A 115,343-nucleotide genomic window follows, 5' to 3' on the forward strand; every position below is an offset into this window, starting at 1 on the left:
GAGATTTTCACAACGCGCTTTAGTCATGGTCAGACAGATCAAGCCACGACCGTAAGTCGCCATAAAGTTGATCGCTTCCGGCGTAATATGCTCGGCAGCCATGATCAAGTCACCTTCATTCTCACGGTCTTCATCATCCATTAGGATGACCATTTTTCCTGCGCGAATATCATCAATAATTTCTTGTGGTGTACTGATTGGCATATTCTGTTTCCCGTTATTCTAAAATTTATTTTCCGACAGCAATGCGTGAAATCTTATCGCAATGGTAATGACATCAACAGTTTGAGCCTTGCACAATGCAAGTCAATTGCCCTAACGATGTTCTGTGAATCCGGTCTGTTATGGCAATTATCGCAACGTGGCAGAGCGCTTACGCAAAGCCATTTTGTTGTAAGAAGTCCATGGTGATGCGAGATTCAGGCTGCTCTTCTTGCTGGCCTTGCAGCAAGCGTTCCATATAACGCGCCAACACATCCACTTCTAAATTCACTTTGCGGCCCACTTGGAACTGGTCGATGGTGGTTTCTTCACTGGTGTGAGGCACAATCGTCAGTTTGAATGCGTTTTTACGTAAATCATTCACCGTTAAGCTGATACCATCAACGGTGATAGAGCCTTTTTCTGCCACGTACTTGCTGATCTCAGCAGGCATCGCGACCCAAAACTCTATCGCACGACCAACTTGATTGCGCTCCACAATTTCACCCACGCCGTCCACGTGTCCAGATACAATGTGTCCGCCAAAACGTGTCGTCGGCAGCATGGCTTTTTCTAAGTTAACCTTTTCGCCTACTTGGTAGTTTGCAAAACCGGTTTTTTTCAAGGTCTCGAGAGACAAATCTGCGCTGTAGTAATTGCTTCCAAAGTCAATCACCGTTAAGCACACACCGTTAGTTGCGATGCTGTCGCCTAACTTTACGTCAGACATGTCTAACTTACCTACTTCTACCGTAACGGTAATATCTTCGCCTTTTGGCGTAATCGCAGTTAATTTACCAACTGCTTCTACAATTCCTGTAAACATAGTGCTTCTTTTCTAAATTTCTTTACGTACAAGGGTGGCGGTAATACGGATATCTCTGCCCACCATTCGCACATCAGTAATATTTAAATCGATGACCTGCGCCATCTCCGTCAATCCCAGTGCGCCAATTAAACCACGTCCATCGCTTCCCATTAGTTTCGGAGCGAGATAGACAATCAACTCATCTACAAGGTTAGCTTTGATTAGAGAACTCGCGAGCGTCGCGCCAGCTTCCACCCATAAATGGTTGATATTACGCTGAGTCGCGACCGCTTTTAGGGTGGCAGCTAAATCAATTTTTCCGCTTTGATCGAGTTGTGGGCAAACATCGCCTTCGCTGCTGACAATAATTCGCTCACCTTCGGTACTGAACAGTTTAAGGTCATCACTCAGTTTCTGTTGACGGTCGAGTATTACCCTTGCTGGTTGGCGAACTTCCGTCAGCTCATAGTGCGCTTGAACAGTCTGCGGCAAATCGTCCCAACGAACGTTGAGAGAAGCGTTATCATCCATCACTGTTTTGCTTGTAGACAGAATACCACCGCTTTGCGCTCGATAACGCTGCACGTCTTGGCGAGCCTGTGGGGAGGTGATCCATTGGCTCTTGCCATTACTTAGCGCACTCTGTCCATCTAAGCTTGCTGCCATTTTTAATTGGATAAATGGCATGCCTGTTTGCATGAATTTAATGAAGCCACGATTGAGCTCAATCGCATCGTTTTCTAACAATCCAACCTGAACCTCAACCCCGGCTTCACGTAGCATTTGGATGCCACGTCCAGCCACTTTTGGATTCGGATCTTCCATCGCACACACTACTCGCGCCACTTTGGCTTTTATCAATCCTTCAGCGCAAGGTGGCGTGCGTCCATAGTGGGAGCACGGTTCAAGGGTAACGTATGCCGTTGCACCTTCAGCTTTATCACCAGCCATGCGCATCGCGTGCACTTCAGCATGGGGCTCTCCAGCGCGATGATGATAACCTTCACCAATGATCACGCCATCACGAACAATTACGCAACCGACGTTCGGGTTTGGAGCCGTCGTATAAATGCCGCGTCGAGCTAATTTGAGCGCACGCGACATCATTGAAAAATCTTGAGGAGAAAATGGAGACGCAGAAGTGTGTTGAGGCATGATTTAATCAGTCTTCAAGGCGGGCAATTTCTTCGCCGAATTCACGAATATCTTCAAAGCTACGATAAACCGATGCAAAACGGATGTAAGCCACTTTGTCGAGCTCTTTAAGCTGATCCATAACCAAGTTACCAATCATTTGGCTCGGTACTTCACGCTCGCCAGTTGCGCGGAGCTGCGACTTAATCATACTGATTGCAAGCTCGATAGAGTCGGCACTTACCGGACGTTTCTCTAATGCGCGCTGAATGCCACCGACCATTTTATCTTCATCGAATGGTTCACGATTGCCATTCGACTTAATGACTTTAGGCATGACCAATTCTGCCGTTTCAAACGTAGTAAAACGTTCACTACAGGCTAAACACTGGCGGCGGCGACGGACTTGATGACCATCCGCAACCAATCGGGAATCAATTACTTTTGTATCGTTCTCTGAACAAAAAGGACAATGCATATCACCTCCAAATAACGTGCCATTGGGGCCGTCCCAAAAGCCAGACTAGTGTAGCGGAATTGATATGTGAGAGAAAACAAAAAGGGGCACTAGTGCCCCTTTTTCAATCAATATCGAGTCGAATCTGTTAACTGCGTGCTAAGTAGTTCGCTTTGCCGACCCATTTGTAGCTTGTTAATTCTTCCAAACCCATCGGGCCACGTGCATGTAGCTTTTGAGTTGAGACGGCCACTTCAGCCCCCAAGCCAAACTGAGCACCGTCAGTAAAGCGCGTTGCCGCATTCACATAAACTGCAGCCGAGCCCACCGAATTGATGAACAACTCTGAGTTAATCAAGCTGTTGGTCATGATTGCATCTGAGTGACTCGCATTGTGAACCCGCATGTGATCAATCGCATCCTTCACGTCAGCGACAACTTTTACACCTAACGTGTAGCTTAGCCATTCGGTATCAAAATCACCTTCTGCGGCATCGCGAATTTGCGTAGCTTGAGCCATTAGCGCTTTCGCTTTTGGTTCTGCTACAAACGTCACTTTGTCACTCATTCGCTCGACAATCATTGGCAAGAATTTCGCCGCCACTTTCTCGTGAACAAGCAGTGTGTCTAGCGAGTTACATGCCGAAGGACGTTGAACTTTCGAGTTTTCAACCACGTTTAGCGATTTCTCTAGGTCCGCGGATTCATCAACAAAAATGTGACTGATACCAAAACCGCCGATGATCACTGGAATTGTGCTGTTCTCTTTACACATTTTGTGCAGACCCGCTCCACCACGTGGGATGATCATATCAACGTAGTCATCCAGTTTAAGCAGTTGAGAAACCAGCTCGCGATCTGGCTTTTCAATGTACTGTACTGAAGCGGCAGGCAAGTTTGCTTTTGCAAGGGCTGATTGGATAACTTTCACAAGTTCCATGTTAGAGAAAAACGTCTCTTTACCACCGCGTAGGATGCTGGCGTTACCCGTTTTCAGGCACAGTGCGGCAATGTCGATGGTCACATTTGGACGCGCTTCATAAATCACACCCACAACACCAAGTGGTACACGGCGACGAGAGAGAGACATGCCGTTTTCTAGCACTTTACTGTCGATTTCGCTGCCCACAGGATCGTTTAGGCTGATAACATTGCGAACATCATTTGCAATGCCCGTTAAGCGTTCTTCATTCAACAGTAGACGGTCTAACAGCGCATCGGTCAGACCAGCTTCGCGACCAAGTTCGATGTCTTTTGCGTTTGCTGCCAAAATCGCAGCTGAGTTTGCTTCTAGCTCATCTGCGATGATCGCTAGAGCTTGGTTCTTTTGAGCAGTTGACGCCGTCGCCAATTCGAAAGCTGCATCTTTAGCAGCTTTACCCATATTCGTTAAATCCACGTTGCTTCCCTCAATTTCTATTCTTGAATGACGACAAGATCATCGCGATGAATCACTTCTGAGCCGTAGTCATGACCCAAAATAGAGATGATGTCTTTACTGTGTTTGCCAGTAATTTTTGCCAAGTCTTCACTTGAGTAGGCGCTAATACCACGCGCAACCAGTTTGCCATGAGAATTTGTTACTCGAGCAACTTCACCACGGGCAAAATCACCGCTCACCTTGATGACCCCTTTTGCCAGTAGGCTACTGCCTTTGCCAACAACCGCATTTACTGCACCATCATCGATGATAATGTCACCCGATGCTGCAGGACCTGCGAGGATCCAACGCTTACGGTTTTCCAATGCTTCTGAACAAGGTAGGAAACGCGTACCTTGAGGCTCCGTGCTCAACGAGTCAAAAATTACGTTTGGCGCGCTACCTGCTGCGATAATAACTTCAATACCCGCGCGACGTGCGATGTCGGCTGCTTGAAGTTTCGTCGCCATACCACCCGTACCGAGTGTTGTACCGCTGCCGCCAGCAATTTTACGCAACGTGTCATCAATGGTTTTAACTTCTTTGATCAGCTCTGCATTCGGATCTTTTCGTGGGTCAGCAGTAAACAGACCTTTTTGGTCTGTCAGTAGCAATAACTTATCTGCACCACACAAAATACCCACTAAAGCCGATAGGTTGTCATTGTCGCCGACTTTGATTTCACTGGTGGCAACTGCATCATTTTCGTTCACGATTGGAATAATATCGTTCGCCACAAGCGCATTGATGGTGTCACGCGCGTTAAGAAAACGCTCACGATCATCCAAGTCAGCACGAGTCAGTAGCATTTGACCAATCTTGATACCGTAAATACCAAACAAAGACTCCCATGTTTGAATCAAACGACTCTGACCCACAGCAGCAAGCAACTGTTTGCTCGCCATCTCGTTGGGCAGTGCGGGGTATCCAAGATGCTCACGGCCTGCTGCAATTGCACCAGACGAAACCATTACCACTGAATGGCCTTGTTTCTTAAGCTCAGCACACTGACGCGCTAGCTCAACCATGTGAGCGCGATCTAGTGCCAATGTGCCACCTGTCAGCACACTTGTACCCAGTTTCACAACGACGGTTTGTGGTTGCGAAACAACTGCGTTTTGTTGATTCGTTGTCATGATGTCTTCTGAAGTGAAAAACAAATAAAGAGAGGATGTTTTAACAATCAAATAGGGATTTAACAAGAGAAAAGGTGCGAAAACGCACCTTTTTGTTCAGTCGAAAAAGAAAACCGCCAAATCAGGCGAAATCAAATGACTCGGTATGATATTCCACTTCGAGTTTGAAGTGTTCAGCCAAGGTATCAATGAGCTTCTGATGAAAGGTACTTTGTGTAAAGTACACTTCCTCTACCACTTTTTGCGGCAGAGCTTCAGACACCCATTTCCCTTCTTTGTTGTATTTCCCAATATGGTACTTAGCGGTAAAGCCCCCTTCGATGGATTCTAAATCCATCCACCAACCCCAGAACTCGCGTTTCTCAGGTGACTTTTTGTCATCTACACAAACAGATAGACAATCAAAATAGTAGCGCCCTTCTTGTGATTGCGGTTCACGCAGGTAAGGCCCAATGGCCTTCAGCTTTGACATCAAGCGAAAGTGTGTTGGACCCTGAGTCGTCTCTGACATATGAATCTCCGTTTCCATATAGTTAAAGTAAACACCCAATAATGATTATTATTTTTTATTATCATGAGCTTATTTTTTGCTCAGGTATATCACTCTTAACTAAATTAGGAGATTTGTCATCTTAATAATTCATCTTCCAACCACTTTATCGCCAAATCGAGGGATTGCTCATATCCTTTTGTAATTGTCTTGGAACTGATCTTCTTCGCTTGCCCATAGTGGCTAAATAGCGCGACTAACTGGTTGTCACTGTAAGGAGAAACGGGGTCACCTTCTAAGCTCAGCGCTAAAATTGGCACCTTAGTTTTACGACTGCTCAAGAAACCTTGAACTTTCAATGACCAAGCCATCATCTGCCCAGCCATGCTGTTGATATCAACTGCGCTTTTACCCAAACGAGAAGCCAGCATATCCAGATACATCTTCGGCATTTTTTGCAGCTTTTTCGGTGAGGTAAACAGATCATGCACCGGTGCGCCTAGTGCCACACACGCTTTGATCTTTTCTTGCTCAAGAAAAGACAGACGAACCATGGCATTGCCACCAAAACGGAAACCGACCAAACCAACTTTGTGATGATCGACGTAAGGAATGGAATAAAGCTCATTCAACACGGCTTGATGAAGACAGCTTGAATCTTCCGTCAAAGGCCAATGAGAACTGTGTCCGACTGATGGCATATCGACGGTTAACATTGCAATATCTTTAGGAGCAAAGTGATTGCGGAACAAACGCCACATGTCGGTTTGTAAACTGTCGAGTCCTGCACTCACCATCACAACTGGCAGCTGCTTATCGGTTCTTGGCAAATGCAAGTTAGCGATAATTTTGCGTTTTTGGTAAGGCACCTCAATTTGCTTGATGGTGTATTGAGTTTTCTCAGCCCCTTCAGAATAGGCTTTGTTTGCTAACACCTGAGCCTGAAGCGCCAAGTTGTCGTTTTTTAAATGAGGATAGCCCGCAATGCTGAAACACAACGATGCGGTAAACAGCTCGTCGGCAGCATCCTCACCTTTAAGATCATTGGCACGTCGTTGGTGTTCCATACCTAACTTGATCCACTCAAACGTCCAGTTACCGCTGTGATACCCCATCACAGTATCTAACCAATCATCGTGAGTACGAGAATGCGTTGACGAAGCAATGCGCGACAACACGCCTTCCATTTCAATTGGAGATAAGCCTTGCCACGCCCACTGCAAGCGACGCAAATGACGATACCAAGCACGATCTTCTTGCTGTTCTCGATCATCAAGAATCTTTTTGCTGGTTGGCATGTATTGAGTGAGCGCGGAGGTTTCTTTCGCTTGCTTATGTTTTACGAACAAAGTCTCGGAAAGATTTTTACTGACGTCTTCAGACATAGGAAGAACCTTTGGCTATTAGCATTAGATGTAATGATAATAAAAAAAATGCCCCTATAAAGGGGCATTTCTCAATATTCTTCGCTAGCGATTACTTTTGCTTGCGGTTTACTGGCTCTGCGTACTGGATAGACATATCCCAAGGTTGCTCGATCCAAGTGTCTTGCGCGATGTCTACTACGTAGTCATCTAACAATTCTTTACCCGACGGTTTTGCACATACTGCAATAATTTTTGCTTTCGGGTACATTTCACGCAGTTTACGCGCTGTATCACCGCTATCTACTAGGTCTTCAACGATTAGGTAGCCTTCACCATCGCCTTCAGGTGCTTTAAGCACTGTCATATCACGTTGATGATCATGGTCGTAGCTTGAGATACAAATTGTATCAACGTAGCGAATACCCAGTTCACGAGCCAAGATAGCACCCGGTACTAGACCGCCACGGCTTACCGCCCAAATACCTTTCCATTGCTCAGCTGGCATCTGTTTCTCAGCCAGTTCACGGCAGTAAGTCTGCATCGCATCCCAAGTGATAATGAATTTTTTACTCATTGTAATAACCTAATAATTTGAAAATATGCATCCTCAAAATCTAGCGAAACGGCTTTAAAGCGGAATATTCACTATGCTCTCCAGAGGTCAGGAGACGAGGATTTCAAGCTGCGCAAACGATTATTCTACCGAAACACACCGTTAATACCAACGGTGATATCAAAATTCTCCGCCTATTACGCAGAAAAATCGAATTCAGTGAACAACGCTAAAAGCAAAAAGCTAGCGCGAACAGCTTTTGCTGCTCGCGCTAGCTTTTTAAAAGTAATTACCCGGCCAGGTATTTAACGATGAAGATGGCAGACATAACCCAAACACTCATCGATACATCGCGGCCTTTGCCACTAAACAATTTGATAGCAGCATACGCAATAAAGCCTAGGGTGATACCTTCTGCAATAGAGAAAGTAAGCGGCATCACAAGACAAGTTACAACGACTGGAGATGCTTCAGTTAGGTCACGCCAATCAATGCTCACCAAGCCAGAAAGCATCAAAATTGCTACATAGAACAATGCACCTGACGTTGCATACGCAGGGATCATACCCGCTAGTGGCGAGAACAATAGCGCAAGCAGGAAGAGTACACCAACAACCACTGCGGTTAGACCAGTACGACCACCAGCAGCTACGCCCGAAACACTTTCAATGTATGAAGTCGTGTTTGACGTACCTAGCAACGCACCAACAGAAGTCGCTGTTGAGTCAGCAAGTAGTGCTTTGTTTAGACGAGGAATGTTGCCATTCTCATCCGTTAGACCGGCTTTTTGAGAAACACCAACGAGCGTACCAGCCGTATCAAATAAGTCGACGAATAAGAAAGCGAACACAACAGAGATCATGCCGACTTCAAATAGACCTGAGAAATCCAATTGCAAGAATGTAGGTGCGATACTTGGTGGTGTTGACATGACACCGTTCCATTGCACATCACCAAATAGAAGACCAAGCGCCGTCACACCCAAAATCGCGATCATCACCGCACCTTTCACACCACGGTGAACAAGCGCGATAGTAAGGAAGAAACCAATCGCCGCCAACACTGATGGCAATGACGTGATATCGCCCATTGAAACCAATGTCGCTGGGTTATCAACCACAATACCTGCGTTTTTAAGGGCGATAAACGCCAAGAAAAGGCCAATACCTGCAGAAATGCCGGTACGAAGCGAATGCGGGATCGAGTTAATGATCCACTCACGAATCTTAAAAATGCTCAGCAGAATAAACAAAACACCAGAAACAAACACTGCAGCCAGCGCGACTTGCCATGTGTAACCCATACCTAACACAACGGAATATGTGAAGAATGCGTTTAAACCCATGCCCGGAGCCTGAGCAATTGGGTAGTTTGCGACTAAGCCCATAATGAAACAGCCAATCGCGGCGGCAAGACACGTTGCAACAAAGATCGCACCACGATCCATACCGGTATCAGACAAAATAGCTGGGTTTACAAAAATAATGTAAGCCATGGTAAGGAAGGTCGTAATACCTGCAATGATCTCAGTGCGCACATTTGTGCCGTTTTCACTAAGTTTAAAGAGCCTTTCGAGCATGATCGAATCCTGTAAAGGTAAAAAGTAAACGGTTGCGTAATCGATTGGCAGGAATTATAAAGTTATCAAATAGCAAATTCTAGATAGAATCATCACTCTAAAGCGTTTTTTTTCGCAGGATATGAAACCCATCCGTTAGTATTTAAAATCAAGAATGAATATAGCACTTATTAAACAATAACTAACCGCTCATGTTCACTTTGCCTTCAATGCGTGCAAATTGAGCAATGTTCTAAACTTTCAAACAGAAATGGACGTTAAAGGGCAATATTCACTCACAATTTACTGCGTAAGTGGGATTCCTTTTAGCAGCAATAAGAGAATGGAGGCTTAGTGGTGGAAATTTGGTCGGAAGTAGGAAAAAGAGATAAAAAAACGCCACTCAATTTGAGTGGCGGTGAATCATGTCAGCACTATCACTGAAAAAAAATTCCAATTTATAGGGGTGAACAAACTGTTCGAGTCACATGCGTTGACTTCACTTAGTAGCCAAAGCTTGTTGGGTATACAAAGTTACCGGTATATACAGATTTGCTATTCCAGAACATTGCACTTGGTAAACCTTTCATAAATATCACCTTCTAAATCAATTAAAACAGTCGTTGATTTCTCGGTTCCTTGGAGGCGATAAACGGACTCATCCTTTGAGCATTTCATTCTTCATCTCAGAAGCTGGTTACAAATATACCACCAAGAAATTTAATTACAAGCATTTTAGTGATAAAAGTCACAAAAAATCCATAAATTGACGTCAATCAAATTTTAACTGTAATTAAATTACATTTTTGTGAATTAAAAATTATTCTACTTTCAGTTCATATAAACATAAGCGCATTTACGACTTATACCATGTTCATAAAGTGTGACAGTGAGGAAGGAAATCCTTTTGTTATCGACTACTAGTAGCCTTCGTCTGGTGGTATCCTTGAGCTAATTCATGCCAAATATCATTAGCATTTCCTGCTAATCACACATTATTTATACGGTATATATTTGGCAAAGCACATCAAAAGGAGTCTTCCGTGTCTGAATTCCATTCTGAAATCAGTACCTTGTCACCTGCTCCACTTTGGCAGTTTTTCGATAAGATTTGTTCCATCCCTCATCCATCTAAGCATGAAGAAGCATTAGCACAGTACATTATCAACTGGGCAACAGAGCAAGGCTTCGATGTTCGCCGAGACCCAACGGGCAACGTATTCATCAAAAAGCCAGCAACGCCTGGGATGGAAAACAAAAAGGGCGTGGTTCTTCAAGCACACATTGACATGGTGCCACAGAAGAATGAAGACACTGACCACGACTTCACAAAAGATCCAATTCAACCGTACATCGATGGTGAGTGGGTAACAGCGAAAGGCACAACTCTTGGTGCAGACAACGGTATTGGTATGGCTTCTTGTCTGGCTGTATTAGCATCTAAAGATATCAAGCATGGGCCAATTGAAGTTCTACTAACAATTGATGAAGAAGCAGGCATGACAGGTGCATTCGGGCTTGAAGCAGGTTGGTTGGAAGGTGATATTCTTCTAAACACCGACTCCGAGCAAGAAGGCGAAGTGTACATGGGCTGCGCTGGTGGTATCGATGGTGCGATGACTTTTGACATCAAACGCGACGCGATCCCTACTGGCTTTGTGACTCGTCAGCTAACCTTGAAGGGTTTAAAAGGCGGTCACTCTGGTTGTGATATCCACACTGGTCGTGGTAATGCCAACAAACTGCTTGGCCGATTCCTAGCGGGCCATGCACAAGAGTTGGATCTTCGCTTGGTTGAATTCCGTGGTGGTAGTTTGCGTAATGCTATTCCTCGCGAAGCTTTCGTAACAGTTGCTGTTCCTGCTGAAAACCAAGAGAAGCTTGCAGAGCTTTTCAACTACTACACTGAGCTATTAAAAGCTGAGCTTGGCAAAGTAGAAACGGGCATTGTGATGTTCAATGAAGAGATCGCAACCGAATCACAAGCCTTCACCGCGGCGGATCAACAACGCTTTATTGCTGCTCTCAACGCATGTCCTAATGGCGTGATGCGCATGAGCGACGAAATTGAAGGTGTGGTTGAAACGTCACTGAACGTTGGCGTGATCACTACTGAAGAAAATAAAGTGACTGTTCTGTGCCTAATTCGCTCTTTGATTGACTCTGGCCGCAGCCAAGTAGAGAGCATGTTACGCTCTGTTGCTGAACTCGCAGGGGCACAAGTTGAGTTCTCAGGTGCTTACCCTGGTTGGAAACCAGACGCTGATTCAGAAATTATGGCGATTTTCCGTGATATGTACGAAGGCATTTACGGTCACAAACCAAACATCATGGTTATTCACGCAGGTCTTGAATGTGGTCTATTTAAAGAGCCTTACCCGAACATGGACATGGTTTCTTTCGGCCCAACGATCAAGTTCCCTCACTCTCCTGATGAAAAAGTGAAGATTGATACCGTTCAACTGTTCTGGGATCAAATGGTAGCGCTTCTAGAAGCAATTCCTGAGAAAGCGTAATCCAAACGCGACAACAAAACAAAAAGGGTGCCGAGGCACCCTTTTTTATTGCTATTTATCACGAGAGTATCGCGAATTATGCACGAGTTTGCGCGTACGCTGCGAGCTCATCCATAGAAGTCTTCGCGACCACTTCACCATTGATGTAGTAAGTAACAAACTCACCCTCACGTACCCCCATTAACGTCGCTTTTTCGCCGTTGTTGTATGTGATGTTCATCTGAACCGTATTTTCATCGATTTGGTGCATTTGGCCTTGCTCGATAACGCGGTTGTTTGTAAGTGGGCCAATCGGCGCTGTTGTAAGCGACTTATCTAGCTGGTGGTTTACATCAATGTAAGTGTCCATCTTAGTATCGAAGATGTGTGGTTTGCCGTTTAGCGGGTTTTTACCAGTCCAGAACTCTAGAGAGTTAAATACGATGTAGTCAGCTGCGATTGCCACACCGTAAACTGGTGCCATAAGCATGTTTAGACCACCACGAGCGTAACGGTTATCTACCGCTTTCAAGTTGAAGCCCATAACATAGCCAGTTACCGCGTTGCTGCCAACACAACCTGAAAGTGAAACTGCCACAGCAGTCAATGCGCCAATTTTAGCAATTGCCTTTTTCATCAAAACCTCTAGTTAGAAAGTATTAGGTCGAAAATTCGGCGCGGATATTAGCTTATAAAAACTAGGGATAAAAGACAGAATTTTCCGAAGAAAGCATCTTTATTATTTTTAATACGTGGACATTTATCTAAACAATAAATAACCAATTTAAGATAAGGGTGACGAGATATTCAGCAAATAATAAACGTCACATTTACAACAAACTTTCCACAAAAGGTTATTATTTGCCCTCCTTGATTAAAATAATTTGTCGTATCCTTAATTAGAATGATTAGTGTGATTTTGACGCGATTGTTACATTGTTGCTAACTTATTTGACAGAGATGGTTTATGGCCAGAAGTAAAACAAGTAAAGTATTTGAGCTGCTCGGGCATAAAATACAACCAGGACAGCGTTTAGAAGTAGAATTCGAAGCTGCTCAGCTATACACGCACTCTCCACTTTCTATCCCTGTGGAAATCATTCACGGGAAACAAGAAGGTCCAGTGCTGATGGTGAACGCCGCAATCCATGGTGATGAGCTTAATGGCGTAGAGATCGTTCGTCAGATGATCAACCAGTTAAACCCATTAAAGCTAAAAGGTACGGTTATTGCGGTGCCAATCGTAAACGTATTTGGCTTTATCCATAAGTCTCGTTACTTACCCGATCGCCGCGATCTAAACCGTTGTTTCCCTGGCAGCGAAAAAGGCGCACTCGCCTCACGCATGGCGTATGGATTCTTCAATAATATAGCGAAACGTTGTGATTACATTTTAGATTTACACACAGGTGCGATTCATCGTACTAACCTACCCCAAATACGCGCTAACCTGAGCAATCCGGAAACACTGCGCATTGCTAAAGCATTTGCCACGCCAGTGATCGTTGACTCTGCATTGCGTGATGGCTCGCTACGTAGCGAAGCCGAGAAGTGTGATATCCCAGTATTGACTTACGAAGCCGGTGAAGCACTTCGCTTTGATCCGCTATCTATCAGTGCTGGTGTTTTAGGCGTTCAACGTGTTATGCAAGCGATCGGTATGTTAAGAGCCAGCCGTAAAAAACTGCCTGAACCTGTTATCGCGAAATCGACCAGCTGGGTTAGAGCGCCAGGCAACGGTATTTTGCGCACGGTGGTGAACCTAGGCGATAAAGTAGAAAAAGGTGAAACCTTAGCTTACATCAGCTCACCCCTCGGTCACGATGAAATAGAGCTAAAAGCACCTAAAAGTGGTTTAGTGATCGGTCAGCAAACGCTGCCATTGGTAAACGAAGGCGATGCCATTTTCCACCTCGCATACTTCAGCCAAAGCGACGATGAAGTAGAACAAGCGGTAGAAAGCTACATTGAAGGATTAACTGAGTTTGACGTCGAACAGGTAACGACGGGACAAATCCCACTCGACTCTCAGTCATAATTGCATGCTCTATGATCTCAAAGCCCAGTACCTAGTGCCGGGCTTTTTTTGTTATGTTTACTCACCAATATTATTTATTACAAAGACTTAATCACGAAAGCTTAATGTTTGTGCTTCGTGTTTAGCTTATTTCAATTCATCTTGTTCACCGCACAATTGCACAGCGTTTTATTTATTCGTATTATGTTTTCTTTTTGCTTGCACACATCTATGAATAAAACACAACTCATTAGCTGTTTGTTGGGACTTGGACTTTCTGCAAATCTCCTCGCTCAAGAATCTGAAAACATCGCTCAATACTTACAAGAACAAAGTCAACAACATTCACTAGAAGATCATTATGCTTCATCTGTTCCAGATGAACTCAACTTGGACGCGCAACGCTCAGAACTCAAATGGCGAGAGGAAGGCAAGCCAGATCATTGTTACCACACAAAAAATAACGCCGAGGTCACAACAGACTTTGACTACGGTGAGGCCAACGATCTTTCGGATGGCTTACATCATATTGATTTACCGCCTGTGCATACACGTAATAACAAATCATCTCATCGTGTTTACGCAAACAATCCTCACTTACTGCCTGGCAACCAACAGTTTGCCGCACCTTCCGAAGGCTCTTTTGGCTTCTCGGTTTCTTCTGACTGCTTATGAAAATGAGCCAACAAAAAAGCCCTGAAGAAAACTTCAGGGCTTTTTAGCATTACCGACAGATCGAAACATCAATCGGAATATATGCCATTATTCTTCGTCAGCTTCAGCTTCGCGTGCTTTACGAGCTTCTTCTTTGCGAACTTTTGCCGCAAGTTGCTCTGCTTCACGTTCTTGACGCTGTACAGCTTTACGCTCATTACGAACAACTTGGTTTTCGATGAAGCCCGCAAGTTCTTGTTCAGCCCAAGCTTGTGCTTTTTCTTCGCTGTCAAACCCAGTTTCACGTTTTGAAACCATTGTTTTGCGAGACGTTACTTGACGAGTGATTTCTGCGCTCCAACCGTTACGTTTTTCAGTTACGCGGATAGCAAATTTTGGATTTTTAGACATCTATTTCAGTTCCTAAGGGATTAATCAGGGATTCGGTCAACTTGATAACTCCATCTAAGCTGAGCTGTTTAACACCATCCCTTGGTAAGCGCGGTATTAGAGCATAAATCATTATGATTGGCTGCAAAAATTTTATTTTCCACACTTAAACCACATTGGTTGTAGGCTATAAGTGTACAAGCCCGTTTTCGACTTCGCACTTCCACAATCCCAAAAAAGAAAAGCGCAGATCTTTCGATCTGCGCTTTACGTTTGTAAAGTATTAATACTTAACCGATGTTCTTGCGCGCATTTTGGAACATACGCATCCAAGCGCCATTTTCACCCCAACCTTCCGGAGCCCAAGAGTTTGCAACTGTGCGGAATACACGCTCTGGGTGAGGCATCATAATGGTTACACGGCCATCTGCTGTTGTCAGACCGGTAATCGCATTTGGCGAACCATTCGGGTTGTTCGGGTATTGTTGCGTTGGGTTACCGTTATTATCAACGTAACGTAGCGCTACAGTACCTGACGCTTCAATTGCGTTTAGGTGCTCACCGTCACGTACTTCGACACGACCTTCACCGTGAGATACCGCGATAGGCATACGAGATCCCGCCATGCCATCGAAGAACACAGAATCAGACTTCTGTACTTCAACTAAGCTAAAGCGCGCTTCAAAACGCTCAGATTCGTTGCGAACAAAACGTGGCCACAAGTCTGCCCCCGGGATCAGCTCTTTCAGGTTCGACAGCATCTGACAGCCGTTACATACTCCGAGAGAGAATGTATCTTCACGATTAAAGAACGCTTGGAACTGCTCACGCGCTTGTGCGTTAAATAGGATAGACTTCGCCCAACCTTCACCCGCACCTAGTACATCACCGTAAGAGAAACCACCACATGCTACCAGACCTTGGTATTCATCCAGTACCGCTTGGCCTGTCAGAATATCGCTCATGTGGATGTCAGTTGCTTCAAAACCAGCACGGTCAAACGCTGCTGCCATTTCAACATGAGAGTTAACACCTTGCTCACGAAGAATCGCCATCTTAGGTTTCGCGCCTTTCGCGATATAAGGAGCTGCGATATCTTCATTCACATCAAAGCTTAGAGATACGTTCAGACCAGGGTCAGTGTTGTCTTTCTTCGCTTCAAATTCTTGGTCTGCACATGCAGGGTTATCACGTAGCGCCTGCATTTTATGTGTAGTTTCTGCCCAGATAACACGTAGCTCTGTGCGAGAGCGCTCAAGTACTACAGAATCACCAGAAGTGATAACAAAGTCGTCTGACGCTTCAACAGAACCAATTACATGTGAACATGATTCTAAGCCGTTTGCTGCTAGCGTAGATAGAACTGAATCCAGATCGTCGTTTTTAACCTGAACAACCGCGCCTAACTCTTCGTTAAATAGAACCGCCAGCGCATCTTCACCCAGCTCTGCGATGTTCGCTTTTACGCCACAGTGACCCGCGAACGCCATCTCAGCCAACGTTACAAATAGACCGCCGTCACCTTTATCGTGGTAAGCAAGCAGCTTATCGTTACGTACGAGATTTTGCATTGCATCGAAGAAGCCTTTTAGCTGCTCTGCGTTGTCTACGTCTGCCGGCTTATCACCCAGCTGCTTGTAAACCTGTGCCAGTGCTGTTGCACCCAAACGGTTTTTGCCGTTACCTAGGTCTACAAGAACAAGTGAAGTGTCACCTAGTCCTTCCAAGGTATCAGATGTGCGTAGCTGAGGCGTTACTGTCTTACGCACGTCTTCAACACGGCCAAACGCAGTGATTACTAGCGATAGTGGCGAAGTCACTTCTTTGCTTTCACCATTTTCTTCCCACTTGGTCTTCATCGACATTGAGTCTTTACCAACAGGGATAGTCAAACCTAGCGCCGGACATAGCTCTTCACCCACAGCTTTTACTGCTTCGTAAAGACCTGCGTCTTCACCTGGGTGACCCGCTGGAGACATCCAGTTCGCTGACAGCTTAATGCGTTTGATATCGCCGATATCTGTCGCTGCGATGTTAGTCAGAGATTCACCAACCGCCAGACGAGCAGACGCGCCGAAGTCTAATAGAGCAACCGGAGTACGCTCACCCATCGACATCGCTTCACCGTGGTATGTGTCGTAACTTGCCGCCGTAACTGCACAGTTCGCCACAGGCACCTGCCAAGGACCAACCATTTGGTCACGAGCAACTAAACCAGTAACTGAGCGGTCACCGATCGTGATCAGGAATGTTTTCTCAGCAACCGTAGGAAGACGAAGTACGCGATCTACCGCTTCGTTGATTTCGATACCGTCGCGTACGATCGCTGGGCTATCTACTTTCAAAGTCGTTGCTTCACGGTGCATCTTCGGTGTTTTACCAAGCAAGATATCCATTGGCATATCAATTGGCGTGTTATCGAAGTGAGAATCTTCTAGCGTCAGATGACGCTCTTCTGTTGCCACACCAACCACTGCGTAAGGTGCACGCTCGCGCTTACAAATCGCATCGAACGCCTCCATGTTTTCTGGCGCTACCGCAAGAACATAACGCTCCTGAGATTCGTTACACCAGATTTCTAGCGGGCTCATGCTCAATTCATCATTTGGTACATCACGTAGCTGGAACTTACCGCCACGCTCGCCGTCGTCACAAAGCTCAGGAAGTGCGTTAGAGATACCGCCCGCACCCACATCGTGGATAAATGCGATTGGGTTTTCTTCACCTAGCTGCCAACAACGGTCGATCACTTCCTGACAACGGCGCTCCATTTCTGGGTTTTCACGCTGTACTGAAGCAAAGTCCAGATCTTCAGCTGACTGACCTGACGCCATTGAAGACGCCGCACCGCCACCAAGACCGATGTTCATTGCAGGACCACCAAGTACGATTAGGCTCGCACCAACAGGGATCTCTTTCTTCTGAACGTGTTCGTCACGGATGTTACCCATACCACCAGCAATCATGATTGGCTTGTGGTAACCACGAATTTCTTCACCCGCGTGAGAAGTCACTTTCTCTTCGTAGGTACGGAAGTAACCTAATAAGTTTGGACGACCAAATTCGTTGTTGAACGCTGCGCCACCCAGAGGGCCTTCAAGCATGATATCTAACGCGTTTACGATACGACCCGGCTTACCGAAGTCGGTTTCCCATGGCTGTTCAAAACCAGGAATACGCAAGTTAGAGGTTGTGAAACCAACCAGACCCGCTTTTGGCTTACCACCGATACCCGTCGCGCCTTCGTCACGGATTTCACCACCAGAACCGGTTGATGCACCCGGCCATGGAGAGATAGCCGTTGGGTGGTTGTGCGTCTCTACCTTCATTAAGATGTGTGCATCTTCATGGTGGTAAGTGTATTGACGAGTTTTAGGATCTGGGAAGAAACGCCCCACTTTAGAACCAGTCATTACCGCTGCATTATCTTTGTAAGCAGACAGAACATGGTCTGGTGTCGTTTCGAATGTGTTTTTGATCATCTTAAACAGAGACTTCTCTTGGTCGACGCCATCGATAGTCCAGTCTGCATTAAAGATCTTATGACGACAGTGCTCTGAGTTCGCCTGAGCAAACATCATCAGCTCAATGTCGTTAGGGTTACGACCTAACTTAGTGAAATTCTCCACCAAGTAATCAATTTCATCTTCTGCGAGTGCCAAACCAAGGGAAACGTTTGCTTCTTCAAGCGCAACACGACCGCCCGCTAAGATATCAACATGCGCCACAGGCTTTGGCTCTGCGACTGTAAACAGCGCTGACGCGGCTTCAAGTTCTGTGAACACCGTTTCCATCATGCGGTCGTGAATTAACGCTTTGACAGCGTCAACTTGAGCTTCTGATAGAACAACTGAAGATTCTACGTAGTAAGCCGTACCGCGTTCCAGACGCTTAACAGTGTCCAGACCACAGTTAATAGCGATATCGGTAGATTTAGAAGACCAAGGCGAGATAGTGCCTGGACGAGGCGTAACAAGAAGTAGAAGACCTTCTGGCTCATGCTCTTCAATTGTTGGGCCGTAAGTTAGTAACTTTTCAAGTTTTTCTAACTCTTGGTCATCAAGGTCAGACTTTAGATCTGCAAAATGCATAAACTCGGCATAGATGCCAGTTACAGGCAGATCTTGTTCACGACAAAGTTCCAGTAGTTTATTAACACGAAACTCAGAAAGAGCTGGGGAGCCACGCAAAATTCTCATGTGCTTAGGTCTCTTATGCAATTGATTAAGGTGATATTGGAATAAATTCAGATACTTAACTTGAGCTCTATCAAACCTATGCCGATTCCACCTCGTCATTGCGAGCGCATTATATAGCAATTATTTTTGTGATGTAACATCAAAAGCAACCGTTTGCGTCATTTTTTTTGTCAAATTTGAGTTGTAGCCGAAATGTCGATAAAACACACAATGTCGCACTCTATCTGTCCGATTCGCTTTGCCCCATCTCCACGCTTTGATATAAAGACCACTAGAAATTTTCTGAGATGTACCGATCAATGCAAATACGCCACTTCAACCGACTCAAGCGCAGCGTCCTACTTTTTGCTTCTGTGCTACTACTTTCTGCCTGCCAAATTGAGTCGCAGCCGAAAAGTGAATTCGAGAAAATCCAAGAGCGCGGAGTGCTACGCGTTGGCACGCTCAACAACCAACTCTCGTACTACATTGGTCCTGATGGCCCTGCGGGTTTGGATTATGAGCTGGCGCGTAAATTTGCAGAAGAGTTGGGCGTAAAGCTAGAAATCAAACCCGCTTTCAGACAAGCCGACCTTTTCCCTGCCTTAAAGAAGGGCGACATCGATATTATTGCTACGGGGCTTAATCAAACATCACAAGCCGTCAAGCGTTTTAGACCTGGCCCTGCTTATTATTATGTAAGCCAGCAAGTGGTCTACAAAAAGGGCCAGCTTCGTCCTCGTGATATTGAGCAGCTTATCGAGTATCAAGCATCCAAAGACAGTCAATCAGAAGAAGACGTGAATGCTGGCGCGCAAACATTGAAAATTGTCGAACAGTCTCAATATGTTCCGACACTGACGGCATTAAAAAAGCAGTATCCTGAATTGCAGTTTGAAATCGTGGGCGATGCTGACACTCGCGATTTACTGAAACATGTATCGACTGGAGAACTGCGTTTCACCGTCACTGATTCCGTAGAGCTGTCTCTCGCGCAACGCCTGTATCCAGATTTAGCACTTGCTTTTGAGCTCACCGAAGATCAACCAGTATCATGGTTTACTCGCCGCTCAGAGGATGAGAGCTTGTATGCGATGCTGATTGAGTTTTTCGGCAATATCAAACAATCTGGCGAGCTAGCTTCTCTTGAAGAGAAGTACATTGGCCATATTGAAGCGTTTGACTACGTGGACACGCGTGCCTTTATTCGTGCTCTTGATGATAAGTTGCCGAGATGGGCCCCGCTGTTCCAAAAATACAGCGAAGAGTTTGATTGGCGTTTAATCGCGGCTTTGGCCTACCAAGAATCTCATTGGAAACCAAAAGCAAAATCGCCTACGGGTGTTCGTGGCATGATGATGCTGACTTTACCAACTGCGAAAAGTGTTGGTGTAACCGATCGTCTAAACCCAGAACAATCTGTTCGTGGTGGTGTGGAATACCTGCGTCGCATCGTCGCTCGCGTACCTGATACGATTAACGAACATGAAAAAATTTGGTTTGCATTGGCATCGTACAATATTGGTTATGGCCACATGATGGACGCGCGTCGATTAACCAAGGCACAAGGTGGCGATCCAAACGCATGGGCAGACGTAAAAGACCGACTACCGCTGTTACGACAAAAGCGTTACTACAGCCAAACTCGTTATGGCTACGCTCGTGGAGACGAGGCACGTAATTACGTTGAAAATATTCGACGCTACTACCAATCAATCATTGGGCATGTCAGTCAAAAGCCTTCCATTGATGAAGATACGGATGATCTACAGGTTATCCCACCACTAAATCCAGAGTTGCTTATTTCTGGTGCGGTGGAAACCATTGCAGAAGAAGTGTCTGGAGCCTCTGATATCACCAATGACGTCGATGAAGATTTAGACCAAGAAGAAGAATAAACACGCAAAAAGACGAGTGTGAAGCTCGTCTTTTTTGTTGAGTCCAAGGTAGAACTTATCTAAAATCCGATGTTCCGAACCAGACCGGTCATCATAGTAAGTGCATATAAACGTGATTGGTCAACACCTTGCCGCAGCGTCCATACCCATTAATTGATGCCTGCGGAATAAATCGGTTCGGTTGGTTTCCCTCTCTCCTAATTTGAAGTGACTCCATCACTAGAATGTCATCCACAAGGCAAAGTAGATGCGGCCGTGCGCTGTATCGCGAGAGGGTGTTTGTAGTCTTGTCTGCAGGAGGTTCGGATATGAGAAGACGTAGAGTGCAGTCAAAGCGTTTGAATAAGACAGTGGCTGCGATTCGCCGCAAGCGAAAGCTGACAACGATGAAAAAGAAAGTCAGCGCACGCAATCGCGTATTCGTTCACTTAGTAAATCACTAAGAACTTAAAGCAAACATCTACACACCTGTAGATGTTTGCTGAACACAACTCACCAACTTAATCTTCTTGCTTACCTTCTAACGCTTTTTTCTCTTGTTTCTTGGCCTTAATTTCTTTGCGACGACGCTTGAAAAAGGCCTGCAACTGCTCACGGCACTCATCCTCTAACAGCCCTTTTTCGACCGTTGCGTAATGGTAAGCCGCTTGGCTCTCAAACAAGTTCAATACCGTACCAGCCGCGCCCGCTTTAAGATCTGGCGCGCCAAATACCACGCGTTTCACTCTGCTGTGCAACAGTGCTCCTGCGCACATCGGGCAAGGCTCTAGTGTGACATAGAGAGTGGTGTCTAAAAGTCGATAGTTTTCTAACACAGCCCCAGCGTTACGTAGAGTCTGAATCTCCGCATGTGCTGTTGCATCATGAGAGCAGATAGAGCGGTTCCAGCCTTCTGCAATCACTTCTCCATCTTTAACTAATACCGCTCCCACAGGCACCTCTCCTTCCAATTCAGCTTGTTCAGCTAATGCAAGTGCACGGCGCATAAAAATTTCGTCTTGTGGGGTAAATTGATGCTCAGACAAAAGGGCTCCAGAAAGGAAGGTAACTATGAATAGAGAAATATTACCACCAACATCGCTTTCACTACAGCAGGACATAAGTTTTGGAGATGCGCCTCTTTCGTAATAGCACCTCAAAACAAAAAGCGCAGACCTTTCGACCTGCGCTTCTCTAATATTCGATCATTTACATCGTGTATGTGTACGGTGCTTGAATACCTAGTGGGATACCTACCATCCAGTAAAGAACTAGGAAGATTGACCAACCAATCAACATAGCAATCGAGAATGGCATCATCAGTGACGCAAGTGTACCAATGCCTGTCGATTTCACGTAACGTTGACAGTAAACCACTACAAGAGGGAAGAATACCATCAGAGGTGAAATGATGTTCGATACTGAGTCACCCACACGGTAAGCCGCCTGAGATAGTTCAGGAGAAATACCTACCGCCATTAGCATTGGAACTAGGATTGGACCAATCAAAGCCCATTTCGCAGAAGCGGAACCGATAAGTAGGTTTACAGCTGCTGTTAGCAAGATCATACCAATGATGGTTGCTTCACCTGGTAGGTTCATCGCTTTTAAGCCTTCTGCACCATACAACGCTAGCATCGTACCGATGTTTGACTGAGCAAATGCAGATAGGAACTGAGCACAGAAGAACGACATGACAATGTATGCGCCCATGGTCGACATGGTGTCCGCCATCGCTTTGATGATGTCGTTACTTGTCTTAAAGGTGCCAGATACTTTGCCGTAAACGTAACCAGGGATGATAAATAGGATGAAGATCAGTGGAACAATCGACTTCATGATAGGCGCAGAAAACGCCGTAATTTCGCCTTCAGGAGAGCGAAGTGCCGAGTTCTCAGGCAATAACGCGGCAACAAGAAGTGCGATACCCGCCATCATAGCCCAGCCAGCGTAGCGGAATGCTTTTGATTCCAACTCAGTGAAAGAGCCTAAGTTTGGTGCCGTTTCTGCATCTTCATCAATTGGCATCTTTGCAAGACGTGGCTCGATGATTTTCTCAGTCACGTACCAACCGATAGCAACGATGATCACTGAAGATAGACCAGTGAAGAAGATGTTTGCTAGAGGGTTAACCACGTATTCAGGATCAAGAACCTGTGCTGCCGTTTGTGTGAAACCAGCGAGCAATGGGTCAATACCTGAAGGAATGAAGTTTGCAGAGAAACCACCAGACACACCAGCAAATGCCGCTGCGATACCAGCTAGAGGGTGACGACCAGCGGCATGGAAAATGATACCACCTAGAGGAATAACCAAAACGTAGCCCGCATCAGCCGCGGTATGCGAGATGATTGCGACAAGAATAAGCATTGGTGTAAGTAGCTTCGCTGGAGTGAAGTTCAGCATCTTCTTAAGGCCAGTCGTGATAAAACCAGAAGAATCCGCAACACCTACACCCAACATTGCAACTAATACGATGCCTAGAGGTGCAAAACCAGTAAACGTAGTGACCATGTTAGCAAGGAAACTTGCTAGAGCTTCACCCGTAAGTAAGTTAGTAATGGTAAGAGCTTCGCCCGTTCGAGGGTTTGGAAGGTCGAAAGTCACATTCGACAAAAGTGCAGACGCAGCCCAAGTAATGATCAGTGCCCAGAAAAACAAAATCGCAGGATCAGGAATTTTATTACCTGCACGCTCGATAAAGTTTAGAAAGCGATCCATCCCGCTCGGCTTCGATGATGGTGCCTTATTTACAGCTTGGTTACTCATGGTAACTCCATATGAATGATGTTGGTGCCAAGGCCTATTTGAATAATTATAACGGCCTATTATCAACACAGCATTCTAGTAAATAAGGATAGGGAAAGCACAAGGTTCTATGATTTTTTCCATAATTGGAGACATATTTTGCAAAAACGCCACTCCAATTAAACATAATAAAAACAGTAGCACATCAACCGCATTAACAGTTCGAAAACCATTCATTAACTGAGACAAACCCGGTATCAAAAAGAAATTATCCACGACTTTGTCTCAAGCCATGTATGCAATTGAACTTAGTTTTCGAATTCACTGTACTGTGAAATCATAGTTTTCAACTGAACTGATTGCGTTTGTCCCACTCTATCTTTCCAACTGGTCGTAATAGTAATGGTTTTAAGAGATCCAGACACAGTAGCCGACGGCACAACCCACTCCACTGTATACGCACCAGTAGCGGAAGATCCTGTTGCAATAGAGGCAAAGCTAGCCGTAGAGATCGTCGAAAGCGCATCCGATGCTCCACGCGTACGGAACCATTCCAATTTATTTTCAGCAAGACGCAACGCTTCAATACTTTCTATCGCATAGTCGGATTCTTGTTCGAGATACACGTTTAGCTTTGTTAAACCTAGAGCCCCGACACCGATAAGCAAAAAAGAAATTAGAACCTCAAGAAGGTTAAAACCTTTTTGTTTAGAGATCATTCCAAGAGCCCTTTTTCCAATGTGCTTTCTTCAGCTTCTCCTGAGGCTCCTCAATTACATCGCGATTGTATTGGAATGATAACGCGGCATTAAAGAGTGCAAATGTTCCTGGTGCATCCATGACAAATCCTCCTAACGGGTTGAATGCACCGTGCTGAAAATAGCCAACCTTTGTCTTTTCCATAGGCACTGTTGTTTTTAAAGCCGCTATGACGCCATCCAATGCGGCATCATTGGCAGAGCCCGACCAGTCGGTAAAATCAAATGTAGCCCCAGTTGTTGGTTCGGTATACAGCGGAGAAATAAAGTGGTAAAGCATTCCTTTGAAATCCTGCGTCCCTATCGTAGAAAAAATACCGTCTTGAACGACTAGAATTATCCCGCTCCCACCCAGGCTATTATCTATTGCGTTCTTTATACTCGTAAAATCGGCCGTATTAATTTCACAGCCACCATAAACCCAAATAAGATCTTTTCCATTTTCTATATTGCTAACAATCCCCTCCGCACATGTCTCGTTGAATACAGGAGAAGGGAGATCTGCTTTTGAGTTCAATTTCATACTATTTAATGACAAGGGTACATATCCGAACAGGGAATTATCCGACATCACATCGAACCACTCACTTCGAGGGACATCAAATACATCTTTAAACGGATCCATATCCGAAGACTGACGATAATCACTCTCAGACGCAGCAACACTTGTTCCCCAACTATAGTGAGTAGATGCGCACTTTTGTTCTTGCCCTGCAGGACTGTCAGGGAAACTCGAATAAGGCTTATCAGATAGCTGATAGGGATGAAAAGTGCTTACACTTGTTGCATAAAAAAAGTTGTAATAAAGAACTGAAGTGCATTCCCATAAATTATTACCGAGACTTTTACTCGGATCTGGAGAGCTCGTATATGAGCCATTAATCACGAGGTCGGATTTAGATTTTATCGCTCCAGCCCCACTGCTTGTAGGTAGTTTAATGGTCTTTTTAATTTCCCGATTACCTATCGTTGAAGTCACTAAACTTGAAGAGCCCGAGGAATATGTTAAGGCATCAAGCCCCATAGCTGTGATGCAATCATTCACATTAGTTGGCAGTGTTTTATTTATTTTGGTCTTGCTGTAGACGCACTCTAGCCCTCCTTCTGCACGCCAATGCTCTTGTCGTGCTTCAATTTGATTGTTGGCTCGTTTAATTTGGTAAAAGAGGGATTTATAGCTACCGAGAGACATCATTAATGCCGCAACTAGCAATACGCTCACAACTAATAAGGCAGCTGCACCTTGTTGTTTCTTCATTACTGCCAGTTCCTTTGCATCGTAGTAAACGACTGCTGCGTGCGAATATCAGTCGCGTCTTTCAATTCGGTTCCCAATGTAATGGTCACCAGTGCACTTTTTGCATCAGTGCTTTCTAGCAATTCACTAGCCAGGTCAAATCGATTAACGTGAATAACTTTTTTATCAAAGAGAGTGTTACATGAGCCTGTGCCTGCAAGGTTGACCACGTCATTAACATCCCATATCGTTATTTGCTTTTTTTCACACACAAATAGCGACTCTGGCGTGTTAACTCGTTGCTCATAAGCCACGTTTTTATACAAAGGAGCAGAGCCAGAAACACCTATGTAATAGGCGTAAGCAATTAGCCCTCTATCAACATCATCAAGAGTGTAAATTGTGTTCGCTGAGCCCGATATTTTTATAGAATGACCATCATTACCGTCAAAACCAGCACGCTGAATGTCACTCTTGAGCATCTGCACGACACTTTCAGAATTCTGTAACAACATTAACTCTTTCGAACGTTCCATTATCACTCGTTGACCACTCACATAGATTGACCCCACTGTCGCTAGAGAAATAAGCCCAAGTGCAGATGCGATCATAAACTCAACAAGGCTCGCCCCTTTTTGTTTAAACATAGCCATCCTTAAGAGCAAGTTGAATAACCGTAATATTCTGTGCCGCTGTTATCACTACATACTCTTACGCGGGCTGATAAAGTATGAGAAATGAGCTTTAAGGCTTTTGATGATTCACCAACAGGATAAAACTTCAAGTTTCCTGATGATGGTCGACCATGGACATCGTCGAAGCTGATTTGATCGGAAGCATAGCTCGGGGTAACGACAATACCGTCATACGGCTTACCTGATAAAGAGAACAACACAGTTCCAGCCCCCTCAGCCGCATTGTCTGTCAAATCAATACGCCAGTTTCCGTCACTGGATGAACTCCCAGACATGATGATGTGCGCCCAGAGTCTTTCGCGCCGTAATACTGCTTCAGACTTACCTTCAATAACAAAGCCATGTAATTCATTAGCTAAACGCTGCATTTTATTGGTTTCAAAGACATTCTTGAAAGATGGTGCAGCTGTAGCCAATAAAGCACTCAGTACAGCAACTGTGATCATAAGTTCCAACAACGTAAACCCGCGAGGCATTTCCCAAATTCCCATGCAAACGGCTAGTCGACCGTAATTCATCTTGCACAGATGCTATCACCTGCCAAAAATAGGCGGAAAAGTGAAAAGGAAACTACTCGTGATGATTCGAATTTCTCGTTGTAACAGCTACAAAAAAAGATTGAGAGGGATGACATTGATCGAATTACTGATAGCCGTAACGATCGTCGGAATCATTGCAGCAATCGCCTCCCCTTCTTATACCAATCATGTGATCAAGTCCCATAGAACGGTTGCCTTGAGCGATCTTAGTCGAATTCAACTGGAACTAGAGACATCTTATGATGGTGGGTATGACTGGAGTCATATTATTTCTGGTGGCGCTTGTACTCTATGTGATTCCGACACAGATCGATTTTCGTTCGATATTGCGAGCTCTGCAAGCACAGCCTACACCATTACAGCAACAGCGAAATCGGATCTTGGGCAGGACGAAGACGAGTGCTTGAATGGCACTACAACTATCACTTTAACGTCAACAAATGTTGAATCACCAAGCGCTTGTTGGAACTAAAAAACTACAAATGCAAAAAGACCTGCGTTTCAGCAGGCCTTTGTTTTTGAGCTTTTAATGAACTTATCTTAGCTGGTTAAATCATCAAAGAACTTCTTCACACCATTGAAGAAGCCTTCAGATTTTGGTTTGTGTTTAGTTGCAGCTTCACCGCCACAAGACTCTTCAAACTCTTTCAACAGTTCTTTTTGGCGAGCGCTTAAGTTAACTGGCGTTTCTACAACCAATTTAACGATCAAGTCACCAATACCACCGCCACGGACACCTTTCACACCTTTACCGCGCATACGGAACATACGGCCAGTTTGTGTTTCTGACGGCACTTTTAGGCTTACTCGTCCATCAAGTGTTGGAACTTCAACTTCGCCGCCGAGTGCAGCCATAGCAAAGCTTACTGGCACTTCACAATAGAGGTTATTGCCGTCACGCTCGAAAATGTGATGCTCTTTCACGTGTACTTGTACGTATAAATCACCTGATGGTGCACCCATTTCTCCCGCTTCGCCTTCGCCAGATAGACGAATGCGATCGCCGGTATCCACGCCAGCTGGGATTTTAACGTTAAGTGTTTTCGTTTTTTGCTTGCGACCTTGACCATGACACTCATTACAAGGGTCTTTAATGATCTTACCTTTACCATGACAGGTAGGACAGGTTTGCTGAACAGCGAAGAAACCTTGACGCATTTGTACTTGGCCATGGCCATGACAGGTACCACATGTTTCCGCTGATGAGCCTTTCTTCGCACCGCTACCGTCACAAGAGTCACAGTGAACCAGTGTCGGAACTTCAATCTCTTTAGTTACACCACGAACGGCTTCTTCTAGCGTTAGCTCCATGTTGTAACGTAAGTCGGCACCACGTTGCGCACGATGACCACCGCCACCACGGCGACCGCCACCGAAGATATCGCCAAACACATCACCAAAGATGTCGCCGAAGTCAGCGCCGCCTCCACCAAAGCCGCCGCCGAAACCACCGCCACCTTGTTCAAAAGCAGCATGGCCATATTGGTCATAAGCCGCTTTTTTCTGAGAGTCGGTTAGAACTTCGTACGCTTCTTTTACTTCTTTAAACTTGTCCGCCGCAGACTCATCACCCTGGTTTCTGTCTGGGTGGAATTTCATCGCTAGGCGCTTGTACGCCTTTTTGATATCACGCTCTGAGGCATCACGGCTTACGCCTAATACTTCGTAAAAATCACGTTTTGACATGTTCTTCGTCACCAGTTAATTACTACAAACGGCATCGATTCACCGCTTGGTGTTTGTATCGTTCTAGGTAAGTGCACTTATTGCAAAATACTTAACTAGAAAGACAGCGTTTACAAACAGACGGGCGTAAGAGTCACCCCAAACGCCCGCACACCGAAGTCGTATCGACTCCAGATGGCTTTGCAGCCATCTGGTTAAGAAAGATTATTTCTTGTCGTCTTTAACTTCTTCGAACTCCGCATCTACAACGTCGTCATCTTTTGACTGTGCGCCAGCGTCAGCACCTTGTGCTTGTTGCGCTTGAGCTTGTTGTTGAGCGATTTCCATTAGTTTTTGAGCAGCAGTCATAAGAGCTTGAACTTTCGCGTCAATTGCTTCTTTGTCTTCGCCTTTACGTGCTTCTTCTAGCTCAGAGATAGCAGTTTCAATCTTCTCTTTCTCTTCAGCTGGAAGTGCGTCACCCGCTTCTTCCATTTGCTTACGAGTACCGTGAATCATTTGGTCTGCTTGGTTACGTGCAGTTGCTAGCTCTTCGAACTTTTTGTCCGCTTCTTTGTTAGCTTCTGCTTCTTGAACCATTTTCTCGATTTCGTCGTCGCTTAGACCGCCAGAAGCTTGGATTGTGATCTTCTGCTCTTTACCAGTCTGCTTGTCTTTCGCTGATACGTGTAGAATACCATCCGCATCAAGGTCGAAAGTTACTTCGATTTGTGGCATGCCACGTGGTGCAGGCTGGATGCCCTCTAGGTTAAATTGACCTAGAGACTTGTTGTACATCGCTTGCTTACGCTCACCTTGTAGAACGTGGATAGTTACCGCGCTCTGGTTGTCTTCTGCAGTAGAGAAAACTTGGTTCGCTTTAGTTGGGATAGTTGTGTTCTTCTCAACTAGCTTAGTCATTACGCCACCCATAGTCTCGATACCTAGAGACAGTGGAGTTACGTCTAGTAGTAGAACATCTTTAACTTCACCAGCAAGTACACCACCTTGAACTGCAGCACCCATTGCTACTGCTTCGTCAGGGTTCACGTCACGACGCGCTTCTTTACCGAAGAACTCAGCAACTTTCGCTTGAACCATTGGCATACGAGTCTGACCACCAACTAGGATTACGTCAGTGATATCGTTTACTGATAGGTCAGCGTCAGCTAGAGCTACTTTTAGTGGCTCAAGAGAGCGTTGTACTAGGTCTTCAACTAGAGATTCTAGTTTCGCACGAGTCACTTTGATGTTCATGTGCTTAGGACCAGTTGCATCAGCAGTAACGTAAGGTAGGTTTACGTCTGTTTGAGAAGTAGAAGAAAGCTCAATTTTCGCTTTTTCTGCTGCTTCTTTAACACGCTGCATTGCTAGTGGATCGTTTTTAAGATCGATACCTTGCTCTTTCTTAAACTCGTCTACTAAGTAGTTGATTAGACGGTTATCAAAGTCTTCACCACCTAGGTGAGTGTCACCATTAGTTGCTAGAACTTCGAATGTTTTTTCGCCTTCAACTTCATCGATTTCGATGATTGAAATATCGAATGTACCACCACCAAGGTCGTATACAGCGATAGTGCGGTCACCGCCTTTCTTGTCTAGGCCGTAAGCTAGCGCAGCTGCTGTTGGTTCGTTGATGATACGTTTAACTTCTAGACCTGCGATACGGCCAGCATCTTTCGTTGCTTGACGCTGTGCATCGTTAAAGTAAGCAGGTACTGTGATAACTGCGCCAGTTACTTCCTCACCTAGGAAGTCTTCAGCAGTTTTCTTCATTTTCTTAAGAACTTCAGCAGAAACCTGAGGAGCTGCCATTTTTTGGCCTTTCGCTTCTACCCAAGCGTCACCGTTGTCAGCCTTAACGATTTTGTAAGGCATGATTTCGATGTCACGCTGAACTTCTTCGTCTTCAAAACGACGACCAATTAGACGCTTAATTGCAAATAGCGTGTTAGTTGGGTTAGTTACTGCTTGACGTTTCGCAGGTTGACCTACTAGCGTCTCACCGTCAGTGTAAGCAATAACCGATGCAGTAGTACGTTCACCCTCTGCGTTTTCAATTACACGTGGTTTGTCGCCGTCTAGTACAGCAACACATGAGTTAGTAGTACCTAAGTCAATACCAATGATTTTACCCATCTGGCTATCTCCGAATAAATTCTATTTTCGTTTGGTTATAACCCCAATGTGGGGGGAGGAGAATCGGGTTTCAACCCTTGCTCACAAACAAAAATAATCAATGTTTGCTTCTCTATGCCACATAGATAAGGGCGTCAAAACGCTTTTCAAGGGCTGAATTGAAAAAAAGCGTATTTTTTATGAATTAATTGATTTCTTTCCAGCTTGTTGGGAATGCATCACATTCCAGAGACAACTTCCAAAGTAAACATGATGAAAAGCGGTTATTTTTCTGTGACATAAAAACAAGAAAGCGAGCTCATTCCGCTCGCTTTCTATATATAGATTCAACTCTATTGTTCAAGGCTAGGCATTAGCTTGTGCAGGCTGCGCCTCTACTTCTTGTTGATTGCCGATCTCACCTTCTGTTTTGGCTACAATAGTGTTCACTGCGGTATCCCCTACCACGTTCGAAGAGGTACAGAACATATCGTTGATACGGTCAACCGCTGCAATGATAGCTAAACCTTCTGGTGGAAGACCCAATTGGTGAAGAAGCACACCAACCATCACCACACCCCCACCTGGTACGCCACCAGCACCAATAGACAGAAGAAGAATCGTCAGACCGAGTGTAAACACATCAGCGGTGTTAATTGGCTGGCCAAACGCGTTAGCAACGAAGATTGTTGCAAGCGCGATGTAAATAGATACACCTGACATGTTCATCGTCGCGCCTAGCGGTACACCAAAACCCGCAACTGATTTAGAAACTTGCAGTTTGTCTGTCAGAGTACGCATGGTTACAGGGATGGTTGCATTTGAACTTGCCGTAGATAGGGAAAATAGGATTTGTTCACGAGTTGCGCGGAGAAACGCCTTTGGAGAAGTTCCAGTCGTAATACCAACTGCCATTGGATAGAAGATGAAAATCCAGAACACAAGCATAGCCACGACAAGCGCAACATAACCTGCAACAGACATCAGTGTATTCGCATTTAAGGTTGCACCTAGTTGAATCATCAGAGCAAACACACCGTAAGGTGCTAGACTCATGACCAAACCAACCAGCTTCATCATGATCTCATTGGCCATCTTAAACGTGCGGATAGCAGGGCCACCACGAGAATCCAGAGCTTGAATGGCTAGACCTGTCAAAATAGCCATAAAGATAATTTGTAGCATGTCGCCGTTAGCAAAAGCTTGTACTGGATTGCTTGGTACAATGTTTACCACGAGCGAGAAAATATCTGGTGTTTCAGTTGTCGTCAGCTTGACGGTTTCAGAAACCGTACCCGCTAAGTTTGCACCAGCACCCGGTTGGAAAATTAAACCTACGGTCAGCGCTGCTGCGATCGCAATGATGGTATTGAGAATGTAGAGAGTAAAAGTTTTCCCACCAAGACGACCAAAAGCACTAATGTCTTTCAAATCGACAATGCCGCACACGATTGAAACATACACAAGAGGCACAACCAAAAGCTTGATCAGCGAGACAAACATGCCGCCAACCCCTTCTGCCGTTCCAAGTAGGTAAGTATCAAAAATCGCAATACCACTAAATAAGTACTGAATAGCTGTGCCCAGCACAAGGCCGGCAAACAAGCCTATGAAAATCTTACTAGAAAGCGATTTATCCATTATAAATCTCCGATATGTTGTGTTTACTATTTACATTTTTGTAGTTATATCTACTTATTTCTAAAGCAGTGGTCGCAAATAATACATATCAAGGTTACAAAATAAAGCGATAATTTACATTTTTGTTAACAATAAAATTCAGCAAAACAAACTATAAATACATTCATATTCAGAACAAAGTTCACTTAGTTAAATGATAACAACCAGTTATCGGTTTAGGGTTGTATAACTACGCAGTTGATAGAAAGAAAATTCCCTATAAGAAAAAATATCCTCAATAGGAAAAACTTTGAAAGGGATCAAATTTTAGATATCGATGGTTCAGCGAGACGGAGGGAGCACACCTTTGTTTAAAACAAAAATGCCCATCACAAACGTGATAGGCATTTTGTATCTACTTTGCAGTGAATTGTGTCGTTATTTAGCAACCATAACCATTGCAGGACGAATCACACGGCCGTTTAACTCATAACCCTTCTGCATAACAAACATCACGGTGTTTGATTCATGGTCTGGGCTTTCTTGAATAGACATTGCTTGGTGGAATTCAGGGTTGAACGTTTCACCTTCAGGGTTGATTTCTTTCAAACCAAACTTAGCAACCACATCAACAAACGTCTTGTGAGTCAGCTCAACACCTTCAAGGATCGGCTTAATCACTTCGTTTTCTGTATCTGCTGCTTGAATCGCACGCTCTAGGTTATCGATAACAGGAAGCAGTTCTTCAGCGAACTTGTTAAGAGCGTATTTACGCGCTTTGTCGATTTCCTGTTCAGTACGACGACGCATATTTTCAACTTCAGCTTTTGCACGAAGCACTGCGTCTTGCTGATCTTTTACTTTGGTTTCGCTAGACAATAATGCCGCTTCTAGTTGAGCAATCTTAGCGTCTTTCTCGTCACCAATTTCTTCAAGTTCTGCTTCAGCTTCTTGAGCCGCAGCTTCTACTTTTTCAGCCTCTTCGATGATTTGATCAAGCTCTTCTTCTGTAACTTTGTTTTCTTCGTTGCTCATGATATCTCCAGAATTCAACGTAATGCCCTTAAAGCCATGCTCGTTTTGCGGGCTTTAACCACATAAAAATTCGCATATTTAGGTAACTTGCCATTATTATGGGGATGAAGATTCCTGATTCAAGCCTCTTTAATGCGGAAATGCTATGAAAAATCCATGTAACGTGATCGCGATTATCGGAAAACCAAGAGATCAACAAGCGATTCAGACTCATAAAGAGCTTTACGAATGGCTGACCTCAGAAGGTTACAAAGTGTTTATTGACGATCGCCTTGCAGCGATTTTGGACGAGATCCCGCAAAACCACTTCGCCAGCTTAGTTGAGTTGGGCAAAAACGCAGACCTTGCGATAGTTGTCGGTGGTGATGGCAACATGCTGGGTGCAGCGAGAATTTTATCGCGTTTTGACGTGCCTGTGATTGGTGTAAACCGTGGCAATCTAGGCTTTTTAACTGATTTAAACCCAGACGATTTCCAAGCGGCACTCAAAGCCGTACTTGCGGGAGAGTACATTGAAGAAGAGCGTTTCTTACTTGAGGCAGAAGTGCATCGTCATGGTCAAATAAAAAGTCATAACGCCGCTTTAAACGAAGCCGTACTCCATCCTGGGCAAATCGCACATATGATTGAGTTTGAGGTGTACATTGATGAAAGCTTTGCCTTCTCTTTACGCGCCGATGGGTTGATTGTCTCCACACCAACAGGCTCGACAGCATACTCACTTTCTGGTGGTGGCCCTATTCTGTCACCAAGCCTGAATGCCATTTCACTGGTGCCTATGTTCCCTCATACCTTATCTAGCCGACCGTTGGTGGTTGATGGCAAACGCAGAATCAAACTGATTGTGTCACCAGAAAATCGCGGTACACAAGAAGTAAGTTGTGATGGACAAGTATCGCTGCCAGTTTCTCCCGGCGATGAGATCCACATTTATCAAAGCCCAAATGTGCTCAAACTCATCCATCCGAAAGACTACAGCTACTATCACGTATTAAGGAACAAACTCGGTTGGTCTAGTAAGTTATTCTAGCTTTCATGAACACGAATTTAAGCCAGTTGCTGATTGCTGCTGGCTTTTTTCTTTTTTGGGATAACACGTAAAGACTTACTAAGTAAGGCGACGCGATATATCCTGCCGTTAAAACGAAATTTATAAACTTTGATCCTGTGTGCAAAGTTTAACTTATTCCAGAAAAGCAAATTGAATGGAGTATGTCGGGTGATATTCTCACCATGAATAGAGTATTAACTCTATTTCATAAAATCAATAAAGGACATACTATGAAAAAAACTATCATTCTGTCTGTTCTCAGTACATTAGCACTGATTGGCTGCCAATCTGAAGATACTAAAGTGACAAACGTATCTAATGCGCGTGCGGACGACATCACACAAACCAAACGGGAACTTGCTCAACAACTGAGCGAAAACTATACGGCAATTGAGCCTATGTTGAGAAGAGATATTACTGCTCAACAAACCAATGTTCCTGTCTCCTCTTTCATTGAGCAAAACCCTACTGCAGAATTTAGCCAACAGCTCGTTGAAGCCGACGCTCAAATTCGTAGCTGGAAAGGCATTACTGAATTCTCAGATCAATTGCTAGAAGTGCGCTTAGCCAACGAAAAAATGCTAGGAGCATGGCTCAATGGCGACGTTGCACCACTCTTTGCCTTTGAACCAAGCGGTGATGATGAAAGCTGGCAATACATCGAAGCGTTTGACGTTTACGGGCAAATTCATCAACTTGATGTGTATCAGCTTCCTGACGTTCCCGTTCTAGTTGTCGATAACAACAGCTCTGCAGAGCTCAAAGCAGGCTTACAGGCGATGCAGGCAGAAATGAAAAAGCTGGGTCAGCCAGCTCTAATTCAGCCTTATTATTCAGAGAGTCAAAAACAATCTTCACCAATGCTACAAAGCGCAGCGACAAGTGATGTCGCTCCGATTCAAACAACTCAACTGAAGAAAATTCGCTTAGCGGATGACAAAGAACCGTGGATCTCTGGCAAAGCAGAGGTTTACGCCATCGTGACAGGTGTCAATCCAAGCCGCGACGAGCCGACAATTGATCTGGTAGAGCTTCCTTACTTGGATTACGACAACCAAGATTACTACCCAAATCAAATCATCATTCACTGGTCTCGCTACCGCTGGGGCGCTGCAGATATTGTTCTGATGGAGCAAGATGACGGCACAGACTACAAACAGCTGGCGAAACTATTGGTGCAAGTCGCTGAAGAAGTTCTGAAAGCCATCCCAGATCCGCAAGTTCAGGCATACGCAGTCATCCCACAAATCACTAACAAGATCATCGATGCCATTCCAGATGGTGTGCTTACCAACGATGATGACCTTGTTGACGTTTTCTACACGTTGATGCAAGACACGTCGTATGTCGATCACCCAGGAGCAAGTGTTAATGCTGTCGTGACACTAGAGCCACTGACGATCAATCCAACTCGACCATAACCCTTTCAATTTCAATGAGTCGTTGTCGAGACTTCGACTCATTTTTCCCACCTCATCACAAAAAATAACCTGTTAGATAAAAATATTCCTGCTCATCTTTACTGTATAAAGAAACAGTATATACTGTTCTCATATACAGTATTGTTCAGTTATACAGGTAAATAAAAATGCTGGCTCATCTAAGTGTTAATAATTTTGCGATTGTTAAGTCTTTACAACTCGAGCTTTCTAAGGGCATGACCACCATTACAGGTGAAACAGGCGCTGGTAAATCTATTGCGATTGATGCGTTAGGTCTGTGCCTAGGCGGACGTGCCGATGCAGGTATGGTACGTCAAGGTGAAGAGAAAACCGAAGTCAGTGCCGCCTTTTTACTGGACAACAACCTACATGCAACGCGTTGGCTAGAAGATAACGATCTGCTGGATGGCACTGAATGTATCTTGCGTCGCATCATAACTAAAGAAGGCCGTTCAAGAGCCTTCATCAACGGCAGCCCAGTACCACTTTCACAATTAAAATCTCTTGGGCAGCTGTTAATCAACATCCATGGACAACACGCGCATCACCAACTGATGAAAAGCGAATACCAAATGGCGATGTTGGATCAATATGCCGGACACTTAAATCTATTAAAGAGTACACGCAGTGCGTACCAACATTGGCGTCAGGCAGACAATAACCTCAAGCAACTCAAGGAAAACAGCCAGCAGAATCAGGCGCAAAAACAGTTGCTTGAATACCAAATCAAAGAACTGAATGAGCTATCGCTAGGTGAAGAAGAATTCGCAGAACTCGAGCAAGAGCACAAACGACTGTCCAATAGCGGTGAACTCGCCGCTACCTGTCAGCAAGCCCTCGAACTTATTTACGAAGGTGAAGAAGTCAATGCGCTTGGTATTTTGCAATCGGCCAATCACTCCCTAATTCAATTAGCGGAATTAGATGAAAAATTAGCCGAGCTACCAAATATGCTGGCTGACGCGATGATCCAGCTAGAAGAAACCAAAAACGAACTTCGTAGCTACTTGGATGGCATCGATGTTGATCCAGGTCGTATGGCTTATGTCGAAGAGCGTTTTTCTAAAGTGATGTCGATGGCTCGTAAGCATCATGTTATGCCTGATGAGTTATACCAACATCACCAAGACCTTCTAGCACAAATCGAAGCATTGGATTGCTCTGATGAACGTCTGGATGAATTGGCTCAAGAAGTGGAACAGAAATACCAAAGCTTCCTGACTCAAGCGGAAAAGCTGCATAAATCACGCAGCCGTTACGCAAAAGAACTGAACAAGCTGATCACGCAAAGCATGCACGAACTGAGCATGGAAAAAGCCGTCTTCAGCATTGAAGTAAACAACGAAAACACACATCCGTCGCCACTGGGTATGGACAGTGTGTGCTTCTTGGTTTCCACTAACCCGGGTCAACCTTTACAACCAATTGCGAAAGTTGCGTCAGGTGGTGAGTTATCCCGAATCTCGCTAGCGATCCAAGTGATCACTGCTCAAAAAGTAGATACGCCAAGTTTGATCTTCGATGAGGTGGACGTGGGTATTAGTGGCCCAACAGCTGCGGTAGTAGGCAAAATGCTACGCAAGCTTGGAGAATCGACTCAAGTCATGTGTGTCACACACTTACCGCAAGTAGCCGGTTGTGGCCACCAACAAATGTTTGTCGCAAAACACACCAAAGGTGGTCAAACGGAAACACAAATGCGCGCACTAGATGAAGAACAACGTGTGGCAGAACTGGCTCGTTTACTCGGTGGTAGCCAAATCACTGATTCAACATTAGCTAACGCGAAAGAACTCCTTATCGCCGCCTAACCCTATGACACAGAGTCATCGGCAATCCAGTTGATGACTCTTTTCGTATTAATCGCTTCAGTGACTCGGCTAACGAAAACGCCATTAGGCCCCCTATCACCCCTTAATATCTGCTAATAAATGCAACTCAACTCAAAATTCGTTGTCAGATTCCCTACCATGCGACGCATAGCTTTTTACATCTGCGTCGAGCTTGTTTATTATCAGCGCAGTATTTTAAAGGTTACTAAGAAATTATTATGCAATTAAAGAAGTGGTTAGTTGCCGTACCATTAGCAATGACATTGCTGACAGGATGTTCGGTATTGGAAAAACTGGTTTATCGTATTGATATCAACCAAGGCAACTATGTAGAACAAAGTGCGGTTGATAAATTAAAGTTTGGGATGACTAAAGCACAGGTTCGCTTCGTACTTGGATCGCCAATGCTTATCGAAAATGGCTATCCTAACACTTGGTATTATATCTACCATCACACGCCAGGCCACGGTGACCCAGTACAGAAAGATCTTGTCGTAAACTTTAATGACCAAGGAACGCTGGCCGATATCAGCGGAGACTTCCCGAAAAGTGACGCGTTTTACGAACAGATCCAATAAACCAATCCTGTCATTACATCGATTGGCATCATAAAACCTTTATGCAAAAAAACCTCCCACTTGGGAGGTTTTTTATCATCTAAAATATTGCTTACTCTGCTTACTTGCGCAGAGCATTTGGCTTGCCACCTGTCACTGGATCGGCATTCCCAGCCGCTTTTGCTTGCTCTGCTCGCTTACGACGAATCTCTTTTGGATCTGCCAATAAAGGGCGATAGATTTCAATGCGGTCTTTATCACGTACGGTCGCGTCTAGTTTTACATTACGACTAAACACACCTACTTTGTTTTTCGCTAAATCAATTTCTGGATACAATTCCAAGACACCCGACTGACGAATGATCTCTTCAACCGTCGCGTGGTTATTCACAACTAAGTTAAACACGCGTTGCTCATGAGGCAATGCATACACGACCTCAACGTGAATCATGTCTGACTCAATACTCATAACACTCGTACACCTGTTTCGCGCGTTTGGTAAATGCATTAACCATATTGCTAGTTAGCTCGTTAAAAATCTTGCCGAACGCCATTTCAATCATTTTGCTCGAAAACTCAAACTCAAGCTTAAGTTCAACCTTACATGCCTGCTCATCCAACGCAGTAAAAATCCAACCACCTCGGAGCGTTTTAAACGGACCATCAACCAAGTTCATCATAATAGCTTGGCCAGGAATAAGCTCATTGGACGTAGTGAACGTTTTACTGATGCCCGCTTTCGCAACATCGACAGAAGCGACCATGCCGTTACCCGAAGACTCAATAATTCGAGAGCCCGAACAACCAGGCAAAAACTCAGGGTATTTAGCAACATCATTGACCAGATTAAACATCTGTTCTGCACTAAAAGACACCAACGCAGAACGGCTGACTTGCTTCATACATACTCCTATCGATACATGTACAGATTTAAAGCTCGCGACAATTTTACTTTTATTCCACGATTGCGCAAATAAAAGGATTTCCTATCCGATATCCAACCCGTATAATGACGCCATTATGGCAAAGAAAAAATCAAAACAAAAAGCGGGTAGTAACACTATCGCGCTGAACAAAAAAGCTCGCCACGAGTATTTCATTGAAGATGAAATCGAAGCTGGCTTGGAGCTCCAAGGTTGGGAAGTGAAAGCCCTTCGCCAAGGTAAAGCCAATATTTCTGAAAGTTACGTATTCATGCGTGACGGTGAAGCCTTTGTGAGTGGCATGACAATCACTCCTTTAAATCAGGCATCGACACACGTAGTGGCGAACCCTACTCGTGTGCGCAAACTACTTATGAGTCGTCGTGAACTTGACAACCTACTCGGTCGCATTAACCGTGAAGGTATGACACTTACGGCACTCTCTCTGTACTGGTCTCGCTCTTGGGTGAAGATAAAAATAGGTGTAGCAAAAGGTAAAAAGCTTCACGATAAACGTACAGATCTTAAAGAAAAAGACTGGGCAAGAGAAAAAGCACGCGTAATGAAGAGCGCACTGCGTTAATCTTAACCACTTAAACGCATAGTGCTGGACAGCTAAGTCTTTTCTGTTACTATGCGAATCATACCTTGGGGCTGATTTAGGATTCGACGGGAATTCAGAAGTCTGAGGTGCATGCCGAGGTGCGGTAGGCCTCGTTAACAAACCGCAAAAAAATAGTCGCAAACGACGAAAACTACGCACTAGCAGCTTAATACCCTGCTCAGAGCTCTCTCGCCCTAGCTTCCGCACGTAAGACGGGGAATAACGAGAGATCAAACCCAAACGCGCTAGCCCGGATTCTCCCGCCTGAGAGATGAACGGCGAATTATAATTCAGGATAGTCATTCATTAGCGTGTCGGTTCGCAGGTGGATGGTGAATTTAAAGATCGACTAAGCATGTAGTACCAATGATGAACGGTTTTCGGACGCGGGTTCAACTCCCGCCAGCTCCACCAAACGTTTGGAAAAGGCCACCTTCGGGTGGCCTTTTTTGTATCAACAATCATATTGCCTTCTTTTCTCAGGCACTCATACTACCTGATGACTTATCACAAGCATTACTGCATAACTTTACAACCTATGCTGATAAAAACTCGTTGAGTATTAAGTAGCAGACTATACGCTCATAAGTACAACACCAACCACACATGAGAATTCAAAAGTACTCATTAAAAGATAGAAAGTGTGTACTTACTATATGCTTTTCAATTTAAAGTTTTCTAAGCTTTTGGGATATCAGATACTTCATCCGGTTACAGAGTACATGCTGGTTTTGTAAATCTCTTCAATACAATAAAGCCACAACTTGCAGCATGCATCGCTGGTTATTCGAAAAAGAACATAAAAGCACCAAAGGTAATACACTGCGTAGGTCATAGTTTAGGTGGAGCTCTTGCTTCATTAGCAACAGATTGAGTGAGTAAAATAGTCTCTTCAATTTTCTCCTTACTAAGAATTTCAGGTCTGGTTCATATAACACAACAAAAAATGCGAAGCTATTCAAGCTTCGCATTTTTATTATGAATTAGAATTATTAGCAATATTAGAATCTATATTCCACACCTAAAGATGCTTGTTTAAAGTCTGTATTTGTATTCGCACCATCAAATACATTTTCTGCATTCAGTTCCACATCGTACCAAGTGTATTCTGCGTTAACTAAAAAGTTATCCGTTACTTTAAAACCTACACCGGCACCAGCAAATACACCTTCGTCATCTTTGTTTCCATGGAATCCAGCAACGTTATAATCTGTCGAATACCACATTTGGCCACCTTTCGCGTACACATCCACTCTATCGGTGATTGGAGCCGTCACTTTCAATGCTGCGGTATAACCATCCGTCTCTGCATTAGCCAAGTTGTTACCATAACTACCAAAATCAATGTAGCCACCTTCCAACGCTAAGTAACGGTTAAAGCGATACCCCACCAATGCTTGCATTGCATCGCTGTCGTCATCGAAATCATCTTGTCCATCAACTTTTAAATAACCGTAGTTCGCACCTACATAAACGCCATGATCTTTGGAGTCCGCTGCGTAAGATAAAGTACTAAACGTTGCTAGAGAAAATAGACCAACCAGAGTAACAACATTGCTTTTCATTTCGTTCTCCTAAATTAACTGATTATCGAAAGTTCCAATCATAAATAGCAAAAGCAATGCCAATATTAAATTAATGAAAAACCATTTTATTTAATAAGATTCTGACAATTAGCTAAAAACATTCGTACAAAAAACAAAATACAGGCCATTTATTTACTTTACACAAACAATATAAATTTAGGATAAATATAACTAATGAAAAAGCTTCTCGCTAATTTGTAGTTTTTTCAAAATAAAAATACACAGCGTGAATATTATTGAGCCATTAAGCAGTCATTGAAATATCGCGTTGCGTGTTTATTAGAAAGGAAGCCAATCACACATCCGTCGTGCCTTGCTTTGCTTAAAAGCACAAATCCTCTACTCTGTGCCTAAGCAAATTCAATGGAATTGAAAGAATGATAAAAGGCAGTGAGTACCCTTCCATTCGTGCGTTGAGGACTTTTGTTGCTGTGGCTAACTATCTCAGCTTTTCTAAAGCCGCCGATGACCTGTGCGTAACACAAGGAGCGGTCAGTAAACAGATGGCATCTTTAGAGCAACTCGTTGGGCTTCCTCTCATTCATCGAGGGTTAAACGGCGTGGAGCTAACAGAGGAAGGAAAGCGCTATTTACCCCAAATAACAGAAGCTCTGGAGCTCATTCAGCAGGCAACCGCCAGCCTAATTCAGACCAATACCGATCAAGAGCTGTTGGTTGTCGATGTCACACCCTCGTTTGCCAGTCTTTGGCTGGTGCCAAATATCGATGATTTCCACCAGCGCCATCCAAATATTCGCGTGAAAATTCTTACCGGAGATGGCGCAGTTAAAAACATTCATGGCGAAAGTGATCTGCATGTGCGGTGTTTGCCTCTTTCGACTCATTATGAATATAGCCAGCTCTTATGTGAGGAAACCTTGTTGCTGATTGGCAACACCAACCTACCAGAGCTGTCAGACAACCAAGCCATCAGCCATTACCCATTTATTCCGCAAACGACTCGCCCGCAACTGTGGGAGCAGTTCAAACAGGAGAACGGTTTAGAGTGCCCAATCACCTATCACTCCGTCGGGTTTGAGCATTTTTATTTGGCGTGTGAAGCCGTGAGAATGGAGAAGGGCTTGGCTTTGCTGCCCGATTTTATGGCGCAATTTTCTATTTTGCGTGGTGACATCCAACATATTGGGAATCTAAAGCTTCACAGCGGCTATGGCTATTATGTGGTGATCCCAAACTTCCGGTTAACGTCAAGAAAAGTGGCACTTTTTCATGACTGGTTAAAAGACAAACTTACCCATCATACCTAAAGCTACCGATATGAAACCAGTATAAATATGAAGATTGTGCAGAGCCTATCACCTACCGCGCCTCAAATGTAAGTATGGTTAAATTTATGGCATTCTCATCCATACTATTTGAAAAGGATAAATGGATAGTAGGATATGGACAGCAACACGCCAAGACTCTCTTTACGTACCATTGAGCCGACCGATTACCCAGAGTTAGCGGAATTAATGGACCTCGTTTTTCCTGATGTGGGCGGATCATGGCCACGCCTGACCATCATGGATCTCATTCATCAGTTTCCCGATGGACAAATCTGTATTGAGGATAACGGCAAAATTGTCGGCGCTGCGCTGACGATCAAAGTGGACTACAACCGATTTTCACTTCCTCACCTGTACACTGACATCATCACCGAAAATAACGTCATTCAGAACCAAGTGACAGGCGATGCCATGTATGGCCTAGATGTGTTTGTTCACCCTGATTACCGTGGGCTTCGCTTGGGCCGACGTCTTTACGACGCGCGCAAAGAGTTGTGCCGCAGCAAAAACTTTAAAGCAATACTAGCCGGTGGCCGCATTCCGAATTACCACCAATACGCGGATGAACTGAGCGTTGCAGAGTACATCGACAAAGTAAAACGCCGCGAATTGCACGACCCGATCCTCTCATTCCAGCTTGCGAATGACTTTGATGTTAAACGCATAATGCGTGGCTATTTGCCAGAAGATAACGCCTCAAAAGGCTACGCCACGTTGCTAGAGTGGGATAATTTTTTCTACGAGGAAGACATTCAATCCGTTCACGACATCGAGAAAACCTTGATTCGCATTGGCGTGGTGCAATGGCAAATGCGCGCGATGAACGATTTGGAAGACTTGCTCGATCAAGCCGAGTTTTTTATCTCCTCTCTGGCCAACTACAAAGCCGACTTTGCTTTGTTTCCTGAGTTCTTCAATGCTCCGTTGATGGGATTGCAAAACGATCAAAACTCGGTTGAAGCTATTCGCTTTCTTGCTAGCTTTACAGAAGAGATCAAAAACCGTTTCTCGCAAATGGCGGTCACTTACAACATCAACATCATTGCTGGCAGTATGCCGCTTATCGAAGATGGCAAGCTCTACAACGTTGCGTACTTACTGCAACGCGATGGGGAAATTAACGCTCAGTACAAAATCCACATCACGCCACACGAACAAAAAGACTGGGTAATTGATGGCGGTGATAATGTACAAGTGTTCGAAACCGATGCTGGTAAGGTAGGCATTCTGATTTGTTACGACAGCGAGTTCCCTGAGTTGGGTCGTATGCTCGCCGAACAAGGTGCGCAAATTATCTTTGTGCCATTCTGGACTGATACCAAAAACGGCTATCAACGTGTGCGGATCTGTTCTCAATCTCGCGCGATCGAAAACGAGTGTTATGTTGCGATTGGCGGCAGTGTCGGCAACTTACCGCGCGTGGATAACGTGGACATTCAATATGCTCAATCAGCGGTGTTCTCACCTTCAGACATTTATTTCCCCCACGACGCCACATTGACGGAAGCCAGTGCGAATACGGAAATGATCATCTTTGCCGATGTTGACTTAACCAAGCTGAAACAGCTCAACACCGAAGGCTCGGTAACGAACTTGCGCCATCGACGCCTCGATTTGTACGGTGCGTTCACAACACCAAAAGAGTAGCCTGAGACCCAAGCCATGGTAATGACCGCTCGCCGTCGTGAATCAAACGGCGAGCGGAATCCAGCGCAACAGCGCATCAGGTAAACACAATTATCAGAGGTGTGTCAGTTTTTCTCGGGAATGAGAAACACGAATTGACCAGAGAAAACAACAGGAGTATCACTCCAATTTCCTTCCGACTTTATTAGAGGAAAGCATTTGGAACACATTAACGCTTTACTCATATCCATGAAGCCTCTGCTGGAGCAGTACGGCTACCTTGCGCTTATTGTCAGCATCTTTTTTGAAGGTATTGGCATTCCCATGCCTGGGCAATCTTTGATGATCGCAGCGTCAATTCTGGCCTCAGAGCAAGTCATGAATCTGAGTATGGTTATGGTTATATCTTGGCTCAGCTGCTTTTTAGGCAATACTTGTGGCTACTTACTTGGCTACTACTTTGAAGGATGGCTAGATAAAAAAGGTTACATCTCTGGCCCTAAAATGCAGAAACTCCAAATCACCATTCAAAAATATGGCCCTGCTTGTTTGGTGGTCAGCCGATTTATTGAGGGGATGAAGCAATTTATGCCTCTGGCGTGTGGGATAGCAAAAATGCCACGCAGAGAGTTTTTACTCGGCAACGCACTCGCTGCCACCATTTGGGTTTTGGTGTTCAGTTTACTTACGCATTTTGCTTTTGAGCACCTCAGCGCACTCAGCCATTTATATAGCCACTACAAATACGCAATCTGGGCGAGCGCCGCAGTTGTGTTCGCATTGATGCTCCTAGGCTTACTCAAGCGAAAAAAAACAAAATCGTCGCTATAAATGCACTTTCAATAAAGGCTCTTGGTATCAGTAAGATAGATGCCATGAGCTTTTTTCTTTCATCCAAATACAAAAATTACGCAGCCATTTAGACGTCTAGACGTTGACAATAAAAGTCGGTGAGATTAGTCTGCTCACTTCTCTTATTATTATCTTTGTCGTTTACATGTCCGGTTCCCAACAAACTACTAAAACAGTTGCACCGTCTGCGGTCGCACTGATCCCATTGATCGTATTCCTTGCGCTATTTATTGGCGTAGGCACGTACTTATCTTTGCAAGGCGTTGAATTTGCCTTCTACCAGCTGCCAGCACCCATCGCGGTATTACCAGCCATCATCATTGCGTTTCTTCTCAGCAAAGAGAAACTTAACCGCTCTATCGAACATTTTATGCGTGGTGTTGGTCATCAAGACATCATCGCAATGTGCATGATCTACTTGTTAGCAGGTGCGTTTGCTGCCGTTGCAAAGGCTTCTGGCGGTGTCGATGCTACCGTAAACTTAGGTCTATCTGCCATTCCGACCAGCATGATTCTGCCTGGTATTTTCATGATCTCAGCCTTCATTGCGACAGCGATGGGCACTTCGATGGGCACCATCGCTGCCGTTGCACCTGTGGCTTTGGGCATTGCTCAATCTGCAGGCATGAGCTTGCCATTAACCGCTGGTGTTGTGCTCAGCGGCGCGATGTTTGGTGATAACCTTTCTATCATCTCTGACACCACCATCGCGGCAACACGCTCTCAGGGCTGTGAAATGAAGGACAAGTTCAAAGAGAACATCCGCATTGCACTGCCAGCAGCACTGGTTGCTATGGGTATTTTTGCGTTCAACAGCACTGCGACTCAAGTGCCAGAGACTGGCCCAATTGAATGGTTAAAAGTGCTACCGTACGTCACCATTTTGATTTTGGCGGTTTCAGGGCTTAACGTATTTGTTGTGCTGACTATCGGTATTTTACTGGCGGGTGGCGTAAGCTTGGTTTCGATTGACGACTACGGTCTAACGAACCTAGCGCAAGACGTGTACAGCGGTTTTGGCAACATGCAGGAAATCTTCCTACTATCGATGCTGATTGGTGGTCTGAGTGAATTGATGCGTCGTCAAGGCGGTCTTGCTTTCCTAACCAACTTAGTGAGCAGCATGATCCACGCGTTTGGCTCTAGCCATTCAAAACACGCGAACAGCCGCGCAAGTGAGCTAGGTATCGCGGGCTTGGTTTCTATGGTGAATGGTTGCACGGCAAACAATACGGTCGCTATCATCGTATCAGGTAGCGTAGCGCGTCAGTTGGCGGAAGAGAACAATGTCTCTCCTCGTCGCTCAGCAAGCTTGTTGGATATTTTCTCGTGCGTGGTACAAGGCATTTTGCCTTACGGCGCGCAAGTATTGTTGCTAGGCTCAGTATTTAACCTTTCTCCATTAGAAGTGGTTGCCAACTCTTACTACTGTTTCGCGCTGGCAATTGCAGCCATTGTGGCGGTGTTTATCAAACACCCAGCACGCCAACCTGCAGTGCAAACCGAAAACTAACGACAAATACCAAAAAGCTTGCTTTCCGTTCTTCTTTATTTTCTTTGCTTCAAACAGATTCACTTTAAAACTGAACGCAAACTTTGCGCACTGTGTAAAGGAATCGCGAAGCAATGCGCCACATCGCGTAGAGCTTCCACCTGAGCCGCGTTACTGATTGCTAATTCGCCTGCCACATCGAAGTGGTTATTCTCAAACCCCACTCTCACATCGAATCCAAGTAACATCGCACTCGCTAAACAGTCTTGCTCTCGCGCACCAAAAGCACAAATGGCACATCGAATTTCTTCCTCGTCAAAACGCGCTAAATTCAAACCTCGTAAATCCCATGGCGAAGACTGTTGAGTTTGGTGATAACGCCCTAACACCACTAATGCATGCTGATGCGTTTTAGGTAACACGCCCGCATCGCGTAGTTGGAAATAACGTTCAATGTCGGTTGTATCGTAGAGAATAATTTGGCTCACGATGCTGTTCTCTGCCAACCAATGGAAAAAGGCATGCCTTTCTTTCTCACTTGCGCGATCGGGGATTAACTCCCTCAATGCGAAAGAAGCCGCTTCAGGTTTCACAGCTTTAACTAACGCCCGCTGTTGTGGCGGAGAATATAAACCCACCGCCTCTGTAGTGAGCTGAACCATCATGGTTTCTCCCACCGCTTCTTTCACGGCATGGTAAATTGCCATGTTGTCGTCGATGTCTAATGAATGACGTCCGTTGGCGTCTCTAGCATGCAAATGGATCATGGCAGCTCCTGCCGTTTGACAAGCGATAGCCTCTTCAACCAGTTCGTCTTTTGTCATGGGTAAGTTGGCGTGATCGTGCTTAGTTTTTCTAGCACCGTTTGGGGCCACGATAATGGCGATAGGTTCTCGCAAATATTGGTTTGCTACTTCCATGTCTCCGCCACCTCTTTTAACGTCAGTGAGAGTTTACCGACTAGTTCATCAATATGATGAGACTGAATAATGAATGGCGGTGCGAGCAAAATATGGTGCCCATTAACGCCATCAATCGTTCCGCCCATTGGGTAGCACATTAAGCCATTTTCCATTGCTCGCTGTTTGATGCGTTTGTCTGCCAATGTGGCTTTACTCAGAGGCGACTTGCTTTCTTTATCCGCCACCAGCTCAATGCCAAAAAACAAGCCTTTACCACGAATGTCGCCAATGTACGGTAAATGGGCCAATACAGAAGTAAGCTCATTACGCAGCAAAGCACTTTGCCGATTAACCGCCGTTAATAAATCATCTTGGAAGATGGTTTGAATGGTTGCCACGGCAGCAGCGCACGCCACAGGGTGCGCCATAAAAGTATGACCATGTTGGAAAAAACCGCTTCCATCGGCAATAGCTTGGTAGACTCGATCATTCGCAACCACCGCACCAATAGGTTGATAACCCGCACCAAGCCCTTTAGCCATACACACCAGATCGGGTTCTGCCTCTTCCTGCTCAAACGCAAAAAAACTGCCACTGCGTCCAACGCCACACATGACTTCATCCAAGATCAATAACACATCGTATTGGTCGCATATTTCGCGAATACGCTTGAAATAACCTTGCGTTGCAGGCACAGCTCCAGCGGTGGCTCCCACAATAGGCTCGGCGACAAAAGCCATGACATTGTCAGCCCCCAACTCAAGAATTTTTGCCTCTAGTTCATTCGCCGCTCGCAATGAGTAACCCAATTCCGACTCATGACTCTGCTGATAACGATAAGCATAGCAAGGGGCAATGTGATGACTCGGATGCAAGATAGGTTTGAACGGTTCACGTCGCCATTCATTACCACCGACCGCCAGAGCTCCCAACGTATTGCCGTGATAACTTTGCTGACGCGCAATGAATTGCTTCTTCTCTGGCTTACCTGATTCCACAAAATACTGCCGCGCCATTTTTAGTGCCGACTCCACCGCTTCTGATCCGCCACTGACTAAATACACATGGTTGAACTGCTCAGGCATATGCTGACAAATCAATTCCGCTAGTCGCTCACTGCTGTCACTAGTAAAAAATCCAGTATGAGCAAACGGCACTCGCTCGAGCTGTTCCAACATGGCTTTTTTAACGGCTTGATGACTGTGGCCAAGGTTTGATACCGCAGCGCCGCCACAAGCATCGAGGTACTGTTTTCCTTGTTTATCGAATAGATAAACACCTTCACCTTTATCGATGATTGGCAGCGTGGCATGGCAATGACGGTGAAATACGTAAGACATTTGAGTCCCTTCCAATGTGTAAGATTTGCACACATCATCAGGAACAACCCCAAATGCGACAAGGGAATAAATTTCACCCACCATGAGCTTTTGGAATACCACAACCCAAAAACACTAAAACCTTTGATATTTAAACAATAAAACAAAAACTGGCCAGCTTTTTTAAAGGCTGGCCTATGGGTAACCAAAAGCTAAAAAAGAATCGTTTTACGCGTTTAGTGCCTGTTCTAAATCGGCTAGGATATCGTCAATATGCTCAATACCTACAGATAAACGAATCATCTCTGGTGACACACCAGCTTGTTTTTGTTCTGCTTCGCTCAACTGACGATGAGTCGTCGATGCTGGATGACAAGCCAATGATTTTGCATCGCCAATGTTCACCAAACGCTTAAAGATTTTCAGAGCGTCATAAAAGCGCACTCCGGCTTCATAACCGTCTTTTAAACCAAACGACAAAATCGCAGAAGGCTTACCTTTCATGTATTTTTCAGCGAGGTTGAAGTGTGCTGAACTCGGCAAGCCGGCATAACTCACCCAACTGACTTTGTCATGCTGTTCCAAGAATTCAGCCACTTTGAGTGCATTCTCAGTATGGCGTTCCATACGCAGCGGTAACGTTTCTAGCCCTTGCATAAGCATAAATGCATTCATCGGTGATAATGCCGAACCGGTATTACGCAATGGTACGGTACGCGCGCGCCCGATAAATGCTGCCTCACCAAACGCTTCGGTATACACCACGCCGTGGTAAGAAGGTTCTGGTTGGTTGAAAACGGGAAAGCGGCCTTTGTGCTGCGCCCAAGGGAATTTACCGGAATCCACAATCACGCCACCCAATGTGGTGCCATGCCCACCAACGTATTTAGTGAGAGAGTGAACTACGATATCCGCACCGAACTCGATGGGTTTGCACAGCACTGGCGTCGCGACGGTGTTATCCACAATCACAGGCACACCTTGTGCGTGAGCAAGCTCCGCCACACGTTCTAAATCAATGATATTACCCGCAGGGTTACCAATACTCTCGCAGTACACCGCTTTGGTATTTTCATCAATTAACTCGGCCAAACTTTCTGGCTTGTCATCTTTGGCAAACTTCACCTGAATCCCCTGATTTGGCAACATGTGCGCAAACAAGGTGTAAGTACCGCCATAAAGTTGCGGCGTAGAGACGATGTTATCGCCCGCTTGCGCTAAGGTCAGAATCGCATAGTTAATCGCTGCACTCCCCGCACTCACGACCAATCCAGCAATGCCGCCTTCTAACGCTGCCATGCGTTTTTCCAGAACATCGTTAGTCGGATTCATGATGCGAGTGTAGATATTACCCGGCACTTCCAAGTTAAACAGATCAGCGCCGTGCTGCGCGTTATCAAACTCGTACGCGACCGTTTGATAAATCGGTGTCGCGACAGATTTAGTGGTAGGGTCAGTTTCGTAACCAAAATGGATGGATAGCGTTTCGTCTTTCATGTTCTTCCTTGAGCGTCATCGAGATAAATCGTGGACTTATCATGCCGACTTTTTAACCACAGAACGTCGTTATGGGTCACATTGCCCAAGCCCAGAAACGTTTATGAAATGGGAAAAGGTAACATTTTTGATATTCATCGATAGGTATAACTTGCGCTTGATTGAAAGTCTTTAATCTTGTTGATAATCCTCCTTCAATATGAACTAAAGTGAATTTGACCTATTGAGTTCTCAAACTCATTGAGATGGGAGCAATAGGCAAAAAACTTACTCTGTATGGAGATGACCGATGAACAAAAACTGGATCCCCATTGCCCTATCTGGGCTTGCTTTAACGGGGTGTTTTTCTGAAGAAGCGAAAGAAGTAGAAGCCGTCGCCGAGCCACTCAAAGTAACCGCCGCAGACAAAATTTATTATGGTGGCGACATCCTAACCATGGCAGACGATAAGCCAGAGTACGCCGAAGCCGTCGCGACATTAGGCGAGAAAATCATTTATGTCGGCAGCAAAGATGGAGCGATGGAACACAAGTTCGGTAAAACACAGTTGGTCGACTTAAAAGGCAAAACTATGTTGCCTGGCTTTGTTGATCCGCACAGTCATGTGTATGGTGTTGGTCTGCAAGCCATGGTCGCAAACGTGCTGCCATCTCCTGATGGCGAAGCCGATACCGTTGCGAAAATCATCGAAACTCTGAAAAATGCCGAGAACAATAATACGCAACGCCTATTCATTGAGAAAACCGGATGGATTTTAGGTTTTGGTTACGACGACGCCCAACTGGATTACTACCCTACCAAAGCGGATCTCGATAAAGTCAGCACAGATAAGCCTGTATTGATCATTCACACTTCGGGGCATTTGAGTGTCGCAAACAGTAAAGCCTTAGAGCTAGCAGGCATCACATCAGAATCGGAAGATCCAAAAGGTGGCATTATCCGCCGAATGGAAAACAGCCAAGAACCAAATGGTGTCCTAGAAGAAAACGCGCACTTTGCAATGCTGTTCAACCTCAATAAGTTGATTGATTCTGAACTTCAAGATCGCATGTTAGAAGCCTCGCAAGGTTTGTACGCGAAATATGGCTATACCACGGCTCAAGAAGGACGAGCAACATCAGAAGGTTATGAAGCGATGAAACGCGCGTCGAAAAACGACAAGCTGATGATCGACTTGGTTGCGTACGCCGATATGGTATCGAGCAGTGATTTTATGGACTCGGAATACAACACGCCAGAGCACACAAACCATTTCCGTATCGGTGGCGTAAAGCTGAACTTTGATGGCTCTCCACAAGGTAAAACGGCATGGCTAAGTCAGCCTTACTTCCACCCGCCACATGGACAAGATAAAGACTACGCTGGCTACCCAACCTTTGAAGATCAACAAGCTTACGATTACGTAGAAACGGCCTTTAAAAATGAATGGCAAGTGCTGACGCATGCCAATGGTGACGCTGCGATCGAGCAATTTATCAACGCAGTGACCAAAGCAAATGAAAAGCTAGGAAAACAAGACCGCCGACCTGTACTCATTCACGGCCAAACCATGCGCCAAGACCAAGTGGATCGCTTAGCGGCGCAAGGCATCTTCCCTTCTCTATTCCCAATGCATACTTTTTATTGGGGTGACTGGCATGTGGACTCGGTGCTCGGCCATCCTCGTGCCGATTTCATTTCACCAACTCAAGCGGTGAGAAAGGCAGGGTTAAAGTTCAGTACTCACCATGACGCACCTGTTGCGCTGCCAAGTTCATTCCGAGTATTGGATGCGACCGTCAATCGCACCACCAGAACTGATAAAGTACTGGGTGCAGATCAGCGCGTTGACACCTACACCGCGCTGCAAGCCATGACCATTTGGCCAGCTTACCAACACTTTGAGGAGTCGTATAAAGGTTCTATCGAAGTAGGTAAGAATGCGGATTTAATCATCCTCGATAACAACCCGATGAAGATTGAACCTAAGGCGCTAAAAGACCTAAACGTGGAAGAAACAATCAGCAGAGGTCAATCGGTTTATCAACGACAGTAATCCAAAATAAAACACCGCTGTTTTCTATCTGACTCACCAAGCACTTTATCTATTTGCTCGCCACTAGCTTCGCTAACCAAGTAGGAAACTTTTCGTATTTAAGAATAAACCACACCTAAGCAAAGGAGGATTAATCAAAATCAGAAGGTCGTTTTGAGGGCGGCTTTAACAGCCTGATTCAACTTACTTAGCACCAATTCAAACACCCAACGAATAAAGGAATAAGTAAATTTGATCGCGATATTTGCACCTTTCCCCGCAAATACCAACATGTGGCCAAGTAAACCTTTTACGCGTTCAGAAAATTCGCTAGAGAGTTCTGAAATTTTGACGATTGAACGAGCAATCGCGTCATATATAGTAGCAATAGCAGAACCTACATTTTGCAGGGCAAAGACTGACGCCGCAGCCCCACCATCAACTAACAACGTAAGGAGCGCTGCCGAGATCTTATCTGCCCAATCAGCAGAAGGTGTGGCTTGAAGTCGATTCTCATAGTTTAAAACTACGCGTTTAAAAGTGGAGCTTGCCTTTTGAAAGCCAAGGCTATCCCAGGTTGCAGTCTGTGTATAAGAACTGTACTCCGCCATAAAATGTGCGCTAGGAAAAAGACCTTGAGCACGATTCAATATGTACTCCGAACCATCATAAGGCACATGATAAAAAGGCCATACTGGCGCTTTTGTTACGGGGTCCGCACCATTGACACAACGGAAGTGAGTCGATATTCGAGATGATGAGTTGATCGAAAAAGATTTCATTCCGACTCTTGGTGAGCCAAAAGTATATAAGTTAACTCTGCCTTTAAACTCTGGAGAAGCAGAAATCCAATTAGCAACCAGAGTCGCTAATGCACCACCTAAACTGTGTCCAACACAATGTATAGTACCGTTAGCGGTTACCGGATTATCACGAAGAAAACGAGTTAAACCTTTTCTCATAGAATAGAACGTAGTTTGGAATCCCGAATGGACGGTCTCTCCGGTATCTGTTCCTTTCCCGCTACACGTTAAGTCGGTAATCCCATCAGCTAATCCTGCTGTACCTCTAAAAGCTAAGACAAGGTCATTTTTATAACGCTCACTTTTTCCCTTTCCTAGCAGAGCAAACCCTGTTTCAGGACGAAAGAAAAAACCACCACTTGTACCTACCGCTACTTTTGAAAAACCAAAGTGATTATCAACAACAGCTGGCAGTTTCACACGTTCAAGATTGTGCTTCACTTCGTATGCAATATTACATAGTTCACTCGCCATAAATGGAGAAATAGTGCTCATTAGTTGTTTTTCCTTACTCTTTATTTTTTCAATACGTGGGTATCAGTAGTTTCGTCATATTCGTATGTATTTATTCTCTCGCTATTCCAATCACATACAGAATGAACAGGAGTTCGCCTTGTGCTTTCTGGTGAAATATCAACTTCGTGGATTTGCTTGTTGTTCGATAACTCACAGTCAATATTCATCAGCATCCATCTCAATGAGTCTGCGCCTTCTGTTGGCACCCACGCCCCCCAGACTTCTTTCTTTTCAGACTCGCAATCAACGCAGACATATTGATACACCTTCAAACTCCCGCCAAATATGTCTCCGGGAGCTCGTGACCGAACAGTAACGCCAGGAAAGAAAAACTCACCTAGTTCATTGGTTTGGGCTTCATCCTTTAGCGTTTTTCCTTTTTTATATCCTTCATAAAAAAGTTCTCGATGAACCGTTAGCCCAACTTGTGGTTTACCATCAAGCTTAATAACACCACGTACTTCTGGTGACATTTCCACATCGTATTTTTTAAACGGCCAAAACATTGCACTTGCTCCTACCGAAAATAGAGCTAGGACCAATATAAGCGAGTTTTTTTTAGCCATAGCCTTTCTCTATCCATTAGTTATTTTCTAGGATGATATGGAAAAAGATGAGTAAGAGAGAGAAGTTAATAAAGTGAAGATAATTTGTGGGAAGTGGCTCAAGATAATATGTAATTAAGAAATTTATTTTTATTATTTCTTAAACACTTAAATCATCGTCGTGACTCAATCTGCTTCAAAATCCACTCTCTAAACCGCTCAGTTGACTGGCTTCTTGTATTCATGATCAAGTAATACCCAGCATTGGCAGGAATTGGGGCGAATGGAGAAACCAAACGTTTCGTCGTCAATTCATCCTCAATCAACGCCATGCGCGCCATCGCGATCCCGACTCCAGCTTCCGCCGCAGACATCGCCATGTCTGTTCGATTGAAAAAGTGACCGACATCGGTTTTAAAATCCAATCCCATTGCCGAAGCCCAATACAACCACTCATAGTCACGTGTCGCTTTTTCCCACGGCATCGCGTCGTGCAACAACGTAGCCGCTTGCCATTGATTCGCAGACATCGACGATGTTTGATCACCAAAAGGAGTTTTTAGCCACCGATGATCCTCAAGGTATTTAGGGCTCATCACTGGCAGCAATTTTTCATCGAGAATCAACTCGGCATCATGGTCTCGATAAGGGTGAAGACCGTAGTCAATGGCGACGTCATAGTCTTTCAAATCGCTGTTGACTAGCGCTCCTTCCGCAAAGATCTGCACTTGAATTTCTGGGTTCTCTAGTTGAAAGCTTTCGAGTTTAGGCACTAGCCACTTAAAGGCGAATGAGGGAGTGAGCTTCAAGCGAACCTCATTGATATGCTTTTCTACTCTCAGATCATCAAGCAACTTGCCTAACTCAGAGAAATGCAACTGCGTGGCTTGTTGCAGTTGTATTCCCTTTTCGGTGAGGCGGATCCCTCGAGAGTGGCGTTCAAAAAGAGTAAAACCTAACGACTCTTCTAAGTGGATTATTTGTTGGCTTACAGCTCCTGTCGTAAGGTGTAGTTGCTTAGCAGCCCCCGTAAAACTGGCATGTGCCGCCACTTGGTTAAACAACCATAAACCACTTATCACGTTACTTCTCATCACTAAGCCTATAGTTTTTCTAAACGCTGTATGTAATTTATATCGATTGTTAATAAAAGGTAAAGAAAAGAAACTAGCCGCTACTGATAAATGTGTGGAGTACCTCAATGGAAGTCATCGTATTAGGCAGCGGTGTTATCGGTTTAACCTCTGCTTGGTATTTATCTCAAGCAGGCTATCAAGTCACGGTCATCGATCGCCAACCAAGCAGCGCGATGGAAACAAGCTTTGCCAATGCAGGGCAAATTTCTTATGGCTACTCATCCCCATGGGCGGCTCCGGGTATCCCGCTCAAGGCGATCAAATGGCTGATGGAAGAACACGCTCCACTAAAAATAAAGCCGTCGCTCAGCACAGACATGATCAGTTGGGCAAGCAAGATGGTTGCGAACTGCACCTTGCCTCGCTATCAAATCAACAAAGCTCGCATGCTGTCTATCGCCAACCACAGCCGAGCTTGCTTAGAACAATTACGTAATGAGCACGCGATTGAATACCAAGGACGCCAGTTTGGTACCTTGCAAGTGTTCCGCACAACTCAACAGTTAACCGCAATCGAAAAAGACCTCAAGCTGCTTGAGCAAAGTGGTACTCGATTTGAGTTGATGGACGTTGAACAGTGCCTTCGACAAGAACCCGGTTTAGCGCTGGTTAAAGATAAAATCGTAGGCGGGTTGTATTTGCCTGATGATGAAACAGGTGACTGCTTTCAGTTTTGCCAACAGCTGACAGAACTTGCGAAAGCGCATGGTGTCACGTTTAAATTCAATACCGAAGTGAGTAATTGGGTTACTGTAGGCAAAAAGATCATAGGTGTCCAAACGAACCATGGTTTGTTTAAGGCAGACCAATTTGTCGTTGCTTCTGGTAGCTTTTCCACTGCGCTTTTAAAGCAGCTCGATATTGATATTCCAGTGTATCCGGTTAAAGGATATTCACTGACGCTACCGATAGAAAATGAAGAATACGCACCGCGCTCTACTGTCATGGATGAGACTTACAAAGTCGCTATGACTCGATTTGATGACCGCATACGAGTGGCTGGCACCGCTGAACTTGCAGGTTTCGACCCATCCTTGCCACAAAAGCGCAAAAACACGATTGAGATGGTGGTTCGCGATTTGTTCCCTAGCGGCGGTGATTTCAGCCAAGCAGAATTCTGGACAGGATTTCGCCCAATGACGCCAGATGGCACACCAATCATAGGTGCAACGCCATACGACAACCTCTTTACTAATACCGGGCATGGGACGTTAGGGTGGACAATGGCATGTGGTTCAGGGCACTTATTAGCCAATATCATGACAGGTGAAAAAGCCAAAATCATGGAGAACTCAGAGCTCAACTTACTTCGTTACGCGTAAATAATCGCACAAAAATCAAACAGACCTTTATTCCACATACTGCATAGTAGTTAGCATTTTTAACTCATCGAATATGCAGCACATTAAAATGACAACGTGCTGCATATTTAATCAAACCAATTAATTCCCCATCTAATTGCGCACAATAATCAACTAGAACCAAATTTTAACAACATCAAGCCATTCTGTGCCCACCATCACGCTATAAACGATTTATAGACAAAAAAGTTAACAATTGCATTACAAAAAGGGTAATGTATTGTTTGAAAAATAACCACAAACACAACTAACAGGGAAAATACTCATGCAGTCATTAGTTGATTTTCTGAATGGAATTATCTGGAGCCCAGTACTGATCTACCTGTGTCTTGGGGCGGGTTTGTTCTATTCGATCATGACACGCTTTGTGCAGATTCGTCATTTCTTTGAGATGTGGCGCTTGCTACTTTCGGGCAAAAGTTCAACCAAGGGGATCTCATCATTTCAGGCGCTTGCCGTTTCGCTATCTGGCCGTGTAGGTACAGGTAACATTGCCGGTGTTGCTGCGGCTATCGGCTTTGGTGGCCCTGGCGCCGTATTCTGGATGTGGGTTGTTGCCTTCTTTGGCGCAGCAACAGCATATGCAGAATCCACTCTCGCTCAAATCTACAAAGAAGAAGATGAAGGTGAATTCCGTGGCGGCCCTGCTTACTACATCGAAAAGGCAATGGGGCAAAAATGGTACGCATGGATCTTTGCTATCTCGACCATCTTTGCGTGTGGTGTGCTACTTCCTGGCGTTCAATCCAACAGTATTGGTAACGCGGTAGAAGCAGCATTTGGCTCTGGTGACATGATCGAAACCGCTATTGGTACCTTCAGTTTTGCTAAAATTTTCACTGGTACGGTTGTCTGTGTCATTCTTGCCTTCATCATCTTTGGTGGCGTAAAGCGTATTGCGAACTTCACTCAGATCGTTGTGCCATTCATGGCATTGGCGTACATCATCACCGCTTTCGTTATCATTCTTCTAAACATCGGTGAAATCCCACGCATTATCGGCATGATCCTAGGAGACGCGTTCACTCCTATGGCTGGTGTTGGTGCTGCCATTGGTTGGGGTGTTAAACGTGGTGTTTACTCAAATGAAGCAGGCCAAGGTACCGGCCCTCACGCAGCAGCGGCAGCAAGCGTTGATCATCCTGCACAGCAAGGTCTGGTTCAATCATTCTCAATCTACATCGATACACTACTAGTATGTTCGGCAACTGCGTTTATGATTCTTATCACAGGGGCGTACAACGTACACGGTGCGGTTGAAGGTGCATTCCTTGTGCAAAACCTACCAGCCGATATTGGGGCCAATGGTCCAGTATTCACGCAAATGGCGATTGAAAGTGCTCTACCTGGAGTTGGTAAACCGTTCATCGCTGTTGCACTGTTCTTCTTCGCATTCACCACTATCTTGGCTTACTACTACATTGCAGAAACAAACATTGCCTACATTCGCCGTACCTTTAAAGTGAACGGTCTGATGTTTATCTTAAAACTGGTACTTATCTCAGCCGTGTTTTACGGTACAGTAAAAACCGCAAACCTAGCATGGGCGATGGGTGATGTTGGCGTAGGTTTGATGGCTTGGCTGAACATCGTGGGTATCTTGATCATCTTCTTTATGTCGAAGCCTGCTCTGAAAGCGCTAACCGACTACGAAGAACAACAGAAGCAAGGTGTCACAGAGTTTACGTTCAACCCAGTTGCGCTAGGTATCAAAGGGGCAGATTACTGGGAAGAGAAATACAAACGTAAAACGGGTCAAGCACCAACGACTGAAACTACCGCAACAGACACGGTAGAACAGCCTTCGACCTAAGTTTCTTTCCTTAAAAATAAGAAAAAGCAGTGGTCCGTTCTTCGGACACAACAAAGGGGTTAACCAGTGGTTAACCCCTTTTTATATCAGTCAGATTTGAAATCTTACTTGGTCGGATACACTTGCTTCCAATCGTTTTTCATATCAGCGATTAACCAACCTTTCGCTTTCGCTTCATCCAATCCTTTATCTAGCTTACCAATGCTAGAGGTGCGGTCATATTTCCACTCACGTTGGTCATCCGTGTGATGAACGTACATTGCTAAACGAGGACCAGTACCTGACGTCGTCCATTGCAGCATTTGTAGGTCACCATCTGAGTTGCCAAACGAAGCTATTGGGCGCTTACCAATGTGCTGATAAATTTGCTGCGGTTTTTCCGCTTTGTCGTTATTCACTTCAATGCCCGGTACGCGCTTAACTTGGTAACTACCATCAACATTAACGAACTCTGTAGATAGACGAGTACCAATGATACGCTCGGATGGGATGTTGTAGACATCCGTCGCCCAAGCTCGCATAAAGGCATTGCCACCACCAGACACAATGAAGTTTTTAAAGCCATTGCTATCAAGATAATCCAACAGTTCTAACATTGGTTGATACACCATGTCGGTGTATGGGCGGCCCGTTACGGGGTGCTTAGCCGTACTTATCCAAGCCTGTACAATAGAAGTGAACTCATCGCTGCTCATTCCTGAATGCGTTTTTTGCACCATAGTTAGAACATCTTCTAAGCTCAGCTTATCTATCTGCCCGCTTAACACTAGTGAGTATGGTTTAGTCGTCTTCCAATCAGGGTGGCTAGCCGCTTGCTCTTTAATTTGGTCGAGCATAAACAAGATTTGGAAGTACATCGGCTTTTCTGACCACAACGTTCCGTCGTTATCAAAAGTGGCAATACGATCTTGAGGAGCAACAAAATTGGGAGAGTTAGCGTCAGTAACATCACTGACAAATTGGATAATTGCTTGTTTGGTTTGACCGTCGTTCCACGAAGGCAATGGGTCACTATTTTGCGCCAAAAGCGGAAATGAAATCACCGCGACAGCGAGCGTAAAAACATTCAAGAGGTAATTTTTCATCAGTTGTAAACTCTTTATATAGGGGAGTTTAATAATGGAGCATTCTCGAAGAAAAAATTCGCTCTTGGTCACAACAATGTCTTATTCGGAATATTCCTACTTGAAAGCCCAAAAGATTCATAAAATTCAATGAAATAAAAAAGCGGACCTATTGGCCCGCTTTTTCAATGAGTTCGATTTAACGCTTAAGCTGCGACTGCTTCAACTTTACGAGCGATTTTTGCTTTACCTACAGGTAGAACTTCACGACCAAATTCGTTGTTTAGCACTTGCGCCATTGCGAAGTAAATTGCGCTTGCGCCACAGAAGATACCTTCGAAGCCAGCGATAGCACCGATAACTTCGCTACCAGTGAAATCACGAGCAGCAAGCAAGAAGAACAGGATAGTTAGAGAACCAAATACCACCTGCTTCGCTGTTGGGTAACATAGAGAACCAATGAACATGAAACCAGTGAAGATACCCCAAAGTGCTAGGTACCAACCCATAAAGCTTGCTGGGCTTGCAGGAAGACCCATGTGAGGCATTACGATTAGACCAACCAATGTTAGCCAAAATAGACCGTAAGAAGTAAACGCAGTTGTCCCGAACGTGTCGCCGCGTTTAAAGCACATGATGCCAACGATTACTTGGCTAAGGCCACCGTAAAAGATGCCCATCGCTAGAATCATAGAGTCAAGTGGGAAAAATCCTGCGTTATGAATGTTCAGCAGAATAGTGGTCATACCGAAACCCATCAGACCTAGCGGTGCTGGGTTAGCCAGTTTTGTCGACATGTACAAATACCTTTTTTCAAAAATGTTGATAAAAAATGCGCGCGAATTTTAATGGACACCCAATCAAAAGAGAAAAGCCGTTATTGAAAACTTAGATTCCACAAATAAGCAACAGCACAAATAAAAAAAGACCCTGCTAAAAAGCAGAGCCTTTATAAAGAGTTAAATTATTTATTGGCAGGAAATCTCATCCCAGAACCAGTTGCTCTGCGTTGGGCTTTCCCACACTCCAGGGCCGTTTTTTGCGACAAAGCATTTGTTTTGGTACGTCACTTTATCACCGTTAGCCACTTGAGTTACGCCTGGCTCCCACTGAATGAAGCTACCTGTTACTGGTGGCACTGGCTCAGTGACCGGAGGCTCTGGTTCTGTGACTGGCGGTTCTGGTTCAGTCACAGGTGGTTCAGGTTCCGTTGTTGGCGGCTCCGTAGGAGTGCCTGAAACCAACTTCCAAGGGTCTCCTTTCGTTGGCTCATTACCTTGTGACCACCATTTCGCTTCGTAAACAGCACCTTGGTAAGAAACTTGATCACCAGTGTTGTAGACTTTGCTTGAATCCCAAGCTGCCACGCCACCTACAGGCGGATCGACCGGATCTACAGGGTCTAACTTGTCAACCACACGAACTTCAGGCCAACCCGCATGAGATTGGTAGAAGTTAGTTACACACTTCTCGTAATCACCCGCAACTAGCGCAGAGTAAGCCGTTTGGAAACCAACCAACTCACATTCAAACGAATGGCCTCCAGGGCGATCTGAGTAGTATTTCCAGTTACCATCCCAGTTCGTGTAAAGCACGTCAGTTGCGCCATTTAGGTTTAGGCTGCCGTAAGGCGTTTGCTGCCAACAAGTGTTCTTCTCGTCAGCTTCAATTGGAATTTGGTAGTGTGCCGCCAAACCTTCCCAGTAACGGATACGGTTAACAGGCTGACCTTTATCCTTGTTTTGCTCACCACACTCAATACCACCATTGATCACGTTGATAGTGGTACCGAAGCCGTAACCAATGCCTGCATCAAGTTCACGTTGTGAAGGAACCCAAGTACGGTCAATTACATGTAGCATTGCTGGTTTAGGTGCTTGTGGGGTTAGGAAGAACCAGATAGCCGATGCCAAGTTCAGCCACGAATCCGCAACCAAACCTGGATTTTTCAGCAATACAGATGCATCACCATCAAACATCACTTCAGAGAACGCACCATAGTTAAAGTGGTAAGAAAGCTGTTTAGCACCACGTCCAAAGTAACCTTGTCCCGGTTCACATGGCCAACGTTTGTTTTGCCAGTCATTCTGACCACAACCTGTCGTGTAACCTTCTTGACCTTCTGACCAGCCCATTTCACGTACGTGAACCAAAGCTTGCTGCCACTCTTCCAATCCAAGAGGATTATCCGATACGTTATCAATCGAAATATGACCACCGGTTTCCTGTGCAAAGTGAGCAAAGGCTGTCACGATCGATTTTTTACAAATCGCATCCGAATCACGGCCATCAGTGTACTCACCACAGAATGCTGGGAATTTACCAATCGCACGTAGGAAACGCGTGTAAGTGTATTCTGGTGCTGCCATTTGAGTCAGGAAGTCCCACTCACTTTCAGGGAACACACGCTCTACACGCTTCACGTTTTCTGGGTTGGTTGCCGCTCCAGGAACAATCGCTTCAACGACTGAGTTAGGGCGCGTCTCTAGTGCTTGTGACCAAATGGCATACATAGGGTCAGAGGTTTTGCTTTGCTCCATAGCTTGAACGTCACCACGAGCAATGACATAACCATTCGGATTTTGCGGATCAGGCTGGATATTCATACTTGCATTCGCTTGTGCCGCTAGGACACAACTCAATGCAATAGGAAGATGTTTGAGTGCAAACATGTCTAGTCTCCGGGTTTAACAATACAATATACAAGGAATAACTAGACATATAGTGGATCATATATAAAAAACGCCGAGCGAAGTGAGTTCATTCTGCGAGACAAAATGAATAAATAAGTCCTTGCACACATTTTGTCACAAGAAAAATGTTACCTTGACTCAAAAGAAAAGCGGAGGCTGACTACGCCTCCGTTTGATGATATTTCTATCTCTATTACTCTGCTGAAACAGACTCAAGTTGCTCGGTTGGCTTCTGTTTTGATAGCACATAGTAAATAGCGAACTGAGCGACAATCGCCGCAAGTACAATCACAGGTGAGGCAGCAACGCCTGCCAAAAGAAAGCACCCAAGTGCAATCACGCCATTCAACACCGCGTAAGGCAACTGTGTACGGAAGTGCTCATATTGTTCACACCCTGCTCCTGTTGACGACAGAATCGTGGTTTCAGAGATTGGAGAACAGTGATCACCAAATAAACCGCCAGATAACACGGCACCAATGCAAACTAGCAAAGGAGCATCAATCGCAACGGCCGTTGGGATCACTAATGGCATCATGATGGCGAACGTGCCCCAAGATGATCCCGTAGCAAACGAGATAATACCGGCAAGCAAAAAAGCAACGGCTGGCAATAGCCAATACGGGAAACCGGCTTGAGCTTGTTCAGCAATATATGCAGCTGCACCTAATTCTTTCCCAACAGAGCTAAGCGCCCAAGCCAATACCAAGATAACCGCGACAGACATCATGTTTGACATGCCTTTGAGGTACACTTGGATACCATCGGAAAGCTTTCTGACGCCATAAAACGCCATCAGCGCAATTAGAGTGAAGGCCGCGAAGAAGTACGCCGAAGAGAGTGCAGCCCTAAACGTTGAGCCTGCCACTTTTTGAAATGGAAAACCGTGTGGCACCAGGATGGTACATAGAACCACCAGCATAACGAGCAAAGGTGCCCACACAAAACTGGATTTTGCATTTTTATGCGTAAACACATTCATCGACTCCTGCACTTTCCCAAAATCGGAACCCTGCTCTGCTAACTGCTCAGCCTTCGCCATCGGTCCGAAATCTAACTTGAAGAAAGAGACAATCGGCACAATCGCGATCGCAAGAAAGGCATAAAACTGATACGGGATCGCACCAATGAAAGCATCCCAGTCACTCATACTGACATTCAGGGCAGTAAACTCTTTTTGAATCAATCCCATGATGTAAACGCCCCACCCGATAAAAGGAATCAAGATTGCGACGGGAGAGGAAGTAGAATCGATAATGAAAGCTAATTTTTGGCGTGATACTTTTAACTTATCAAATAAAGGGCGAAAAACAGGGCCAACAATCAAGGGCGTACCAAGGTCTGAGAAGAAGATAACTACGCCGCCAAACCATGCCGAGATCTGAGCTTGGCATTTACTCGCCACCCATTGGGTAACCTTTTTAGCAAAGGCGACACCGCCGCCGGACTTTTCCATTAAAGCGACGAAACCACCAATAAACACTAATAACAAAATCACACCAGCGTTGTAGCTATCCGTAAGTTGCGGCAGTAGATAGCTTTTCATCAACGCACTAAACGAGTCTAGTGGTCCTTTTTCAACAAATGTCCCTTCAAGCATGGCGACGCCACTGACCACCCCGGCGAATAAACCAACGACGACATTTCTCGTAGTCAGCGCGAGGAAAAGAGTAATAAGGATGGGAATGAGAGAGGTAACGTCAGCCTGTTCCATAGCAATACCATTTTTAATATTTAAACAATAAAAATGAATATATATTTAATTTGGGCGTGTGTATATATTTCTCACGAAAAAGTTGAGCCACCTCTTCACAAATTTGAAGTACAAAAAAACCAGCCCGGAGGCTGGTTCTTGTAAACTCAACAATCTAGAGGAAAATTATTCCCACTCGATTGTCGCTGGTGGCTTACCAGAAATGTCGTAAACAACTCGTGAAATACCTTCAACTTCGTTGATAATACGGTTAGATACCTTACCTAGGAAGTCGTATGGTAGGTGTGCCCAATGCGCTGTCATAAAGTCGATAGTTTCAACTGCACGCAGTGATACCACCCAATCGTACTTACGACCGTCGCCCATTACGCCTACAGAACGAACTGGTAGGAATACCGTGAACGCTTGAGATACTTTGTCGTATAGATCTGCTGCGTGAAGCTCTTCAATAAAGATAGCGTCAGCACGACGTAGCAAGTCACAGTATTCTTTCTTGATCTCGCCAAGAACGCGAACACCTAGACCTGGGCCTGGGAACGGGTGACGGTAAAGCATGTTGTACGGAAGACCTAGCTCCAGACCAATCTTACGAACTTCATCTTTGAACAACTCACGTAGTGGCTCAACTAGACCCATTTCCATATCGTCAGGTAGACCGCCCACGTTGTGGTGTGACTTAATCACGTGTGCTTTACCAGTTTTAGATGCTGCAGACTCGATTACGTCTGGGTAGATAGTACCCTGAGCAAGCCATTTTGCGTTTTTCAGCTTCTTCGATTCTTCATCGAATACGTCTACGAATACGTGGCCGATAGTCTTACGTTTTTCTTCTGGGTCAGACTTGCCTTTCAACGCTTCAAGGAAACGCTCTTCTGCGTCTACTTTGATGATGTTCAGGCCGAATTTGTCGCCAAACATATCCATTACTTGCTGACCTTCGTTTAGACGAAGCAAACCGTTATCCACGAATACACACGTTAGCTTGTCGCCAATCGCACGGTGAACCAGCATCGCCACAACCGATGAATCCACACCACCAGATAGACCTAGGATCACTTCATCGTCACCCACTTGCTCTTTAATACGAGCAACAGCGTCTTCGATGATAGATTCAGAGGTCCATAGACGCTCACAGCCACACACGCCAAGAACGAAGTTCTCTAGCATTTGTAGGCCACCTTTCGTGTGCGTTACTTCTGGGTGGAACTGAACGCCGTAGTATTTCTTCTCTTCGTTCGCCATTGCCGCGTAAGGACAAGTGTCTGTCTCACCGACTTTTACGAAGTCTGCTGGAATTTCTACAACTTTGTCGCCGTGGCTCATCCAAACGTCTTGAGTCGCTTCAAGATCTTTGAAGATCGCAGATTCGCCAGAAACTTTTACTTGTGCGTAGCCAAATTCACGCTCGTTTGAGCCCGCTACTTTACCACCTAGCTGTTCTGCCATGGTTTGCATGCCGTAACATACACCAAGTACAGGAACACCTGAGTCAAATACATATTGAGGAGCGCGAGGAGAGTTTTCTTCTGTAACGCTTTCTGGGCCACCAGAAAGGATGATGCCATCTGGGTTGAATTCGCGAATATCCGCTTCTTCTACGTCCCAGCTCCATAGTTCACAGTAAACGCCGATTTCACGTACGCGACGCGCAACTAATTGAGTGTACTGAGAACCGAAGTCCAAGATCAGAATACGTTGGTCATGGATATTTTTAGTCATTTTGAGCAGTCTTTTAAGGCTAAGTGATTAAAACCGAGGCGAGTGTACTCGCCTCTTCTTAATGCTTCAAGGAAAAAGCAAACGTTTACGTTAGGCTGTTAGTTACCTAGACGGTAGTTTGGCGCTTCCTTAGTGATCTGAACGTCGTGTACGTGAGATTCTTGCATACCCGCACCAGAAATACGTACAAATTCAGCTTTAGTACGCATGTCTTCGATAGTTGCAGAACCCGTTAGACCCATGCTTGAACGTAGACCACCCATTTGTTGGTGTACGATCTCTTTTAGGCGGCCTTTGTATGCGATACGACCTTCAATGCCTTCTGGTACAAGCTTGTCTGCTGCGTTATCAGATTGGAAGTAACGGTCAGAAGAACCTTGAGACATCGCGCCTAGAGAACCCATACCACGGTAAGCTTTGTAAGAACGGCCGTTGTAAAGAATCACTTCGCCCGGCGCTTCTTCTGTACCTGCGAACATAGAACCAACCATCACACATGATGCGCCTGCTACGATTGCTTTACAGATGTCGCCAGAGAAACGGATACCGCCGTCAGCAATCACTGGGATGCCGTATTCGTTAGCCACTTCAGCCGCGTCAGCGATTGCTGTGATTTGAGGAACACCAACACCCGTTACGATACGAGTCGTACAGATAGAACCAGGGCCAATACCGACTTTCACTGCGCTTACGCCAGCTTCGATAAGAGCTTTCGCGCCAGCACCTGTTGCGACGTTACCGCCGATGATGTCTAGATCTGGGTACGCTGCACGAGTGTCACGAATACGTTGTAGAACGCCTTCTGAATGACCGTGAGAAGAGTCGATAAGTAGTACGTCAACGCCTGCTTCTACAAGTGCAGCAACACGTTCTTCGTTACCCGCACCAGCACCAACAGCTGCGCCAACACGTAGACGACCGCGCTCATCTTTACATGCGTTTGGTTTACGTTCTGCTTTATGGAAGTCTTTAGCAGTGATCATACCGGTTAGTTTGAACTCATCGTTCACTACCAGTACTTTTTCAACGCGTGCTTCGTGCATTTTCTCTTGAACTTCTTCACGAGTTGCACCTTCTTTTACAGAAGCTAGACGCTCTTTAGGCGTCATTACCGCAGACACTTTCTTAGATAGGTCAGTCACAAAGCGTACGTCACGACCAGTGATGATACCCACTAGCTCGTTGTGCTCTGTTACTACAGGGAAACCTGCAAAACCGTGCTTTTCAGTCAGAGCGACTACATCGGCGATGGTTGCATCAGGATTCACAGTCACAGGGTCTGTTACCACACCAGCTTCGAACTTCTTAACTTTACGAACTTCTGCCGCTTGCTGCTCAATAGACATGTTCTTGTGGATAAAGCCAATGCCACCTTCCTGCGCAAGAGCGATAGCTAGACGGGCTTCCGTCACGGTGTCCATCGACGCAGAAATCATAGGGATGTTCAGACTGATGTTTTTCGTCAACTGAGTGCGAAGATCAGCTGTGTTTGGGAGAACGGTGGAGTGTGCTGGCACAAGTAGTACGTCATCGAATGTCAGCGCTTCTTTGGCAATTCTTAGCATTTGCAATATCTCACAATTAGAGGAGTAAAAAGAACAATCCAATCTCATCGTTTCGCATAATGAGGGTAACTAGTTTTAGGTAACAAGTTACATTTGGATTAGATATTGCGGAGGGATTATACGTTCAACGCAATCGCTTGACTACAAGTTTTTTAATTTTTTTCTTGCAATTACCCCCTTGCTATGTATTATATTGCCGCTAATTTCCATACTCACGTCTAAGAGATTAGCTGTGCTCTCCAAGACCAATCAGAACATCTTCACTGTTTCTCGTCTCAACGCAGAAGTTCGTTTACTCCTTGAAAACGAAATGGGGATCGTTTGGCTTGTCGGAGAGATATCCAACTTCTCTGCTCCTGTTTCCGGTCACTGGTACCTCACCCTTAAAGATTCTCGTGCTCAAGTAAAATGTGCCATGTTCCGTGGTAACAATCGTCGCGTTACTTTCAAACCTGCAAACGGCAATCAAGTTTTAGTTAAAGCCCGTCTGTCTCTGTATGAGCCACGTGGTGACTACCAATTGATCATCGAAAGCATGCAGCCTGAAGGCGATGGTCGTCTGCAACAAGAGTTTGAAGAGCTTAAGATGAAGTTGGCAGCGGAAGGTTTGTTCGCTCAAACCAACAAACTGCCACTACCAGAGCATCCAAAGCGTGTTGGTATCATCACTTCTAAAACAGGTGCTGCGCTTTACGACATATTGGACGTTTTAAAACGCCGTGATCCTTCCCTACCCGTGGTGATTTATCCGACCATGGTCCAAGGTGATGACGCAGCCATTCAAATTGCCCAAGCAATCGGTCGTGCGAATAGCCGAAATGAATGTGATGTATTGATTGTTGGTCGTGGCGGCGGCTCTCTAGAAGACTTATGGTGCTTTAACAATGAGATCCTTGCTCGCACTATTGCTGCAAGTCAAATCCCGATCATTAGTGCTGTGGGCCATGAAGTCGACATGACGATTGCCGATTTTGTTGCCGATGTGCGAGCTCCTACTCCATCAGCTGCCGCTGAACTGGTTAGCCGTGACAATAGCCATAAAGATCAATCGCTTGTCGCGAAACAGCATAAACTAGCTAGTGCGATGCGCTACTACTTAGCACAGCAAAAACAGCAATCTGCGCAACTTCTGCATCGCTTAGAACGCCAACATCCAAGTTATCAGTTGCAGCGTCAGTCACAGCAACTCGATGAGCTGGATATGCGTTTGCGTAGAGCTATGCAGCGCTTCATCGATACACGTCAACAAGCCGTTGAGCGTAAACACCACCGTCTGCAATTAAACTCTCCTGTTAAACACTTAGCACAACAAAAGTCGAGACTTGAACGTATTGAGCACAAGCTATTGGACGCAATGGATCGAAAACTACTGACGATGCGTCATCAGTTAGCGATTGCGGCAGAAAAGTTAGATACCGTCAGTCCCCTAGCGACACTCAAGCGTGGTTACTCCATCACGCAAACGGAGCAAGGTAAGGTCGTTACAAGCGCAGATGATGTAAAAACGGGCGACCTTTTAGTCACCCGTTTGGCTAATGGTGAGATTCACTCTACCGTTAGTTAGCCGACTTTAAAATGAGCTTAATCAGCTGATTTTTTGAAACTCAAATCGCACACGAGATTTGGATTTGAGTTCATTACAGGTATTGCAGAAATAATTCGCAGCCCCACAAGCCTGAAGCTTTTCTAACTCAGCACCACAGTCCGGACAAAAACCTACTTTTTTGAAATCGGATTCACATTGGCCACAATGGTATCGGCCAGTCCATTCTAGTTCTACTTCGCAATCTGGACATTTGTTCTGTTGCATATCTCTCACCATACTGTTTCACTCGCTCCAGTATTCACATTTTCTAACCGCTAACCTTGATGTATATCACCGTATGCAAGGTAATGGGTTTACTTCACGAGAAGCTTACTTTAAGAAAGATCTTATTCTGATCATCGGATATTTACCATTTGATCAGCGATCACCCTCTAAAAGAATATTTATATAACCACACACCGAAAGCATAAGTTACATATTCTGCATTCCAATTTAAAGAAGCACAAAACACCAAAATTAAATTCAAAAAAAGAAAAAACAGAATTTAATAAAAAGATCTAATTGGAAAAGCAAGCTATTACATCGGTGTGCATTTCAATCGTTTGTGAATCCATTTCGACCAACTTGACGTGTATCGAGCCAAAGTCACTCAAATGCTCTGCGTGCGTTCCTCCACAAGGGATCACGGCCAATTCTCCCTCTCCCAAGTCACATTTCCAATAACGAGAATCGGTCAAGTTGTCACCATGGCAGTCCATAATGATCGCCGCGTCTCTTTCCAGCCAAAGCTTCAATTGTGCATTCACCTGACTCTCTATTTTCTCTAAGTCTGACAGCATTTCTGCGCTGTTTAGGCCTCTTTTACGGAGTGTTTTACCTAAACGGTAAGTATCTAGGCACTTGTCTGGTGTTACAAAGCTGGCTTCTTGGGCATAACTATTAAAATCATAGTTGCCATGTGGGTCTTTACGATCAGCATCTTTACGCCAGTAACTGGCAGCGAGGACTTTGTTCAGGGCTAAGTAGGCGAGATGACCTGCACTGTGTCCACGACTCAATGCTTGTTGGTACTCTTTATCCACTTTCAGCGTCACTCGTGTACCTTGAGATAGAGTGTCAACAAGCGCTAATACATGTACGACAACAAATAACCAGCCTTCTGTATCGCGCTTTACAGGGATTGCCGCTCCAAAAAATAGCTCTCCGGTTGCCACTTCAATGGCACCAACTTGACAATCAATCACTTCAAATTGTTGATCATTAAATACTAAGATGCCTTTATCCGCGGGATGATCAGGCCAGATATGGCTAACGGGATGAAACGGAGTCACGTCGGTGACTACGTAGGTCACTTCATTGTGGTTTTGAACGAGTTGAATCTGAGCGTCCAACTGCCAAGTTTGATGGCAGAAACGGGTTTGTGTCGCGGTAATCGTCATGCTTTGCTTATCTTTGTGAATGTAAGAAGTTAAGGTTTTGTGCTGAACATTTGAAGATACAGGAATCTGCACGTCATCACTAATATCACTAGAGGAAAACCGCGCAGAAGAACATTGTGATAATGATGAAAGTAAGGTTTAGAAAAGGACACATCTCACATCACTTTTAGAGGTTGCAAAAAACAGATAAAAAAATACCCAAGTAAAAACTTGGGTATCTTCAAATACTTAAATTATTTTTTGCGGTTTTTAACCACAGACATCATACGTTTACGCTTACGCTCTTGAGACAAGGTTAGCTTGTTCGCACGATTCTCAAACGGGTTTTCGCTATTCTGGAAGTTGATACGAATTGGCGTACCCATAATTTCCAGTGACTTGCGGAAGTAGTTCATCAAGTAACGCTTGTATGAATCCGGAAGTTCACGAACCATGTTACCGTGAATCACGACGATTGGTGGGTTGTAACCACCTGCGTGCGCGTATTTTAGCTTGATACGACGGCCACGAACCATTGGTGGTTGGTGATCATCAGTCGCCATCTTCATGATACGAGTCAAAACAGAGGTACCAACACGTGTCGTTGCCGACTTGTACGCTTCTTGGATAGACTCAAACAAGTGACCAACACCAGTACCGTGCAGTGCAGAAATAAAGTGAATGCGAGCAAAGTCAACGAAACCTAGGCGGCGGTCTAGCTCTTTCTTCACGTTCTCTTTTACTTCGTTATCTAGACCATCCCACTTGTTTACCGCTAGTACGATTGAACGACCAGCGTTCAATGCAAAACCTAGCAGGCTCAAGTCTTGGTCAGAGATGTTTTCACGTGCGTCGATAACCAATAGCACTACGTTTGCGTCTTCAACGGCTTTCAAGGTTTTAACAACAGAGAATTTCTCAACCGTTTCGTTAATACGACCACGACGACGTACACCCGCAGTATCAATGATTACATACTCACGGCCATCACGTTCCATAGGAATGTAGATTGAGTCACGAGTTGTGCCTGGCATGTCGTATACCACAACACGTTCTTCACCAAGAATACGGTTGGTTAACGTCGACTTACCAACGTTTGGACGACCAATGATTGCCAGTTTGATTGGCTGTTCTTGTAGACGTTGGAACTCCGCTTCCGCTTCTTCTTCGGTGTATTCATCTGGTGCAATGTCAGCGTCTTCAAATTCTGTCAGATCTTCAATCTCACCTTCTTCTGATTCACTTGTTAGTAAATCATCAAAGAATGGAGCTAGCGCACGCTCAAGCAATGCTGTAACACCACGACCGTGTGCAGCCGCGATTTGGTACATGCCATCAACACCAAGCTGCCAGAAATCAGCACACGCAGCGTCAGCATCAATACCATCAATTTTGTTTACCACCAGCATCGCTGGTTTTTCAATTTTACGCAGATGCGCCGCAATCGCTTCATCAGCAGGTGTAAGACCAGCACGACCGTCAACAAGGAATAGCACGACGTCAGCTTCATCAATCGCTGCTAGCGACTGCTCTGCCATTTTGGTTTCCACGCCTTCTTCTGTGCCATCAATACCGCCAGTGTCAATGACAATGAATTCGTGCTCTTCATCAAGACGAGCTTGGCCGTATTTACGGTCTCGCGTTAGGCCTGGAAAGTCCGCAACCAACGCGTCACGTGTGCGTGTCAATCGGTTAAATAGTGTAGATTTACCTACGTTCGGACGCCCTACTAGAGCAACAACAGGTACCATAACAACCTCTACAATAATCTTTCTTCTGTAGTTATAGGTAACGACTTGCCCGATGCCAAATCAAGCCAGCTTTTTACCTATAACCACGTCAGGGTTAAAAATTTCAAACAACAAAACGGCTCCTAACTGTCACCAGCCAGGAGCCGAATGTGAATTATATCACGATATTATTCGTTAATGGTTAGTTTCTTTACATCGCCGTTGCGAGTTGTAATGACATAACCATCAGACAATAGAGTCGGACCAACCGCAAAACCACTGTCATCAACGAATTGTTGAGCTACGAACTCACCCGTCGAACGATCTAACCAGTGCAGGTAACCTAGGGTATCACCTAAAACTAAATAGTTACCGACGATAACTGGCGCAGTTAACTGACGGTGTTCTAATAGGCTATTTTCCCAAAGTTCAGTACCGCTTCGAGCATCAACCGCGACCACGTGATCTTTTTCGGTGATCACAAAGATACGACTGCCGTCCGTTGCGATATCGTTCGCTGACGAATAATTACGCTTCCAGATTGGGTTAGCCGAACGCAAATCAATAGCGATCAACTGACCATTGTATCCAATGGTGAAAAGAGTTCCGCCCAGTACAATAGGAGAAGAGTCAACGTCAACCAGACGGTCAATTTCCGTAGCGCCTTTCGGTGTGCCTACTGGTTGTTGCCAAATAAGCTGACCACGCTCCACAATCGCTGCGGCTAGTCGACCATTTGCCGTACCCCAGAAAACACCACCACCAATCGCAAATGGAGTGCTGTCTCCGCGTAGTGTCAGGTTTGGAACTTCAGTACTTAGTGCCCAGCGCTGCTCACCAGAGTTTTCATCCAAAGCAATCAACATACCACGGCTGGTATTTACGATGATCAAGCCTGAATCCGCAACGGGTTTCGCCAGAACTTCACCACCTACTTTAATGCGCCAAATGATTTCACCAGTTTCTTGGCTTAGTGCAATCACTTCACCATTTTCAGAACCGATGTAAAGATGTTCGTACGCCGCAGTAATACCGCCAGACAGACGAGCAATCACGTCTTCTTCCAGATCGGTTTGCCATAATTGCTTACCATTTTCTGGATCAAGCGCTTTCACCAAACCATCACGGCTCGCGACAAACAACATGTCGTTTGCGTAGACAGGAGAAAGCTTTGAGAAGTAATGACCAACACCATCACCAATCGATGTGCTCCATTCACTCTTGGTCGTAAACTGACTATCTACCTGCGGTAGTGGTGCCATAACGATGGTATCTTCCTCGCCAGCACAACCAGCCAGGATGCCCACCGTTAATGCCCCTAACAAGGCTTTCTTAAAGACTCTTTTCATCCAATGCGGTCCTTATTATTTCGCCAAGTCGTCCAATTTCATTTGCAGTGTTGGGCTTGCATCTGCTGCTTGCTGCGCTTCTGTGTAAGCCGCGTAAGCTGCATCTTTGTCACCTTGACGAAGTGCAATATCACCACGCAATTCAGCAATGCGACCAGCCCATGCGGTATCTGTCACTTTGCCTAGCTCAGTGTTTGCAGCATCAAAGTTACCCATTTCTGTCTCGATACGAGCGATGCGGTAGCTAATTAGTGGAGATAATGCAGCATCTTTCGTATTGCTTTGAGCCCATTTAAGTTGCTCAAGAGCAGCAGCAAAGTCTTTCGCTTCGACTTGTGCTTTTGCTAGTTGCAGAGCAGCCAATACTGAATATTCTTTAACTTCGTTCGATTCGATAAAAGCTTGCACATCTGATTGCGCATCTACGCCTTTTTCTTGCAGCGTATTCATTGCGGTTGTGTAGCTTTGCGAAGCTGTTTCACTCGCCTGAATCACAGTATCCTGGTAGTAACGCCAGCCAAATAGACCACCTAAGCCAACAACAGCACCGATGATGACGGCTTTACCGTTTTCCTTCCACCAGTCTTTAATAGCTTCAACTTGTTGTTCTTCAGTATCGTAAAGTTCCACTTCCTGTCCTCTTAAAACATGTAAATGGCAGCAAAGCTGCCATTGCTCCTATTTCGTCGAAAGGCTCCGATTTTGGGAGCCTTATTGTTACGAACTAGGATTTAATCTTTAGCTTATTAAAAGACTTAAATCAGTGCTGCGATCTTCTCAGCAACTTCAGCTTGGTTGTAAGTCTCTTGCTCACCACCAACTAAGTCTTTTAGTACAACGGTATTGTCGGCAACTTCGTTTTCACCCAGAACCAATGCTACAACAGCACCTACTTTATCTGCGCGTTTAAACTGTTTCTTGAAGTTACCGCCACCGAAGTGATTCATCACGCGAACGCCTGAAATAGCTTCACGAAGCTGCTCTGCTAGCTTCATACCTGCCATCATGGTGCCTTCACCTGCAGTTACTACGTAAACATCCACACTGCGACGTACGTCTGTAAGCTCTAAAGTTTCCAACATAAGAACTAGACGCTCTAGACCCATTGCAAAGCCAACTGCTGGTGTTGGTTTGCCACCAAGTTGCTCTACAAGACCGTCATAGCGACCACCGCCACACACAGTGCCTTGAGCACCTAGGCTTTCCGTGATCCACTCAAATACCGTGCGGTTGTAGTAATCCAGACCACGAACAAGACGTTCGTTAACTGTGTATTCGATACCTGCTGCGTCTAAAAGTTCACATAGACCTGCGAAGTGTGCTTTAGATTCTTCACCTAAGTACTCAGAAAGACGCGGTGCATCACCTAAAATAGCCTGAATGTCAGGGTTCTTCGTATCCAGAACACGCAGTGGGTTAGTGTGCATGCGGCGCTTACAATCTTCGTCTAGCACATCGATATGTTGTTCAAGGAAGGCAACCAGTGCTGTGCGGTAGTCTGCGCGATCTTCTTGAGAACCGATTGAGTTCAGTTCAAGACGCACGTGCTTGTCGATGCCTAATTCACGCCATAGACGTGCAGTCATCATGATAAGCTCGGCGTCAACGTCAGGGCCATTTAGACCAAACACTTCCACACCACATTGGTGGAATTGACGGTAACGACCTTTCTGCGGACGCTCATGGCGGAACATAGGCCCCATGTACCACAGACGCTGTTCGTCACGGTTGATCAGGCTATTTTGAATACATGAACGTACACAACCCGCAGTACCTTCAGGGCGAAGTGTTAGGCTGTCTCCGTTACGATCATCAAAGGTGTACATTTCTTTTGAAACGACGTCTGTCTCTTCACCAACAGCGCGGCTGAATAGGTTTGTTTCTTCAACGATTGGCATGCGCACTTCGTTATAACCGTATGCGCTAATTACATTTTTCACTGTGTTTTCAAGTTTCTGCCACAGCGGAGATTGAGTTGGGAGACAATCGTTCATGCCTCGGATTGCTTGGATTGTTTTTGCCACAATACTTACCGTAATACTCGTTGAGATTAATCTTGTACTTTTACTTCAATGCGATTTTCGCTATCCATCATAGACGCTTTCGCACGGATCTTTGCTTCTAGCTGATTCACAAGGTCATTGTTATCGAAACGCTCTTTTTGACGTTTTCCGTCTTCATAGAACGCACTCTTCTTGTTGCTACCCGCAAGACCCAAATGGGAAACCTCAGCTTCACCAGGACCATTTACCACACAGCCAATAATAGACACATCCATTGGTGTGATGATGTCTTCTAAACGCTGCTCAAGCGCATTTACGGTACCAATAACATCGAATTCTTGGCGTGAACAACTTGGGCAAGCAATAAAGTTGATGCCACGAGAGCGAATACGCAAAGATTTCAGAATATCGAAACCGACTTTGATTTCTTCGACTGGATCAGCAGCTAAAGAGATACGTAACGTATCACCAATACCTTCCGATAAAAGCATGCCCAAGCCAACTGCTGACTTCACGGCACCTGCGCGTGCACCACCAGCTTCAGTAATACCTAAGTGAAGCGGCTGGTCGATTTTCTTCGCTAGCAAGCGGTAAGAATCAACCGCAAGGAATACATCCGATGCTTTAACGCTGACTTTGAACTGATCAAAGTTAAGACGATCGAGATGATCCACATGACGCATCGCTGATTCAACTAGGGCTTCAGGCGTTGGTTCACCGTATTTCATCTGCAGATCTTTTTCCAAAGAGCCGCCATTAACGCCAATACGGATCGGGATATTCTTATCACGCGCACAATCAACAACCGAGCGAATACGCTCTTCGTTACCAATGTTACCTGGGTTGATACGCAAACAATCGACGCCGTATTCCGCGACTTTCAGTGCGATACGGTAGTCAAAGTGAATATCAGCAACCAGAGGAACAGATACTTGCTGTTTGATCAGCTTAAACGCTTCTGCTGCTTCCATCGTTGGTACTGAAACACGGACAATGTCTGCGCCGACTTTTTCTAGTGCTCGGATTTGTGCGACTGTCGCTTCCACATCAGTCGTGCGAGTGTTAGTCATTGACTGTACGGCAATTGGCGCACCATCACCAATTGGCACATCACCCACATAAATACGCGTCGATTTACGACGAATAATTGGAGATTCGTGTTGCATAATTTTTTATAACGGTAGAGTGAATCTAGCTACTTTGCCTGAAGTATACCCAGAAAGGTCGACAGGTTCACTTGCAAATGTCATTGTTACACCTTCCGGTGCGCCTAATATCACTTTAAATGGCGCTTTTCCGGTAAGCTCTACGTCTTGACCCGGTTTCTGAGTGCCACTTACGAGCGTTTTGCCGTTTGTATCTTTTACTTGGATCCAGCAATCTGCTTTAAATTTCATGGTGAGCAGAGTCATACCTTCTGGCACTACAGGAGATGCGTCTTGAACCTCTTCTGCTGCTTCAATCACAGCAACTGGTTCTGGAGTTGCTTCTGTTGTCGACTCTTCTGTTTCTGCAGAAACCACTTCATCAGTTTGCGCTGCATTGATGGATGATTCTGATGCTGTATTGTTTGATGCCGCTAGTTCTGCTGGAGTACTTGCGATAAGCTCTTCTTCGGTCATTAGATCAATATCAGCAATTTCATCGGCACTTGGTTGGCTTGTTTCAACATTAGCCTCTGCTACAACTTGAGCGAGACTATTTTCTTGCTGATTTTGCCACCACCAAGCTGCTGAGATACCGATGATGACAATGGCTATTACCCAAGTCAGCAACATAATTCGGCTGTTGTGTTTCTCGTGTTTGGTTTTACGAGAAAAGCTTTGCATTTCGATTTCTTGCTCTTTTGGCTTTACATCTGCCGTCTGTTCTAGAGCAACCAGCACCACTTTCTCATCTAGCCCGACAAACTTTGCGTAAGAACGCAAATAGCCGCGAGTGAATGTCGCTACTTGTTGAGATTCAAATCGGTTGTTTTCAATATCTTCAATAACAGAAACGCGAAGTCTCAGGCGATCAGCAACTTGCTTTTGAGTCATACCTAAAGATTCGCGTTTGTTTTTGAGTAATGTGCCCGCTTCAATCGAAAGCGGTACTTCATTGGTATTTTCGTGTTCTGTCATAATGGCGGTATTTAATCTGTTTTAGTGGCTAACACGGTTATTTATTTTCGTTGTTGTTCTTAAGCCTCACTTAAAGATAGCTAGCCTGTTCGCGTTAACCAAAATTATATTTTTAAGAAATTCTCAACAATTGAGTGTGAATACCCGTTTTGCAAAAATCAGCAAAGCGTATGAGAAAAAATGTTGAGAATAATCGGTGTCTTCATGAATGTTCTTCACCATGATAAGCGAATGTATAACGAAGACAAAAACTCTTTCCACTCAAACTAACAGATAGCTCAAGCTTTTGTCCAAACTTTGACACAGTAAATTGAAATAAACGCCAAAACCATTCAATTTCAGGGGTTACTTTACAAATACAACAAACAAAATAGCCAGAGCAAAGGCTCTGGCTATTTTTAATTTGGGGCAAATTATACCGCTTTTACGTCGATGGTTTCTGCACCGCGCGCAGCTTTTAAAGCCGCAGTACGTTTAGTACGGTCAATAACGTCACCGACTAACTGACCACATGCCGCATCAATATCATCACCACGTGTTTTACGAACCGTCACCGTATGCTCGTATTGCATCAATGTTTTTTGGAATCTGTCAATACGTGAGTTGCTTGGCTTCTTGTACGGAGAACCTGGATACGGGTTAAACGGAATCAGGTTGATCTTACATGGTGTGTCTTTCATCAACTCAGCCAGCTCGCGTGCGTGGTCCATGTCATCGTTCACATGATCAAGCAACACGTACTCGACTGTTACTTTGCCACGGTTTGCGTTCGAAGATGCGATGTAACGACGAACTGACGCTAAGAAGTCTTGAATATCCCAACGATCGTTGATTGGCATGATTTCGCTACGTAACTTGTCGTTTGGCGCGTGTAGAGAAATCGCCAATGCTACGTCGATTTTGCCTGTCATCTGATCAAGACCAGAAACCACACCTGAAGTTGATACAGTAACGCGACGTTTAGAAAGACCAAAACCAAGATCATCAAGCATGATTTCTAGCGCAGGGATCAAGTTCTTCATGTTTAGAAGAGGCTCACCCATACCCATCATTACGACGTTAGTGATTGGACGACGACCAGTTTCTTTTTGCAAACCGATTTCACGTGCAGCACGCCACACCTGACCGATGATTTCAGATACTTTTAGGTTGCGGTTGAAGCCTTGTTGAGCGGTCGAACAGAACTTACACTCCAACGCACAACCTACCTGAGAAGATACGCATAACGTCGCGCGATCCTCTTCTGGGATGTAAACCGTTTCTACGTCTTGGTCACCCACCTTCATTGCCCACTTAATCGTGCCGTCTGAAGAGTGCTGAGCTTCTGCAACCGTTGGTGCTTTAATTTCGCACTTGTGCTGCAGTTTTTCACGTAGTTTCTTGTTGATGTTCGTCATGTTGTCGAAGTCATCAACACCGAAATGGTAGATCCACTTCATAACCTGATCAGCACGAAACGCTTTCTCGCCTAGTTCTTCCGCGAAAAACTGACGCATGCCTTTGCGATCAAAGTCGAGTAGATTGATTTTTTCAGTAGTCATGTTGCCTCTCAATGACTGAAACAAGAATAAGGGCGCGAATTGTACAGCCTTTATGCAGCTACAACAAGAGGTCTAAAACCCTGTCTTTGCTAAGGCATTAAAAACACTTCGGTTAAACATTGAACAACCTAACCAATGCGCCTTCGAACTGTTTCGATAATAAAAAGCCCCGGAATTATCCGAGGCTAACTATCTTTTACGAGCACAAACTAACTACCAATTAGCGAGGGCAAATTTCTGACTCAGGGAAGAAGAACTCAATCTCACGAGCCGCTGATTCAGGACTATCTGAACCATGCACAGAGTTATGACGCATGCTTAGCGCGTAATCTGCGCGAAGTGTGCCTGCTGCCGCTTCTTCTGGGTTGGTTTTACCCATCAATTCGCGGTAACGTGCAATCGCATTTTCGCCTTCCAACACTTGAACCATAATAGGGCCAGAAGTCATGAACTCTTTTAGAGGTTGGAAGAATTCTTTACCTTCATGTTCTGCGTAAAAACCGCTCGCCTGCTCTTCAGTCAGGTGAACCATTTTCGCAGCAATAATACGTAGGCCAGCCTTCTCGATTCGATTGTAGATTTCACCGATCAGGTTTCTTTCCACAGCGTCAGGCTTAACAATGGAAAACGTTCTTTCTAGAGCCATAAAGTTTCCTTTTTGTACTTGTAATAATAGTGTTTAAAAGTGACTTACTTGACTACGGCAGCGCCTAACTGACGCCACCATAAATATTATTTTTCTGCTTGCTCATTAAGAAGGCGAGCAAGAGTGCGGACACCCATACCAGTAGCGCCAGCTGCCCACTTGTCTGATGCAGACTTACGGTAAGTACCAGCACAGTCGAAATGCAACCAGCCTTTCTTGTAGTCTTCAACAAAGTAAGACAAAAATGCAGCAGCGGTACTTGCGCCTGGACTGTAGTCTCCAGAGCTGATGTTAGATAAATCAGCGAAGTTTGACGGCAACATACCACGGTGGAAATCAGCCAGAGGCAGTGGCCACAGGCCTTCTTTCTCTTTGTTTGCTGCGGTTAGCGCTTGATGAGAAAGTTCATCATCAAAGCTCATTAACGCGTGGTAGTCGTTACCCAATGCGTTTTTCGCCGCGCCGGTTAACGTTGCGCAGTCGATGATCAACTCAGGGTTATGCTCGCTTGCATAGATAAGACCATCGGCAAGTACCAAACGACCTTCTGCGTCGGTGTTCATGATCTCAACAGTCTTACCGTTTTTGTAGGTGATGATGTCGCCAAGCTTAAGCGCACGACCAGAAACCATATTCTCAGCACAACATAAGATCAGTTTTACGCGCTTGTTCAAACCACGCAAAATAGCTAACCCCAAACCGCCAGTAATCGTACCTGAACCGCCCATATCGGCTTTCATTGCACTCATAAAGTTTGAAGGCTTAAGGCTGTAACCGCCTGAATCAAACGTAATGCCTTTACCTACTAGACACGCGAATACTGGTGCGTTTTCATCGCCAGTCGGGTTGTAATCCAATTGCAGCATTGCTGATGTGCGATCCGAACCACGACCAACCGCATAGATACCTTCCCAACCTTCCGCTAGTAGATCTTTATCTTTAACAATACGAGCCGTTACTGTGCCTTCTGGTGCGACAGATTTGATGAACTCAGCCGCCATCGTAGCAAGTTGACGAGGTGCAACTTCTTCCGCCGTTTTGTTGATGATATCGCGCGTAAAATCGGTCGCTTTAATGCGAGCTTGAAGTTCAGTTTGGTCTTCTTCAGAAAGCGCAGTCCATTCTAGTAAACCGTGTTTTTTCGGGTTGCGGTAACCTTGATGGAAAGCCCAGATGCTTTCCAAATCCCAATGTTCACCAGAAAGTAGAACTGAATGAATTCCTTGGCCATCTAGCTGACGAGCTGCACGCTGAATTGCACCAAGATCATGACCTTCACCTAGATGAATCGTCGCACCGGTTTCAGAGAATGAAAGTAGTGCTTTCTCACCCCAGTGTGGAGCAGCAGAATCTTGACTTAAAAATACAGACATCTGTGTAGACATGGTTTCTCCTTGTCTTATATCGGCGTAGCCTACGCCGCTTCTTTTTAATAACTCACGGATGTTAGCATTATGTAGGGTAAAAATGTCAACTTGATAAAAAAACGGACCTAGAGGTCCGCTTTTTTTAGTAAGAATTGTTAACTCGGCTGCGTTTTACCGCCGAATTGAGCATCAGTCTGCTTCGTCCATCCAGCACATGATGACCGCTTCTAGGATCTTTTCGTTACAATGGTTTGGCTCATCGTCAAACTCATCTAACTCCATGATCCATTGATGAAGATCGGTAAAACGTACGGTTTGTGGATCCACATCTGGAAACTTGTCACAAAGCTCAATCGCGATATCGCGAGAATCTGTCCATTTCATTGCTCATCTTCCTTTTTCTTCGCCCCTATTTTGGAGCGATAGTATTAATGATCTTCTGACGCGTGGTTTAGCGTGTATTTCGGAATTTCAACAACCAAGTCTTCATCCGCAACTTTCGCCTGACAACCAAGACGAGACTCAGGCTCAAGACCCCATGCTTTGTCTAGCATGTCATCTTCTAGCTCTTCGCTCTCTTCAAGAGAATCAAAACCTTCACGAATGATCACGTGGCAAGTAGTACAAGCACACGATTTTTCACACGCGTGTTCAATACCAATACCGTTTTTTAGTGCTACGTCTAGAACGGTTTCACCCGTCTTCGCTTCCAACACTGCGCCTTCTGGGCACAAATCTTCGTGTGGTAATACAATAATCTTAGGCATAACTACTTTCTCTTATATATCGTCTACTGATTGACCTGACAATGCAGCTCGAATCGATTTATCCATACGGCGCGACGCAAAGTCTTGGCTAGCTTTGTCTGTATCTTTGATACCTTGCTCAATGGCATTTGCATCATCACCATTACGCAGCTCAATCAGTGCTTCAATGGCTTTTAATAGATCTTGTTTTTCTTGCTCTGATAGTAGTTCATCACCATCAGCTTGCATTGCAGCGATCAAACCTTCAATCACCCGGTCGGCTTCAACGCGTTGTTCAGCTAACGCACGAGCTTGCATGTCTTCTTTGGCGTGAGTCATCGAATCACGCAGCATGTTCGCAACTTCGTTATCGCTTAAACCGTAAGAAGGTTTCACTTGAATTTCGGACTGAACACCAGTGCTCTTTTCCATTGCAGTCACAGATAGTAAACCGTCAGCATCAACTTGGTACGTCACTCGGATGTGCGCAGCACCTGCCGCCATAGGAGGAATACCTTTTAGTGAGAAACGCGCAAGTGAACGACAATCATCCACCATCTCGCGCTCACCTTGCACAACGTGCACGCTCATCGCCGTTTGACCATCTTTGAAGGTGGTAAACTCTTGCGCGCGAGCAACAGGAATCGTGGTGTTGCGCGGAATGATTTTCTCAACCAACCCACCCATGGTTTCAATACCCAATGATAATGGAATCACGTCAAGCAGCAGCATTTCAGAGTCAGGCTTGTTACCAGCAAGAATATCTGCTTGGATACCCGCACCAATAGCCACCACTTCATCAGGGTTGATGCTAGTGAGTGGTGTGCGGCCAAAGAATTCGCCTACCATTTCACGGACAAGCAAGGTACGAGTTGAGCCACCAACCATCACCACTTCAAGTACTTCCTCCGCTTCTACGTCAGCATCTTTCAGTGCACGACGACAAGACATCAGAGTTTTCTTCACGAGTGGGCGAATCAGATCTTCGAACTGCTCGCGTGTTACAGTGCCTTTCCAGCCAAACACGTCAACTTCTACGCTGTCTTGCTCAGAGAAAGCAATTTTGGTCGCCGTTGCAATGTTCAGTAATGCACGGTTTTTCTCAGCAGAAAGCGGCGCTTCTACGCCAGCTTGCTCCATTAGGTAATCCGCTAATAGGTGGTCAAAGTCATCACCGCCAAGTGCAGAGTCGCCACCTGTTGCTAATACTTCAAATACGCCTTTCGACAAACGTAGGATAGAGATATCGAACGTACCGCCACCTAAATCGTAAACTGCAATCACGCCCTCTTGACCTGAATCCAGACCGTAGGCAATCGCCGCTGCGGTTGGCTCATTGAGAAGACGCAATACATGTAAACCCGCTAGCTTAGCCGCATCTTTCGTGCCCGCGCGTTGCGCGTCATCGAAGTACGCAGGAACGGTAATTACCACACCCGCAAGCTCTCCACCTAGAGTTTCTTCTGCGCGTTTACCTAGCGCTTTTAAAATATCTGCAGAAACTTCAATCGGGTTTTTATCCCCTTGAGCAGTTTGCAGTACTGGTAAGCCATTCTCACTCTCTTTAAAACGGTAAGGTAATGAAGGGTAGCGAGATTGAATGTCTTTTAGCGAGCGGCCAATCAAGCGTTTCACTGAGATAATGGTGTTCTCAGGTTCAAACTCTGCTTTGGCTTTCGCATCGTAACCAACCACTGTTGATTCTGCTGAGTAATTCACCACCGATGGCAAAATGCTACGACCTTGCTCATCATTTAATGTGGTGGCATCGCCACTGCGTACAGAAGCGACCAAAGAGTTGGTAGTACCTAAGTCGATACCAGCCGCTAACTTATGCTCATGAGGTGCCGAGCTTTGGCCCGGTTCTGCGATTTGAAGTAGTGCCATGATTGGTCCTTGTCACGCTAACTAGCCGAGAAGCTTATCTTCGACCAGTTCAATTTCGTTCTTTAGTTTGGCAATGAATTTCAATTTACGAACTCGGTCTGCGGCTTCAGCCCAAAGACCATCGTTAAGCTCTTGCTCAACGCTTGCCAAATGCTGCTTATACATTTTGCTGACCTTAGAATCGAAGTCAAAAAGCGCCGATTCAGGATCAGAGCAGTCAGCAATATCTTCTAGTTCTTCGCGCAGTTCCATTTGTTCCATCAGGAACATCGGATCTTGCATGGTTTGTTGCTCACCACGGATTTCCATTCCCTGCTCTGCCAAGATGTACTCCGCACGAGAGATAGGATGTTTGAGGACTTGGTACGCATCGTTAATTTGCGCAGCCTTTTGCACCGACATCAAGCGGTCTCGCTCAGAGGCGGTAGCAAAGTTGTCCGGGTGGAAGCGTTTTTGTAGTTCTCGGAACTTAGAAGAAAGAAGGCTACCATCCAGCTGAAACTGACTTGGTAGCCCAAATAATTCAAAGTGATTCATTAAGATCGGGTCCTAGTAAAGCCTTCCGGACTCGCTTGCCCAGAAGGACAATCAATTAGACGTTGAAGCTTTCACCACAACCACATTCACTTTTTGCATTAGGGTTGTTGAATTCAAAACCTTCATTCAACCCTTCTTTCACGTAATCCAATTCGGTACCGTCTAAGTACACCAAGCTTTTCTTGTCGATGATGATTTTCACGCCTGAGAAATCAAACACTTCATCTTCTTCGTTTAGCTCGTCAACAAACTCAAGTACGTAAGCCATGCCGGAACAACCTGTCGTCTTCACTCCAAGACGTAAACCGATACCTTTGCCTCGGTTATCTAGGAATGCTTTTACGCGACTTGCCGCTGTTTCTGTCATTGTGATGGCCATACTGCACCTTAGTCTGTCTAAATTACGATTGGAATGGGAGCGTTAAAGGCTCCCATTATATTACGGAATAATTATTCTTGGTGTTTTTTCTTGTAGTCAGCAACCGCTGCTTTGATTGCGTCTTCAGCAAGAATTGAACAGTGAACTTTCACAGGTGGAAGTTCTAGCTCTTCTGCAATTTCAGAGTTCTTAATTGCAGCCGCTTCATCAATTGATTTGCCTTTTACCCACTCTGTGACTAGTGAGCTTGACGCGATTGCACTACCACAACCGTAAGTTTTGAACTTCGCATCTTCGATGATACCTTCCGGTGTCACTTTGATTTGCAGTTTCATTACGTCACCACAAGCTGGAGCGCCAACCATGCCGCTACCTACTGATGGGTCTTCTTTGTCAAATGAACCAACGTTACGCGGGTTCTCGTAGTGATCAATTACTTTTTCGCTGTATGCCATGATAAATTACCTCGAATCCTCTATTCAGTCCGTGAGATTAATGGTGAGCCCATTCAACAGTGCTCAGATCAACCCCTTCCTTGTACATATCCCATAGAGGAGACATGTCGCGTAGCTTAGTCACTGCAACGCGGATTTGTTCAATTGCGTAATCAATTTCTTCTTCAGTGGTAAAACGACCGAATGAGAAACGAACCGAGCTGTGAGCCAACTCATCATCCATGCCTAGGGCACGAAGTACGTAAGAAGGCTCTAGACTCGCAGAAGTACATGCACTACCTGAAGATACCGCTAGATCTTTTAGCGACATCAGCAGAGATTCACCTTCTACGAAAGCAAAACTGATGTTTAGGTTTTGTGGTACACGCTGCTCTAGGTCACCGTTCACTGTGACCGCTTCAAGGTCTTTCACACCATTAAGAAGGCGGTTACGAAGTGCTAGTGCGTGGTCGTAATCTTTCTGCATCTCTTCTTTTGCAATGCGGAAAGCTTCACCCATACCTACGATTTGGTGAGTTGCTAACGTACCAGAACGGAAACCACGCTCATGGCCGCCACCGTGCATTTGTGCTTCAAGGCGGATACGAGGTTTACGACGTACGTAAAGTGCACCGATACCTTTTGGACCGTAAATCTTATGCGCTGACAATGAAATCAAATCAACTTTCATTTCTTGAACGTCGATTGGCAATTTACCAGCAGACTGAGCTGCATCCACGTGGAACACGATCTTGCGCTCACGACATAGTTCGCCGATGGCTGCGATGTCTTGAATTACACCGATTTCGTTGTTTACGTGCATGATAGACACAAGCACGGTGTCATCGCGCATTGCCGCTTTCAGCTTCTCAAGATCGATAAGGCCGTTTGATTCTGGCTCTAGGTAAGTCACTTCAAAGCCTTCACGTTCCAGTTGACGACATGGGTCAAGAACCGCTTTATGCTCTGTTTTACAAGTGATTACGTGCTTGCCTTTTTTCGAGTAAAAGTGCGCAGCACCTTTAATCGCAAGGTTGTCAGACTCTGTCGCACCAGATGTGAATACGATTTCGCGAGGATCTGCATTTAGAAGGTCAGCAATTTGCTCACGAGCAGTATCTACCGCTTCTTCTGCCTGCCAGCCGTAACGGTGCGAACGTGAAGCTGGGTTGCCAAATGTGCCATCCATTGTCATGTACTGAACCATTTTTTCAGCAACACGTGGATCAACTGGACATGTAGCGGAATAATCAAGATAAATCGGCAGTTTCATTCTCTACTCCAATGTAAAATGCTGACCGCTAAGAGCGGACGTTTACACCGATGGGCGCGGCGGTTGTATTTTTGTTTGAAAGCCCATGAGTTACCGCCAGATCAATATCCTGACGATCAGAAATTTCTAGCACTTCATTGTCTGTCATCAACTCACCAAGAGTGATGTTGTTCAAGAAGTCACTAATGCGAGAACTTAGGTCACGCCATAGCGTATGAGTTAAGCAACGAGTCCCGCCTTGGCAATCTCCTTTGCCCTGACATTTGGTTGCGTCAACTGACTCATCAACGGCCGCAATCACAGTACCGATAGCGATACTATGTGCGTCGGCACCAAGTCGGTAACCACCACCAGGACCACGAACGCTGGCAACGAGACCTGCTTTACGCAATTTAGAAAAAAGCTGCTCTAAGTAAGAGAGCGAGATCCCCTGACGTTCTGAAATATCAGCAAGAGGTACAGGGTTTTGTTGCGAATGCAGTGCCACATCCAGCATGGCTGTCACCGCATATCTTCCTTTAGATGTAAGTTTCATACCACACCGTATCCACATGGTTTGTAATGGTTAAGATTTTTCCATACCCGAGTAAAATGGTCAAGTATTTATTTGACTAAATTACTCAGGTATTCATCCTTACACCTAAAAAGGTTATTCTTTATTCAGAGCTTCTTTTCAATCGAGGTCAAAATACCGCGAAGAATATTCAACTCCTGAGTCTCTGGTCGTGCTCGAGAGAAAAGACGACGCAATTTATTCATCACCTGGCCAGGTTGTTCTTTGTTTATAAACTGGGTCTCTACGATGACCTTTTCAAGATGGTCAAAGAACATTTCTAGCTCTTTATGACGAGGATACTCTTCGACTTCAACTGGTGAGAATTGTTTCTGCTCAAGATTAAGATGAGCAACACGAACTTCATAGCTTAGCGTTTGAACCGCCATAGCTAAGTTCAGGGAACTGTATTCAGGGTTAGCAGGAATGCATACATGATAGTGGCACTTTTGTAGCTCTTCGTTAGTTAGGCCTGTTCTTTCACGCCCAAACACTAAAGCTACCGGATGTTTTTGGCCTTCAACTGCAAACTTTTCACCACATTCACGTGGCTCAAGCATTGGCCATTCTAATGTGCGAGAGCGAGCACTTGAACCGACCACAAGACCACAGTCTTCAATAGCTTCTTCCAGTGTGCTTACGACTTGAGCATTCTGAGCGATATCAGCGGCACCAGCGGCCAGTGCTAGCGTTTGTTCATCCACTTCACATTGTGGATCGACCAATACAAGTTGGCTTAAACCCATCACCTTCATTGCTCGGGCTGCTGAGCCAATATTGCCAGAATGTGAGGTACCTACGAGTACGACTTTTACTTGATCCAACATCTATGATTGCTACCTAAATTAAAACCGCAGGATGTTACCATAGTTTTTTAACACACCCTAGGGAGAAGCTGACTTCTATTCGCATTCTCATCAATTGTTGTGTTGTATGACGCGATATCAAAGATGACACTATTCATTAACGTCTAAAAAATAACCACTTCCTTTTTCGTTTATCTTTGGTATACTCGCCGCCGCTTTTATTCGTTCTTTAACATCCGTTGGGAAATTTGTATGCATCCAATGCTAAACATTGCTATTCGCGCTGCGCGAAAAGCAGGCAATCATATTGCTAAATCATTAGAAAACACTGATAAAGTAGAATCTACACTTAAAGGCACTAATGACTTTGTCACTAACGTAGACAAAGAAGCAGAATACATCATCATCGATACTATCAAGCAGTCTTACCCAGAGCACTGCATCGTTGCTGAAGAACAAGGTCTTATCGAAGGTAAAGATAAAGACGTACAATGGATCATCGACCCACTGGATGGCACTACTAACTTTGTAAAAGGTTACCCACACTTCGCGGTTTCTATCGCTGTTCGTATCAAAGGCAAAACTGAAGTTGCTTGTGTTTACGATCCAATGCAAAACGAACTATTTACTGCACAACGCGGTGCTGGTGCCCAACTAAACAGTGCACGTATTCGTGTTACTCCGCTGAAAGACCTTCAAGGTACTGTTCTAGCAACAGGTTTCCCATTCAAGCAGAAGCAACACTCAGAGTCTTACATTAAGATCGTTGGTTCTCTATTCACTGAATGTGCTGACTTCCGTCGTAGCGGCTCTGCTGCTCTTGACCTATGTTACGTGGCTGCTGGCCGTGTTGATGGTTACTTCGAGCTAGGTCTAAAACCTTGGGATATGGCTGCAGGTGAGCTTATTGCTCGTGAAGCTGGCGCAATCCTAACTGACTTTGCTGGCGGCACTGAGTACATGAAGTCTGGTAACATTGTTGCTTCAAGCGCTCGTGGCGTGAAATCTATGCTTAAGCATATTCGCGAAAATGGTAACAGCGCGATCCTTAAGTAAGATTTAAAAGTCAATTTAGCCCGTCACGCTGATGACTTTAAGAAGCCCCGCTCGTTGAGCGGGGCTTTTTTGTATCCAGACCCACATTGTTTAGATTCTAAAAACTTGGGCTAGATTATAAAAACTTGATGTCCGCCAGACACTCTACTTCTTTGCTCAACGTCTAGATACAAAAAAACCGCTGAGAGTTCAGCGGTTTTTGTTTTCGATTCTCAATCAGCCTTATGGTATCTCGTCGAATTCTGCGCCTTCTTTCTCTACTTGCGGTGGCATCAAGTGCTCTTTCTGGATACCCAGTTTTAGAGCAAGTGCAGATGCTACGTAAATAGAAGAGTAAGTACCAACCGTGATACCCAACAACAGTGCCGTTGCAAAGCCGTGGATCATTGCCCCGCCCTGTACAAACAGTGCAATAACTACGAACAACGTTGTACCAGAAGTAATCAACGTACGGCTCAATGTTTGTGTAATCGAAGCATCCATGATGTCCGCTGGATCACCTTTACGCATCTTGCGGAAATTTTCACGAATACGGTCGAATACTACGATGGTATCGTTGAGCGAGTAACCAACAACCGTTAGCAACGCAGCCACGATAGTTAGGTCCACTTCAATCTGTAGGAATGAGAATACACCCAGCGTGATAATAATATCGTGCGCCAGCGCCATTACAGCACCAGCCGCTAGACGCCATTCAAATCGCATTGATACATAAATCAGGATACAGATGAGCGACACAAGGATCGCCAGACCGCCCGCTTCAGTTAGTTCATCACCAACGTTTGGACCAACAAACTCGATACGGCGCATTTCTACGCTTTCACCAGTACCTTCTTTGATCGCACCGATGATTTGGTTACCTAGCGTTTCGCCAGAAACGTCGTCACGAGGACGAAGACGCACCATCACATCGCGAGCACTACCAAAGTTCTGTACTGTCGCATCTCCGAAACCTTTTGCATCAAGTGCTGTACGGATTTCTTCAAGGTTAGCTGGTTTTTCAAAGCCAACTTCGATTAGCGTACCGCCCGTGAAGTCTAGACCCCAGTTCAGCCATTTGGTTGATAATGTGAAGATAGAAGCGGCAATCATGAAGATTGAGAATACAAACGCCACTTTTGACCAACGCATAAAGCCGATCGACTTCTCTGCTTTTAGAATTTGAAACATATTAATTCCCAGCCTTAGATCGACAATTTATCAACGCGTTTGCCACCGTACAGTAGGTTCACGATACAACGTGTACCAATGATGGCGGTGAACATTGAAGTTAAGATACCGATAGATAGAGTAACTGCGAAACCTTTCACTGCACCTGTACCAACAGCAAACAGAATGATTGCAGTGATAAGCGTCGTGATGTTCGCATCGGCAATGGTACTAAATGCGTTGGCGTAACCTTGGTGAATCGCTTGTTGTGGACTACGTCCATCTCGCAGCTCTTCACGGATACGTTCAAAGATCAGTACGTTAGCATCGACGGCCATACCCACAGTCAATACGATACCGGCAATACCTGGCAGCGTCATCGTTGCCCCTGGAATCATCGACATCACACCAATGATCAACACTAAGTTAGCCATCAACGCAATATTGGCAATCAGACCAAAGCCGCGGTAGTAAAGCAGAGTAAATAGCATTACAGCTACCATACCCCAAACACACGCTTGGATACCCATGTCGATGTTTTGCTGACCCATTGACGGACCAATGGTACGTTCTTCAACGATAGAGATCGGTGCGATAAGTGCACCTGCACGTAATAGAAGTGCGAGGTTGTGCGCTTCAGCAGCAGAGTCGATACCTGTAATACGGAAGTTACGGCCAAGTGCAGATTGAATCGTTGCTTGGTTAATCACTTCTTCGTGCTTAGTCAGGATAACTTTGCCTTCAGGCGTTTTACGACCGCTGTCTTTGTACTCAGCAAACACGGTAGCCATTAACTTACCAATGTTTTTCTTCGAGAACGCCGACATCTTGTTACCACCCTCGCTGTCTAGCGAGATGTTAACTTGAGGGCGACCGTATTCATCCACACTAGAACTTGCATCCGTGATGCTAGCGCCGCTTAGGATGACACGCTTTTTAAGTACAACAGGACGACCATCGCGATCTTGTTTGATTTCACTGCCCGCAGGTGCACGGCCATTCGCTGCCGCTGCTAAATCAGCTTTATCATCAACTTCACGGAATTCAAGGGTTGCCGTAGCACCGAGAATTTCTTTCGCACGAGCAGTATCTTGAACACCTGGCAGCTCAACAACGATGCGGCTAGCGCCTTGACGTTGCACAAGCGGCTCAGCAACACCCAGCTCGTTTACACGGTTACGTAGAATCGTGATGTTTTGTTCTACAGCGTAGTTACGAATCTCTTGCAAACGTTGCTCAGTAAAAGTGGCGATAAGAGCGTAACGACCATTCGAATCAGACTCGACAAAGTTCATGTCAGGATGATTCTTCGTTAGCGTGCGCTTCGCTTCAGCCAGTTGCTCTTCGTCACGTAGCAGCACTTCCACCCCTTCTTTGCCAGAAGGACGGATTGCACGGTAACGAATCTTAGCGTCACGAAGTTCACTACGGAAAGCTTCCTCTTGTTGACCAACAAGCTTTTCCATTGCTGCGTCCATATCCACTTCCATCAAGAAGTGAACACCACCACGTAGGTCAAGACCTAGTTTAAGTGGCGACGCACCAATTGCTTCTAGCCAATCTGGAGTAGAAGGAGCAAGGTTAAGTGCAACAATTTTGTCTTTGCCAAGCGCTTCGCTGATGACATCACGAGCACTAATTTGAGTATCAGTGTCGTTGAAACGAACAAGAATTGATCCATTCTCGAGAGCAATGGATTTATGAGAGAGATGCTCTTTATCAAGAGCAGTGGTGACAGCATCCAGCGTTGACATATCTACAGAGGCGCCACGCGCCCCTGTAACTTGAATAGCCGGATCTTCACCGTAGATATTTGGAAGTGCATACAATGCAGCGGTGATGATGGCAAAAAACACCATCAAGTACTTCCATAATGGGTAACGGTTTAGCACAGCGAGGACCCTTTAGCTGTTTTATAGAGACTTAAGCGTACCTTTTGGCAGCACTGCAGTGATGAAGTCTTTCTTGATTACAACTTCATTGTTCGCGTTAAGCTCAATTGAAATGTAGTCGTTGTCTTCAGCGATTTTAGTGATTTTACCCACTAGACCGCCGCTGGTCAGAACTTCATCACCTTTGCCCATAGAAGACATTAGGTTCTTGTGTTCTTTAACACGTTTCGCTTGTGGACGGTAAATCATGAAGTAGAAAATCACTGCGAACATGCCAAGCATGATTAGCATTTCGAAACCACCGCCAGCTGGCGCGCCTTCTGCTGCTGCGTGAGCCTGAGAAATAAACATTAAAACATCCTCATTATATTTTATTGATAATCCAACAAGTTGGGCTTTCGCAATTTAGATTCAAGTCTGAGAGTGACTAATAGAGATCGCTCTCTCAAAAATAACGTGCGTTAGCCTACTTTATTAGCAAAAGCCTCTGGCGACATGCCAAAGGCTTTAATTCTTTTAAGCTTTGCTTAGTGGTGGCACTTCGCGGTCACGACGAGCGTAAAACTCTTGAACAAACTCATCGAAACGGTCTTCATCAATCGCCTTGCGAATGCTTTCCATCAGACGCTGGTAGTAACGCAGGTTGTGGATCGTATTCAGACGAGCACCTAGAATTTCGTTACAACGCTCTAGGTGGTGAAGGTACGACTTGCTGTAGTTCTGACAAGTGTAACAGTCACAATGCGGATCTAACGGCGTTGTATCCGTTTTATGTTTCGCATTACGGATCTTGATCACACCACCAGTCACAAATAGGTGGCCGTTACGTGCGTTACGCGTAGGCATTACACAGTCAAACATGTCGATACCGCGACGAACGCCTTCTACCAAGTCTTCCGGTTTACCTACGCCCATTAGGTAGCGTGGCTTATCTTCTGGAAGTTGTGGACAAGTGTGCTCAAGAATACGGTGCATGTCTTCTTTTGGCTCACCAACCGCCAAACCACCCACTGCGTAGCCGTCAAAACCGATCTCAGTTAGGCCTTTTACCGATACATCACGAAGATCTTCGTAAACACCACCTTGAACAATACCAAATAGGTTGTTCGGGTTTTCTAGCTTATCGAAGTGATCACGTGAGCGTTGAGCCCAACGTAGCGACATTTCCATCGATTTTTTCGCTTCGTTATGTGTCGCAGGGTATGGCGTACACTCGTCGAAAATCATTACGATGTCAGAGCCTAGATCTTTTTGAATTTCCATCGACTTTTCTGCATCCATGAAAATCTTGTCGCCATTCACAGGGTTACGGAAGTGAACACCTTTCTCTGTGATAGTACGCATCTTACCTAGGCTGAATACTTGGAAACCGCCTGAATCGGTAAGAATAGGACCGTGCCAGTTCATGAAATCGTGCAGGTCACCGTGCATTTTCATCACTTCTTGACCAGGACGCAGCCACAAGTGGAACGTGTTGCCTAGCAGAATTTCTGCCCCTGTGCCTTTTACTTCTTCTGGTGTCATGCCTTTAACCGTACCGTAGGTACCGACTGGCATGAACGCTGGAGTTTGGACAGTGCCGCGTTCGAAAGTCAGTTGACCACGACGCGCATTACCGTTTTTCTTCTTAAGATCGAATTTTAATTTCACGATGCCTCCGAATGTCAGAGAAACAGTCTGACTGAGTGTTTAGGGCTCTGCCCTACTTAAGGAGCGGTCGCTTTTCCTTGCGAGAGACAAAGCAATGAATGCTTTATTTCCTAGCTTACTGCTAGCACTCGTAAATCTTATTTTTTACTAAATCGTTTTCTTTTTGATGAACATTGAATCACCGTACGAGAAGAAGCGGTATTTGTTTTCCACCGCATGCTTGTAAGCATTCATGGTGTTCTCGTAGCCAGCAAACGCACTCACCAACATGATCAATGTTGATTCTGGTAAGTGGAAGTTCGTGATCAAGCAATCCACCAGCTGGTATTCGTAACCAGGGTAGATAAAAATTTCAGTATCGCCGAAGAATGGAACCAATTCTGAGCCTTTCTTCAATGCATCTTGCGCTGCACTTTCGAGTGAACGTACTGATGTTGTACCCACTGCGATGATGCGACCACCGCGAGCTTTGGTTGCATTGATGGCATCCACCACTTCTTGCGGTACTTCTACATACTCTGCATGCATGTGGTGATCGTTGATGTTATCCACTTTTACGGGTTGGAACGTACCTGCACCGACGTGTAGTGTAACGTAAGCGAACTCAGCGCCTTTGGCTTTGATCTTATCTAAAAGAACGTCATCAAAGTGCAGGCCAGCCGTAGGTGCTGCTACTGCGCCTGGTTTTTGGTTATATACGGTTTGGTAACGCTCTTTATCTGCGTCTTCATCTGGGCGGTCAATGTATGGAGGAAGTGGCATGTGGCCAATTTCTTCAAGGATTTCTAATACCGTCTTATCAGAGTTAAATTTCAGTTCGAATAGGGCGTCGTGACGAGCCACCATTTCAGCTGAGTATTCGTCATTCTCGCCCACAATAATAGTAGTGCCTGGTTTTGGTGATTTAGAGCAGCGAACGTGCGCAAGAATGCTTTTCTCATCTAGCATGCGTTCCACTAGCACCTCTAACTTACCGCCAGATTCTTTACGACCAAACATACGCGCTGGAATAACACGGGTATTATTGAAAACCACTAAGTCACCAGCTTGAACTTGGTTTAACACATCGGTAAATGTGCCATCTATAAGCTCGCCAGTATTGCCGTCCATTTGTAGTAGTCGGCTTGCGGTACGCTCTGGTTGAGGGTAACGAGCGATGAGTTCATCTGGAAGGTCGAAATGGAAATCTGATACTTGCATGTTACTTGTCTTATATATTGGTCAAATCACGTCAAAGAAGACGATTAAATTGCGACGAGTTTTTCGCAGCAGACTAGTATATGTTTACATGCTGCAATAGCAAGCAAATCCCCAGAATATCGCTGTAAAAGCCATGGTGAAGAGTGTAATAAAACGTGAAAATCCGCGATCACTTGGCAATATTCTTACACGGCGTAAGGATATTTATTTTGACGACGCACTCATCGTCATTAATACAGCGCCAACCTACCAATAAAACGAGCAGCGACGTGGGCTGCTCGTTTCTTTCAACATCGTTAACGTGATTACGCTTCGCGTCTGCGCCACCATGCTAAAGGAGCGAACAGAGCCAACAACCAGAGATTTAGACTGCCGCCATCGTCATCGGAACCTTTGAAATCACAATTATTGGTTGCAATACCATCGTGACACTCTTTGCCCGCTTCTTCTCTAGCATTGATGATAAAATTTGGTTCAGTGATGTAACGGTTTGGTGGTGTGTCGGCAGTAATGTAAGACTGAACCCAATCGTAGTAGTTACTGACCTTCGTATAAAAACTTGGAATGGTCAGCGAGCCACAAGTCGGCAATACCAAAGGACCACCACTCACGACCCCAATTTGCTTGCCTGTCGCAATGTCCAGCAGCGGGCCACCGCTGTCCCCTTTACAAGCAGAGTTACCATATTGAGTGCTGCTGCTTGGCTCTAAAATCCTATTGAATGTGGGCACTGTACAGATCTTAGTCGCGTTGGTTCTAGAGTTAATCAACCCCGGATAGCTATTGCCAATTTCCAGACGCTCATAACACTTGTCTATCGGAAGAAAACCGATCTGAGTGGTTTGTAACAAAGGAGAAGCCTCCGATGCCATTGGCGTTGTTGTTCCCCATCCATAAACCTGAACATTTTCAGTTCGCTGGTTGGTGTCGTAGTTATCGTTCCAATCCGCCGCTAATCGTGCCTCAATGCTGATCATGTCTTCTTTCGTGGCGAGGTCAGCCACATTCACCCCAGTAACTGGGCGAGTAAGGTAAAGCAGCGCAATGTCATTATCGAGCGCCGTTTGAATAGGCTTCACATTCCCCTTGCTGTCAACATCCGCTTTCGAGATACGAGTGTAGTTTGGATGCACGACGACATGCGAAACGGTGTAGTAGTTGTCGATACTCGTATCGTGAAGATTATGTACACGAGCAGTGATAGACAGTTCACCCGGTTGGGTAACGTAATAGCTCGCTTCGTTCGAACCTTGCCCCATTACGACACAGTGGGCCGCAGTCATTACCCACTGGTCAGTGACCATAGTGCCGCCACAGTTTTGAAATTCCGCCATGTTACTGGCTCGAATCGCAACGCGATCTGCAGGGTTTGACTCCACACTGCCCAAAACGATGGCCTGAGCGGATTGGACACTCATTGCAGCAGCCATCAGTGCAAATAATTTTTTGTACATAATCGTCTTCAATTTGGTAAGCCTGAGCGTATCTTCTTCGAGAGACGAATCTTGGAAAATCCAACGAATAAAAATGTGCGATTCAATTCATTGGATTACCTTGGGTACACATTCAATATCAATCAAAAATGCCAACTGACTCGCACGCAAACCGACTTATTCAAATTAATAAAAACATCGATAACACACAGATTACGCAGTAAAAAAGAGGCGCAAGAACATTGTGCTATTTAATTGATGAAAAACGAGTTGGCTCCCAGATATACGGCAAAATATTCTCTATATTTAAAGAAAGGACAATGCCGCTGGAGGTCTCTATGATCAAGGTTGAAGACATGATGACTCGCAACCCTCATACCTTGCTACGCACGCATACCTTGCGCGATGCAAAGAGCATGATGGACGCGTTGGATATTCGACATATTCCGGTTGTTGACGCCAATCATCACTTACAAGGCTTGGTGACTCAACGTGATATTCTTGCTGCTCAAGAATCCTGTTTGCACCCAGATGACGCTGAACAATCTTTTACCCTCGATACGCCTCTCTACGAAATGATGCACACTAACATCATGACTGCAGAGCCAAGAGCGGGTCTAAAAGAGAGCGCCATTTACATGCAAAAGCACAAAGTGGGCTGCTTGCCTATCGTGCATAAAGGGCATCTGGTTGGAATCATTACTGACACGGACTTCGTTACGATCGCGATCAACTTGCTTGAACTGCAAGAAGAGGTTGAGCCGGAAGAAATTGAACCGGATGAAGAAGCGTTATAAAGACGAAAAAAGAGCGGCCGGGATGCCGCTCAAAATATGCCATTACTGACGTTGATTAAGGAAGTGTTGCAGTGCCAATTAGAATTGGTCTTCTTCGGTCGAACCGGTAAGCGCAGTGACAGATGAGTTACCACCTTGGATGGTGTTCGTCATTCTATCGAAGTAACCTGTACCCACTTCTTGTTGGTGAGCCACGAAGGTGTAGCCTTTCTCTGCTGCTTGGAATTCAGGACGTTGAACTTTCTCAACGTAATGACGCATACCTTCACCTTGCGCATAAGCGTGTGCCAATTCAAACATGTTAAACCACATGTTGTGGATACCCGCTAGCGTGATGAACTGGTACTTGTAGCCCATGTCTGAAAGCTCTTGCTGGAACTTCGCAATGGTTTCTGCATCGAGATTTTTCTCCCAGTTAAACGATGGTGAACAGTTGTATGCTAGCAGTTGATCTGGGTACTCAGCGTGAATCGCTTCTGCGAACTTACGCGCCTCTTCTAGACACGGCGTCGCAGTTTCACACCAAATCAAGTCTGCATATGGTGCGTAAGCCAAACCACGAGAAATCGCTTGGTCGATACCTGCACGTACACGGTAGAAGCCTTCTTGAGTACGCTCACCTTCAATAAAGTCTTTATCGTATGGGTCGCAATCTGAAGTTAGCAGGTCTGCCGCGTTCGCATCAGTACGTGCAATAACTAGCGTTGTTGTACCAGAAACGTCTGCAGCAAGACGCGCAGCTACCAGTTTTTGTACCGCTTCTTGCGTCGGAACCAGTACTTTACCGCCCATGTGACCACATTTTTTAACCGAAGCGAGTTGGTCTTCAAAGTGAACACCAGCGGCACCAGCTTCGATCATCGACTTCATCAGTTCGTATGCGTTTAACACACCACCAAAGCCCGCCTCTGCATCCGCTACGATTGGTAGGAAGTAATCAATACCACCTTCATCTTCAGGAGACTTGCCATTCGCCCACTGAATTTGGTCAGCACGACGGAAAGAGTTGTTAATGCGTTTAACCACTGAAGGCACTGAGTCCACTGGGTATAGCGACTGATCCGGGTACATAGTCGATGCAGTGTTGTTATCTGCCGCTACCTGCCAGCCTGATAGGTAAATCGCTTCGATACCCGCTTTCGCTTGTTGTACGGCTTGACCACCTGTCAGTGCACCAAGACAGTTTACATAACCTTTTTTCGCACTGCCGTTGACCAGTGACCACAGCTTATCAGCACCACGTTGTGCGATTGTATTTGCTGGTACCATCGAGCCACGCAGTTCTACGACTTCTTCTGCAGTATAAGTACGCTTTACGTTTTTCCAGCGTGGATTCGTTGCCCAGTCTTTTTCCAGAGCTTCAATTTGTTGGCGGCGAGTCAATGTCATTGGTCTATCCCTCTTTATTATTTGCACTTTTGTTTGTGCGTTGAGTTTCCGTTCTCAGGCAGTACATCCCTATCTGCCTCGAAAGTTTTCACGTTATTGGTATTACAGTTAAGAATTCTTAGTCCAGGTAGTCATAACCAGGGACGGTTAAGAAGTTGGTTAGCTCATCGCTAGTTGTTAGCTTCGCCATCAATTGTGCGGCTTCTTCAAAACGCCCGGCTTGATAACGTTCTTCGCCCACTTCTTGTTTCACTACTTCTACTTCTTCTTGCAAGTAGGTTTCGAACAGTGCTTTTGTCACCTGTTGACCATTGTCGAGTGACTTACCGTGCTGAATCCATTGCCAGATTGAGGCGCGAGAAATCTCAGCAGTCGCAGCATCTTCCATTAATCCGTAGATTGGTACACAGCCGTTTCCAGAAATCCAAGCTTCGATGTATTGCAGCGCAACGCGAATGTTGTGGCGCATGCCTTCTTCTGTACGTTCACCGTCACACGGTTCTAGCAACTCGGCTGCGGTAATTGGCGCGTCTTCGGAGCGACTAACATCTAGTTGATTTGTTCGCTCTCCAAGTGCCGCACTGAATACTTCCATAGCAGTATCGGCTAGACCCGGGTGGGCAACCCACGTACCGTCGTGACCGTTATTCGCCTCAAGTGATTTATCGTTGTGAATTTTATCCAACACTTTCTGGTTTTCTTGCGGGTCTTTCGCGGGAATAAAGGCGGCCATTCCTCCCATCGCGAAAGCACCACGCTTGTGACAAGTACGAACCAGCAAACGCGAATAGGCGTTCAAAAATGGTTTGTCCATGGTGACGACTTGGCGATCCGGCAGAACACGATCTGGGTGTTTCTTCAGTGTTTTGATGTAACTGAAAATGTAATCCCAACGACCACAATTCAGCCCTACGATATGCTCTTTAAGTGAGAACAAAATCTCATCCATCTCAAACACAGCTGGTAACGTTTCGATCAGCACGGTCGCTTTGATCGTGCCAGTCTCTAAACCAAAATATTCTTCTGTGAAATGGAACACTTCACTCCACCACTTCGCCTCATGATGAGACTGCAGTTTAGGAAGATAGAAATATGGACCGCTGCCTTTTTGAAGCAATGCTTTATGGTTGTTGTAGAAATACAGTGCGAAATCAAAAAGCGCGCCTGGAATGATCTGACCGTGCCACGTCACGTGTTTTTCTTTTAAGTGAAGGCCGCGAACACGGCAGATCAACACCGCTGGGTCGTCCACCAGCTGATAATGCTTGCCATTGCTAGGGTTGGTGTAGCTAATGTTGCCATTAACGGCATCTCGCAAGTTAACTTGACCATCGAGAACCTTGTCCCAAGCTGGCGACATAGAGTCTTCGAAATCCGCCATGAATACTTTTACATTTGCATTCAAAGCGTTGATCACCATTTTGCGATCCGTTGGGCCTGTAATCTCAACACGGCGATCTTGTAGATCCTGAGGAATACCTAAGATCTTCCAGCTACCTTCACGAATATCTTGTGTGTCAGGCAGGAAGTCTGGCAACTCCCCAGCGTCGATGCGTGCTTGCTTTTCTTCTCTCGCTTCCAACAGCTCTTCAACACGCCCAGCAAATTTTTCACACAGCAGAGATAAAAAGGTTTGGGCTTCAACAGGGAAAATAGCTTGATGCTCCGGAGCAAGTGCTCCAGTCACCTCAAGCATGCCTTGGGTTTGCTGTGATGGTTGTGTTTTTTGTTCTGTCTGAGCAAGCATAATCATTCATCCTTAACGTGCTTTATCTATCTTGGGCAGTCAGCGTAAAGCTACATTTGTAAGTTATGAACAACAAAATACATCCTTTAACTTTGTGTTCAATCTGTGTGGCCGTGTTCATAGATTGCTTAAGCCTGAGTGCTTTTTCAATCTAGACATAAGTCTTAGCAGCCTTTAAATAAGCTATATCAACAAAGGGTTTAACGAAACCCCCTAGACAAACAAAACACAAAATTCGAAGTTTTATTCGGCACCAAACAAAGCACTGATTTTGGATGCCAATTTGTAAGTTATTACGTAATTAAATTACATTAAATTTTACAATGAAATATGATTTAAAACAGGTGTATGAATATAGAGGCAAGCGAGAAAACCTTGTACTCATAAGGTCTAGCGTAAGGAATTTAAACGGAGGTTAAACACAATGCGCAGCCGATTGTGTAAAATTAACATTGTGAAATTTCACAATTTTATGAAAGCTTCACGAAAATAAAGCTGTGAAATTTTACAAGTCAAAGTTCACCGACAGAATAAAATACTAGAAAGCGCACCGTTTCCAGTGCGCTTTTAGAGAAATAGTGAGGAAGTAAAGGCTAATACTAATAGCTAAAGCAGTTCGGAAACCACATCTGCAAGTTGGTTAAAAGTGTTTGTTCTTGATGAACTAGGGCGCCAAACCAAACCAATTTCGCGATACGCTTGCTGGCCAGGAGGGTCGATCACCACCAAATTTTGGTTGTGTAACAAGCCGTGTTCGATTGCCATTTGAGGAATAAAAGTGGTACCTAAGCCGTTCGCGACCATCTGCACCAAGGTATGTAAGCTGGTTGCCGTAAAGGGGTTAATTTTCTCTTTATCGGTCAGCTTACAAGCTGAAACTGCATGTTCAGTTAAACAATGCTCTTTCTCTAAAAGGAACACCGACTCATCCGGCAGATCGTCATAACGGATCGGTACAGGAATCGAATCGACTTGGTTTGCACTGATCACCATACGGAACGGATCTTTGCCGACGACGCGACTCTCCATACCATCGATTTCAACTGGCAACGCTAAGATCAGTACATCTAACTCACCATGACGCAGCGCTTGCAACAAATTGGTGGTGGTGTCTTCTCTTAATAGAAGGTTTAGTTGAGGGAATCGATAATTCACCTCTTGGACGAGGTCACACAATAAGAACGGTGCAATCGTCGGAATACACCCAACCTTCAACTGGCCTTTCATATCATCGCCCTGACATAATCGGCCAAGTTCTACTAAATCTTGTCCTTTGGCCAATAGCTCTCGACCTTGCTTTACGACCATTTCTCCCGTCTGGGTAAAAACCAACGGGCTTTTCTTGTCTTTCTTTTCGTAAAGCGGACAACCGATCAACTCTTCAAGATTCTGAATCCCTTTACTTAACGTTGATTGACTGACAAAGCAGCGCTCTGCTGCCTCGCTAAAATGTCGAGTTTCATGCAGTGTCACTAAATAATGTAACTGCTTCAGACTGGGCCATTTATTCATAATTGTATTTGTATCTACCGCTGTTCCAGTGATCGAGTTAATAGTTTTGTTGTTATCGCTTTTTTCGATTAACTCAATCTATTTATTTCGCTTTTTTCAATACTACAATCTGTACTATAGTTTGTCTCGAACAAACACGGACCAAACCGACATTACTGTATTCGGTTTGGAACTAACCATACTTTTTAGGAGCAAAAAAATGGTACTAGTAGGTCGTCAAGCCCCTGATTTTACTGCAGCAGCTGTTCTAGGTAACGGTGAAATCGTTGAAAACTTCAACTTTGCAGAGTTCACTAAAGGTAAGAAAGCAGTAGTTTTCTTCTACCCACTAGATTTCACTTTCGTTTGCCCATCTGAGCTAATTGCATTCGACAACCGTCTAGCTGATTTCCAAGCTAAAGGTGTTGAAGTTATCGGTGTTTCTATCGACTCTCAGTTCTCTCACAACGCATGGCGTAACACTGCTATCGAAGATGGCGGTATCGGTCAAGTTAAGTACCCACTAGTTGCTGACGTTAAGCACGAAATCTGTAAAGCTTACGACGTTGAGCACCCAGAAGCAGGCGTTGCTTTCCGTGGTTCTTTCCTAATCGACGAAGAAGGCGTTGTACGTCACCAAGTAGTTAACGACCTACCTCTAGGCCGTAACATCGACGAAATGCTACGTATGGTTGATGCTCTAAACTTCCACCAGAAGCACGGCGAAGTATGTCCTGCACAATGGGAAGAAGGCAAAGCAGGTATGGACGCATCTCCAAAAGGTGTTGCAGCGTTCCTATCTGAGCACGCAGCTGACCTAGGCAAAAAATAATAGACCTTCACCCAAGCTCAACGGGTGTGATGGTTGGATGTATATATAAAGCAAAAAGCTATAGCGGGAAAACCGCAAACGCCAATCAGTCTAAGTAAAGTCCTATCGAAGCCCAGTGTATATGCTCTGGGCTTTCTTTTATCTTCAATAAATGTGCTCAAATGAGGTAACACCTAGGCGAAAACTTTACCTCTATTTCCCATCGACATCATACAGATTCTGCCTGTTGGTCCTGCTAATATCTTAGCCATAACACTTACTTTAACGTTAGTAGGATGAATCAAAGTGGTTACTCATCTAGAAGTCTGTATTGATAATATTGAATCTCTTCATTACGCCATTGCTGGTGGCGCAACTCGTATTGAGCTTTGCTCATCTCTCGCATTGGGTGGCTTAACGCCAAGCTACGGTTTTATGCAGCAAGCGGCCAAACAATCTTCTGTTCCAGTGTATGCCATGATTCGTCCACGCCAAGGCGACTTTTTCTATAACGAAGAGGAGCTAGACATGATGCGTTGGGACATCGAAGCCGCCCATCAATCTGGTTTAGATGGAGTGGTGCTAGGCGTACTGACCCAAGAAGGTGATATCCACATGCCGTTTGCCACCGCATTGTGCGAGTTTGCACAAGCACTGGGTCTTGGCATCACGTTTCATCGTGCGTTTGATCAATGTCGCAATGCAGAACAAGCGTTGGAAGATATCATCCATTTAGGTTGCGAACGTATTCTGACTTCAGGCCTCGCTCCATCTGCACCAGCAGGCGAGAGCGTACTTAAATCTCTTGTGGAACAAGCCCAAGGGCGCATTGCGATCATGGCCGGGGCGGGAGTGAATGCAGACAACGTCCGTCATTTAGTCAAAAACACGAACGTGCAAGAAGTCCATCTTTCAGGCAAGACCACACGCCCTAGCCAAATGACCTTTATTGCTGAACAAAGCAAAATGGGCGCTTCAGATGTCGATGATTTTGCGATTCCTATTACCAGTACTCAAGCCATCGCCAACGTCGCAGCAGCTCTCAAATAACACATTCGAAATCCCCACTTCCTACGTTGAGTGCTAACATATTGAGCATCAAGGAGTGAGGAACGAATAATGTCTAAGCTAAAGAAAAAGGAATACGAACAAGAGCTTAAAAAGCTGCAGGTCGAATTGGTAAAGCTGCAAGAATGGGTTAAACACAAAGGACTAAAAGTCGTCGTTCTGTTTGAAGGCCGTGATGCCGCAGGCAAAGGCGGCGTAATTAAGAGAATTACGGAAAAGTTAAATCACCGAGTTTGCCGCGTAGTGGCATTGCCCGCACCGACTGAAAAAGAAAAGACACAATGGTACTTTCAACGTTATGTCGCGCACCTGCCATCCGCCGGTGAAATCGTCTTGTTTGACCGCAGTTGGTATAACCGAGCTGGCGTCGAAAAAGTCATGGGCTTTTGTACGCCAGATGAATATGAAGAATTTCTACGCTCTTGCCCTGAATTCGAGAGAATGCTGCAACGCTCAGGCATTATTTTGCTCAAGTACTGGTTTTCGGTCTCCGACGAGGAGCAGGAAAAACGCTTCTTAGGGCGCATCAACACGCCGATAAAGCGCTGGAAGTTCAGCCCGATGGATCTAGAATCTCGACACCGCTGGGCTGAGTATTCTGAAGCAAAAGACAAGATGTTCGCTTACACCGACACCAAAAACTGTCCTTGGTGGGTTGTACCTTCAGATTCAAAACAAAAAGCGCGCTTAAATTGCATTAGTCATCTACTCAGTCAAATTGAATATAAAGCGCTAGAGTACCCACCAATTGAGTTACCAGAGATCAATAAAGAGGGCTACGTCAGAGCACCAATAGACGATCAAACGTTTGTACCAGATAAGTACTGATCTCGGCTTCTAAGATCCAAAAGACCAGCGTTCGCTGGTCTTTTTCATTTATATGAAGCGTTACTTCAACACATCATCAATGCTTTGATCACCAAGGTGACGAACGTCCTTACCTTTCACAAAGTAAATAATGTATTCACAAATGTTTTGGCAACGATCCCCTACTCGTTCAATAGCGCGAGCAGACCACATCACCTGAAGAATATGCGGAATATTTTTTGGGTCTTCCATCATGTAAGTCATGAGCTGACGGATCACCGCTTCGTATTCGGCATCCAGCTTATCATCGAGTTTGTGAACCTCTGCTGCGGCTTCAACATCCATACGAGCGAATGCATCCAAAACCTGATGCAACATTTGAATCGCCTGACGGCAGAGAGGTTCTAATGAAACTTGGAATTGGCGTTCTTTCGATGACGGGCTTTCGATAGCGACATAAGCAATGCGTGTCGCGACATCCCCAATGCGTTCAAGATCAGTAATGGTCTTGATGATCGCCATAATCAGGCGCAAATCTTTCGCAGTCGGCTGACGTTTGGCGATGATTCGAGTACACGCGTCATCAATCGATACTTCCATTGCATTCACTTTATGATCGTCACGCACAACCTTTCGCGCGAGCTCAATGTCTTCTTTATGCAAGGCTTGAATAGCATACGAAAGCTGCTGTTCAACCAAGCCACCCATGGTTAACACATGAGTACGAATCGATTCTAGCTCTACGTTAAATTGTCCTGAAATATGACGTCCAAAGTGCATGATTTTCCTTATTCCGTGTTTGGTCGAGCCTTAGCCGTATCGACCAGTAATGTAGTCTTCTGTCTGTTTCTTCATTGGCGATGTGAAGATTGAGTCTGCGTCGGAGTATTCAATCAACTTACCCATGTGAATGAATGCGGTGTGGTCACTCACTCGCGCGGCTTGCTGCATGTTGTGGGTAACGATCACGACAGTATATTGAGTCTTAAGCTCGTTGATAAGTTCTTCAATAGTTAAAGTTGATATTGGATCCAGTGCCGATGTTGGCTCATCCAATAACAGCACTTCTGGTTCAATTGCTACAGCACGCGCAATAACCAAACGTTGCTGCTGACCACCCGAAAGTCCAAATGCGTTTTCGTGCAATCTATCTTTCACTTCATCCCACAACGCAGCAGAGCGAAGTGAACGTTCAACCGCATCATCTAATGTGCGGCTGTTCTTCACACCTTGTAAGCGTAAGCCATAAACCACATTCTCATAAATCGACTTAGGAAATGGGTTAGGACGCTGAAAAACCATTCCAACGCGACGCCTAAGCGTTGCTACATCGACATTCGGGTGATAGACGTTCTTACCGTGCAAACGAACTTTTCCGGTGACTTTACATCCTTCCACCAAGTCGTTCATACGATTGATACAGCGCAATAATGTCGATTTACCACAACCAGACGGGCCGATAAATGCTGTCACTCGCCCTTTTGGGATACGCATCGAAATATCGTGTAATGCCTGCGCTTGACCGTAGAAAAGATTAAGGTTCTCTATCGAGATCGCCGTTTGTTCATCCGTTAAGTTATGGACGTCCAGTGGTGGCTCATAACCTAATGTATTATCGAAATTAAACATACTTAATCTTGTCCTAACGTTCTGTATTTTTCTCGTAAATTATTGCGAATGCTGATTGCTGTTAAGTTTAGTCCGACAATCACGGTAACGAGTAAGAAGGAAGTGGCATACACCAGCGGGCGCGCCGCTTCAATGTTGGAGGTTTGAAATCCAACGTCGTAAATATGAAAACCTAAGTGCATGAACTTTCTGTCCAAATGCACGTAAGGGAACTGACCATCAACAGGCAAACTGGACGCCAGTTTCACAACCCCCACTAGCATTAGTGGCGCGACTTCCCCTGCGGCACGCGCAATCGCCAGAATCAAACCAGTGATAATCGCAGGCGTTGCCATTGGTAATACCACGCGCCACAACGTTTCAAATTGCGTCGCGCCAAGCGCCAAAGAGCCGTGGCGTACTGAGCTCGGAATACGTGTTAAGCCTTCCTCTGTCGTAACAATAACCACGGGCAGTGTTAATACTGCTAACGTCAAAGCCGACCACAACAAACCCGGCGTACCGAAAGTTGGCGCTGGTAATCGCTCGGCATAAAACACGTTATCGATGGATGCGCCGATGGTATAGACAAAGAACCCCAACCCGAACACGCCATACACGATCGAAGGAACCCCCGCCAAGTTGATGACCGCAATTCGAATAATTCGCGTAAGTGCGTTGTTCTTCGCGTATTCATGCAAATAAATCGCAGCAACCACCCCAAGCGGCATCACGATAATCGACATGATAAGCACCAAGAAAACGGTTCCGAATATTGCAGGAAAAACGCCGCCCTCAGAGTTCGATTCTCTTGGATCTTCGGATAAGAATTTCCAGACCTGTTTACCCCAATGCATCACTTTGTCAGGTAACGACATTTGGTTTGGGTACCAGTAGTCCAAAATGTCTTCAAGGGGAATCGAAACATGAGAACCCGTCATGTCCTCAACAATTAGTGCGTAGCCAGAAAGCTGTAAACGCAAGCCATCCAGTTGTAAGTCCAACTTCGCCAGCTCTTGTTCCACTTGCTCTTTTTGTTGCAAGTTCTGCGCTAAAAAATCGTCCGTTACGGTGTTGTTGAGCTCATGTTTGCGCTTGTCTAAACGCAATTGCTCAAGCTTCCAACCCAGGTCTTTCAGTTGGTCGACGACCAAAGAATCAATCTCGTGGCGCAGCGTTTCTGCGTCATCAAGTTTTTTGTTCAACACCGTTTGGATATCAGTTTGATAGAGCTTGTCGCCATCTTGAAACGCCACCAGCTTACCAAAAAAGTATCCGCCGCTGCTGCGCTCAATCACCGCCCACTCTTTGGGTGTGGTTGGCTCATCCAGCTGCATCTGCAATACGGAAATAAAATCGGCCGGATATAACTCGCGATTCGCAATTTTGATGTTCAATCGAGTCGCGAAATCCTCATCTTCGTCTAACTTCTTGACGGCATCCACTGGAAGATAGCTTCTCGGAACAAAGCTGCGCTCGTAAATCTGGCCAATCAAAATGGTGTTTTCATGCAGCACTTCACCTTGCACCGGCGTCAACGACGTTACGTTCCATTGATACAATGGCGCAGGCCAGAAATAGGTTAACCCTTTCCAACCAATGAGGAGCAATAACCCTAACACCGATAACAAACTGATGCTGACCGCACCGCCTGTTAGCCATATCCACGGTGCGCCAGAACGAATCCAATTTAACATTCAGTCACTCGCTCTTTTTCCTGATCTAAACTACAACGCACGGTATTTATCTCTCAATCTTTGACGCACCAACTCTGCCAGCGCGTTCACAGCAAAGGTGAAGACAAACAAAATCAACGCAGCGAGGAACAACAAACGATAATGCGAACTGCCAACTTCAGACTCTGGCAACTCCACCGCAATGGTTGCCGATAAGCTGCGAAGTCCTTCTAAAATGTTCCAGTCCATCAAAGGCGTGTTACCAGTCGCCATCAAGACAATCATCGTCTCACCAACTGCGCGTCCAAGTCCCATCATAATGGCGGAGAAAATACCTGGGCTGGCCGTAAGGAGCACGACGTAAATCAAGGTTTGCCAAGGAGTGGCCCCAAGCGCTAACGAACCATCAGACAAGTGCTTTGGTACAGAGAAAATGGCATCTTCCGCAATGGTAAAAATGGTAGGAATCACGGCAAAGCCCATCGCAAGGCCAACCACTAAAGAATTACGCTGATCAAAACCAATCCCGTGATTGGTCAAAAACAAACGCATGTCGCCACCAAAGAAGGTTTGTTCAATACTTGGAGAAATCCAAACTCCGATACCAATCAACAGTAAAATCACCGGCATAAGAACCAGTGCATGCCATCCATTAGGTAGACGATTACGCAGAGATTGAGGTATCAGAGCCCACAAGCCCCCCATGACCATGGTGCTCAATGGCAACACAAACAACATCACCACGACCGTAATCAGATGGTCTTCGACTATCGGAGCAAACCATAACCCGGCAAGGAAACCGATAATGACGGTCGGCAGTGCTTCCATCAATTCAATGGACGGTTTAACCACTCGACGCATGCGTGGCGACATAAAATACGCCGTATAAATAGCGCCTAGCACCGCCAAAGGCACTGAAAACAGCATCGCAAACATAGCCGCTTTTATCGTGCCGAACGCAATCGGCACCAAGCTAAATTTGGCTTCAAAGTTATCGCTGGCCGATGTAGATTGCCATACAAATTCAGGCTCTGGATAGCCTTCGTACCACACTTTCTGCCACAGTGAAGAAAGCGAGACTTCAGGGTAAGAGTTATCGACCTCCGCCACCTTTAACGAGCCATCATTCCAAGTAATCAGATAGCGTTCATTGTTCGACATTGCCGCCATCGCAGGCGCTTGTTTATAAGCTCGCTTAAACAACACCAGTTTTTCACTGGTCGTGTAATGACTCTGAAGCGTACCATTGGTGTAGAAACTGTAGAATCCTTTGCGGTGTGAATCTGGCAATAAGTATTTAAGTTCAGACGCTAATTTGAAGTCACGAATATGAGTTAAGGTTCGCTTATCATTTTGCAAAGTATCAAACCATTGCGAAACGCGACCATCATTGTGCGTCACCAACAGGGAATATGCGCCCGCAAGCAAATCAATCGTTCTTACAGAATGCTTTTTATCCCCTTGAGTAAGATCGATAACTTCGCGCACCGTAAACTTTTGAGCAGCTTTGGTCAGAACAATTAACTCCGAACCATCACGCAAATAAAGCGTTTCACCATCCGGTGTTAAGAGCATCTGTTGGGGAGCGTCAAAGCCCGCAGAAAAGGAAAAATCTATCGTGGTTGGAGCGACGCCTAGCGCAGACTTTTCTTGCCAACGCGCTTTGACTTTCCCGCTGCGAGTCTGCCAAACAATAGTTGGAGTTTGTGTTGACGCATTGAAGACAAATTGAGTCACAGGATCTTGCGCGTCGGTGAGCGTCAAATTCATATCCGTCGACAGCGCCACCACTTCTGGCGGGCGAGTATTTTCTCTCAACGTCGCGTTGAATTCTGGCTTGAAGATATGTGCTAGACCTTGATCATCGACTAATCCATACCAACCAAGGCCAGGAGCCGATTGAGAAAAAGATACCGGATTAGTCGCTAACTGTTGAGTATAAATGGCGGGCTTGTCAGGTGCGTCCATCGATAAATATCGAATCTCACCACTTTGCGTTAAAACGAAAGCAAGTTGTGAATAGTCATCGACAGAAATGGCCAGAGGCATGCCTACTTGCGTGGTTCGAGTCGCGTGATTAGGCTTGATCTCTGCATCAGAAAACAGAGGAATGATCACCATCGCAAGGTAGACGAAGATCAGAATAAGGGCAGCGAGCACACCCACTCCACCAGATGTCACTGCAAGTCGAACTAAACGATCTTTAATCAGCCGTTTCTTATCTTTTTCCTGCAATGAAAACTCGGCTTGGGCCATTTATCTCTCTACCTTTTTTGACTTAGTACTAGAATATGTCGTTAAGATGACAATTATATTACAGATCACATTAAACACCTGAAAAGAATACAACTCTTATGCAATGCGTGGTATGAAATATATCTGTAACAAAAATCTCATAATGTTTTCACTCGTCTGTTTATCCCCATGATCAGTACGATTACTTCACTTTAGGCTAGGTAAGGTTATGAGCGCAGAAAAACTATATATAGAAAAAGAGCTTAGTTGGTTATCTTTCAATGAACGAGTGTTACAAGAAGCGGCCGACAAAACCGTTCCGTTGATCGAGCGTATTCGTTTTCTGGGGATCTTTTCCAACAACCTCGACGAATTCTACAAAGTGCGCTTCGCTGATGTGAAACGTCGTATTTTGATCAACCAAGAGCGAGGAGGGAGTGACAACTCCAAGCGTCTGTTAAGTAAGATGCAAGCTAAAGCCCTTAAGCTTAACGAACAATTCGACGAACTTTACAGTGAATTAATTAGAGAAATGGCACGGCGTCGCATTTTCTTGGTCAATGAGCATCAACTCGATGAAGCGCAGGAAAAGTGGATCACCAAATACTTCCGCAAAGAAGTCATGCCACATATCACGCCTTTGTTGATGAAAGATGAAATCGACGTGCTGCAATTCCTCAAAGACGAATACGCTTACATCGCCGTCGAACTGCGCAAAGAAGACCACTCTCAATACGCTCTCATCGAAATTCCAACCGACCACCTGCCACGCTTCGTGATGGTGCCAGAGCAAAAAGGCAAACGCCGTAAGACCATCATCCTGCTTGATAACATCATCCGATACTGTTTAGACGAGCTTTTTAAAGGCTTTTTCGATTATGATGAGCTCGCAGGCTACGCGATGAAAATGACGCGTGATGCAGAGTACGACTTGCGTAATGAAATCGAATACAGCTTGCTAGAGCAAATGTCAGCAGGTGTAAACCAACGTTTAACCGCCATGCCAGTACGCTTTGTGTATGAGCGTGAAATGCCGCAAGAGATGCTCGACTTCTTGTGCAGCAAACTAAGAATTTCCAATTACGACAACCTAATTCCAGGTGGACGCTACCACAACTTCAAAGATTTCATCGCTTTTCCAAACGTCGGGCGAGAATACCTCGAAAACAAACCAATGCCACCAATGAAGTGTGCAGACTTTGAAGGTTACGCCAACAGTTTCGAAGCCATCAAAGCCAAAGACATTCTGCTCTACTACCCTTATCACACCTTTGACCATATTGGTGAATTGGTTCGCCAGGCCTCCTTTGACCCGAAAGTGCTCAGCATCAAAATTAATATCTACCGCGTAGCCAAAGACTCTCGCTTGATGAACTCTTTGATTGATGCAGTGCATAACGGCAAAAACGTTACTGTAGTCGTTGAGCTGCAGGCACGATTTGATGAAGAAGCAAATATTGAATGGTCAAAAGTTCTGACTGAAGCTGGCGTACACGTCATCTTTGGTGCGCCCGGTTTAAAGATTCACTCAAAGTTATTGATGATCAGTCGCCGTGAAGGTGACGATATTATTCGCTACGCGCACATTGGCACGGGCAATTTCCACGAAAAAACCGCTCGAATCTATACCGACTTTTCGCTGCTCACCGCAGACCAAGAAATCACCAATGAAGTGCGCAACGTGTTTGGCTACATTGAGAACCCTTATCGCCCAGTGAAGTTCAATCACTTGATGGTTTCTCCGCGTAATTCGCGCACCCAAATTTACCGCCTGATTGACAATGAAATCGCCAATGCAAAGGCGGGCAAAAAGGCCGGATTAACCATCAAGGTCAACAACCTCGTCGATAAAGGCATCGTCACCCGTCTTTACGCAGCAAGCAACGCGGGGGTAAAGATCAACATGATCATCCGCGGCATGTGCGCGTTGGTTCCTGGAATTGAAGGCGTCAGCGAAAACATTCGAATCATCAGTATCGTTGATCGCTTTTTGGAACACCCACGCGTAGTGATCACGCACAATGATGGGGATCCTCAAGTCTACATTTCATCTGCCGATTGGATGACACGAAACATCGATCATCGTATCGAAGTTGCCGCTCCTGTTCGTGATCCACGTTTGAAACAGAGAATTATTGATATAACTAACATCCACTTTACCGATACAGTAAAGGCACGTTTGATAGACAAAGAGATGAGCAATAGCTATGTACCGCGCGGAAACCGTAAAAAAGTTCGCTCACAAGTTGCCATCTACGACTATCTTAAAAATATAGAAAAGCAAACAAGAAGACAAAAGTCAGATGTCTCAGATACTTGAACAAGATGAACGCTATATTGCCGCGATCGATCTCGGCTCTAATAGCTTCCACATGGTGGTGGCGAAGGTGGTCGGCAGCGACCTACAGCTCATCAGTCGCCATAAACAGAGGGTTCGTTTAGCCTCTGGCCTAGACAGTGAATTGAATTTAAGTCACGCCTCAATGGAGCGAGCGTTGGAGTGTCTTGCGATGTTCGCAGAGAGGCTGCAAGGCTTTGAGGAATCCAATGTGCGCATCGCTGCTACACACACGCTAAGAAGAGCGAAAAACGCGCATTTGTTTATCCAACGTGCAAAAGCAGCCTTGCCGTTCCCGATAGAGATTATTCCGGGAGAGGAAGAAGCGCGCCTAATTTACTTGGGTGTCGCACACACTCAAGTGGAATCTAATTCTAAACTGGTGGTCGATATTGGCGGTGGCAGCACCGAGATGATCATCGGACAAGAGTTCGAACCAGAACTGCTTAATAGCAAACAGATGGGCTGCGTCAGCTTTACACAGCAGTACTTCAAAAATGGCAAGTTATCGAGCAAAAACTTCAGCAAAGCCATGCTCGCTGCCGAACAAAAGCTAGAGTCCATCGCGACCAAATACCGTAAGAAAGGTTGGGATATTGCACTCGGCTCATCAGGCACCATCAAAGCGATTCAAGAGGTATTGATTGGGCTGGGCTTTGAAGACGGTTTAATTACAGCAAAGCGTCTGAGTAAGCTCATTGATACTTTAAACGAGTTCGCGTCAATTGATGATATTCAGTTGGCTGGCCTGACCGATGAACGTAAACCGGTATTTGCCGCTGGTGTAGCGATTTTAGCTGCGATTTTTCAGGCACTAAAAATCGACCAGATGTTTTTCTCTGATGGAGCATTGAGAGAAGGCTTGTTATATGAAATGGAAGAGCGGTTTGCTCGCTCTGACATTCGCATGCGTACCACGGAAAACCTAGCACAAAAACATCGTGTGGATCTCGAGCACGCTGCACGCGTAAAAGGTCACGCACGCGAGATGCTTGAACAAGTACATTCTGAGCTTGGGATTAAAAAGAAAAGCGAACTGTTTGATTTATTAGAATGGGCCGCTCTGCTGCATGAAGTTGGGCTAAGCATCAACCTACGCAGCTTTCATCGCCACTCGTTTTATATTCTTCTGCATTCAACCCTGCAAGGTTTTAACCGTGAGCAACAACTCGTCTTGGCGACGCTTGCACGCTTTCAACGCAAAGCGCTAAGGCTCAATGAGTTGCCAGAGTTCAACCTCTACAAACAAAGTGATGTGTTAAGCCTGATTAAGATTCTTCGTCTGTCCATAGTCCTTAATGGGCAACGCAACGACGACCCACTACCTGACATCACTTTATCGATCAAAGGCGATGAATGGATGATCACTTGTACCGATGAAGCATGGTTAGATAATAATAAGTTGCTGCATGCCGATTTGCTGGAAGAACAAGATAGATGGGCAAGTGCGAAGTGGACACTCACTTTTTAGTTTTCGGTACAATGAAAAAAAGTCGGCTTAAAGGCCGACTTTTTTTAACTCTTCCGCTGCGAAATCTGCAGTGATCGGTACATAGCCATCTTTTTCGACTAATGCTTGTCCCTGAGCAGAGAACATAAAACGAATAAACTCGGCTTCTATTGGAGACAACGGGTAATCAGGATGCTTGTTTACGTATACATAAAGGTAGCGTGATAGTGGGTACTTACCTGAGACAATATTTGTACGAGTCGGGCTAACATAGTTAACCCCGCGTTTAGCGATGGGAACCAACCTTACACCAGCCACTCGATAACCAACGCCAGAATAACCAACTCCGCTGATGGTCGATGCCACAGATTGCACCACAGAAGCCGAGCCCGGTTGTTCATTCACTCGGGTTTTGAAGTCACCGCCACACAGCGCATTGCTTTTGAAGTAACCATACGTCCCGGACACAGAGTTACGCCCAAACAACTGCAAGTTGCGCTTCGCCCATTCGGCTTTTAAACCTAGTTGCTGCCAGTTAGTGATGAACTGACTTTCCCCACAACGCAACGTAGCGGAAAACATCGCGTCCAATTGATTAAAGTTCAAACCTTGAATGGGATTGTCTTGATGCACAAAAATACCGATAGCATCAATAGCAACGCGCAATGCTGTAGGTTTGTAACCATGCTGTCGCTCAAACGCTTCGATTTCTTTCAAACGCATCGGGCGGCTCATTGGGCCAAACTGCGCCGTTTGCTCTGTTAAAGCAGGTGGCGCCGTTGACGAGCCTGAAGCTTGAACTTGCGCGTTGATGTTCGGGTAAATGGATTTAAACTCTTCCACCCAAAGTGTGGTCATCCCCGCCAAAGTGTCTGAGCCTACCGAGAGCAAGTTACCAACAATGCCAGTGGTTTTATGGTAGTTCGGTAATGGCTTATCTTGAGCAACCGCCATACTCGAACAAATAAGCGCGATACAAGCGATGGCTTTACTGACTCGACGTCCCATTATTTCACCACTAAACGACTTGGAAGTACGAACGAGAACTTGCTTCCTACACCGACTTCACTTTGAATTTCCAGGTGTGAGTCATGATGGCTCAGCGCATGCTTCACAATTGCCAACCCTAAACCACTGCCCCCCGTATCGCGTGAACGTGCTTTATCAACTCGGTAGAAACGCTCAGTCAGTCTATGCAAGTGTTGTGGCTCAATACCATCACCACTGTCTTCAACTTCAAGGCACGCACCTTGTGCGGTTTGATACCAACGAACATGAATATTGGCTCCCGGAGGAGTGTACTTCACTGCGTTGTAAACAAGGTTGGAGATCGCGCTGCGCAATTGGTCATCATCTCCAAGCACACGAAGGCTGGTATCGACATCAAACTTGAGTTTATGTTGGTCATCACCACTTAAGCTGATCGCTTCTTTCTCTAAGACTTCAAGCATTGCTGGCACGTTTACGACATCTTCCAACTCATGCATCGGCGCGGCTTCAATCTTAGATAAGGTAAGAAGTTGATTCACTAAGCTGTTCATGCGGTTAAGCTGCTCCGTCATCACCCCATGCGCTTTAGTCCACATCGGGCCGACGATCATATCTGGGTCTTCCGTCATCTCCAGATAACCTTGTAGTACGGTCATCGGAGTGCGTAGCTCATGAGAAACGTTGGCGAAGAAGTTACGACGCATTCCTTCGAGTTGCTTAAGTTGGCTCACGTCACGCACCACCATCAGGTGTTCACCTTCCGTGTAAGGCACGATACGCAGTTCTAACATACGTTCGACATTCAACGGCGAGCGCATTTCTAGCGGTTCGGAGAAATCTTTTTTATTGAGGTACTTGATAAAATCTGGAGTTCGAATCAGGTTCGAGATAGGTTGACCGGAATCTTCTGGCCAATGGAAGCCTAACAGGTGTTGAGCTAATCGGTTACACCAAACAATGTTGCCTTCCGCGCGAAATACTACGACAGCATCGGGCAATGATTCGGCACCGTTTCTAAAGCGACGGATCAAATTGGTGAGCTCTTTGCGTTTACGACGTTGACGCTGTTGCAAACGATAGAGACCGTTAAAGAGAGACTCCCAGTTACCACTGCCAGACGGCGGAGTCAGGCGTTTTTCATCCCATAACCAAG

99 protein-coding genes, 1 other RNA gene and 1 pseudogene (2 of these 101 cut by a window edge) are annotated in these 115,343 nt (G+C 45.3%); 28 read left to right on the plus strand and 73 right to left on the minus strand.

Annotation, left to right across the window (positions count from 1 at the left end; all coding sequences use genetic code 11):
- The 10 genes from ribBA to OU793_RS06770 form a co-directional block, all read right to left on the minus strand.
- Positions 1 to 204 carry the 5' end (the start) of a bifunctional 3,4-dihydroxy-2-butanone-4-phosphate synthase/GTP cyclohydrolase II gene (ribBA, locus tag OU793_RS06725; protein WP_005496254.1) on the minus strand. The gene continues 906 nt to the left of window position 1, outside the view, so 204 of the gene's 1,110 nt are visible here — the first part of the coding sequence; it begins with the start codon at positions 202 to 204; the stop codon falls past the left edge of the window.
- 169 nt (positions 205 to 373) lie between these two features.
- Positions 374 to 1,027, minus strand: a complete 654-nt coding sequence (locus tag OU793_RS06730; RefSeq protein ID WP_005483039.1) for a riboflavin synthase — start codon at positions 1,025 to 1,027, stop codon at positions 374 to 376.
- Positions 1,028 to 1,039: 12 nt separating this feature from the next.
- Positions 1,040 to 2,164, minus strand: coding sequence for a bifunctional diaminohydroxyphosphoribosylaminopyrimidine deaminase/5-amino-6-(5-phosphoribosylamino)uracil reductase RibD (ribD, locus tag OU793_RS06735; RefSeq protein ID WP_140103227.1), 1,125 nt, complete (start codon positions 2,162 to 2,164; stop codon positions 1,040 to 1,042).
- Positions 2,165 to 2,171: 7 nt separating this feature from the next.
- Entirely contained in the window at positions 2,172 to 2,621 is a 450-nt protein-coding gene (nrdR, locus tag OU793_RS06740; protein WP_005482986.1) for a transcriptional regulator NrdR, read from the minus strand.
- Positions 2,622 to 2,748: 127 nt separating this feature from the next.
- On the minus strand, positions 2,749 to 3,999 hold the full coding sequence (locus OU793_RS06745; RefSeq protein WP_017448803.1) for a glutamate-5-semialdehyde dehydrogenase: 1,251 nt from the start codon (positions 3,997 to 3,999) through the stop codon (positions 2,749 to 2,751).
- Between the two features lie 17 nt (positions 4,000 to 4,016).
- On the minus strand, positions 4,017 to 5,156 hold the full coding sequence (proB, locus tag OU793_RS06750; protein ID WP_005483011.1) for a glutamate 5-kinase: 1,140 nt from the start codon (positions 5,154 to 5,156) through the stop codon (positions 4,017 to 4,019).
- Between the two features lie 121 nt (positions 5,157 to 5,277).
- Positions 5,278 to 5,667, minus strand: a complete 390-nt coding sequence (gene crl, locus OU793_RS06755) for a sigma factor-binding protein Crl (RefSeq protein ID WP_005455997.1) — start codon at positions 5,665 to 5,667, stop codon at positions 5,278 to 5,280.
- Positions 5,668 to 5,783: 116 nt separating this feature from the next.
- Positions 5,784 to 7,031, minus strand: coding sequence for an esterase FrsA (gene frsA / locus OU793_RS06760; protein WP_005455935.1), 1,248 nt, complete (start codon positions 7,029 to 7,031; stop codon positions 5,784 to 5,786).
- A gap of 91 nt (positions 7,032 to 7,122) precedes the next feature.
- Positions 7,123 to 7,587, minus strand: a complete 465-nt coding sequence (gene tet(34) / locus OU793_RS06765; RefSeq protein ID WP_140103228.1) for an oxytetracycline resistance phosphoribosyltransferase domain-containing protein Tet(34) — start codon at positions 7,585 to 7,587, stop codon at positions 7,123 to 7,125.
- A 268-nt stretch (positions 7,588 to 7,855) separates the two neighbouring features.
- Positions 7,856 to 9,145, minus strand: a complete 1,290-nt coding sequence (locus OU793_RS06770) for an NCS2 family permease (RefSeq protein ID WP_005456001.1) — start codon at positions 9,143 to 9,145, stop codon at positions 7,856 to 7,858.
- A 1,022-nt stretch (positions 9,146 to 10,167) separates the two neighbouring features.
- Here OU793_RS06770 and OU793_RS06775 point away from each other — a divergent pair.
- Positions 10,168 to 11,640, plus strand: coding sequence for an aminoacyl-histidine dipeptidase (locus OU793_RS06775; protein ID WP_159404169.1), 1,473 nt, complete (start codon positions 10,168 to 10,170; stop codon positions 11,638 to 11,640).
- A 76-nt stretch (positions 11,641 to 11,716) separates the two neighbouring features.
- On the opposite strand, the gene OU793_RS06780 is transcribed toward OU793_RS06775, so the two are convergent.
- The gene (locus OU793_RS06780; RefSeq protein WP_005455994.1) at positions 11,717 to 12,256 is read right to left on the minus strand and encodes a DUF3332 domain-containing protein; all 540 of its coding nucleotides are present in this window, start codon (positions 12,254 to 12,256) and stop codon (positions 11,717 to 11,719) included.
- 330 nt (positions 12,257 to 12,586) lie between these two features.
- On the opposite strand from OU793_RS06780, the gene OU793_RS06785 reads away from it, so the two are divergent.
- Positions 12,587 to 13,657, plus strand: coding sequence for a succinylglutamate desuccinylase/aspartoacylase family protein (locus tag OU793_RS06785; protein ID WP_005496268.1), 1,071 nt, complete (start codon positions 12,587 to 12,589; stop codon positions 13,655 to 13,657).
- Positions 13,658 to 13,867: 210 nt separating this feature from the next.
- Positions 13,868 to 14,311, plus strand: coding sequence for a hypothetical protein (locus OU793_RS06790; RefSeq protein ID WP_021823167.1), 444 nt, complete (start codon positions 13,868 to 13,870; stop codon positions 14,309 to 14,311).
- Positions 14,312 to 14,398: 87 nt separating this feature from the next.
- Here the strand turns inward: OU793_RS06790 and OU793_RS06795 are convergent, their stop codons facing one another.
- On the minus strand, positions 14,399 to 14,701 hold the full coding sequence (locus OU793_RS06795; protein ID WP_005455950.1) for a DUF3622 domain-containing protein: 303 nt from the start codon (positions 14,699 to 14,701) through the stop codon (positions 14,399 to 14,401).
- 269 nt (positions 14,702 to 14,970) lie between these two features.
- A complete protein-coding gene (gene purL, locus OU793_RS06800; protein ID WP_140103530.1) occupies positions 14,971 to 18,879 on the minus strand; it encodes a phosphoribosylformylglycinamidine synthase in 3,909 nt (1,302 codons plus the stop codon).
- 299 nt (positions 18,880 to 19,178) lie between these two features.
- On the opposite strand from purL, the gene mltF reads away from it, so the two are divergent.
- Together mltF and OU793_RS06810 are read left to right on the plus strand one after the other, a co-directional pair.
- On the plus strand, positions 19,179 to 20,756 hold the full coding sequence (gene mltF / locus OU793_RS06805) for a membrane-bound lytic murein transglycosylase MltF (protein WP_025592071.1): 1,578 nt from the start codon (positions 19,179 to 19,181) through the stop codon (positions 20,754 to 20,756).
- 308 nt (positions 20,757 to 21,064) lie between these two features.
- Positions 21,065 to 21,199, plus strand: coding sequence for a hypothetical protein (locus tag OU793_RS06810; RefSeq protein ID WP_020904161.1), 135 nt, complete (start codon positions 21,065 to 21,067; stop codon positions 21,197 to 21,199).
- A gap of 57 nt (positions 21,200 to 21,256) precedes the next feature.
- On the opposite strand, the gene tadA is transcribed toward OU793_RS06810, so the two are convergent.
- From tadA to OU793_RS06840, 6 genes are all read right to left on the minus strand, one after another.
- Positions 21,257 to 21,781, minus strand: a complete 525-nt coding sequence (gene tadA, locus OU793_RS06815; RefSeq protein ID WP_021823438.1) for a tRNA adenosine(34) deaminase TadA — start codon at positions 21,779 to 21,781, stop codon at positions 21,257 to 21,259.
- Between the two features lie 163 nt (positions 21,782 to 21,944).
- Positions 21,945 to 23,504 (minus strand): AbgT family transporter, encoded by a 1,560-nt coding sequence (locus tag OU793_RS06820; RefSeq protein ID WP_005483743.1) that lies wholly within the window; start codon positions 23,502 to 23,504, stop codon positions 21,945 to 21,947.
- 287 nt (positions 23,505 to 23,791) lie between these two features.
- Positions 23,792 to 24,202: a prepilin-type N-terminal cleavage/methylation domain-containing protein gene (locus tag OU793_RS06825; protein ID WP_005455961.1), complete on the minus strand. Its 411-nt coding sequence runs from the start codon at positions 24,200 to 24,202 to the stop codon at positions 23,792 to 23,794.
- Positions 24,192 to 25,499 (minus strand): hypothetical protein, encoded by a 1,308-nt coding sequence (locus OU793_RS06830; protein ID WP_005455999.1) that lies wholly within the window; start codon positions 25,497 to 25,499, stop codon positions 24,192 to 24,194. The genes OU793_RS06825 and OU793_RS06830 overlap by 11 nt, the downstream gene beginning before the upstream one ends.
- Complete coding sequence (locus OU793_RS06835) at positions 25,499 to 26,125, minus strand: PilW family protein (RefSeq protein ID WP_005455995.1); 627 nt, start codon at positions 26,123 to 26,125, stop codon at positions 25,499 to 25,501. Before OU793_RS06835 ends, OU793_RS06830 begins: the two co-directional genes overlap by 1 nt.
- A gap of 8 nt (positions 26,126 to 26,133) precedes the next feature.
- Positions 26,134 to 26,649, minus strand: coding sequence for a GspH/FimT family pseudopilin (locus tag OU793_RS06840; protein ID WP_021487286.1), 516 nt, complete (start codon positions 26,647 to 26,649; stop codon positions 26,134 to 26,136).
- A gap of 103 nt (positions 26,650 to 26,752) precedes the next feature.
- Between OU793_RS06840 and OU793_RS06845 the strand changes: the two genes are divergently transcribed.
- Positions 26,753 to 27,184 carry a type IV pilin protein gene (locus OU793_RS06845; protein ID WP_029845422.1) on the plus strand — a complete coding sequence of 144 codons (432 nt, stop codon included), beginning with the start codon at positions 26,753 to 26,755 and terminating at the stop codon, positions 27,182 to 27,184.
- Between the two features lie 68 nt (positions 27,185 to 27,252).
- On the opposite strand, the gene dnaJ is transcribed toward OU793_RS06845, so the two are convergent.
- From dnaJ to grpE, 4 genes are all read right to left on the minus strand, one after another.
- Entirely contained in the window at positions 27,253 to 28,398 is a 1,146-nt protein-coding gene (dnaJ, locus tag OU793_RS06850) for a molecular chaperone DnaJ (protein ID WP_005496291.1), read from the minus strand.
- A 204-nt stretch (positions 28,399 to 28,602) separates the two neighbouring features.
- Positions 28,603 to 30,516 carry a molecular chaperone DnaK gene (dnaK, locus tag OU793_RS06855; protein ID WP_005455943.1) on the minus strand — a complete coding sequence of 638 codons (1,914 nt, stop codon included), beginning with the start codon at positions 30,514 to 30,516 and terminating at the stop codon, positions 28,603 to 28,605.
- 345 nt (positions 30,517 to 30,861) lie between these two features.
- On the minus strand, positions 30,862 to 32,136 hold the full coding sequence (locus OU793_RS06860) for a dicarboxylate/amino acid:cation symporter (RefSeq protein ID WP_029795486.1): 1,275 nt from the start codon (positions 32,134 to 32,136) through the stop codon (positions 30,862 to 30,864).
- Between the two features lie 417 nt (positions 32,137 to 32,553).
- Positions 32,554 to 33,150 (minus strand): nucleotide exchange factor GrpE, encoded by a 597-nt coding sequence (gene grpE, locus OU793_RS06865; protein ID WP_005455958.1) that lies wholly within the window; start codon positions 33,148 to 33,150, stop codon positions 32,554 to 32,556.
- 145 nt (positions 33,151 to 33,295) lie between these two features.
- Here grpE and nadK point away from each other — a divergent pair, with 145 nt between their 5' ends.
- The 4 genes from nadK to bamE all read left to right on the plus strand — a co-directional run bounded on the left by nadK (position 33,296) and on the right by bamE (position 38,053).
- Positions 33,296 to 34,180 (plus strand): NAD(+) kinase, encoded by an 885-nt coding sequence (gene nadK, locus OU793_RS06870; protein ID WP_005455932.1) that lies wholly within the window; start codon positions 33,296 to 33,298, stop codon positions 34,178 to 34,180.
- Positions 34,181 to 34,431: 251 nt separating this feature from the next.
- A complete protein-coding gene (locus tag OU793_RS06875) occupies positions 34,432 to 35,622 on the plus strand; it encodes a DUF3103 domain-containing protein (protein ID WP_180793892.1) in 1,191 nt (396 codons plus the stop codon).
- A 167-nt stretch (positions 35,623 to 35,789) separates the two neighbouring features.
- Positions 35,790 to 37,454 (plus strand): DNA repair protein RecN, encoded by a 1,665-nt coding sequence (gene recN / locus OU793_RS06880; protein ID WP_005456006.1) that lies wholly within the window; start codon positions 35,790 to 35,792, stop codon positions 37,452 to 37,454.
- 239 nt (positions 37,455 to 37,693) lie between these two features.
- The gene (gene bamE / locus OU793_RS06885) at positions 37,694 to 38,053 is read left to right on the plus strand and encodes an outer membrane protein assembly factor BamE (RefSeq protein WP_005455981.1); all 360 of its coding nucleotides are present in this window, start codon (positions 37,694 to 37,696) and stop codon (positions 38,051 to 38,053) included.
- Positions 38,054 to 38,153: 100 nt separating this feature from the next.
- On the opposite strand, the gene OU793_RS06890 is transcribed toward bamE, so the two are convergent.
- Complete coding sequence (locus OU793_RS06890) at positions 38,154 to 38,501, minus strand: RnfH family protein (protein WP_005456005.1); 348 nt, start codon at positions 38,499 to 38,501, stop codon at positions 38,154 to 38,156.
- The gene (locus OU793_RS06895) at positions 38,491 to 38,934 is read right to left on the minus strand and encodes an SRPBCC family protein (RefSeq protein ID WP_005381641.1); all 444 of its coding nucleotides are present in this window, start codon (positions 38,932 to 38,934) and stop codon (positions 38,491 to 38,493) included. The genes OU793_RS06890 and OU793_RS06895 overlap by 11 nt, the downstream gene beginning before the upstream one ends.
- Positions 38,935 to 39,052: 118 nt before the next feature.
- Here OU793_RS06895 and smpB point away from each other — a divergent pair, with 118 nt between their 5' ends.
- The 3 genes and pseudogenes from smpB to OU793_RS06910 form a co-directional block, all read left to right on the plus strand.
- Positions 39,053 to 39,538, plus strand: a complete 486-nt coding sequence (gene smpB / locus OU793_RS06900) for an SsrA-binding protein SmpB (RefSeq protein WP_005455975.1) — start codon at positions 39,053 to 39,055, stop codon at positions 39,536 to 39,538.
- Positions 39,539 to 39,605: 67 nt separating this feature from the next.
- Positions 39,606 to 39,973, plus strand: a transfer-messenger RNA (tmRNA) gene (ssrA, locus tag OU793_RS06905).
- A gap of 274 nt (positions 39,974 to 40,247) precedes the next feature.
- Positions 40,248 to 40,430, plus strand: a pseudogene (locus OU793_RS06910) (lipase family protein); the annotation flags it as partial.
- Between the two features lie 130 nt (positions 40,431 to 40,560).
- On the opposite strand, the gene OU793_RS06915 reads toward OU793_RS06910, so the two are convergent.
- Positions 40,561 to 41,124, minus strand: coding sequence for a porin family protein (locus OU793_RS06915; RefSeq protein WP_005455971.1), 564 nt, complete (start codon positions 41,122 to 41,124; stop codon positions 40,561 to 40,563).
- A gap of 398 nt (positions 41,125 to 41,522) precedes the next feature.
- Here OU793_RS06915 and OU793_RS06920 point away from each other — a divergent pair, with 398 nt between their 5' ends.
- The 4 genes from OU793_RS06920 (at position 41,523) to OU793_RS06935 (ending at position 46,425) form a co-directional block, all read left to right on the plus strand.
- Positions 41,523 to 42,413, plus strand: coding sequence for a LysR family transcriptional regulator (locus OU793_RS06920; protein WP_023623232.1), 891 nt, complete (start codon positions 41,523 to 41,525; stop codon positions 42,411 to 42,413).
- A gap of 135 nt (positions 42,414 to 42,548) precedes the next feature.
- Positions 42,549 to 44,081 carry a bifunctional GNAT family N-acetyltransferase/carbon-nitrogen hydrolase family protein gene (locus OU793_RS06925; protein WP_005464264.1) on the plus strand — a complete coding sequence of 511 codons (1,533 nt, stop codon included), beginning with the start codon at positions 42,549 to 42,551 and terminating at the stop codon, positions 44,079 to 44,081.
- A gap of 222 nt (positions 44,082 to 44,303) precedes the next feature.
- Complete coding sequence (locus OU793_RS06930; RefSeq protein WP_047733863.1) at positions 44,304 to 44,891, plus strand: DedA family protein; 588 nt, start codon at positions 44,304 to 44,306, stop codon at positions 44,889 to 44,891.
- A 166-nt stretch (positions 44,892 to 45,057) separates the two neighbouring features.
- Positions 45,058 to 46,425, plus strand: a complete 1,368-nt coding sequence (locus tag OU793_RS06935) for a Na+/H+ antiporter NhaC family protein (protein WP_005464256.1) — start codon at positions 45,058 to 45,060, stop codon at positions 46,423 to 46,425.
- Positions 46,426 to 46,484: 59 nt separating this feature from the next.
- Here OU793_RS06935 and OU793_RS06940 read toward each other — a convergent pair whose 3' ends face one another.
- The 3 genes from OU793_RS06940 to OU793_RS06950 form a co-directional block, all read right to left on the minus strand.
- Complete coding sequence (locus OU793_RS06940; RefSeq protein WP_140103533.1) at positions 46,485 to 47,324, minus strand: 3-keto-5-aminohexanoate cleavage protein; 840 nt, start codon at positions 47,322 to 47,324, stop codon at positions 46,485 to 46,487.
- Positions 47,315 to 48,646, minus strand: coding sequence for an aspartate aminotransferase family protein (locus tag OU793_RS06945; protein WP_140103534.1), 1,332 nt, complete (start codon positions 48,644 to 48,646; stop codon positions 47,315 to 47,317). The genes OU793_RS06940 and OU793_RS06945 overlap by 10 nt, the downstream gene beginning before the upstream one ends.
- A gap of 207 nt (positions 48,647 to 48,853) precedes the next feature.
- Positions 48,854 to 50,122, minus strand: coding sequence for an O-acetylhomoserine aminocarboxypropyltransferase/cysteine synthase family protein (locus tag OU793_RS06950; protein ID WP_005496305.1), 1,269 nt, complete (start codon positions 50,120 to 50,122; stop codon positions 48,854 to 48,856).
- 289 nt (positions 50,123 to 50,411) lie between these two features.
- Between OU793_RS06950 and OU793_RS06955 the strand changes: the two genes are divergently transcribed.
- A complete protein-coding gene (locus OU793_RS06955) occupies positions 50,412 to 52,157 on the plus strand; it encodes an amidohydrolase (RefSeq protein ID WP_140103536.1) in 1,746 nt (581 codons plus the stop codon).
- 140 nt (positions 52,158 to 52,297) lie between these two features.
- On the opposite strand, the gene OU793_RS06960 is transcribed toward OU793_RS06955, so the two are convergent.
- From OU793_RS06960 to OU793_RS06970, 3 genes are all read right to left on the minus strand, one after another.
- Positions 52,298 to 53,434, minus strand: coding sequence for a lipase family protein (locus OU793_RS06960; protein ID WP_005464246.1), 1,137 nt, complete (start codon positions 53,432 to 53,434; stop codon positions 52,298 to 52,300).
- Between the two features lie 20 nt (positions 53,435 to 53,454).
- Positions 53,455 to 54,021, minus strand: a complete 567-nt coding sequence (locus OU793_RS06965; RefSeq protein ID WP_017448840.1) for a DUF6795 domain-containing protein — start codon at positions 54,019 to 54,021, stop codon at positions 53,455 to 53,457.
- 152 nt (positions 54,022 to 54,173) lie between these two features.
- Complete coding sequence (locus OU793_RS06970) at positions 54,174 to 55,094, minus strand: LysR substrate-binding domain-containing protein (protein WP_180793918.1); 921 nt, start codon at positions 55,092 to 55,094, stop codon at positions 54,174 to 54,176.
- Between the two features lie 107 nt (positions 55,095 to 55,201).
- Here OU793_RS06970 and OU793_RS06975 point away from each other — a divergent pair, with 107 nt between their 5' ends.
- Both OU793_RS06975 and OU793_RS06980 read left to right on the plus strand, forming a co-directional pair.
- Positions 55,202 to 56,458, plus strand: a complete 1,257-nt coding sequence (locus OU793_RS06975; RefSeq protein ID WP_140103802.1) for a D-amino acid dehydrogenase — start codon at positions 55,202 to 55,204, stop codon at positions 56,456 to 56,458.
- Between the two features lie 304 nt (positions 56,459 to 56,762).
- Positions 56,763 to 58,310, plus strand: a complete 1,548-nt coding sequence (locus OU793_RS06980) for a sodium:alanine symporter family protein (RefSeq protein WP_005464242.1) — start codon at positions 56,763 to 56,765, stop codon at positions 58,308 to 58,310.
- 104 nt (positions 58,311 to 58,414) lie between these two features.
- Here the strand turns inward: OU793_RS06980 and OU793_RS06985 are convergent, their stop codons facing one another.
- The 6 genes from OU793_RS06985 to guaB all read right to left on the minus strand — a co-directional run bounded on the left by OU793_RS06985 (position 58,415) and on the right by guaB (position 67,065).
- Positions 58,415 to 59,395 carry an HAD family phosphatase gene (locus OU793_RS06985; protein ID WP_017448843.1) on the minus strand — a complete coding sequence of 327 codons (981 nt, stop codon included), beginning with the start codon at positions 59,393 to 59,395 and terminating at the stop codon, positions 58,415 to 58,417.
- Between the two features lie 185 nt (positions 59,396 to 59,580).
- Positions 59,581 to 60,171: a GPR1/FUN34/YaaH family transporter gene (locus OU793_RS06990; RefSeq protein ID WP_005460258.1), complete on the minus strand. Its 591-nt coding sequence runs from the start codon at positions 60,169 to 60,171 to the stop codon at positions 59,581 to 59,583.
- A gap of 171 nt (positions 60,172 to 60,342) precedes the next feature.
- On the minus strand, positions 60,343 to 62,046 hold the full coding sequence (locus OU793_RS06995; RefSeq protein WP_140103803.1) for a chitinase: 1,704 nt from the start codon (positions 62,044 to 62,046) through the stop codon (positions 60,343 to 60,345).
- A 214-nt stretch (positions 62,047 to 62,260) separates the two neighbouring features.
- On the minus strand, positions 62,261 to 63,781 hold the full coding sequence (locus OU793_RS07000; protein ID WP_031381100.1) for a Na+/H+ antiporter NhaC family protein: 1,521 nt from the start codon (positions 63,779 to 63,781) through the stop codon (positions 62,261 to 62,263).
- Between the two features lie 165 nt (positions 63,782 to 63,946).
- Positions 63,947 to 65,500 carry a glutamine-hydrolyzing GMP synthase gene (gene guaA, locus OU793_RS07005; RefSeq protein ID WP_005460250.1) on the minus strand — a complete coding sequence of 518 codons (1,554 nt, stop codon included), beginning with the start codon at positions 65,498 to 65,500 and terminating at the stop codon, positions 63,947 to 63,949.
- A gap of 98 nt (positions 65,501 to 65,598) precedes the next feature.
- Positions 65,599 to 67,065 (minus strand): IMP dehydrogenase, encoded by a 1,467-nt coding sequence (gene guaB / locus OU793_RS07010; protein ID WP_005460229.1) that lies wholly within the window; start codon positions 67,063 to 67,065, stop codon positions 65,599 to 65,601.
- A gap of 232 nt (positions 67,066 to 67,297) precedes the next feature.
- Between guaB and xseA the strand changes: the two genes are divergently transcribed.
- Positions 67,298 to 68,629, plus strand: a complete 1,332-nt coding sequence (gene xseA, locus OU793_RS07015) for an exodeoxyribonuclease VII large subunit (RefSeq protein ID WP_053301638.1) — start codon at positions 67,298 to 67,300, stop codon at positions 68,627 to 68,629.
- A 21-nt stretch (positions 68,630 to 68,650) separates the two neighbouring features.
- Here the strand turns inward: xseA and OU793_RS07020 are convergent, their stop codons facing one another.
- The 20 genes from OU793_RS07020 to trmJ all read right to left on the minus strand — a co-directional run bounded on the left by OU793_RS07020 (position 68,651) and on the right by trmJ (position 87,424).
- Positions 68,651 to 68,875 carry a zinc ribbon domain-containing protein gene (locus OU793_RS07020; protein ID WP_140103804.1) on the minus strand — a complete coding sequence of 75 codons (225 nt, stop codon included), beginning with the start codon at positions 68,873 to 68,875 and terminating at the stop codon, positions 68,651 to 68,653.
- A gap of 293 nt (positions 68,876 to 69,168) precedes the next feature.
- On the minus strand, positions 69,169 to 70,050 hold the full coding sequence (locus OU793_RS07025; protein ID WP_140103806.1) for an alanyl-tRNA editing protein: 882 nt from the start codon (positions 70,048 to 70,050) through the stop codon (positions 69,169 to 69,171).
- A gap of 233 nt (positions 70,051 to 70,283) precedes the next feature.
- On the minus strand, positions 70,284 to 71,780 hold the full coding sequence (der, locus tag OU793_RS07030) for a ribosome biogenesis GTPase Der (RefSeq protein ID WP_140103805.1): 1,497 nt from the start codon (positions 71,778 to 71,780) through the stop codon (positions 70,284 to 70,286).
- A 167-nt stretch (positions 71,781 to 71,947) separates the two neighbouring features.
- Entirely contained in the window at positions 71,948 to 73,108 is a 1,161-nt protein-coding gene (gene bamB, locus OU793_RS07035; protein ID WP_053047707.1) for an outer membrane protein assembly factor BamB, read from the minus strand.
- Between the two features lie 15 nt (positions 73,109 to 73,123).
- The gene (locus OU793_RS07040) at positions 73,124 to 73,738 is read right to left on the minus strand and encodes a YfgM family protein (protein ID WP_005460236.1); all 615 of its coding nucleotides are present in this window, start codon (positions 73,736 to 73,738) and stop codon (positions 73,124 to 73,126) included.
- A gap of 125 nt (positions 73,739 to 73,863) precedes the next feature.
- The gene (gene hisS, locus OU793_RS07045) at positions 73,864 to 75,132 is read right to left on the minus strand and encodes a histidine--tRNA ligase (protein ID WP_005460225.1); all 1,269 of its coding nucleotides are present in this window, start codon (positions 75,130 to 75,132) and stop codon (positions 73,864 to 73,866) included.
- A 26-nt stretch (positions 75,133 to 75,158) separates the two neighbouring features.
- Positions 75,159 to 76,277 (minus strand): flavodoxin-dependent (E)-4-hydroxy-3-methylbut-2-enyl-diphosphate synthase, encoded by a 1,119-nt coding sequence (ispG, locus tag OU793_RS07050; protein WP_005496320.1) that lies wholly within the window; start codon positions 76,275 to 76,277, stop codon positions 75,159 to 75,161.
- A gap of 6 nt (positions 76,278 to 76,283) precedes the next feature.
- Positions 76,284 to 77,234: a cytoskeleton protein RodZ gene (gene rodZ / locus OU793_RS07055; RefSeq protein ID WP_069514005.1), complete on the minus strand. Its 951-nt coding sequence runs from the start codon at positions 77,232 to 77,234 to the stop codon at positions 76,284 to 76,286.
- A 413-nt stretch (positions 77,235 to 77,647) separates the two neighbouring features.
- Positions 77,648 to 78,775, minus strand: a complete 1,128-nt coding sequence (locus OU793_RS07060; RefSeq protein WP_015296287.1) for a bifunctional tRNA (adenosine(37)-C2)-methyltransferase TrmG/ribosomal RNA large subunit methyltransferase RlmN — start codon at positions 78,773 to 78,775, stop codon at positions 77,648 to 77,650.
- A gap of 220 nt (positions 78,776 to 78,995) precedes the next feature.
- Positions 78,996 to 79,421 carry a nucleoside-diphosphate kinase gene (gene ndk / locus OU793_RS07065; protein ID WP_005460254.1) on the minus strand — a complete coding sequence of 142 codons (426 nt, stop codon included), beginning with the start codon at positions 79,419 to 79,421 and terminating at the stop codon, positions 78,996 to 78,998.
- 86 nt (positions 79,422 to 79,507) lie between these two features.
- The gene (gene pepB, locus OU793_RS07070; RefSeq protein WP_005460223.1) at positions 79,508 to 80,806 is read right to left on the minus strand and encodes an aminopeptidase PepB; all 1,299 of its coding nucleotides are present in this window, start codon (positions 80,804 to 80,806) and stop codon (positions 79,508 to 79,510) included.
- Positions 80,807 to 80,977: 171 nt separating this feature from the next.
- Positions 80,978 to 81,172 (minus strand): Fe-S cluster assembly protein IscX, encoded by a 195-nt coding sequence (gene iscX / locus OU793_RS07075; RefSeq protein ID WP_005460231.1) that lies wholly within the window; start codon positions 81,170 to 81,172, stop codon positions 80,978 to 80,980.
- Between the two features lie 44 nt (positions 81,173 to 81,216).
- The gene (gene fdx / locus OU793_RS07080; RefSeq protein WP_005460237.1) at positions 81,217 to 81,555 is read right to left on the minus strand and encodes an ISC system 2Fe-2S type ferredoxin; all 339 of its coding nucleotides are present in this window, start codon (positions 81,553 to 81,555) and stop codon (positions 81,217 to 81,219) included.
- A gap of 12 nt (positions 81,556 to 81,567) precedes the next feature.
- On the minus strand, positions 81,568 to 83,421 hold the full coding sequence (hscA, locus tag OU793_RS07085) for a Fe-S protein assembly chaperone HscA (RefSeq protein WP_140250502.1): 1,854 nt from the start codon (positions 83,419 to 83,421) through the stop codon (positions 81,568 to 81,570).
- 21 nt (positions 83,422 to 83,442) lie between these two features.
- The gene (hscB, locus tag OU793_RS07090; RefSeq protein WP_005460241.1) at positions 83,443 to 83,958 is read right to left on the minus strand and encodes a co-chaperone HscB; all 516 of its coding nucleotides are present in this window, start codon (positions 83,956 to 83,958) and stop codon (positions 83,443 to 83,445) included.
- A gap of 55 nt (positions 83,959 to 84,013) precedes the next feature.
- Positions 84,014 to 84,337: an iron-sulfur cluster assembly protein IscA gene (gene iscA / locus OU793_RS07095; protein WP_005482998.1), complete on the minus strand. Its 324-nt coding sequence runs from the start codon at positions 84,335 to 84,337 to the stop codon at positions 84,014 to 84,016.
- A gap of 71 nt (positions 84,338 to 84,408) precedes the next feature.
- Entirely contained in the window at positions 84,409 to 84,792 is a 384-nt protein-coding gene (iscU, locus tag OU793_RS07100; RefSeq protein WP_005483070.1) for a Fe-S cluster assembly scaffold IscU, read from the minus strand.
- 37 nt (positions 84,793 to 84,829) lie between these two features.
- Positions 84,830 to 86,044: an IscS subfamily cysteine desulfurase gene (locus tag OU793_RS07105; protein ID WP_005483767.1), complete on the minus strand. Its 1,215-nt coding sequence runs from the start codon at positions 86,042 to 86,044 to the stop codon at positions 84,830 to 84,832.
- A gap of 28 nt (positions 86,045 to 86,072) precedes the next feature.
- A complete protein-coding gene (iscR, locus tag OU793_RS07110) occupies positions 86,073 to 86,579 on the minus strand; it encodes a Fe-S cluster assembly transcriptional regulator IscR (protein WP_005381720.1) in 507 nt (168 codons plus the stop codon).
- Positions 86,580 to 86,704: 125 nt separating this feature from the next.
- Positions 86,705 to 87,424, minus strand: coding sequence for a tRNA (cytosine(32)/uridine(32)-2'-O)-methyltransferase TrmJ (gene trmJ, locus OU793_RS07115; RefSeq protein WP_005460175.1), 720 nt, complete (start codon positions 87,422 to 87,424; stop codon positions 86,705 to 86,707).
- A 231-nt stretch (positions 87,425 to 87,655) separates the two neighbouring features.
- On the opposite strand from trmJ, the gene suhB reads away from it, so the two are divergent.
- Entirely contained in the window at positions 87,656 to 88,459 is an 804-nt protein-coding gene (gene suhB / locus OU793_RS07120) for an inositol-1-monophosphatase (protein WP_005460178.1), read from the plus strand.
- A 222-nt stretch (positions 88,460 to 88,681) separates the two neighbouring features.
- On the opposite strand, the gene secF is transcribed toward suhB, so the two are convergent.
- The 6 genes from secF to OU793_RS07150 all read right to left on the minus strand — a co-directional run bounded on the left by secF (position 88,682) and on the right by OU793_RS07150 (position 95,804).
- A complete protein-coding gene (gene secF, locus OU793_RS07125) occupies positions 88,682 to 89,629 on the minus strand; it encodes a protein translocase subunit SecF (RefSeq protein ID WP_159404170.1) in 948 nt (315 codons plus the stop codon).
- A 14-nt stretch (positions 89,630 to 89,643) separates the two neighbouring features.
- Entirely contained in the window at positions 89,644 to 91,500 is a 1,857-nt protein-coding gene (gene secD / locus OU793_RS07130; RefSeq protein ID WP_005460193.1) for a protein translocase subunit SecD, read from the minus strand.
- A gap of 21 nt (positions 91,501 to 91,521) precedes the next feature.
- Positions 91,522 to 91,851 (minus strand): preprotein translocase subunit YajC, encoded by a 330-nt coding sequence (yajC, locus tag OU793_RS07135; protein ID WP_005460204.1) that lies wholly within the window; start codon positions 91,849 to 91,851, stop codon positions 91,522 to 91,524.
- A 165-nt stretch (positions 91,852 to 92,016) separates the two neighbouring features.
- Positions 92,017 to 93,150: a tRNA guanosine(34) transglycosylase Tgt gene (gene tgt, locus OU793_RS07140; RefSeq protein ID WP_005460199.1), complete on the minus strand. Its 1,134-nt coding sequence runs from the start codon at positions 93,148 to 93,150 to the stop codon at positions 92,017 to 92,019.
- 147 nt (positions 93,151 to 93,297) lie between these two features.
- Entirely contained in the window at positions 93,298 to 94,350 is a 1,053-nt protein-coding gene (gene queA, locus OU793_RS07145) for a tRNA preQ1(34) S-adenosylmethionine ribosyltransferase-isomerase QueA (RefSeq protein ID WP_005483764.1), read from the minus strand.
- Positions 94,351 to 94,655: 305 nt separating this feature from the next.
- Positions 94,656 to 95,804 (minus strand): trypsin-like serine protease, encoded by a 1,149-nt coding sequence (locus OU793_RS07150; protein ID WP_029786958.1) that lies wholly within the window; start codon positions 95,802 to 95,804, stop codon positions 94,656 to 94,658.
- Between the two features lie 317 nt (positions 95,805 to 96,121).
- On the opposite strand from OU793_RS07150, the gene OU793_RS07155 reads away from it, so the two are divergent.
- Positions 96,122 to 96,580 carry a CBS domain-containing protein gene (locus tag OU793_RS07155; protein ID WP_005460159.1) on the plus strand — a complete coding sequence of 153 codons (459 nt, stop codon included), beginning with the start codon at positions 96,122 to 96,124 and terminating at the stop codon, positions 96,578 to 96,580.
- 78 nt (positions 96,581 to 96,658) lie between these two features.
- On the opposite strand, the gene aceA is transcribed toward OU793_RS07155, so the two are convergent.
- The 3 genes from aceA to OU793_RS07170 form a co-directional block, all read right to left on the minus strand.
- A complete protein-coding gene (gene aceA / locus OU793_RS07160) occupies positions 96,659 to 97,969 on the minus strand; it encodes an isocitrate lyase (protein ID WP_005460165.1) in 1,311 nt (436 codons plus the stop codon).
- 118 nt (positions 97,970 to 98,087) lie between these two features.
- Positions 98,088 to 99,716 (minus strand): malate synthase A, encoded by a 1,629-nt coding sequence (gene aceB / locus OU793_RS07165; protein ID WP_020840129.1) that lies wholly within the window; start codon positions 99,714 to 99,716, stop codon positions 98,088 to 98,090.
- A 606-nt stretch (positions 99,717 to 100,322) separates the two neighbouring features.
- On the minus strand, positions 100,323 to 101,228 hold the full coding sequence (locus OU793_RS07170; RefSeq protein ID WP_005460156.1) for a hydrogen peroxide-inducible genes activator: 906 nt from the start codon (positions 101,226 to 101,228) through the stop codon (positions 100,323 to 100,325).
- 199 nt (positions 101,229 to 101,427) lie between these two features.
- Here OU793_RS07170 and OU793_RS07175 point away from each other — a divergent pair, with 199 nt between their 5' ends.
- The 3 genes from OU793_RS07175 (at position 101,428) to ppk2 (ending at position 103,914) form a co-directional block, all read left to right on the plus strand.
- Positions 101,428 to 102,039 carry a peroxiredoxin C gene (locus OU793_RS07175; protein ID WP_005381738.1) on the plus strand — a complete coding sequence of 204 codons (612 nt, stop codon included), beginning with the start codon at positions 101,428 to 101,430 and terminating at the stop codon, positions 102,037 to 102,039.
- A 285-nt stretch (positions 102,040 to 102,324) separates the two neighbouring features.
- Positions 102,325 to 103,068 (plus strand): copper homeostasis protein CutC, encoded by a 744-nt coding sequence (locus OU793_RS07180; protein WP_005488290.1) that lies wholly within the window; start codon positions 102,325 to 102,327, stop codon positions 103,066 to 103,068.
- A 69-nt stretch (positions 103,069 to 103,137) separates the two neighbouring features.
- A complete protein-coding gene (ppk2, locus tag OU793_RS07185) occupies positions 103,138 to 103,914 on the plus strand; it encodes a polyphosphate kinase 2 (RefSeq protein ID WP_005460167.1) in 777 nt (258 codons plus the stop codon).
- 60 nt (positions 103,915 to 103,974) lie between these two features.
- Here the strand turns inward: ppk2 and phoU are convergent, their stop codons facing one another.
- Genes phoU through OU793_RS07205 form a run of 4 tightly spaced genes read right to left on the minus strand, consistent with a single transcriptional unit; the run spans position 103,975 to position 109,433 of the window.
- The gene (gene phoU, locus OU793_RS07190; RefSeq protein WP_005440349.1) at positions 103,975 to 104,673 is read right to left on the minus strand and encodes a phosphate signaling complex protein PhoU; all 699 of its coding nucleotides are present in this window, start codon (positions 104,671 to 104,673) and stop codon (positions 103,975 to 103,977) included.
- Positions 104,674 to 104,703: 30 nt separating this feature from the next.
- Positions 104,704 to 105,522 carry a phosphate ABC transporter ATP-binding protein PstB gene (gene pstB, locus OU793_RS07195; protein WP_005460191.1) on the minus strand — a complete coding sequence of 273 codons (819 nt, stop codon included), beginning with the start codon at positions 105,520 to 105,522 and terminating at the stop codon, positions 104,704 to 104,706.
- 2 nt (positions 105,523 to 105,524) lie between these two features.
- Positions 105,525 to 107,198, minus strand: coding sequence for a phosphate ABC transporter permease PstA (gene pstA / locus OU793_RS07200; RefSeq protein ID WP_021453466.1), 1,674 nt, complete (start codon positions 107,196 to 107,198; stop codon positions 105,525 to 105,527).
- Between the two features lie 30 nt (positions 107,199 to 107,228).
- Entirely contained in the window at positions 107,229 to 109,433 is a 2,205-nt protein-coding gene (locus OU793_RS07205) for an ABC transporter permease subunit (protein WP_159408114.1), read from the minus strand.
- A gap of 208 nt (positions 109,434 to 109,641) precedes the next feature.
- On the opposite strand from OU793_RS07205, the gene ppk1 reads away from it, so the two are divergent.
- Together ppk1 and ppx are read left to right on the plus strand one after the other, a co-directional pair.
- The gene (gene ppk1 / locus OU793_RS07210) at positions 109,642 to 111,732 is read left to right on the plus strand and encodes a polyphosphate kinase 1 (RefSeq protein ID WP_005460183.1); all 2,091 of its coding nucleotides are present in this window, start codon (positions 109,642 to 109,644) and stop codon (positions 111,730 to 111,732) included.
- On the plus strand, positions 111,716 to 113,221 hold the full coding sequence (gene ppx / locus OU793_RS07215) for an exopolyphosphatase (RefSeq protein WP_159404171.1): 1,506 nt from the start codon (positions 111,716 to 111,718) through the stop codon (positions 113,219 to 113,221). Before ppk1 ends, ppx begins: the two co-directional genes overlap by 17 nt.
- Before the next feature lie 27 nt (positions 113,222 to 113,248).
- Here ppx and OU793_RS07220 read toward each other — a convergent pair whose 3' ends face one another.
- Both OU793_RS07220 and phoR read right to left on the minus strand, forming a co-directional pair.
- On the minus strand, positions 113,249 to 114,208 hold the full coding sequence (locus OU793_RS07220) for a PstS family phosphate ABC transporter substrate-binding protein (protein WP_015296276.1): 960 nt from the start codon (positions 114,206 to 114,208) through the stop codon (positions 113,249 to 113,251).
- Positions 114,208 to 115,343, minus strand: partial view of a phosphate regulon sensor histidine kinase PhoR gene (gene phoR / locus OU793_RS07225; protein ID WP_005460158.1) — the 3' portion only. Its footprint extends 163 nt past the window's final position; 1,136 of the gene's 1,299 nt are visible here — the last part of the coding sequence; the start codon falls outside the window, past its right edge; the stop codon is at positions 114,208 to 114,210. Before phoR ends, OU793_RS07220 begins: the two co-directional genes overlap by 1 nt.

Origin of the sequence: Vibrio sp. VP6 (genome assembly GCF_028823755.1) — a bacterium.
GTDB lineage: Bacteria > Pseudomonadota > Gammaproteobacteria > Enterobacterales > Vibrionaceae > Vibrio > Vibrio parahaemolyticus.

What these genes read in the sequence shown, in the direction of transcription:
- OU793_RS06730 (WP_005483039.1), bottom strand. Translation starts at nt 1,027, where the DNA reads ATGTTTACAGGAATTGTAGAAGCAGTTGGTAAATTAACTGCGATTACG.
- ribD (WP_140103227.1), bottom strand. Translation starts at nt 2,164, where the DNA reads ATGCCTCAACACACTTCTGCGTCTCCATTTTCTCCTCAAGATTTTTCA.
- nrdR (WP_005482986.1), bottom strand. Translation starts at nt 2,621, where the DNA reads ATGCATTGTCCTTTTTGTTCAGAGAACGATACAAAAGTAATTGATTCC.
- proB (WP_005483011.1), bottom strand. Translation starts at nt 5,156, where the DNA reads ATGACAACGAATCAACAAAACGCAGTTGTTTCGCAACCACAAACCGTC.
- crl (WP_005455997.1), bottom strand. Translation starts at nt 5,667, where the DNA reads ATGTCAGAGACGACTCAGGGTCCAACACACTTTCGCTTGATGTCAAAG.
- frsA (WP_005455935.1), bottom strand. Translation starts at nt 7,031, where the DNA reads ATGTCTGAAGACGTCAGTAAAAATCTTTCCGAGACTTTGTTCGTAAAA.
- OU793_RS06770 (WP_005456001.1), bottom strand. Translation starts at nt 9,145, where the DNA reads ATGCTCGAAAGGCTCTTTAAACTTAGTGAAAACGGCACAAATGTGCGC.
- OU793_RS06780 (WP_005455994.1), bottom strand. Translation starts at nt 12,256, where the DNA reads ATGAAAAAGGCAATTGCTAAAATTGGCGCATTGACTGCTGTGGCAGTT.
- OU793_RS06785 (WP_005496268.1), top strand. Translation starts at nt 12,587, where the DNA reads ATGGCCAGAAGTAAAACAAGTAAAGTATTTGAGCTGCTCGGGCATAAA.
- OU793_RS06790 (WP_021823167.1), top strand. Translation starts at nt 13,868, where the DNA reads ATGAATAAAACACAACTCATTAGCTGTTTGTTGGGACTTGGACTTTCT.
- OU793_RS06795 (WP_005455950.1), bottom strand. Translation starts at nt 14,701, where the DNA reads ATGTCTAAAAATCCAAAATTTGCTATCCGCGTAACTGAAAAACGTAAC.
- purL (WP_140103530.1), bottom strand. Translation starts at nt 18,879, where the DNA reads ATGAGAATTTTGCGTGGCTCCCCAGCTCTTTCTGAGTTTCGTGTTAAT.
- mltF (WP_025592071.1), top strand. Translation starts at nt 19,179, where the DNA reads ATGCAAATACGCCACTTCAACCGACTCAAGCGCAGCGTCCTACTTTTT.
- OU793_RS06810 (WP_020904161.1), top strand. Translation starts at nt 21,065, where the DNA reads ATGAGAAGACGTAGAGTGCAGTCAAAGCGTTTGAATAAGACAGTGGCT.
- OU793_RS06820 (WP_005483743.1), bottom strand. Translation starts at nt 23,504, where the DNA reads ATGAGTAACCAAGCTGTAAATAAGGCACCATCATCGAAGCCGAGCGGG.
- OU793_RS06825 (WP_005455961.1), bottom strand. Translation starts at nt 24,202, where the DNA reads ATGATCTCTAAACAAAAAGGTTTTAACCTTCTTGAGGTTCTAATTTCT.
- OU793_RS06830 (WP_005455999.1), bottom strand. Translation starts at nt 25,499, where the DNA reads ATGAAGAAACAACAAGGTGCAGCTGCCTTATTAGTTGTGAGCGTATTG.
- OU793_RS06835 (WP_005455995.1), bottom strand. Translation starts at nt 26,125, where the DNA reads ATGTTTAAACAAAAAGGGGCGAGCCTTGTTGAGTTTATGATCGCATCT.
- OU793_RS06840 (WP_021487286.1), bottom strand. Translation starts at nt 26,649, where the DNA reads ATGCCTCGCGGGTTTACGTTGTTGGAACTTATGATCACAGTTGCTGTA.
- OU793_RS06845 (WP_029845422.1), top strand. Translation starts at nt 26,753, where the DNA reads ATGATTCGAATTTCTCGTTGTAACAGCTACAAAAAAAGATTGAGAGGG.
- dnaJ (WP_005496291.1), bottom strand. Translation starts at nt 28,398, where the DNA reads ATGTCAAAACGTGATTTTTACGAAGTATTAGGCGTAAGCCGTGATGCC.
- dnaK (WP_005455943.1), bottom strand. Translation starts at nt 30,516, where the DNA reads ATGGGTAAAATCATTGGTATTGACTTAGGTACTACTAACTCATGTGTT.
- OU793_RS06860 (WP_029795486.1), bottom strand. Translation starts at nt 32,136, where the DNA reads ATGGATAAATCGCTTTCTAGTAAGATTTTCATAGGCTTGTTTGCCGGC.
- grpE (WP_005455958.1), bottom strand. Translation starts at nt 33,150, where the DNA reads ATGAGCAACGAAGAAAACAAAGTTACAGAAGAAGAGCTTGATCAAATC.
- nadK (WP_005455932.1), top strand. Translation starts at nt 33,296, where the DNA reads ATGAAAAATCCATGTAACGTGATCGCGATTATCGGAAAACCAAGAGAT.
- OU793_RS06875 (WP_180793892.1), top strand. Translation starts at nt 34,432, where the DNA reads ATGAAAAAAACTATCATTCTGTCTGTTCTCAGTACATTAGCACTGATT.
- recN (WP_005456006.1), top strand. Translation starts at nt 35,790, where the DNA reads ATGCTGGCTCATCTAAGTGTTAATAATTTTGCGATTGTTAAGTCTTTA.
- bamE (WP_005455981.1), top strand. Translation starts at nt 37,694, where the DNA reads ATGCAATTAAAGAAGTGGTTAGTTGCCGTACCATTAGCAATGACATTG.
- OU793_RS06890 (WP_005456005.1), bottom strand. Translation starts at nt 38,501, where the DNA reads ATGAGTATTGAGTCAGACATGATTCACGTTGAGGTCGTGTATGCATTG.
- OU793_RS06895 (WP_005381641.1), bottom strand. Translation starts at nt 38,934, where the DNA reads ATGAAGCAAGTCAGCCGTTCTGCGTTGGTGTCTTTTAGTGCAGAACAG.
- smpB (WP_005455975.1), top strand. Translation starts at nt 39,053, where the DNA reads ATGGCAAAGAAAAAATCAAAACAAAAAGCGGGTAGTAACACTATCGCG.
- OU793_RS06915 (WP_005455971.1), bottom strand. Translation starts at nt 41,124, where the DNA reads ATGAAAAGCAATGTTGTTACTCTGGTTGGTCTATTTTCTCTAGCAACG.
- OU793_RS06920 (WP_023623232.1), top strand. Translation starts at nt 41,523, where the DNA reads ATGATAAAAGGCAGTGAGTACCCTTCCATTCGTGCGTTGAGGACTTTT.
- OU793_RS06925 (WP_005464264.1), top strand. Translation starts at nt 42,549, where the DNA reads ATGGACAGCAACACGCCAAGACTCTCTTTACGTACCATTGAGCCGACC.
- OU793_RS06935 (WP_005464256.1), top strand. Translation starts at nt 45,058, where the DNA reads ATGTCCGGTTCCCAACAAACTACTAAAACAGTTGCACCGTCTGCGGTC.
- OU793_RS06940 (WP_140103533.1), bottom strand. Translation starts at nt 47,324, where the DNA reads ATGGAAGTAGCAAACCAATATTTGCGAGAACCTATCGCCATTATCGTG.
- OU793_RS06945 (WP_140103534.1), bottom strand. Translation starts at nt 48,646, where the DNA reads ATGTCTTACGTATTTCACCGTCATTGCCATGCCACGCTGCCAATCATC.
- OU793_RS06950 (WP_005496305.1), bottom strand. Translation starts at nt 50,122, where the DNA reads ATGAAAGACGAAACGCTATCCATCCATTTTGGTTACGAAACTGACCCT.
- OU793_RS06955 (WP_140103536.1), top strand. Translation starts at nt 50,412, where the DNA reads ATGAACAAAAACTGGATCCCCATTGCCCTATCTGGGCTTGCTTTAACG.
- OU793_RS06960 (WP_005464246.1), bottom strand. Translation starts at nt 53,434, where the DNA reads ATGAGCACTATTTCTCCATTTATGGCGAGTGAACTATGTAATATTGCA.
- OU793_RS06965 (WP_017448840.1), bottom strand. Translation starts at nt 54,021, where the DNA reads ATGGCTAAAAAAAACTCGCTTATATTGGTCCTAGCTCTATTTTCGGTA.
- OU793_RS06970 (WP_180793918.1), bottom strand. Translation starts at nt 55,094, where the DNA reads ATGAGAAGTAACGTGATAAGTGGTTTATGGTTGTTTAACCAAGTGGCG.
- OU793_RS06975 (WP_140103802.1), top strand. Translation starts at nt 55,202, where the DNA reads ATGGAAGTCATCGTATTAGGCAGCGGTGTTATCGGTTTAACCTCTGCT.
- OU793_RS06980 (WP_005464242.1), top strand. Translation starts at nt 56,763, where the DNA reads ATGCAGTCATTAGTTGATTTTCTGAATGGAATTATCTGGAGCCCAGTA.
- OU793_RS06985 (WP_017448843.1), bottom strand. Translation starts at nt 59,395, where the DNA reads ATGAAAAATTACCTCTTGAATGTTTTTACGCTCGCTGTCGCGGTGATT.
- OU793_RS06990 (WP_005460258.1), bottom strand. Translation starts at nt 60,171, where the DNA reads ATGTCGACAAAACTGGCTAACCCAGCACCGCTAGGTCTGATGGGTTTC.
- OU793_RS06995 (WP_140103803.1), bottom strand. Translation starts at nt 62,046, where the DNA reads ATGTTTGCACTCAAACATCTTCCTATTGCATTGAGTTGTGTCCTAGCG.
- OU793_RS07000 (WP_031381100.1), bottom strand. Translation starts at nt 63,781, where the DNA reads ATGGAACAGGCTGACGTTACCTCTCTCATTCCCATCCTTATTACTCTT.
- guaA (WP_005460250.1), bottom strand. Translation starts at nt 65,500, where the DNA reads ATGACTAAAAATATCCATGACCAACGTATTCTGATCTTGGACTTCGGT.
- guaB (WP_005460229.1), bottom strand. Translation starts at nt 67,065, where the DNA reads ATGCTAAGAATTGCCAAAGAAGCGCTGACATTCGATGACGTACTACTT.
- OU793_RS07020 (WP_140103804.1), bottom strand. Translation starts at nt 68,875, where the DNA reads ATGCAACAGAACAAATGTCCAGATTGCGAAGTAGAACTAGAATGGACT.
- OU793_RS07025 (WP_140103806.1), bottom strand. Translation starts at nt 70,050, where the DNA reads ATGACGATTACCGCGACACAAACCCGTTTCTGCCATCAAACTTGGCAG.
- der (WP_140103805.1), bottom strand. Translation starts at nt 71,780, where the DNA reads ATGGTACCTGTTGTTGCTCTAGTAGGGCGTCCGAACGTAGGTAAATCT.
- bamB (WP_053047707.1), bottom strand. Translation starts at nt 73,108, where the DNA reads ATGAAAAGAGTCTTTAAGAAAGCCTTGTTAGGGGCATTAACGGTGGGC.
- ispG (WP_005496320.1), bottom strand. Translation starts at nt 76,277, where the DNA reads ATGCAACACGAATCTCCAATTATTCGTCGTAAATCGACGCGTATTTAT.
- rodZ (WP_069514005.1), bottom strand. Translation starts at nt 77,234, where the DNA reads ATGACAGAACACGAAAATACCAATGAAGTACCGCTTTCGATTGAAGCG.
- OU793_RS07060 (WP_015296287.1), bottom strand. Translation starts at nt 78,775, where the DNA reads ATGACTACTGAAAAAATCAATCTACTCGACTTTGATCGCAAAGGCATG.
- ndk (WP_005460254.1), bottom strand. Translation starts at nt 79,421, where the DNA reads ATGGCTCTAGAAAGAACGTTTTCCATTGTTAAGCCTGACGCTGTGGAA.
- pepB (WP_005460223.1), bottom strand. Translation starts at nt 80,806, where the DNA reads ATGTCTACACAGATGTCTGTATTTTTAAGTCAAGATTCTGCTGCTCCA.
- iscX (WP_005460231.1), bottom strand. Translation starts at nt 81,172, where the DNA reads ATGAAATGGACAGATTCTCGCGATATCGCGATTGAGCTTTGTGACAAG.
- fdx (WP_005460237.1), bottom strand. Translation starts at nt 81,555, where the DNA reads ATGCCTAAGATTATTGTATTACCACACGAAGATTTGTGCCCAGAAGGC.
- hscA (WP_140250502.1), bottom strand. Translation starts at nt 83,421, where the DNA reads ATGGCACTACTTCAAATCGCAGAACCGGGCCAAAGCTCGGCACCTCAT.
- hscB (WP_005460241.1), bottom strand. Translation starts at nt 83,958, where the DNA reads ATGAATCACTTTGAATTATTTGGGCTACCAAGTCAGTTTCAGCTGGAT.
- iscA (WP_005482998.1), bottom strand. Translation starts at nt 84,337, where the DNA reads ATGGCCATCACAATGACAGAAACAGCGGCAAGTCGCGTAAAAGCATTC.
- iscU (WP_005483070.1), bottom strand. Translation starts at nt 84,792, where the DNA reads ATGGCATACAGCGAAAAAGTAATTGATCACTACGAGAACCCGCGTAAC.
- OU793_RS07105 (WP_005483767.1), bottom strand. Translation starts at nt 86,044, where the DNA reads ATGAAACTGCCGATTTATCTTGATTATTCCGCTACATGTCCAGTTGAT.
- iscR (WP_005381720.1), bottom strand. Translation starts at nt 86,579, where the DNA reads ATGAAACTTACATCTAAAGGAAGATATGCGGTGACAGCCATGCTGGAT.
- trmJ (WP_005460175.1), bottom strand. Translation starts at nt 87,424, where the DNA reads ATGTTGGATCAAGTAAAAGTCGTACTCGTAGGTACCTCACATTCTGGC.
- suhB (WP_005460178.1), top strand. Translation starts at nt 87,656, where the DNA reads ATGCATCCAATGCTAAACATTGCTATTCGCGCTGCGCGAAAAGCAGGC.
- secF (WP_159404170.1), bottom strand. Translation starts at nt 89,629, where the DNA reads ATGTTTCAAATTCTAAAAGCAGAGAAGTCGATCGGCTTTATGCGTTGG.
- yajC (WP_005460204.1), bottom strand. Translation starts at nt 91,851, where the DNA reads ATGTTTATTTCTCAGGCTCACGCAGCAGCAGAAGGCGCGCCAGCTGGC.
- queA (WP_005483764.1), bottom strand. Translation starts at nt 94,350, where the DNA reads ATGCAAGTATCAGATTTCCATTTCGACCTTCCAGATGAACTCATCGCT.
- OU793_RS07150 (WP_029786958.1), bottom strand. Translation starts at nt 95,804, where the DNA reads ATGTACAAAAAATTATTTGCACTGATGGCTGCTGCAATGAGTGTCCAA.
- OU793_RS07155 (WP_005460159.1), top strand. Translation starts at nt 96,122, where the DNA reads ATGATCAAGGTTGAAGACATGATGACTCGCAACCCTCATACCTTGCTA.
- aceA (WP_005460165.1), bottom strand. Translation starts at nt 97,969, where the DNA reads ATGACATTGACTCGCCGCCAACAAATTGAAGCTCTGGAAAAAGACTGG.
- aceB (WP_020840129.1), bottom strand. Translation starts at nt 99,716, where the DNA reads ATGCTTGCTCAGACAGAACAAAAAACACAACCATCACAGCAAACCCAA.
- OU793_RS07170 (WP_005460156.1), bottom strand. Translation starts at nt 101,228, where the DNA reads ATGAATAAATGGCCCAGTCTGAAGCAGTTACATTATTTAGTGACACTG.
- OU793_RS07175 (WP_005381738.1), top strand. Translation starts at nt 101,428, where the DNA reads ATGGTACTAGTAGGTCGTCAAGCCCCTGATTTTACTGCAGCAGCTGTT.
- ppk2 (WP_005460167.1), top strand. Translation starts at nt 103,138, where the DNA reads ATGTCTAAGCTAAAGAAAAAGGAATACGAACAAGAGCTTAAAAAGCTG.
- phoU (WP_005440349.1), bottom strand. Translation starts at nt 104,673, where the DNA reads ATGCACTTTGGACGTCATATTTCAGGACAATTTAACGTAGAGCTAGAA.
- pstB (WP_005460191.1), bottom strand. Translation starts at nt 105,522, where the DNA reads ATGTTTAATTTCGATAATACATTAGGTTATGAGCCACCACTGGACGTC.
- pstA (WP_021453466.1), bottom strand. Translation starts at nt 107,198, where the DNA reads ATGTTAAATTGGATTCGTTCTGGCGCACCGTGGATATGGCTAACAGGC.
- OU793_RS07205 (WP_159408114.1), bottom strand. Translation starts at nt 109,433, where the DNA reads ATGGCCCAAGCCGAGTTTTCATTGCAGGAAAAAGATAAGAAACGGCTG.
- ppk1 (WP_005460183.1), top strand. Translation starts at nt 109,642, where the DNA reads ATGAGCGCAGAAAAACTATATATAGAAAAAGAGCTTAGTTGGTTATCT.
- ppx (WP_159404171.1), top strand. Translation starts at nt 111,716, where the DNA reads ATGTCTCAGATACTTGAACAAGATGAACGCTATATTGCCGCGATCGAT.
- OU793_RS07220 (WP_015296276.1), bottom strand. Translation starts at nt 114,208, where the DNA reads ATGGGACGTCGAGTCAGTAAAGCCATCGCTTGTATCGCGCTTATTTGT.